General features: G+C 68.7%; 101 protein-coding genes and 2 pseudogenes (2 of these 103 cut by a window edge). 43 read left to right on the forward strand and 60 right to left on the reverse strand.

Annotation, left to right across the window (positions count from 1 at the left end; all coding sequences use genetic code 11):
* The 3 genes from ACM6LU_RS21180 to ACM6LU_RS21190 all read left to right on the forward strand — a co-directional run.
* A protein-coding gene (locus ACM6LU_RS21180; protein WP_414939445.1) for an ABC transporter ATP-binding protein crosses the window boundary here: on the forward strand, window positions 1–995 show its 3' portion. Its footprint begins 199 nt before the window's first position; 995 of the gene's 1,194 nt are visible here — the last part of the coding sequence; the start codon falls outside the window, past its left edge; the stop codon is at window positions 993–995.
* A complete protein-coding gene (locus tag ACM6LU_RS21185; protein WP_414939446.1) occupies window positions 995–1,879 on the forward strand; it encodes an ABC transporter permease in 885 nt (294 codons plus the stop codon). The genes ACM6LU_RS21180 and ACM6LU_RS21185 overlap by 1 nt, the downstream gene beginning before the upstream one ends.
* Before the next feature lie 123 nt (window positions 1,880–2,002).
* Window positions 2,003–5,725 (forward strand): ABC transporter ATP-binding protein, encoded by a 3,723-nt coding sequence (locus tag ACM6LU_RS21190; RefSeq protein WP_414939447.1) that lies wholly within the window; start codon window positions 2,003–2,005, stop codon window positions 5,723–5,725.
* A 433-nt stretch (window positions 5,726–6,158) separates the two neighbouring features.
* Here ACM6LU_RS21190 and ACM6LU_RS21195 read toward each other — a convergent pair whose 3' ends face one another.
* A complete protein-coding gene (locus tag ACM6LU_RS21195; RefSeq protein ID WP_414939448.1) occupies window positions 6,159–6,425 on the reverse strand; it encodes a hypothetical protein in 267 nt (88 codons plus the stop codon).
* A gap of 372 nt (window positions 6,426–6,797) precedes the next feature.
* On the opposite strand from ACM6LU_RS21195, the gene ACM6LU_RS21200 reads away from it, so the two are divergent.
* The gene (locus ACM6LU_RS21200) at window positions 6,798–10,544 is read left to right on the forward strand and encodes a multifunctional oxoglutarate decarboxylase/oxoglutarate dehydrogenase thiamine pyrophosphate-binding subunit/dihydrolipoyllysine-residue succinyltransferase subunit (protein ID WP_414939449.1); all 3,747 of its coding nucleotides are present in this window, start codon (window positions 6,798–6,800) and stop codon (window positions 10,542–10,544) included.
* Window positions 10,545–10,672: 128 nt separating this feature from the next.
* Window positions 10,673–11,461: an SMP-30/gluconolactonase/LRE family protein gene (locus ACM6LU_RS21205; protein WP_414939450.1), complete on the forward strand. Its 789-nt coding sequence runs from the start codon at window positions 10,673–10,675 to the stop codon at window positions 11,459–11,461.
* Here the strand turns inward: ACM6LU_RS21205 and ACM6LU_RS21210 are convergent.
* On the reverse strand, window positions 11,458–12,195 hold the full coding sequence (locus tag ACM6LU_RS21210) for a hypothetical protein (protein WP_414939451.1): 738 nt from the start codon (window positions 12,193–12,195) through the stop codon (window positions 11,458–11,460). The genes ACM6LU_RS21205 and ACM6LU_RS21210 overlap by 4 nt on opposite strands.
* Before the next feature lie 268 nt (window positions 12,196–12,463).
* Window positions 12,464–14,026, reverse strand: coding sequence for a S8 family serine peptidase (locus ACM6LU_RS21215; protein ID WP_414939452.1), 1,563 nt, complete (start codon window positions 14,024–14,026; stop codon window positions 12,464–12,466).
* Between the two features lie 393 nt (window positions 14,027–14,419).
* On the opposite strand from ACM6LU_RS21215, the gene ACM6LU_RS21220 reads away from it, so the two are divergent.
* Window positions 14,420–14,737: a GNAT family N-acetyltransferase gene (locus tag ACM6LU_RS21220; protein WP_414939453.1), complete on the forward strand. Its 318-nt coding sequence runs from the start codon at window positions 14,420–14,422 to the stop codon at window positions 14,735–14,737.
* 59 nt (window positions 14,738–14,796) lie between these two features.
* Here ACM6LU_RS21220 and ACM6LU_RS21225 read toward each other — a convergent pair whose 3' ends face one another.
* The 4 genes from ACM6LU_RS21225 to ACM6LU_RS21240 are packed head-to-tail and all read right to left on the reverse strand — an operon-like array spanning window position 14,797 to window position 18,150.
* Window positions 14,797–15,696, reverse strand: a complete 900-nt coding sequence (locus ACM6LU_RS21225) for an ABC transporter substrate-binding protein (protein ID WP_414939454.1) — start codon at window positions 15,694–15,696, stop codon at window positions 14,797–14,799.
* Window positions 15,693–16,382: an ABC transporter permease gene (locus ACM6LU_RS21230; protein ID WP_414939455.1), complete on the reverse strand. Its 690-nt coding sequence runs from the start codon at window positions 16,380–16,382 to the stop codon at window positions 15,693–15,695. The genes ACM6LU_RS21225 and ACM6LU_RS21230 overlap by 4 nt, the downstream gene beginning before the upstream one ends.
* Window positions 16,379–17,062 carry an ABC transporter permease gene (locus ACM6LU_RS21235; protein ID WP_414939456.1) on the reverse strand — a complete coding sequence of 228 codons (684 nt, stop codon included), beginning with the start codon at window positions 17,060–17,062 and terminating at the stop codon, window positions 16,379–16,381. Before ACM6LU_RS21235 ends, ACM6LU_RS21230 begins: the two co-directional genes overlap by 4 nt.
* Window positions 17,062–18,150 (reverse strand): ABC transporter ATP-binding protein, encoded by a 1,089-nt coding sequence (locus ACM6LU_RS21240; RefSeq protein WP_414939457.1) that lies wholly within the window; start codon window positions 18,148–18,150, stop codon window positions 17,062–17,064. Before ACM6LU_RS21240 ends, ACM6LU_RS21235 begins: the two co-directional genes overlap by 1 nt.
* A 91-nt stretch (window positions 18,151–18,241) precedes the next feature.
* On the opposite strand from ACM6LU_RS21240, the gene ACM6LU_RS21245 reads away from it, so the two are divergent.
* Together ACM6LU_RS21245 and ACM6LU_RS21250 are read left to right on the forward strand one after the other, a co-directional pair.
* Complete coding sequence (locus ACM6LU_RS21245; RefSeq protein ID WP_414939458.1) at window positions 18,242–19,645, forward strand: bis-aminopropyl spermidine synthase family protein; 1,404 nt, start codon at window positions 18,242–18,244, stop codon at window positions 19,643–19,645.
* A gap of 49 nt (window positions 19,646–19,694) precedes the next feature.
* Complete coding sequence (locus ACM6LU_RS21250; protein WP_414939459.1) at window positions 19,695–20,453, forward strand: DUF4190 domain-containing protein; 759 nt, start codon at window positions 19,695–19,697, stop codon at window positions 20,451–20,453.
* 94 nt (window positions 20,454–20,547) lie between these two features.
* Here ACM6LU_RS21250 and ACM6LU_RS21255 read toward each other — a convergent pair whose 3' ends face one another.
* Window positions 20,548–21,708, reverse strand: coding sequence for an NAD(P)-dependent malic enzyme (locus tag ACM6LU_RS21255; RefSeq protein WP_414939460.1), 1,161 nt, complete (start codon window positions 21,706–21,708; stop codon window positions 20,548–20,550).
* Between the two features lie 389 nt (window positions 21,709–22,097).
* Here ACM6LU_RS21255 and ACM6LU_RS21260 point away from each other — a divergent pair, with 389 nt between their 5' ends.
* A complete protein-coding gene (locus ACM6LU_RS21260; RefSeq protein ID WP_414939461.1) occupies window positions 22,098–22,703 on the forward strand; it encodes a dTDP-4-dehydrorhamnose 3,5-epimerase family protein in 606 nt (201 codons plus the stop codon).
* Here ACM6LU_RS21260 and ACM6LU_RS21265 read toward each other — a convergent pair.
* Window positions 22,669–22,966 (reverse strand): annotated as a pseudogene (locus ACM6LU_RS21265) (GMC family oxidoreductase); the annotation flags it as partial. The gene ACM6LU_RS21260 and the pseudogene ACM6LU_RS21265 sit on opposite strands and share 35 nt — an antisense overlap.
* A 274-nt stretch (window positions 22,967–23,240) precedes the next feature.
* On the opposite strand from ACM6LU_RS21265, the gene ACM6LU_RS21270 reads away from it, so the two are divergent.
* The gene (locus ACM6LU_RS21270) at window positions 23,241–23,918 is read left to right on the forward strand and encodes a hypothetical protein (RefSeq protein WP_414939462.1); all 678 of its coding nucleotides are present in this window, start codon (window positions 23,241–23,243) and stop codon (window positions 23,916–23,918) included.
* An 84-nt stretch (window positions 23,919–24,002) separates the two neighbouring features.
* Here the strand turns inward: ACM6LU_RS21270 and ACM6LU_RS21275 are convergent, their stop codons facing one another.
* Complete coding sequence (locus tag ACM6LU_RS21275; protein ID WP_414939463.1) at window positions 24,003–24,473, reverse strand: hotdog fold domain-containing protein; 471 nt, start codon at window positions 24,471–24,473, stop codon at window positions 24,003–24,005.
* Window positions 24,474–24,536: 63 nt separating this feature from the next.
* Here ACM6LU_RS21275 and ACM6LU_RS21280 point away from each other — a divergent pair, with 63 nt between their 5' ends.
* Entirely contained in the window at window positions 24,537–25,130 is a 594-nt protein-coding gene (locus ACM6LU_RS21280; RefSeq protein WP_414939464.1) for an acid phosphatase, read from the forward strand.
* A 1-nt stretch (window position 25,131) separates the two neighbouring features.
* Window positions 25,132–25,614, forward strand: a complete 483-nt coding sequence (locus ACM6LU_RS21285; protein WP_414939465.1) for a GNAT family N-acetyltransferase — start codon at window positions 25,132–25,134, stop codon at window positions 25,612–25,614.
* A gap of 322 nt (window positions 25,615–25,936) precedes the next feature.
* On the opposite strand, the gene ACM6LU_RS21290 is transcribed toward ACM6LU_RS21285, so the two are convergent.
* A complete protein-coding gene (locus ACM6LU_RS21290; protein ID WP_414939466.1) occupies window positions 25,937–26,437 on the reverse strand; it encodes a hypothetical protein in 501 nt (166 codons plus the stop codon).
* A gap of 281 nt (window positions 26,438–26,718) precedes the next feature.
* Here ACM6LU_RS21290 and ACM6LU_RS21295 point away from each other — a divergent pair, with 281 nt between their 5' ends.
* Together ACM6LU_RS21295 and ACM6LU_RS21300 are read left to right on the forward strand one after the other, a co-directional pair.
* On the forward strand, window positions 26,719–27,645 hold the full coding sequence (locus tag ACM6LU_RS21295) for a diacylglycerol/lipid kinase family protein (RefSeq protein ID WP_414939467.1): 927 nt from the start codon (window positions 26,719–26,721) through the stop codon (window positions 27,643–27,645).
* 273 nt (window positions 27,646–27,918) lie between these two features.
* A complete protein-coding gene (locus ACM6LU_RS21300) occupies window positions 27,919–28,173 on the forward strand; it encodes a WhiB family transcriptional regulator (protein ID WP_026466945.1) in 255 nt (84 codons plus the stop codon).
* A 271-nt stretch (window positions 28,174–28,444) separates the two neighbouring features.
* Here the strand turns inward: ACM6LU_RS21300 and ACM6LU_RS21305 are convergent, their stop codons facing one another.
* Window positions 28,445–29,968 carry a sensor histidine kinase gene (locus tag ACM6LU_RS21305; protein WP_414939468.1) on the reverse strand — a complete coding sequence of 508 codons (1,524 nt, stop codon included), beginning with the start codon at window positions 29,966–29,968 and terminating at the stop codon, window positions 28,445–28,447.
* A gap of 106 nt (window positions 29,969–30,074) precedes the next feature.
* On the opposite strand from ACM6LU_RS21305, the gene ACM6LU_RS21310 reads away from it, so the two are divergent.
* Window positions 30,075–30,149 carry a 50S ribosomal protein bL37 gene (locus ACM6LU_RS21310; RefSeq protein ID WP_369299112.1) on the forward strand — a complete coding sequence of 25 codons (75 nt, stop codon included), beginning with the start codon at window positions 30,075–30,077 and terminating at the stop codon, window positions 30,147–30,149.
* Between the two features lie 69 nt (window positions 30,150–30,218).
* On the opposite strand, the gene rsrA is transcribed toward ACM6LU_RS21310, so the two are convergent.
* Both rsrA and ACM6LU_RS21320 read right to left on the reverse strand, forming a co-directional pair.
* Window positions 30,219–30,542, reverse strand: a complete 324-nt coding sequence (rsrA, locus tag ACM6LU_RS21315; protein WP_020631335.1) for a mycothiol system anti-sigma-R factor — start codon at window positions 30,540–30,542, stop codon at window positions 30,219–30,221.
* Window positions 30,539–31,177, reverse strand: a complete 639-nt coding sequence (locus ACM6LU_RS21320; protein WP_414939564.1) for a sigma-70 family RNA polymerase sigma factor — start codon at window positions 31,175–31,177, stop codon at window positions 30,539–30,541. The genes rsrA and ACM6LU_RS21320 overlap by 4 nt, the downstream gene beginning before the upstream one ends.
* Window positions 31,178–31,367: 190 nt before the next feature.
* Here ACM6LU_RS21320 and ybaK point away from each other — a divergent pair, with 190 nt between their 5' ends.
* A complete protein-coding gene (ybaK, locus tag ACM6LU_RS21325) occupies window positions 31,368–31,844 on the forward strand; it encodes a Cys-tRNA(Pro) deacylase (RefSeq protein WP_414939469.1) in 477 nt (158 codons plus the stop codon).
* A 184-nt stretch (window positions 31,845–32,028) separates the two neighbouring features.
* A complete protein-coding gene (locus ACM6LU_RS21330) occupies window positions 32,029–32,592 on the forward strand; it encodes a hypothetical protein (protein ID WP_414939470.1) in 564 nt (187 codons plus the stop codon).
* Here ACM6LU_RS21330 and ACM6LU_RS21335 read toward each other — a convergent pair.
* Window positions 32,542–33,150 carry an alpha/beta family hydrolase gene (locus tag ACM6LU_RS21335; RefSeq protein ID WP_076159797.1) on the reverse strand — a complete coding sequence of 203 codons (609 nt, stop codon included), beginning with the start codon at window positions 33,148–33,150 and terminating at the stop codon, window positions 32,542–32,544. The genes ACM6LU_RS21330 and ACM6LU_RS21335 overlap by 51 nt on opposite strands.
* On the reverse strand, window positions 33,147–33,905 hold the full coding sequence (locus ACM6LU_RS21340; protein ID WP_414939471.1) for an SOS response-associated peptidase: 759 nt from the start codon (window positions 33,903–33,905) through the stop codon (window positions 33,147–33,149). The genes ACM6LU_RS21335 and ACM6LU_RS21340 overlap by 4 nt, the downstream gene beginning before the upstream one ends.
* A gap of 101 nt (window positions 33,906–34,006) precedes the next feature.
* Here ACM6LU_RS21340 and rsgA point away from each other — a divergent pair, with 101 nt between their 5' ends.
* The 4 genes from rsgA to ACM6LU_RS21360 all read left to right on the forward strand — a co-directional run bounded on the left by rsgA (window position 34,007) and on the right by ACM6LU_RS21360 (window position 37,919).
* Window positions 34,007–35,017 carry a ribosome small subunit-dependent GTPase A gene (rsgA, locus tag ACM6LU_RS21345; protein ID WP_414939472.1) on the forward strand — a complete coding sequence of 337 codons (1,011 nt, stop codon included), beginning with the start codon at window positions 34,007–34,009 and terminating at the stop codon, window positions 35,015–35,017.
* A gap of 60 nt (window positions 35,018–35,077) precedes the next feature.
* Window positions 35,078–35,974: a hypothetical protein gene (locus tag ACM6LU_RS21350; protein WP_414939473.1), complete on the forward strand. Its 897-nt coding sequence runs from the start codon at window positions 35,078–35,080 to the stop codon at window positions 35,972–35,974.
* Between the two features lie 398 nt (window positions 35,975–36,372).
* The gene (locus tag ACM6LU_RS21355; RefSeq protein WP_414939474.1) at window positions 36,373–37,053 is read left to right on the forward strand and encodes a hypothetical protein; all 681 of its coding nucleotides are present in this window, start codon (window positions 36,373–36,375) and stop codon (window positions 37,051–37,053) included.
* Between the two features lie 71 nt (window positions 37,054–37,124).
* Complete coding sequence (locus ACM6LU_RS21360) at window positions 37,125–37,919, forward strand: hypothetical protein (protein ID WP_414939475.1); 795 nt, start codon at window positions 37,125–37,127, stop codon at window positions 37,917–37,919.
* A 96-nt stretch (window positions 37,920–38,015) separates the two neighbouring features.
* Here ACM6LU_RS21360 and ACM6LU_RS21365 read toward each other — a convergent pair whose 3' ends face one another.
* The gene (locus ACM6LU_RS21365; RefSeq protein WP_414939476.1) at window positions 38,016–38,507 is read right to left on the reverse strand and encodes a DUF6912 family protein; all 492 of its coding nucleotides are present in this window, start codon (window positions 38,505–38,507) and stop codon (window positions 38,016–38,018) included.
* Window positions 38,504–39,910, reverse strand: a complete 1,407-nt coding sequence (locus ACM6LU_RS21370; protein ID WP_414939477.1) for a WS/DGAT/MGAT family O-acyltransferase — start codon at window positions 39,908–39,910, stop codon at window positions 38,504–38,506. Before ACM6LU_RS21370 ends, ACM6LU_RS21365 begins: the two co-directional genes overlap by 4 nt.
* Window positions 39,911–39,944: 34 nt before the next feature.
* On the opposite strand from ACM6LU_RS21370, the gene ACM6LU_RS21375 reads away from it, so the two are divergent.
* Window positions 39,945–40,721 (forward strand): TrmH family RNA methyltransferase, encoded by a 777-nt coding sequence (locus ACM6LU_RS21375; protein WP_414939478.1) that lies wholly within the window; start codon window positions 39,945–39,947, stop codon window positions 40,719–40,721.
* 69 nt (window positions 40,722–40,790) lie between these two features.
* Here the strand turns inward: ACM6LU_RS21375 and ACM6LU_RS21380 are convergent, their stop codons facing one another.
* Window positions 40,791–41,180, reverse strand: a complete 390-nt coding sequence (locus ACM6LU_RS21380; protein ID WP_414939479.1) for an HAD-IA family hydrolase — start codon at window positions 41,178–41,180, stop codon at window positions 40,791–40,793.
* Between the two features lie 138 nt (window positions 41,181–41,318).
* Between ACM6LU_RS21380 and ACM6LU_RS21385 the strand changes: the two genes are divergently transcribed.
* Entirely contained in the window at window positions 41,319–41,834 is a 516-nt protein-coding gene (locus ACM6LU_RS21385; RefSeq protein WP_414939480.1) for an Rv3235 family protein, read from the forward strand.
* Window positions 41,835–41,883: 49 nt separating this feature from the next.
* Here ACM6LU_RS21385 and secA read toward each other — a convergent pair whose 3' ends face one another.
* The 8 genes from secA to ACM6LU_RS21425 all read right to left on the reverse strand — a co-directional run bounded on the left by secA (window position 41,884) and on the right by ACM6LU_RS21425 (window position 52,991).
* Entirely contained in the window at window positions 41,884–44,715 is a 2,832-nt protein-coding gene (gene secA, locus ACM6LU_RS21390; protein WP_414939481.1) for a preprotein translocase subunit SecA, read from the reverse strand.
* Window positions 44,716–44,942: 227 nt separating this feature from the next.
* Complete coding sequence (gene hpf, locus ACM6LU_RS21395) at window positions 44,943–45,632, reverse strand: ribosome hibernation-promoting factor, HPF/YfiA family (protein WP_414939482.1); 690 nt, start codon at window positions 45,630–45,632, stop codon at window positions 44,943–44,945.
* A 543-nt stretch (window positions 45,633–46,175) separates the two neighbouring features.
* Complete coding sequence (locus tag ACM6LU_RS21400; RefSeq protein ID WP_414939565.1) at window positions 46,176–46,814, reverse strand: ComF family protein; 639 nt, start codon at window positions 46,812–46,814, stop codon at window positions 46,176–46,178.
* 487 nt (window positions 46,815–47,301) lie between these two features.
* Entirely contained in the window at window positions 47,302–49,029 is a 1,728-nt protein-coding gene (locus tag ACM6LU_RS21405) for an LpqB family beta-propeller domain-containing protein (RefSeq protein WP_414939483.1), read from the reverse strand.
* Window positions 49,026–50,708, reverse strand: a complete 1,683-nt coding sequence (gene mtrB, locus ACM6LU_RS21410; RefSeq protein ID WP_414939566.1) for an MtrAB system histidine kinase MtrB — start codon at window positions 50,706–50,708, stop codon at window positions 49,026–49,028. The genes ACM6LU_RS21405 and mtrB overlap by 4 nt, the downstream gene beginning before the upstream one ends.
* 43 nt (window positions 50,709–50,751) lie before the next feature.
* Window positions 50,752–51,429: an MtrAB system response regulator MtrA gene (gene mtrA / locus ACM6LU_RS21415; RefSeq protein ID WP_005150760.1), complete on the reverse strand. Its 678-nt coding sequence runs from the start codon at window positions 51,427–51,429 to the stop codon at window positions 50,752–50,754.
* Between the two features lie 111 nt (window positions 51,430–51,540).
* Entirely contained in the window at window positions 51,541–52,677 is a 1,137-nt protein-coding gene (locus ACM6LU_RS21420; RefSeq protein WP_414939484.1) for an NAD(P)/FAD-dependent oxidoreductase, read from the reverse strand.
* Complete coding sequence (locus ACM6LU_RS21425) at window positions 52,674–52,991, reverse strand: bifunctional 3-phenylpropionate/cinnamic acid dioxygenase ferredoxin subunit (RefSeq protein WP_414939485.1); 318 nt, start codon at window positions 52,989–52,991, stop codon at window positions 52,674–52,676. Before ACM6LU_RS21425 ends, ACM6LU_RS21420 begins: the two co-directional genes overlap by 4 nt.
* A gap of 152 nt (window positions 52,992–53,143) precedes the next feature.
* Here ACM6LU_RS21425 and ACM6LU_RS21430 point away from each other — a divergent pair, with 152 nt between their 5' ends.
* From ACM6LU_RS21430 to ACM6LU_RS21445, 4 genes are all read left to right on the forward strand, one after another.
* On the forward strand, window positions 53,144–53,929 hold the full coding sequence (locus ACM6LU_RS21430; protein WP_414939486.1) for an IclR family transcriptional regulator: 786 nt from the start codon (window positions 53,144–53,146) through the stop codon (window positions 53,927–53,929).
* 253 nt (window positions 53,930–54,182) lie between these two features.
* Window positions 54,183–56,609 (forward strand): GcvT family protein, encoded by a 2,427-nt coding sequence (locus tag ACM6LU_RS21435; protein ID WP_414939487.1) that lies wholly within the window; start codon window positions 54,183–54,185, stop codon window positions 56,607–56,609.
* Window positions 56,606–57,751, forward strand: a complete 1,146-nt coding sequence (gene solA, locus ACM6LU_RS21440; RefSeq protein ID WP_414939488.1) for an N-methyl-L-tryptophan oxidase — start codon at window positions 56,606–56,608, stop codon at window positions 57,749–57,751. Before ACM6LU_RS21435 ends, solA begins: the two co-directional genes overlap by 4 nt.
* Window positions 57,748–58,869 (forward strand): aromatic ring-hydroxylating oxygenase subunit alpha, encoded by a 1,122-nt coding sequence (locus ACM6LU_RS21445; RefSeq protein ID WP_414939489.1) that lies wholly within the window; start codon window positions 57,748–57,750, stop codon window positions 58,867–58,869. Before solA ends, ACM6LU_RS21445 begins: the two co-directional genes overlap by 4 nt.
* A gap of 38 nt (window positions 58,870–58,907) precedes the next feature.
* Here the strand turns inward: ACM6LU_RS21445 and ACM6LU_RS21450 are convergent, their stop codons facing one another.
* From ACM6LU_RS21450 to ACM6LU_RS21460, 3 genes are all read right to left on the reverse strand, one after another.
* Window positions 58,908–59,540, reverse strand: a complete 633-nt coding sequence (locus ACM6LU_RS21450; protein WP_414939567.1) for a dTMP kinase — start codon at window positions 59,538–59,540, stop codon at window positions 58,908–58,910.
* A 253-nt stretch (window positions 59,541–59,793) separates the two neighbouring features.
* The gene (locus ACM6LU_RS21455; protein ID WP_414939490.1) at window positions 59,794–60,561 is read right to left on the reverse strand and encodes a hypothetical protein; all 768 of its coding nucleotides are present in this window, start codon (window positions 60,559–60,561) and stop codon (window positions 59,794–59,796) included.
* On the reverse strand, window positions 60,558–61,127 hold the full coding sequence (locus tag ACM6LU_RS21460; RefSeq protein ID WP_414939568.1) for a papain-like cysteine protease family protein: 570 nt from the start codon (window positions 61,125–61,127) through the stop codon (window positions 60,558–60,560). Before ACM6LU_RS21460 ends, ACM6LU_RS21455 begins: the two co-directional genes overlap by 4 nt.
* Before the next feature lie 250 nt (window positions 61,128–61,377).
* On the opposite strand from ACM6LU_RS21460, the gene ACM6LU_RS21465 reads away from it, so the two are divergent.
* Entirely contained in the window at window positions 61,378–62,412 is a 1,035-nt protein-coding gene (locus ACM6LU_RS21465) for a hypothetical protein (RefSeq protein ID WP_414939491.1), read from the forward strand.
* Between the two features lie 376 nt (window positions 62,413–62,788).
* Here ACM6LU_RS21465 and ahcY read toward each other — a convergent pair whose 3' ends face one another.
* Window positions 62,789–64,339, reverse strand: coding sequence for an adenosylhomocysteinase (gene ahcY, locus ACM6LU_RS21470; protein WP_414939492.1), 1,551 nt, complete (start codon window positions 64,337–64,339; stop codon window positions 62,789–62,791).
* Window positions 64,340–64,430: 91 nt separating this feature from the next.
* On the opposite strand from ahcY, the gene ACM6LU_RS21475 reads away from it, so the two are divergent.
* A complete protein-coding gene (locus ACM6LU_RS21475; protein ID WP_414939493.1) occupies window positions 64,431–66,725 on the forward strand; it encodes a hypothetical protein in 2,295 nt (764 codons plus the stop codon).
* A 44-nt stretch (window positions 66,726–66,769) separates the two neighbouring features.
* Here ACM6LU_RS21475 and ACM6LU_RS21480 read toward each other — a convergent pair whose 3' ends face one another.
* From ACM6LU_RS21480 to ACM6LU_RS21490, 3 genes are all read right to left on the reverse strand, one after another.
* Window positions 66,770–67,462, reverse strand: coding sequence for an LPXTG cell wall anchor domain-containing protein (locus ACM6LU_RS21480; protein ID WP_414939494.1), 693 nt, complete (start codon window positions 67,460–67,462; stop codon window positions 66,770–66,772).
* 221 nt (window positions 67,463–67,683) lie between these two features.
* Window positions 67,684–69,204, reverse strand: coding sequence for an amino acid permease (locus ACM6LU_RS21485; RefSeq protein WP_414939495.1), 1,521 nt, complete (start codon window positions 69,202–69,204; stop codon window positions 67,684–67,686).
* A 226-nt stretch (window positions 69,205–69,430) separates the two neighbouring features.
* On the reverse strand, window positions 69,431–70,345 hold the full coding sequence (locus tag ACM6LU_RS21490) for a cation diffusion facilitator family transporter (protein ID WP_414939496.1): 915 nt from the start codon (window positions 70,343–70,345) through the stop codon (window positions 69,431–69,433).
* A 144-nt stretch (window positions 70,346–70,489) separates the two neighbouring features.
* Between ACM6LU_RS21490 and ACM6LU_RS21495 the strand changes: the two genes are divergently transcribed.
* A complete protein-coding gene (locus ACM6LU_RS21495; protein ID WP_414939497.1) occupies window positions 70,490–73,495 on the forward strand; it encodes a BTAD domain-containing putative transcriptional regulator in 3,006 nt (1,001 codons plus the stop codon).
* A 229-nt stretch (window positions 73,496–73,724) separates the two neighbouring features.
* On the opposite strand, the gene manA is transcribed toward ACM6LU_RS21495, so the two are convergent.
* From manA to ACM6LU_RS21520, 5 genes are all read right to left on the reverse strand, one after another.
* Entirely contained in the window at window positions 73,725–74,948 is a 1,224-nt protein-coding gene (gene manA / locus ACM6LU_RS21500; RefSeq protein ID WP_414939569.1) for a mannose-6-phosphate isomerase, class I, read from the reverse strand.
* Between the two features lie 51 nt (window positions 74,949–74,999).
* Window positions 75,000–76,091, reverse strand: a complete 1,092-nt coding sequence (locus tag ACM6LU_RS21505) for a hypothetical protein (RefSeq protein ID WP_414939498.1) — start codon at window positions 76,089–76,091, stop codon at window positions 75,000–75,002.
* Entirely contained in the window at window positions 76,075–76,296 is a 222-nt protein-coding gene (locus ACM6LU_RS21510) for a Trm112 family protein (protein ID WP_409490459.1), read from the reverse strand. The genes ACM6LU_RS21505 and ACM6LU_RS21510 overlap by 17 nt, the downstream gene beginning before the upstream one ends.
* A 52-nt stretch (window positions 76,297–76,348) precedes the next feature.
* Window positions 76,349–77,704: a phosphomannomutase/phosphoglucomutase gene (locus ACM6LU_RS21515; RefSeq protein WP_414939500.1), complete on the reverse strand. Its 1,356-nt coding sequence runs from the start codon at window positions 77,702–77,704 to the stop codon at window positions 76,349–76,351.
* Between the two features lie 71 nt (window positions 77,705–77,775).
* Window positions 77,776–78,129 (reverse strand): DUF3499 domain-containing protein, encoded by a 354-nt coding sequence (locus ACM6LU_RS21520; RefSeq protein WP_083255246.1) that lies wholly within the window; start codon window positions 78,127–78,129, stop codon window positions 77,776–77,778.
* A 116-nt stretch (window positions 78,130–78,245) separates the two neighbouring features.
* Here ACM6LU_RS21520 and ACM6LU_RS21525 point away from each other — a divergent pair, with 116 nt between their 5' ends.
* Entirely contained in the window at window positions 78,246–78,677 is a 432-nt protein-coding gene (locus tag ACM6LU_RS21525) for a metallopeptidase family protein (RefSeq protein WP_414939570.1), read from the forward strand.
* 299 nt (window positions 78,678–78,976) lie between these two features.
* Here ACM6LU_RS21525 and ACM6LU_RS21530 read toward each other — a convergent pair whose 3' ends face one another.
* Both ACM6LU_RS21530 and ACM6LU_RS21535 read right to left on the reverse strand, forming a co-directional pair.
* Window positions 78,977–82,252: a glycosyltransferase gene (locus ACM6LU_RS21530; protein ID WP_414939501.1), complete on the reverse strand. Its 3,276-nt coding sequence runs from the start codon at window positions 82,250–82,252 to the stop codon at window positions 78,977–78,979.
* Window positions 82,253–82,387: 135 nt separating this feature from the next.
* The gene (locus tag ACM6LU_RS21535; RefSeq protein WP_007028952.1) at window positions 82,388–82,771 is read right to left on the reverse strand and encodes a WhiB family transcriptional regulator; all 384 of its coding nucleotides are present in this window, start codon (window positions 82,769–82,771) and stop codon (window positions 82,388–82,390) included.
* 171 nt (window positions 82,772–82,942) lie between these two features.
* On the opposite strand from ACM6LU_RS21535, the gene ACM6LU_RS21540 reads away from it, so the two are divergent.
* Window positions 82,943–83,704, forward strand: a complete 762-nt coding sequence (locus ACM6LU_RS21540) for a site-2 protease family protein (protein ID WP_414939571.1) — start codon at window positions 82,943–82,945, stop codon at window positions 83,702–83,704.
* Window position 83,705: 1 nt separating this feature from the next.
* Here ACM6LU_RS21540 and ACM6LU_RS21545 read toward each other — a convergent pair whose 3' ends face one another.
* Genes ACM6LU_RS21545 through mshB form a run of 3 tightly spaced genes read right to left on the reverse strand, consistent with a single transcriptional unit; the run spans window position 83,706 to window position 85,754 of the window.
* The gene (locus tag ACM6LU_RS21545) at window positions 83,706–84,497 is read right to left on the reverse strand and encodes a hypothetical protein (RefSeq protein WP_414939502.1); all 792 of its coding nucleotides are present in this window, start codon (window positions 84,495–84,497) and stop codon (window positions 83,706–83,708) included.
* Window positions 84,490–84,915, reverse strand: a complete 426-nt coding sequence (locus ACM6LU_RS21550) for a hypothetical protein (protein ID WP_414939503.1) — start codon at window positions 84,913–84,915, stop codon at window positions 84,490–84,492. Before ACM6LU_RS21550 ends, ACM6LU_RS21545 begins: the two co-directional genes overlap by 8 nt.
* Window positions 84,912–85,754 carry an N-acetyl-1-D-myo-inositol-2-amino-2-deoxy-alpha-D-glucopyranoside deacetylase gene (gene mshB / locus ACM6LU_RS21555; protein ID WP_414939504.1) on the reverse strand — a complete coding sequence of 281 codons (843 nt, stop codon included), beginning with the start codon at window positions 85,752–85,754 and terminating at the stop codon, window positions 84,912–84,914. Before mshB ends, ACM6LU_RS21550 begins: the two co-directional genes overlap by 4 nt.
* A gap of 195 nt (window positions 85,755–85,949) precedes the next feature.
* Here mshB and ACM6LU_RS21560 point away from each other — a divergent pair, with 195 nt between their 5' ends.
* On the forward strand, window positions 85,950–87,731 hold the full coding sequence (locus ACM6LU_RS21560) for an ABC transporter ATP-binding protein (protein ID WP_414939505.1): 1,782 nt from the start codon (window positions 85,950–85,952) through the stop codon (window positions 87,729–87,731).
* 337 nt (window positions 87,732–88,068) lie between these two features.
* On the opposite strand, the gene ACM6LU_RS21565 is transcribed toward ACM6LU_RS21560, so the two are convergent.
* The 4 genes from ACM6LU_RS21565 to ACM6LU_RS21580 all read right to left on the reverse strand — a co-directional run bounded on the left by ACM6LU_RS21565 (window position 88,069) and on the right by ACM6LU_RS21580 (window position 93,982).
* Complete coding sequence (locus ACM6LU_RS21565; RefSeq protein ID WP_414939506.1) at window positions 88,069–88,992, reverse strand: ABC transporter permease; 924 nt, start codon at window positions 88,990–88,992, stop codon at window positions 88,069–88,071.
* Window positions 88,985–90,001 (reverse strand): ABC transporter permease, encoded by a 1,017-nt coding sequence (locus tag ACM6LU_RS21570; protein ID WP_414939572.1) that lies wholly within the window; start codon window positions 89,999–90,001, stop codon window positions 88,985–88,987. The genes ACM6LU_RS21565 and ACM6LU_RS21570 overlap by 8 nt, the downstream gene beginning before the upstream one ends.
* A gap of 181 nt (window positions 90,002–90,182) precedes the next feature.
* A complete protein-coding gene (locus ACM6LU_RS21575; RefSeq protein ID WP_414939507.1) occupies window positions 90,183–91,985 on the reverse strand; it encodes an ABC transporter family substrate-binding protein in 1,803 nt (600 codons plus the stop codon).
* A 287-nt stretch (window positions 91,986–92,272) separates the two neighbouring features.
* Window positions 92,273–93,982, reverse strand: a complete 1,710-nt coding sequence (locus ACM6LU_RS21580; RefSeq protein ID WP_414939573.1) for an ABC transporter family substrate-binding protein — start codon at window positions 93,980–93,982, stop codon at window positions 92,273–92,275.
* Between the two features lie 228 nt (window positions 93,983–94,210).
* Here ACM6LU_RS21580 and ACM6LU_RS21585 point away from each other — a divergent pair, with 228 nt between their 5' ends.
* Window positions 94,211–95,584 carry an MFS transporter gene (locus ACM6LU_RS21585; RefSeq protein ID WP_414939508.1) on the forward strand — a complete coding sequence of 458 codons (1,374 nt, stop codon included), beginning with the start codon at window positions 94,211–94,213 and terminating at the stop codon, window positions 95,582–95,584.
* 170 nt (window positions 95,585–95,754) lie between these two features.
* On the opposite strand, the gene typA is transcribed toward ACM6LU_RS21585, so the two are convergent.
* Window positions 95,755–97,677 (reverse strand): translational GTPase TypA, encoded by a 1,923-nt coding sequence (gene typA / locus ACM6LU_RS21590; RefSeq protein WP_414939509.1) that lies wholly within the window; start codon window positions 97,675–97,677, stop codon window positions 95,755–95,757.
* A gap of 207 nt (window positions 97,678–97,884) precedes the next feature.
* On the opposite strand from typA, the gene ACM6LU_RS21595 reads away from it, so the two are divergent.
* Window positions 97,885–98,043 (forward strand): hypothetical protein, encoded by a 159-nt coding sequence (locus ACM6LU_RS21595; protein WP_414939510.1) that lies wholly within the window; start codon window positions 97,885–97,887, stop codon window positions 98,041–98,043.
* Here ACM6LU_RS21595 and ACM6LU_RS21600 read toward each other — a convergent pair.
* Window positions 98,006–98,339 (reverse strand): annotated as a pseudogene (locus ACM6LU_RS21600) (YciI family protein). The gene ACM6LU_RS21595 and the pseudogene ACM6LU_RS21600 sit on opposite strands and share 38 nt — an antisense overlap.
* Window positions 98,340–98,734: 395 nt before the next feature.
* On the opposite strand from ACM6LU_RS21600, the gene trpS reads away from it, so the two are divergent.
* Window positions 98,735–99,700, forward strand: a complete 966-nt coding sequence (trpS, locus tag ACM6LU_RS21605; RefSeq protein ID WP_414939511.1) for a tryptophan--tRNA ligase — start codon at window positions 98,735–98,737, stop codon at window positions 99,698–99,700.
* A gap of 257 nt (window positions 99,701–99,957) precedes the next feature.
* On the opposite strand, the gene ACM6LU_RS21610 is transcribed toward trpS, so the two are convergent.
* Genes ACM6LU_RS21610 through ACM6LU_RS21620 form a run of 3 tightly spaced genes read right to left on the reverse strand, consistent with a single transcriptional unit; the run spans window position 99,958 to window position 102,431 of the window.
* The gene (locus tag ACM6LU_RS21610; protein WP_414939512.1) at window positions 99,958–100,368 is read right to left on the reverse strand and encodes a (deoxy)nucleoside triphosphate pyrophosphohydrolase; all 411 of its coding nucleotides are present in this window, start codon (window positions 100,366–100,368) and stop codon (window positions 99,958–99,960) included.
* Between the two features lie 9 nt (window positions 100,369–100,377).
* On the reverse strand, window positions 100,378–101,706 hold the full coding sequence (locus tag ACM6LU_RS21615) for an ATP-binding protein (RefSeq protein ID WP_414939513.1): 1,329 nt from the start codon (window positions 101,704–101,706) through the stop codon (window positions 100,378–100,380).
* Window positions 101,703–102,431 carry a response regulator transcription factor gene (locus ACM6LU_RS21620; RefSeq protein ID WP_414939514.1) on the reverse strand — a complete coding sequence of 243 codons (729 nt, stop codon included), beginning with the start codon at window positions 102,429–102,431 and terminating at the stop codon, window positions 101,703–101,705. Before ACM6LU_RS21620 ends, ACM6LU_RS21615 begins: the two co-directional genes overlap by 4 nt.
* A 144-nt stretch (window positions 102,432–102,575) precedes the next feature.
* Between ACM6LU_RS21620 and ACM6LU_RS21625 the strand changes: the two genes are divergently transcribed.
* The 3 genes from ACM6LU_RS21625 to ACM6LU_RS21635 are packed head-to-tail and all read left to right on the forward strand — an operon-like array spanning window position 102,576 to window position 105,531.
* Window positions 102,576–103,667 carry a LolA family protein gene (locus ACM6LU_RS21625; protein WP_414939515.1) on the forward strand — a complete coding sequence of 364 codons (1,092 nt, stop codon included), beginning with the start codon at window positions 102,576–102,578 and terminating at the stop codon, window positions 103,665–103,667.
* Complete coding sequence (locus ACM6LU_RS21630; RefSeq protein ID WP_414939516.1) at window positions 103,664–104,659, forward strand: ABC transporter ATP-binding protein; 996 nt, start codon at window positions 103,664–103,666, stop codon at window positions 104,657–104,659. Before ACM6LU_RS21625 ends, ACM6LU_RS21630 begins: the two co-directional genes overlap by 4 nt.
* Window positions 104,656–105,531, forward strand: coding sequence for an ABC transporter permease (locus ACM6LU_RS21635; protein WP_414939517.1), 876 nt, complete (start codon window positions 104,656–104,658; stop codon window positions 105,529–105,531). Before ACM6LU_RS21630 ends, ACM6LU_RS21635 begins: the two co-directional genes overlap by 4 nt.
* Window positions 105,532–105,704: 173 nt before the next feature.
* On the opposite strand, the gene ACM6LU_RS21640 is transcribed toward ACM6LU_RS21635, so the two are convergent.
* From ACM6LU_RS21640 to ACM6LU_RS21650, 3 genes are read right to left on the reverse strand one after another with little or no spacing between them, the layout of a single operon-like run.
* Window positions 105,705–106,727 carry an ABC transporter ATP-binding protein gene (locus ACM6LU_RS21640; RefSeq protein ID WP_414939519.1) on the reverse strand — a complete coding sequence of 341 codons (1,023 nt, stop codon included), beginning with the start codon at window positions 106,725–106,727 and terminating at the stop codon, window positions 105,705–105,707.
* Window positions 106,727–108,340, reverse strand: coding sequence for an ABC transporter permease (locus tag ACM6LU_RS21645; RefSeq protein ID WP_414939574.1), 1,614 nt, complete (start codon window positions 108,338–108,340; stop codon window positions 106,727–106,729). Before ACM6LU_RS21645 ends, ACM6LU_RS21640 begins: the two co-directional genes overlap by 1 nt.
* Before the next feature lie 11 nt (window positions 108,341–108,351).
* The gene (locus ACM6LU_RS21650; RefSeq protein WP_414939520.1) at window positions 108,352–109,404 is read right to left on the reverse strand and encodes a thiamine ABC transporter substrate-binding protein; all 1,053 of its coding nucleotides are present in this window, start codon (window positions 109,402–109,404) and stop codon (window positions 108,352–108,354) included.
* A 74-nt stretch (window positions 109,405–109,478) separates the two neighbouring features.
* Between ACM6LU_RS21650 and ACM6LU_RS21655 the strand changes: the two genes are divergently transcribed.
* Window positions 109,479–109,769: a 4a-hydroxytetrahydrobiopterin dehydratase gene (locus ACM6LU_RS21655; RefSeq protein WP_414939521.1), complete on the forward strand. Its 291-nt coding sequence runs from the start codon at window positions 109,479–109,481 to the stop codon at window positions 109,767–109,769.
* A 423-nt stretch (window positions 109,770–110,192) separates the two neighbouring features.
* Here the strand turns inward: ACM6LU_RS21655 and ACM6LU_RS21660 are convergent, their stop codons facing one another.
* The 3 genes from ACM6LU_RS21660 to ACM6LU_RS21670 are packed head-to-tail and all read right to left on the reverse strand — an operon-like array spanning window position 110,193 to window position 111,137.
* Window positions 110,193–110,531, reverse strand: coding sequence for a winged helix-turn-helix transcriptional regulator (locus tag ACM6LU_RS21660; protein ID WP_414939575.1), 339 nt, complete (start codon window positions 110,529–110,531; stop codon window positions 110,193–110,195).
* A 31-nt stretch (window positions 110,532–110,562) separates the two neighbouring features.
* On the reverse strand, window positions 110,563–110,937 hold the full coding sequence (locus tag ACM6LU_RS21665; protein ID WP_414939522.1) for a type II toxin-antitoxin system death-on-curing family toxin: 375 nt from the start codon (window positions 110,935–110,937) through the stop codon (window positions 110,563–110,565).
* On the reverse strand, window positions 110,934–111,137 hold the full coding sequence (locus ACM6LU_RS21670; RefSeq protein ID WP_016337139.1) for a hypothetical protein: 204 nt from the start codon (window positions 111,135–111,137) through the stop codon (window positions 110,934–110,936). The genes ACM6LU_RS21665 and ACM6LU_RS21670 overlap by 4 nt, the downstream gene beginning before the upstream one ends.
* Window positions 111,138–111,205: 68 nt before the next feature.
* Between ACM6LU_RS21670 and ACM6LU_RS21675 the strand changes: the two genes are divergently transcribed.
* Complete coding sequence (locus tag ACM6LU_RS21675; RefSeq protein ID WP_414939523.1) at window positions 111,206–111,367, forward strand: hypothetical protein; 162 nt, start codon at window positions 111,206–111,208, stop codon at window positions 111,365–111,367.
* A 92-nt stretch (window positions 111,368–111,459) separates the two neighbouring features.
* Window positions 111,460–112,821 carry a M28 family peptidase gene (locus tag ACM6LU_RS21680; protein ID WP_414939524.1) on the forward strand — a complete coding sequence of 454 codons (1,362 nt, stop codon included), beginning with the start codon at window positions 111,460–111,462 and terminating at the stop codon, window positions 112,819–112,821.
* Between the two features lie 58 nt (window positions 112,822–112,879).
* Here ACM6LU_RS21680 and ychF read toward each other — a convergent pair whose 3' ends face one another.
* On the reverse strand, window positions 112,880–113,962 hold the full coding sequence (gene ychF, locus ACM6LU_RS21685) for a redox-regulated ATPase YchF (RefSeq protein WP_414939525.1): 1,083 nt from the start codon (window positions 113,960–113,962) through the stop codon (window positions 112,880–112,882).
* A gap of 105 nt (window positions 113,963–114,067) precedes the next feature.
* Between ychF and ACM6LU_RS21690 the strand changes: the two genes are divergently transcribed.
* Window positions 114,068–115,057 carry the 5' portion of a DNA-3-methyladenine glycosylase 2 family protein gene (locus tag ACM6LU_RS21690; RefSeq protein WP_414939526.1) on the forward strand. 477 nt of this gene lie beyond the right edge of the window, so only the first 990 of its 1,467 coding nucleotides appear in the window; the start codon lies at window positions 114,068–114,070; its stop codon lies off the right edge, out of view.

Consider the following 115,057-nt stretch of genomic DNA (forward strand, 5'->3'; position numbering starts at 1 on the left):
ACGGGCGCCCGCACGACCAGCTGGGGAACCCGGCCAGGGTCGTCGGTTCGGTGCTGGAGAACGAGGGCTTCCACCCGGGTCGCACGGCGCGGAATCATCTGCGCGTGTACTCGGCGGCGATCGGGATGCCGGATCAGCGGGTGGGCGAGGTCCTTGGCCTGGTCGGCCTTTCGTCGGCGGCGGACCGCAAGGCCGGCGGGTTCTCGCTCGGTATGCGGCAGCGGCTGGCGCTGGCGACGGCGTTGCTGGGGGATCCGCAGGTCCTGGTGCTGGACGAGCCGACGAACGGTCTCGACCCCGAAGGCATCCTGTGGCTTCGGAACTTCCTGCGCGCGTACGCGCGTGAGGGGCGCACGGTGCTGGTCTCGAGCCACCTGCTGAACGAGGTGGAGCAGACGATCGACCAGGTCATCATCATCAGCCAGGGCATGACGCGGTACAACGGCTCGCTCGACCAGTTGCGCAAGAGCAACCAGTCGCGCGTGCTGGTGCAGTCCGCCGACACGAACGGCCTCGTCTCCGCGTTGCAGGAGTCGGGCATCACCCAGGTTTCGCCGACGCCGGACGGCCGGGTCGCGGTTTCCGGTGCGACGGTGCAGCAGATCGGTGACATCTCCGCCAAGGCGAGCATCGCGGTCTACGGCATGCAGGAGGAGACCGCGGATCTGGAGCGGATGTTCTTCCAGCTGACGCAGGGTCAGTACGCCGCGCCGCAGCCCGGTTTCCAGCAGGGCCCGCCGCCCGGCTACCAGGGTCCGCCCCCGGGGTATCAGGGTCCGCCGCCCGGGTACCAGGGTCCGCCGTCCGGCTATGCCCCGCAGAACACGCCGCCGCCCGGGTTCGCGCCGCCGAACACCCCGGCTCCCGGGTTCGCGCCGCCGCAGCAGCAGTTCCAGCAGGGCCAGCCCCCGCAACAGCAGCAGTACCAGCAGGCGCCGCCTCAGCAGCAGGCGCAGCAGCAGGGCCAGAACGAGGGCTGGGGAGGCCAGGGCTGATGGGCAACCTGATCAAGGCGGAGTTCCGCAAGACGCTCACGCTCAAGGCGTGGTGGGCGCTGATGATCCCCGCGGTGGTTTTCGCCTTCGCGTTCGCCCTGTTCTGGGGCATGATCACCAACGACTTCAGCAACTATCTCGGGCGTTCGGACACCCGTGAGCTGACCGAGGCGCTCGGCATCTCGACCGGTCAGCTGCCGGTCGGCCTGCTCGCCCTCGGGCACGGCATCAACATCGGCACGATGATCCCGATCATCTTCGGTGTCTTCGCGCTCGCGGGCGAGTACACGAAGAAGACGATCACCACGACGTTCCTCACCGCCCCGAACCGGGTTTCGGCGTTGAGCGCGAAGATGATCACCTACGTCGCGTGGGGCGCCATCTACGGTGTGATCATCGTGGCGGCGGCGAGCCTCGGCACGGTGATCACCGTCGACAGCGAGCGCCTGCCGTCGGCGGGCCAGTGGCTCGGTGTGCTGGGCGCGGGTGTCCTCGCGACGATCCTGGCGACCCTGTTCGGCATCGGCGTCGGCGCCGTGTGGCGCAGCGTGGTCGGCAGCATCATCACACTGACCATCTGGATGCTCGTCGTCGAGAACGTCCTGGTCTTCGTCATGTTCGGTGCCGCGGACATCACCTGGCTCGGCGGCATCCTGCCGAACGGCACGGTCAACGGCATCGTGGGCGCCATCGGCGCGGAGGCGTTCGGCGCCGCCGGGGTGAAGGTGCCGGCGCTGGAGGACGAGACGGCGTGGGTGCTGCAGTACGCGGCCGGTGCGCCGGGAGCGTTCTCGTGGTGGGCCTCCGCGCTCATCTTCTTCGGCTGGACGATGGCCTTCTTCCTGGCGGGCTGGGCCGTGAACCAGAAGAAGGACATCACGTAGTCGCTGCCCACCCGTGAGATGAACGGGACTTTCCTCGCAAATTTTGCGAGGAAAGTCCCGTTCATCTCGTTCGGCCTCCGCGAACCGGCCGGTCCTGTCGGTAGGGCCGCATAGGCTGGCGGGGTGACCACAGCTCCACCTCGTCCGCGTCAAGCCAGTCCGGCCCGTGAGACCACCCCCGTACCCGCCGGAGGCTGGATCCGCCGTCTGGCCGCTTCGTGCTGGAAACATCCCTGGCTGGTCGTGCTGTCGCTGGGCGCGGCGATCATCGGTGTCGGTCTGCAGGCCGCCGGTCCTCTCCTGATCCGGGAGGCGCTCGACGGGGCCGTCGCCGGCGACACCTCCCGTCTCGGCGTGCTCGCCGCCGTGATGGCGGTGCTGCAGGTGCTGACCTTCGGGAACGCGTTCGCCCGCCGGTACGTCGGCGGGCGGCTGGCGCTCGACGTCCAGCACGATCTGCGCCGCCAGGTGTTCAACGCGGTCTCCCGCCTCGACGGCGGCAAGCAGGACGCGCTGCGCACCGGGCAGGTCGCCTCGCGCGCGATCTCGGATCTTCAGCTGGTCACGTCGGTCCTGATGCAGGTCCCGCTTTCGGCGGGCTCGGTGATCTTCGCGTTGCTGTCCCTCGGCGCGATGCTGTGGATGTCGCCGACGTTGACCCTGATCGCGATGGTGGTCGCCCCGGCGATCGCGATCATCATGGCGGTGAGCCGCAAGCGGCTCTTCCCCGCGACATGGGCGGCCCAGCAGCGCGCGGCCGACGTCGCGCAGCAGGTCGAGGAGACCGTCACCGGCGTACGCGTGGTGAAGGGCTTCGGCCAGGAAGCGCGCGAGGTCGCGAAGCTGGAGAGGACGGCGAAGAAGCTCTTCGCCGAACGTCTGCGCGCGGCCCGCTTGTCTTCGTTGCCCACGGCCACGACGGCGGCGCTGCCCGCGGCCGGTCAGGTCGCGGTGCTGGCGGTCGGCGGTGTGCTCGCGCTGAAGGGCGAAATCAGCCTGGGCACCTTCCTGGCCTTCGCCACCTATCTGTCCATCCTGATCGGCCCGGCCAGGATGATCTCCAGCCTCGTGGTGCAGGCCCAGCTGACCCGCGCGGGCGCGGAACGGGTCAACGAACTGATCGACGCGCAGCCGGACGTCGTCGACAGCCCGGACGCGCGGCCGCTGCCCGAAGGTCCGCTCGGCGTCCGGCTGGAGGACGTCTCCTTCGGCTACACAAGATCGGATCCGGTCCTCGACGGGCTCACCCTCGAAGCACTGCCAGGCGAAACACTGGCCCTGGTCGGCACCGCCGGTTCCGGCAAGTCGACGATCTCCTTGCTGCTGCCCCGGTTCTACGACGTGCACAGCGGTTCGGTCCAGGTCGGCGACCTCGACGTCCGCGACCTCCGGCAGCACGACCTGCGCAGCGCGATCGGCGTCGTCTTCGAGGAAGCGTTCCTGTTCTCCTCGTCGGTGCGCGACAACATCGCCTATGGCAGGCCGGACGCGAGCGACGAGGAGATCCGCGCGGCCGCACGGGCGGCGGAGGCGGACGAATTCATCCAGCGTCTCCCCAAGGGCTACGACACGCTCGTCGGCGAACGTGGCCTCACGCTGTCGGGTGGTCAGCGGCAGCGGCTCGGCCTGGCCAGGGCGCTGATGACCGACCCGCGTGTGCTGGTCCTCGACGACGCGACGTCCGCCATCGACACGGTCACCGAGGCGGCGATCCACGACACGCTGCGCTCGGTCACCGCGGGCCGGACGACCCTGCTGATCGCGCACCGCCGCTCCACCCTCGCCCTCGCCGACCGGATCGCCGTGCTGGACAAGGGCCGCGTCGTCGACATCGGCACGGAGGAGGAACTGCTCGCGCGCTGCCCGCTGTTCCGCGAACTCGTCGCGGGGCCGGGTGACGACGTCGAGGAACCGCACCGCTGCGAAGGCCTCGACTGCGGTCCTGCGGGAATCACCCCCGCCCTCTGGCCGGAACAGGACAAGGCCGACGAGCTGGCGGGCGAGCGCAAGGGCACCGGCGGCGAATGGGACATCGACCTGCCGCCGACCGGGGAACTCCTCGAAGGCGTCCGGAAACTGCCGCCGGCCACGGACACACCGAAGCTCCCGGGCACGGACATCACCGCGGCCGAACCGAAGTTCCGCCTCGGCCGCCTGCTGAAACCGGTTCGCGGCCCGCTCGCCGTGGTGATCGGGCTGGTCGCGGCGGACGCGCTGGCCACCATCGCGATGCCCGCGCTGTACCAGTACGGCATCGACAACGGCGTGCGCACCGGGATGGAGGCGGTGATCTGGCTGGCCGCCGGGATCGGCGCGCTGGTGATCGTCGCGGACTGGCTCGCGATCTACCTCCAGACCAAGATGACCGCGCGGGTCGGCGAAACGGTGCTGTATTCGCTGCGCGTACGCAGTTACGCGCATCTGCAACGGCTCGGGCTCGACTTCTACGAACGCGAACTGTCCGGGAAGATCATGACCCGGATGACGACCGACGTCGACGCGCTCTCGACGTTCCTGCAGACCGGTGTCGCACAGGCCGTGGTGAGCGCGCTGACGCTGGTCGGGATCGCGGCGGCGCTGATGATCACCGACATCGGGCTGGCGGCGTACGCGCTCGCGGTGCTGCCGATCCTCGTCGTGGCGACGGTGATCTTCCGGCGCGCCTCGTCCAAGGCGTACACCGAAGCGCGGGAACGTGTCAGTGTGGTCAACGCGGACATGCAGGAGAACGTGAACGGGCTGCGGGTCGCGCAGGCGTACACGCGCGAGGAGCGAACAGCGGAGAAGTTCGCTTCCCGCAGCGACGAGTACCGACGTTCGCGATTGCGCGCGCAGCGCCTCGTCGCGACGTACTTCCCCTTCGCCGCGATGCTTTCCGGACTGGCCGAGGTCGTCGTGCTGATCGTCGGCGCGAACCGGGTCGCGGCGGGCACGCTGTCGGCCGGTGTACTGGTGGCGTTCCTGTTGTACCTGGGCCAGTTCTTCTCGCCGATCCAGCAACTGTCTTCGGTTTTCGACGGTTACCAGCAGGCGCGGGTCGGCCTGGTCCGGATCGGCGACCTGTTACGCACGCCGACTTCCGTTCCCGAGGCGGAGAAACCGGTCGCGGTCCCGGAGCGACTACGAGGCGAGGTCTCGTTCAAGGACGTCGATTTCGCTTACACCGCAACAGATGAGCCCGCTCTGACGCAGCTTTCACTGGAGGTCCCGGCCGGGGAGACCGTCGCTTTGGTCGGCGCGACGGGCGCCGGGAAGTCGACAGCGGTGAAGCTCGTCGCGCGCTTCTACGACGCGACAGGCGGCGTGGTCCGGATCGACGGAACCGACATCCGCGAGTACGACCTGGCCGCCCTTCGCGCGCGAATGGGCGTAGTACCTCAGGAAGCGCATCTGTTCTCGGGGACCGTCGCCGACAATGTGCGCTACGGCAGGCCTTCCGCGACGGACGCGGAGGTCGAGGAGGCGGTCCGATCCGTCGGCGCGCTCGACGGCGTCGCCGCGCTTCCCGCCGGTTTCCACCAGCCCGTCGGTGAACGCGGGCGCTCGCTTTCGGCGGGACAACGCCAACTCGTCGCCCTCGCCCGCGCCGAACTCGTGGACCCGGACGTCCTCCTGCTCGACGAGGCGACCGCGGCCCTCGACCCGTCCACCGAAGCCGCCGTCCTGCGCGCGACCGAACAACTCGCGCGCCGCCGCACGACCTTCGTGGTCGCGCACCGCCTCGCCACCGCCGCCAAGGCGGACCGGATCGTCGTCCTGGACCACGGCCGGATCATCGAGCAAGGCACGCACGCGGAACTGGTGGCCGCAGGCGGCCACTACGCACGCCTGTGGTCCTTGGGCTAAGTCTCGTGCGGCCCTGTCGCGCGGTTGCCCTCCAAGTCCGTGAAGGACTCCTTGAGGGACCCTGGGTCCCTCAAGGGGTCCTTCACGGACCGCGATCCTGACTCCTTGGCCCTGACGAGCCGTGCCGCCGTCCTTTCTCTGGCGGGCGTACGCCGCGGCTGGGCCGCCAAACCCGGTCAGGAGCGCGTCCACGCGCTCGACCTCACCCGCGAGGCTTCGTGTGGGCGCTCGAACACGCGGCGCTCAGCCACTACTACGACTGCGACGTTCATCTCGACCGGGAAACGTGGCGACGCGAGGCCAGATGGGGCTGAGTGATGAAGCAGTCGATCGCTATGTCGACAAATGGATCACCGCGGTCACTTCGACCAAGGGCGAGGTCGGCGCGGACCGCGTCGAAGACGCTGCTACCCGCGGAGAGTCCGTAACCCGCTTAGGAGCGCCACGAGAGGCCACCCATCCCGGCGACCTCCAGGTCCTGGGCCGACGCCCACCGGAAGGTCCCTGGCCGGACGTGCACCCCGGCCGTCACCGCCCAGTCCGGCTCGTCGGGCTCGACGTGCTCCATCTCCTTGAAGTCGGAGAGCGTCGGCCAGACCGCGGCGCACGAGTCGCACCTCAGGACGACCTTGCCCGATTCGGTGACCACCGGGCGCACCCGTCCCTCGTCCCAGAACGACGGACACTCGTCCAGCCACATCGTCTGCCACCACCTCGCGGGTGAACGGCGGCCGGCACGACACCGGCCGCATCCTCCGCTCAGCAAAACCCGCCGACGTGAACTCCAGGCTGTCCCGGCACGACCACCTCACCAACCTTTTCCGACCAAACAGTGACCTGACCTGCACAGACCGTGAAACGGAAGCAAAGGTCCCCCGCTCCCCCGAACGGCAGCGGACCGCTTCGGCGAGTGGCGGATTTTCGATCTCTTGATCGAGACAGTGACCCATCACCTAGTGCGCCACGCCTCACACAGGCCAGTTCCATCACACGGCTGCCGCCGAGGGGGTTAGCCTGGTAGGCGCATCAGCGGTGTTCAAGATCTCGAGACGGATAGAGGCGAGTCCAAGCCGTGTCCAGCAGCAGCCCTGCGTCACAATTCGGCCCCAACGAGTGGGTCGTCGAGGAAATGTACGACCAGTTCCTCGCCGACCCCACCTCAGTCGATGCCGCCTGGCACGACTTCTTCGCGGACTTCAAGCCAACGCAGGCCGCGCAGACCAAGGCTGACGACGCACGTCAGACCTTCGCGGAGACCGCCAAGGAGGGCTCGGACACCAACGGTCAGGCCTCCCCGCCGTCGCCGCAGACGGTCCGCAACGCCGAGTCCACCGCGAAGCAGACCGCATCGAAGACCGAGGCGAAGGCCGCCGCGCCCGCGAAGCCCGCTCCGAAGGCCGAAGCGAAGGCCGCCGCGCCCAAGGCAGCGCCTGCGAAGGCCCCGGCGAAGGCTCCCGCCAAGACGGCCGAGAAGGACGCCGAGCCGGAGTCGAAGCAGCTCCGTGGCGCGGCCGCCGCGATCGCGAAGAACATGGACGCCTCGCTGTCCGTGCCGACGGCGACGAGTGTGCGTGCCGTCCCGGCGAAGCTGATGGCCGACAACCGCATCGTCATCAACAACCACCTCAAGCGCACGCGTGGCGGCAAGATCTCCTTCACGCACCTCATCGGCTACGCGATGGTCCGTGCGCTGAAGAACTTCCCGAACATGAACCGGCACTACCAGCTGATCGACGGAAAGCCGTTCGCGATCACGCCGGAGCACGTGAACTTCGGTCTCGCGATCGACATGAAGGGCAAGGAAGGCTCTCGCACGCTCGTCGTGGCCTCCATCAAGGCCACCGAGAACATGACCTTCATGCAGTTCTGGCAGGCCTACGAGGAGATCGTCAAGAAGGCCCGCAACGGCAAGCTGACCGCCGACGACTTCGCAGGCACCACGATCTCGCTGACCAACCCCGGCGGCATCGGCACCAACCACTCGGTGCCGCGGCTGCAGGCGGGCCAGGGCGCGATCATCGGCGTCGGCGCCATGCAGTACCCGGCGCACTTCGAGGGCACCAGCGAGAAGGCACTGGTCGACCTCGGCGTATCGAAGATCATGACGCTGACCTCGACCTACGACCACCGCATCATCCAGGGCGCGGAGTCGGGCGAGTTCCTCAAGCGCATCCACGAGCTGCTGCTCGGCGAAGACGGCTTCTACGACGACGTCTTCACCAGCCTGCGCCTGCCGTACGAGCCGATCCGCTGGGTCGCCGACATCCCGGACGGCCCGGTCGACAAGACCGCGCGCGTGATCGAGCTGATCGACGCCTTCCGCATGCGCGGTCACCTGATGGCCGACACCGACCCGCTGAACTACCGGCAGCGCAGCCACGCCGACCTCGACGTCCTCTCCCACGGCCTGACGCTGTGGGACCTGGACCGCGAGTTCCCGGTCGGCGGCTTCGCGGGCCAGGAGCGGATGAAGCTGCGCGACATCCTCGGTGTCCTGCGCAACTCCTACTGCCGCACCGTCGGCATCGAGTACACGCACATCCTCGACCCCGAGGAGCGCCGCTGGATCCAGGACCGCGTCGAGATCCCGCACGAGAAGCCCGACCCCGCGGTCCAGAAGTACGTGCTCTCGAAGCTCAACGCCGCCGAGGCGTTCGAGACCTTCCTGCAGACCAAGTACGTCGGCCAGAAGCGGTTCTCCCTCGAAGGCGGCGAGACGGCGATCCCGCTGCTCGACACGCTGCTGGACAAGGCCGCCGAGCACGAACTCGACGAGGTCGTCATCGGCATGCCGCACCGCGGCCGCCTGAACGTGCTCGCGAACATCGTCGGCAAGCCGATCGCGCAGATCTTCCAGGAGTTCGAGGGCAACCTCGACCCGGGCCAGGCGCACGGTTCCGGTGACGTGAAGTACCACCTCGGCGCCGAGGGCAAGTACTTCCGCATGTTCGGCGACGGCGAGACCAGGGTGTCGCTGACCGCGAACCCGTCGCACCTGGAGACCGTCGACCCGGTCCTCGAGGGCATCGTCCGCGCGAAGCAGGACATCCTCGACAAGGGCGGCGAGGGCTTCACGGTCCTCCCGGTCCTGATGCACGGCGACGCGGCCTTCGCGGGCCAGGGTGTCGTGGCCGAGACGCTGAACCTGGCGCTGCTGCGCGGCTACCGCACCGGCGGCACCGTGCACGTCATCGTCAACAACCAGGTCGGCTTCACCACCGCGCCCGAGCACTCGCGTTCGAGCGAGTACGCCACCGACGTCGCGAAGATGATCGGTTCGCCGATCTTCCACGTGAACGGTGACGACCCCGAAGCCGCGCACTGGGTGGCCAAGCTGGCCGTCGAGTACCGCCAGGCGTTCCACAAGGACGTCGTGATCGACCTGATCTGCTACCGCCGCCGCGGCCACAACGAGGGCGACGACCCTTCGATGACCCAGCCGGCGATGTACGACATCATCGACACGAAGCGTTCGGTCCGGAAGACCTACACCGAATCGCTGATCGGCCGCGGAGACATCTCCGTCGAAGAGGCCGAGGCCGCGTTGCGCGACTTCTCCAGCCAGCTGGAGCACGTGTTCAACGAGGTCCGTGAGCTGGAAAAGCATGTGGCGAAGGCCAGCCCCTCGGTCGAGGAGGAGCAGCAGGTCCCGGCCAAGGTGCCGACGGCGACCACCACCGAGGTCATCGAGCACATCGGCGACGCGTTCCTCAACGTGCCCGAGGGCTTCACTCCGCACCCGCGGGTCAAGCCGGTCATGGAACGCCGCCACAAGATGTCCCGCGAAGGCGGCATCGACTGGGCCTACGGTGAGCTGCTCGCCTTCGGTTCACTGGCGATGGAAGGCCGCCTCGTGCGGCTCTCCGGCCAGGACTCCCGCCGCGGCACCTTCACCCAGCGCCACTCGGTGCTGATCGACCGCAAGACCGGCCAGGAGTACTCGCCGCTGGCGAGCCTCGCCGAAGGTCAGGGCCGCGTCATGATCTACGACTCGGCGCTGTCCGAGTACGCGGCCGTCGGCTTCGAGTACGGCTACTCCGTGGCCAACTCCGAAGCGCTGGTCATGTGGGAAGCGCAGTTCGGTGACTTCGTCAACGGCGCGCAGACCGTCATCGACGAATACATCTCCTCCGGCGAGGCCAAGTGGGGCCAGCTTTCCGACGTCGTGCTGCTGCTGCCGCACGGCCACGAAGGCCAGGGCCCGGACCACACCTCCGGCCGCATCGAGCGCTTCCTCTCGCTGTGCGCCGAAGGCTCGATGACCGTCTCGGTGCCGTCGACCCCGGCGAACTACTTCCACCTCCTCCGCCGTCACGCCCTCGACGGAGTCAACCGGCCGCTGGTGGTCTTCACCCCCAAGTCGATGCTGCGCAACAAGGCCGCCACCTCGGCGGTCGAGGACTTCACCGGCCAGACGAAGTTCATGTCGGTCATCGACGACGCCGTCGTCGACCCGTCGAAGGTGCGCAAGGTCCTGCTGACGTCGGGCAAGCTGTACTGGGAGCTGGCGGCCGAGCGGACGAAGCGCGAGGCGAACGACATCGCGATCGTCCGCGTCGAGCAGTACTACCCGCTGCCGAAGAAGAAGCTGGTGGCGGCGCTCGAGCGCTACAACGGCGCTCCCGCGGTCTGGGTCCAGGAGGAGCCGGAGAACCAGGGTGCTTGGCCGTTCTTCGGCCTGAACCTGCCCCGGAAGCTCCCGGAGGTGTTCTCCAACCTGGACGTCGTGTCGCGCCGTCCGATGGCCGCTCCGTCGGCCGGTTCGTCCAAGGTGCACGAGGTCGAGCAGAAGGCGCTGATCGCGCGGGCGTTCGACTGATCGCCTGAGAGAAGTACAGGAAGGCCCCCTTCCTCGCGCCTGGCGCGAGGAAGGGGGCCTTCCTGTACTTCGGGTGTCGAAACCGGTGGGTCCCGTTCGTATAGGGGTAAACGAACGAAGGAGACACCATGAAGACCGTGCTCGACGGCCTCCTGCTCCCCGAATCCGCCCGCTGGCACGACGGCCGTCTCTGGCTGGCGAACTGGGGTACCGGCCAGGTCCTCGCCGTCACCCCGGACGGCGAAAGCGAGGTCATCGCGAACGTGCCGACCACGATGCCGTTCTCGATCGACTGGCTCCCCGACGGCCGTCTGCTGATCGTCTCCGGCCCGGAGGCCCGCCTGCTCAACGCGGACCTGAGCACCTACGCCGATCTAAGCCCCGTCGCCGCCTTATGGAACGAACTCGTCGTCGACAGCCGTGGCAACGCCTTCGTCAACGGCTTCCAAGACCTCCAGGCACCCGGCGTCATCGCCGTCGTCACCCCGGACGGCGAAACCCGCCAGGTCGCCGACGGCATCCTCTTCGGCAACGGCATGGCCATCACGCCCGGCGACTCGACGCTGATCGTCGCCGAGTCGTACGGCAACCGGCTCACCGCGTTCGACATCGCCGAGGACGGCTCGCTGTCCGGCAGGCGCGTGTGGGCCGAACTCGGCGGCGATCATCCCGACGGCATCTGCCTCGATGCCGAGGGCGCCGTCTGGTACGCGGACGTGGCGGGCAAGTACTGCGTCCGGGTCCGCGAAGGTGGCGAAGTACTTCAGAAGGTCGAAACCGATCGAGGCTGCTTCGCCTGCACGCTCGGCGGCGAGGACGGGCGTTCGCTCTACGTCCTCGCCGCCGAATGGCACGGCTGGGAAAACCCGTTCGGCGACGGACCGACCGGGCAGGTCCAGGTCGTGGAAGTCGCCTAGCCGATCGCCTCGGAGGTCGCCTTCGCGACCTTCAGGGCGTTCTCCTTGCACTTCGTCTGGTCGACCTTCCCGGAGGGGTCGGGGCCGGTCACGATGATCTCCGCCTCGACGTTGCCCTGCTGGAACTTGATCTGGCATTGGCTCGCCGAATCGAGCTTGGCGTACAAGGCCTTGGTGGACTTGGCCATGGTGGGGATGAGCACGCCGCCGTCGTCGACGGCGTTCTCGATCGCGGCCTTGGCCGACGCTTCACCGGCACCCGAACCCGGCTCCTTGGACTTCGAGAGGTACATCGCCACCGACGCCGAGGGTGCGTCGGGTTCCCGCCAGGTGCAGAACGAACGCGTGTAGACGATCTCGTTGTTCGAAGTGCTCGCCGGCTCCTCGCCCTTCGGCGTCTCCAGTGGCGGCAGGTTCCTCACGCCGGTCCCGATCTTCTCGCAACCGGGCATGGAGGTGTACTTGTCCGGCGGCCCGGACTTCTTGGACGACGTCGGCGCCGCGGCCGAAGACGAACCGGAGTCACCGGACAACAGCAGGAACGCGCCCACTCCGCCGCCACCGAGCAACACCACCGCACCGATCACGAGCCCGACGATGAGGCCGGTGTTCGACTTCTTGGGCGGCGGCGGGCCGTACCCGGGCTGCGGGTATCCGGGGTAGCCCTGCTGCGGATAACCCTGCGGTGGATACGGCTGCTGAGGTCCCTGCTGATAGGGCGGTCCGGGCTGCATGCGCCGAGGGTAAGGCCTCGCGACGGTCCTTAGTGGACGAACCCCGCAACTGGTGCCACGTGATCCTGCTCGCTCGACTTCGAACTCACGTGCTTGAGCGGCGAACTCGCGTGCTTGAACGGCGAACTCGCGTGCTTGGATGGCGAACTCGTCTGATCGCCGCCTGATCACGCGAGATCGCCGCTCAAGCACGCGTGTTGTCCCTCTGGACACGGGAAGGCCCCCTTCCCAGCAGGAGGAAGGGGGCCTTCGCGTTCTCAGGGGTGGATCAGAGAGTCAGCGACCAGCTGTTGAGCGTGCCGGTGTCGGCCCGGTACACGTCCTGCACCTTCAGCTTCCAGGCGCCGTTCGCGGCCTCGGCCGCGGCGTTGACGGTGTACGTGGTGTTGATGTTGTCGGACGAGTCGTTGCTCGAACCCTTCAGGCGGTACGCGGTGCCGTCCGGTGCGACCAGGTCGATGACCAGGTCGCCGACGTAGGTGTGCGTGATGTTCACCGCGACCTTGGTGGTGGCCGAGGCGTTGCGGGCGCAGTTCGCGACGGTGACCGGGCTGGTCACCGCGGCACCGGCGTCGGGGATGGCGACGGCGCCGCTGCTGGTCTGCGTGCCACAGGGGGTCGGCTCGGGGCCGGGGCCGCCGCTACCGGTGTAGAGCAGCACGTTCGGCGAACCGGTGCCAGGGTTGGTCACCTTGCCCTTGGTGCCCGCGTTGACCAGCGCGTCGCGGACCTGCGCCGGGGTAGCGGTCGGGTTGGCCGAGGCGTACAGCGCGGCCGCGCCGACGACGTGCGGGGTCGCCATCGAGGTGCCGCTGATGGTGTTGGTGCCGTTGTTCAGCCAGGTCGACGTGATGTTGCTACCCGGCGCGAAGATGTCGAGGCAGGTGCCGATGTTGGAGAAGCTCGACCGCGCGTCCGTGTTCGTCGTCGAGCCGACCGTGATCGCTTCCGGAGTACGGGCGGGCGACACGTTGCACGCGTTCGCACCGTTGTCGTTACCGGCCGCGACACCATAGGTGACGCCCGACGCGATCGACCGCTGCACGGCCTGGTCGAGGGTCGCCGAAGCGCCGCCGCCGAGGCTCATGTTCGCGACGGCAGGCTTGACGGCGTTCGCGGTGACCCAGTCGACACCGGCGATGACGCCGGCGGTCGTGCCCGAACCGGAGCAGTTCAGCACGCGGACGGCGACGAGCTTGACGCCCTTGGCCAGACCGTGCGCCGTACCGCCGATGGTGCCGGCGACGTGGGTGCCGTGGCCCTGGCAGTCCGTGGCGTCGTTGTCGTTGTCGACGGTGTCACGGCCATGGGTCGCGCGTCCGCCGAAGTCGGGGTGCGTGGTGAGGATGCCGGTGTCGACGACGTACGCGGTGACGTTGGACGCCGTGGTGCTGTAGCTGTACTTCTGGTCCAGCGGAAGGCTTTGCTGGTCGACCCGGTCCAGGCCCCACGACGGCGGGTTCAGCTGGTCCGCCGAGATCGAGACGGTCTGGTTCTGCTCCACGTAGGCCACCGCGGAGTCGGCGGCGACACGCTTCGCCTGCTTTTCGGTCAGTGCGCCGGAAAAGCCGCGGACCGACGAGGCGAAGGTCTTCTCGACCGTGCCGCCGTGACGGTTCGTCAGGCTCTTCGCGGTGGCTTCGACCGACGAGCCGTCCTTCAGCACGACGATGTAGCTGTCCTTGATCGCCTTGGCGCTGCCCGCGTTGACGATCGAGCCCTCCGCCGCGGACGCGACGGTGGCGCCACCGAGTGCGGTCAGCACGGCTACGGCCGCCGCGACACCGAAGGCGGGCAGGCGTCTTTTCAGGGTTCCCAGGGAATTGTTCAAGATATTCCTCCCAGGCAGGGTCGACCCACGGACATGAAGAGGCCCGCCGGATCGTTGGGGTGACTCAGAGGTGAAGCGCGTTCCACTTAGGAGCGCAGGCTGAGACTAAGTCGCGGTTTCACCCCAAGGAAGACCTTGCATTACGGACATCTCGGTAGTAATGGGCAGCACATCGGCGCAGTTCGGTCACCGTTCGGCCCCCGCCTTTAGTCGCGTCTTGCGCCCGTACGGCCCACGATGAATGGGGAATCCGCACATCTGGTGGTCGCTTTCCCGCCCGCCGGTCGTGTCACCGCCGTGGAAGTACACACGGATGGCCGACTACTAAAGTCGCGACCTGGCGGAGCGGAAATCGATTTCCATCCTACCTTCGGATGGAGCACACTCGGCTGCGTGCTGCTCCGGCAAGAAGCCCCGGCTGATCGCGAGGCGATCCACGCTGTCCATCTGGCCGCGTTCGCGAACCACAGTGTCCCGGTGGTCGAGGCGAAACTCGTCGACGAACTCCGTGAAGACGGCGATCTGCTCGGCCCACTGTCCATCGTGGCCGAACGAGACGGCGAAGTCGTCGGGCATGTCTGCTGCAGCCCGGCGCGGCTCGGCTCCGACGAGAAGTCGACGGTCGGCCTCGGCCCGCTCGGCGTCCTGCCCGCGCACCACAGTCCGGTGTGGGCTCGGCTCTCGTACACGCCCTTCTTCTTCCGCAATTAGTCCTCTAGTTGCGGTACTTGCACGCGCAACTACCGCAACTAGAGGACTAATTGCGTGGGTCAGGAGGATGCGAGGAGGTTGTTCCGGCGCAAGAACTCCTCGGCGACGTCGAGCGGGTTCCGCTTCTCCTCACTGAACTGGACGTTCAATTCGGTCAGCTGATCGGTCGTGAGCGCCGCCGAAACCCGGTTCAGCGCGTTGACCTCCTTCGGTGACAGCGTCCCCTTCGCGACGAGGGGCACGATGTTCTGAGCGGGGAACATGTTCTTGTCGTCCACCAGCGGCACGAACCCGTTCGCGGCGATCGTCGACGACGTGCTGAACAGGTCGGCGACCTGGATCGCGCCGGACTTCAGCGCCGCGACCGTGACCGGGCCGCCGGTGTCGGTCGTGCGGATCTCGGCGAACTCACAGCCGTAGAGCGTCTTGATCTTGTCCTTCCAGCGGCTGCTCCACTGGCCGGGACCACCGAGCACGAGGTCCTTGCAGCGCGCGCCGAGATCGGAGAAGGTCTTCACCCCGGAATCGGCGAGTTCCTTGCGCACCACCAAAAGATCCTTGTCCTCGGCCGGTGCCTGTTCGAGCACCTCGAAGCCGGACGGCAGCTTTTGCTTCAACTGCGCGTAGACGTCCTGCGACGTGGTCGCCTGCGTCTCCTTGTCGAAATAACGCAACAGGTTCCCGCTGTAGTCCGGAACCACCGAGAGCGACTTGTCCTGCAGTGCCTTGACGACGACCTCACGGCTGCCGACAGGCGGCCGGACGGTTACGTTCTCCGCGCCCGCGTCGCGCAGCGCACCCGCGTAGATCTGGGCCAGCAGAAGGCTTTCCCCGACGTCCGACGCGCCGATGATGATGTCGCCGGTCGCGCCGCCCTCGGCGCCGCCTGCCAACGGGTTACCGCATCCCGTTGCCAGCAAAGCGATCCCGGCGACCAAAGCCGCCAACGTCCGCCTCATACCTTCGCCTTCTTCCCGCTCGCGGCCTGCGCCAGTCGCACTCCCTTGGGTACCAGCGCCCGCTGGACGCCTGCCAGGACGAGGTCCAGCGCCACGGCGAGCAACGTCGTCAGGACGGCACCCGCGATCACCTGCGGATAGTCCAAAATGGCCAGTCCGTCGAGCAGGAACCGGCCGAGTCCGCCGAGCCCGACGTAGGCGGCCACGGCGGCCGTCGCGACCAGTTGCAGTACCGAGTTCCGCACCCCACCGAGCACCAGCGGCAGCGAAATGGGCACCTCGACCTTCCACAACCGTTGCCAGCCGGTCATTCCGATCCCCTGAGCCGCGTCGACCACACCTTGGTCGGTCGCCTGCAGGCCGGAGTACGTCCCGGCGAGGATCGGCGGGATGGCGAGCACCACGAGCCCGATGATCGTCGAGATCTCGCTCTCGGTGAAGAGCAGGAACAGGAAGGTCACCAGCCCCAGCGTCGGGAGCGCGCGGATGGCGTTGCCGCCGCTCACCAGCAGCACCGCGCCACGGCCGGTGTGCCCGACGTAGAGGCCGAGCGGGATCGCGATGATCAGCGCGAAGACCAGTGCCAGCAAGGTGTAGCCGAGATGCTGCAGCAGCCGGTTGAGAATGCCCTCCGTGCCCTGCCAGTGGGCCGGGTCGCCGAACCAGTTCAGCAGGTCGCCGATCATTTCGCCCCCGCCGTGTTCGCCACCCGGTCCCAGGGTGTGAGGACTTTCCGCACCCGCACCAGCAGCAGGTCGACGATCAGCGCCAGCAGCAGCGTCGCGACGATGCCGACGACGATCGGTGAGAAGTACTCGCGCTGGAAGCCGTCGGTGAACAGCACGCCGAGCCCGCCGGTGCCGATCAGCGCGCCGACGCTCACCAGGCTGATGTTGCTGACCGAGGCCACCCGGACGCCGGCGGCGAGCACCGGCACCGAAAGCGGCAGTTCGACGGTGAGGAACTTGCGTGCCGGTTTGTAGCCGACCGCGGTGGCCGCCGCGACGACGTGCGGCGGGACGGCGTCGAGCGCGTCCAGCACCGGGCGCACCAGCAGGGCGGAGGTGTAGACGGTCAGCGCGACGATGACGTTGACGCTGTCGAGGATCTTCGAGCCGATGATGCCCGGGATCACCACGAACAACGCCAGCGACGGGATCGTGTACAGCAGGTTCGACACCACCAGCAGCACGGAGCGCACCGGGGCGAACCGGTGGCCGAGCCAGCCTGCCAGTACCGCGATCACCAGGCCCAGCCCCAGCGGCACCAGCGAAAGGTAAATGTGGTCGAGCAGGTTACCGAAGAACTGCGAACGGTTGTTGGCACTGGCGAGGTAGCGCCCGAGTTCCGCGACGAAGTCCCCCATCAGGAACCCAGTGGCAGCGCTTCGATCACTTCGAGAACCTGCTTGGCTCTGACCACGCCGAGGACCTTGTGGTCGGCATCGACGACGACGCCGAGGCTCGCGGGCGACGAAAGCGCCGCGTCGAGCGCGCCGCGGATCGGTGCTCCCTGGACGTACAGTGATCCACCCGCGACGAGGTCGGTCTCGCGGAGCTCTCCGTCCACAGTGGATCCCGGGCGCAGCCAGCCGCGTGGCTGTCCCTCGGCGTTGACCGCGACCAGCCACTCGTCGGACGGCCCGGCGACCGGCTGGCCGACCTCGACCCGCTTGACCTCTTCGACGACGATACCGTCCGCCGAAAGGAAGGAAAGCCCGCGGTAGCCGCGATCCTTGCCCACGAACGACGCGACGAAGTCGTCGACGGGATGGCGCAGCACATCCGAGGGCGTGCCGTACTGCGCGAGCACCCCGCCGACCCGGAGCACGGCGATCTTGTCGCCGAGCCGCACGGCCTCGTCGATGTCGTGGGTGACGAACACGATCGTCTTCCCCAGCTGTGACTGCAGTCGCAGCAGTTCGTCCTGCAGTTCCTCGCGGACGATCGGGTCGACGGCGGAGAACGGCTCGTCCATCAGCAGCACCGGCGAGTCCGCCGCGAGCGCCCTGGCGACGCCGACGCGCTGCTGCTGGCCGCCGGAAAGCTGTGCGGGGTACCGCTTGCCGAGTTCCGCGGGCAGGCCGACGGTCTCCAGCAGTTCGGCCGCGCGCTTGCGCGCCTCGCCCTTGTCCCAGCCGGACAGCAGCGGCACGGTGGCGACGTTGTCCAGGACTGTCCTGTGTGGAAAGAGGCCGGCGTGCTGGATGACGTAGCCGATGCCGCGGCGCAGCAGCGCCGGGTCGCCGTCGCTGACGTCCTCGCCGTCGAGCAGCACGGAGCCCGAGGTCGGCTCGACCATACGGTTGATCATCCGGAGCGACGTGGTCTTGCCGCAGCCGGACGGTCCGACGAAGACGGTGATGGTGCCGTCCTCCACGGTGAGGTTCAGGTCGTCGACCGCGACCGTCCCGTCCGGATACCGCTTGGTCACGCCACGGAACTCGATAGTCACGTGTCTCTCCCCATGTCTGGTCGAAAAACCGTAGCCCAGATCCTGCCTGTTGGCACGGTGTCTCAGGGATCGGGTCACTAGGCTGCGCGCTGTGAGTTCTCTCCTCGATGACGTCCTGGCGGCGCACGGTGTCCACGTGCGACCGCTCCATCAGGTGATTTCCCTGCTCCGGACGGATTGGCGTGACCTCGGCGAACTGGTCCGGATCAGCACCGCGCCACGCCGGAGCGTCGAAGACGTCCTGAACGCGCTCGGCGACGACCTCGAGCGGAACGAGTCCCGCCTCCGGCTGGCCCCCGCCGCCCGCGAGAAATACGCGCGCTTCGAGGCGCGGGACCGGAAAACCGATCCCGACCTGCTGAAGACCATCACCAGCTACGTCGAAAACGTGCCGCCGCCGCTGGCCGCGCTCGACCACGTGCAGGCGACGCCGGAGACCGTGCTGAACCGCGCGCTGTGGCTGGACGAACGCTACGACCTGGACACGGCGAAGCTGCTGTTCCTCGGCGACCACGACCTCACTTCACTGGCCGTGCGCGCGTTGCGGCCCGACGCGGACCTCACCGTCGTCGACCTCGACGATCGGGTGCTGGCCTACATCGACGAACTCAGCGAGCGGTCCATTCGAACCCTGCACACCGATCTGCGCGTCGGGCTGCCACCCACCGTGGCCGGCCGGATGGATCTCGTGTTCAGTGATCCGCCTTACACCCCCGAAGGAATGGGCCTGTTCGCGGCACGCGGGGTCCAGGCGCTCACCGAACCCTCGGATGGGCGATTGTTGCTCGCTTACGGCTACAGCCCCCGCCATCCCGCTTTGGGTGCCCAGGTGCAGCGGGCGCTCGCGACGCTCGGGCTGACCTTCGAAGCGATCCTGCCCGGCTTCAACCGGTACTTCGGGGCGCAGGCGATCGGAAGCGCGGCGGACCTCTACGTCTGCCAGCCGACCGCGAAATCGAAGAAGAACCGCGGTGGCAAAGGGAAGGCCACGATCTACACGCACGGGCCGCAGTCGGTGGAGTCCGCAGGCGCGGCCAAGCCGTCGCTGCTGGACAAACTGCACGAAGTCGCCACAGCGGGCGGGCTGGCGGTGGAATCGCGGCCGGTCGACTGGTCTGTTTCCGGGCCGGAAGGCGACGCGGTCGCGATGGATCTTTCGGCCGACCCCGGACCGTGGCTGCTGAGGACTCTGCTGGGCACCAACGCGCGGCGGCTGGCACTGCTCGTCCCGAATTCGCACCCCGACCTGACGAACGCCGAGGCACAGGGCGCGCTCAACCGGCTGGTCGGGGCGAAGTACCGGCTGCGGTTGCTGCGGAGCACCCCGGACAACCGGCACGCCATCGTCGTCGCGGACGCCGTCGACCATCCCGAAGAGATGCTGACCAGGGCGCACGCACGGCTGGCGAACGTCTCCCTCGACGTCCCGGCGGACCTGACGGACGCTCGGCTGATCGACCTGCCGCGGCACCGGCTGGCGGAACTGCTCGCCTGAGCCGGCGGCTGTCATCGGAACTTCATGAGCCATCCCTAGGTTCGGTTCCATGAACGAACCGCGCGGACCGCAAGCACCGACCGGCCCGCCGATGCCAGGTGCCGTGCCCGCTCCGCCGTACGGGTATCCCTACCCGCCGCCGCAGCACAAGACCAGCGGCCTGGCGATAGCCGCGCTCGTACTGGGCCTGACCGGTTGCTTGCCGCTGGCGTTGCCGCCCGCGATCATCTTGGGCATCGTCGCGCTCACCCAGACCGGTCCGGGGAAACGGCCGGGCCGCGGTCTCGCGATCGGTGGCCTCGCCGCCGCCGGGGTCTGGACCGTCGGCTGGGTCGCCCTGCTCGGGAACACCATGGCGGACCCGGGCCGCTACACCGCGACCTCGCCGAGCGCGGGGTGCGCGACCCCGTCGCCCGGCTACGCCAACGTATGCACCTTGAAACCGGGTGAATGCTTCGAGCAGCCCACGGTCAACGGCACTTACACCAGCGTCGAACTCACCCCGTGCGGTGGCAAGCACAGCACCGAGGCGATCGGGGCCTTCACCGCGCCGGACGGCCCCTGGCCCGGTGACGGGAAACTGAAAGCGGAAGCCTTGACCCAGTGCGAGCGGATCATGGCCAAGAACGTGGACCGCCCGCGCCTCGACGCGGCCGGTGCCGACGCTTACCTGAGCTACGCGGGCCCCGAGCGCGTCGGCTGGGAACGCGGCGTGCGCACCGTGCACTGCACGATCTACTCGCCCGGCTCACAGCTGACCGGTTCCGTACTCGCCGCCGGAGCCGATCTGGCCATCCCGACCGGCTGAGATGCGCAACCCCCGGATGAGCTGAACGGGACTTTCTGGCAAATTTGCCAGGAAAGTCCCGTTCAGCTCACGCTTCAGGGCACGAATGGACCGGTCACACCACGCCGTCGGCCTCGGCGGCCTTCGCGACCGCAGCGGCCACCTCGGGCGCGACGCGCGGGTCCAGCGGGCTCGGGACGATGCGGTCCGGGCCAAGGTCGTCCTGTGCGACGGAGAAGATCGCGTCGGCCGCGGCCAGCTTCATGTTCTCGGTGATCGCCCGCGCGCCGGAGTCCAGCGCGCCGCGGAAGACGCCGGGGAACGCCAGCACGTTGTTGATCTGGTTCGGGAAGTCGCTGCGTCCGGTCGCCACGATCTTGGCGTACCGCGATGCCACGGCCGGGTGAACCTCCGGGTCCGGGTTGGACAGCGCGAACACGATCGCGTCGTCGGCCATCCCGGCCAGCAGGGTCTCGTCGATGGTCGCCCCGGACAGGCCGAGGAAGACGTCGGCGCCCCTGAGCGCTTCGCCGAGGCCGCCGCGCAGACCGGAGGTGTTCGTGGTCTCGGCGAGTTTCCGCTTGATCGGGTTCAGGCCCTCGCGGCCAGGGTGGATGATGCCGCGCGAGTCGAGCACGGTGACGTCCGCGACACCGGCGTTCCGCAGGATCCTGGCGCAGGCCACACCCGCCGCGCCCGCTCCCGAGACGACCACGCGCTGGCCGGCGATGTCCTTGCCGAGGACCTGGTTCGCCCCGCGCAGCGCGGCCAGCGTGACGATCGCAGTGCCGTGCTGGTCGTCATGCATGACCGGGCAGTCGAGGGCCTCCTTGAGGCGGTCCTCCAGTTCGAAACAGCGCGGCGCCGAGATGTCCTCCAGGTTCACCGCGCCGAACGACGGGCGCAGCCGGACCAGGGTCTCGATGATCTCGTCGACGTCCGTGGTGTCGAGCACCAGCGGGATCGAGTCGAGCCCGCCGAAGGTCTTGAACAGGACCGACTTGCCCTCCATGACCGGCAGCGAGGCGCTCGCGCCGATGTCTCCGAGACCGAGCACCGCCGTACCGTCGCTGACCACCACGACCAGCCTGTCCGCCCACGTGTACCGCTTCGCCTTGGCCGCGTCCTCGGCGATCGCCAGGCTGACCTTCGCCACCCCAGGCGTGTACGCGACCGAAAGGTCACGGGGCGAGGAGATCGGGCGCGTCGCGGCCACGGAGAGCTTGCCGCCCTCGTGCCCTTCGAAGATCTCGGTGTCGGTCACTGGCGTGGTCATCGTGTTTCCCGTCATTGCTTCGGCCGTGTCGATGGACGGCGAAGTCTCGATTCGAGCGTAAGTCACTGGGTACTCCTGGGACTGCGAGCGGGGGAACTGGTGAATGGGCAGGCCGAAAAGGGCATGGCCCGGCCATCCTGGTAACTCGTCCTCCGACACGGCAGCCCAGCGCGGTAGCGCCGGCCTGTCGGCGAAGCGTCCAATCGGCCATCGGTGCCGTGGGTGTGGCGACGGCCGCGGACGCAGCGGTCGGATCATTGTGACAGGCGTACGGACCAGTGTGCCCCTCTGGTGCGGTTGATGTCACAAACTTGCCCGGCTTTCCGCAGCTCAGAAGAGGTTTAGCAAGACGTCCGTCCGGCTTGGGAACCCCTCGTTAGCATGGGGGCATGCAAGCCAGGCTCCTCAGCATCCCCGATTGTTTCGAGTTCACCCCTCGCGTTTTCCCCGATCACCGCGGTCTGTTCGTGGCACCGTTCCAAGAGGAGGCGTTCGCCGAAGCGGTCGGCCATCGGCTTCGCCTGGCACAGACCAACACCAGCGTTTCCCGGCGCGGGGCCATCCGCGGCCTGCACTTCGCGGACACCCCGCCCGGACAGGCGAAATACATCTACTGCCCGAGCGGCTCACTGCTCGACGTCATCGTCGACGTCCGCGTCGGCTCGCCCACCTTCGGCGAGTGGACGTCCGTGCTGCTCGACAGCGCCGAGTACAAGGCGGTCTACATCGCGGAAGGCCTCGGCCACGCCTTCATGGCGCTCGAAGACAACACGGTCATGGCCTATCTCTGCTCCGAGCCGTACAACCCGGCGGGCGAGCACGGCATCAACCCGATGGACACCGACCTCGCACTGCCGTGGCCGCAGGACATCGAACCCGCGGTGTCCGAAAAGGACACTGACGCGCCTTACCTGAAAGAGGCCCTGGAGCAGGGGTTGCTGCCGCAGTACGACGAATGCGTCAAATTCTACGAGAAGTTGCGGGCCGAGGGCTGAGCCAGCCGAGGACGTCCTCCCGCGGCACGCGTTCCACGTTCCGCTCCACCGGCGCGGTGATCGTCACGAAGGGGTTCACCCCGGTACTGTCCGGGATCAGCGATCCCGCGGTCACGCAGAGGTTCCGGTAGCCCTTCACCCGGCCGTACAGGTCGATGGCCTTACCCAGCACCAAACCCGGTGAATCGGTCCTCGAACGACCGGGTATCGCCGAACGGGTCACTCCGGTACACCGTGCGATTCGCCCGGTCGACCTTGTCGAAGCGGCGCCGGGATTCACGACGGCCGTCGTCGTAGGCACCGGTTACGGCGCCGCGGTCACCGTACTCCGCCTCGGCGAAGCCGAGACCCGGCCCGCGCGATGGAAATCTTGGTGAGCCCGAGAGCGGCGGCGGAGTCGAGTGCGGTGAACCCGAGGAACTCGCGGCGCGACAGTGGGGTAAACACCGTTAATCTCAACCGAACGTGACGATTCCGGGATCCCCTGGGGGACTTCCCCGATGTGACCCAGACCGGAGCAGACCAGTCTTTCCGGTCATGAGACGTCTTCTCGCCGCGACCGCGGCCGCGCTGTCCGCCGCCGTCCTCGTCGTCCTGCCCGGCCACGCCTCCGCGGCGTCATCCCCCTTGCCCGACTTCGACTTCTCCGCCTGCCCCGCCCCGCCCGTCAACGCCGACCCGGGGACCTGGCGTTGCGAAGCCTTTGTCTCCCAAGGAGTCTTGACGATCGGCGACCGTGAGATCCCGCTCGGAGAGATGCGGCTGACGTTCTCCGAGGGCAAAGTGAACGGCAAGTACGCGCAGGTGTTCGGCGAACTGCGTCACGCTCCCGCCCGGCTCCGAGGCACTTTCGGCGCGACCATGCAGCTGGAGTACGGCGGCTACTCGGATTTCCTGTCGAACGACGAACGTCGCGGCGAACTGGATCTCTATGGGGTCCTGCGGCATCCGTTACTGCCCAAGGGATGCACGGTCGGCACGTTCGACGCGCCGCTCCGCTCCGTGGTCAAGGACGATCCCGCGGTGCCCTTCGAGGTGATCTCGCAGAACCCGACGACGGTGAAGTTCGGCGTCATCGACACCCAGCTCGCCTTTCCGCGCACCACTGGCTGCGGACACCTGGCGCAAGTAGCCGACCGCTTGCTCGGACTGCCGTCGCCGAGCGGGGCAAACACCTTCAAACAGGTGACCTATGTCCAGTTCAAGCCCCTCTGACCACCGCAATTCGTCCTCTAGTTGCGGTCCTTGCACACGCAAGGACCGCAACTAGAGGACGAAACGCGAAGTGAGGCGGGCGCCTTACTTTTTCTTGGTCACCCAGATGGTGATGGTCGCGGTCACGACGGGCTTCCCGTTCGTGTCCGTGATCGTCACCGGCACCGGGAGTTCGAAGCCCTCGTCGCCGAATTCCGGCAGTTCCGGGAGTTCGGCGACAGCCCGCAGGCCGGTCTCGGCCTTCGCCACATAGGAGACCGTCATCCCCTTGGGCAGCCAGCGATGCGTCGTCGGGACGGTCGCCTCGGCGAGCATGCCCATGGCGATCTCGGCGAGGTTGCATGCCGCGATCGCGTGAAAAGTCTTGATGTGGTTGTAGACACCCCACCACTTCGGGGCCGTCACCTCACACCGGCCGGGACGCAGGTCGCGCACCGACGGGAGCACCGTCCGGAAGTAAGGCACACGCAGGCACATCGCCGCCGAGAACAGCTGTTTGCCGACTGGCTTCCCGGCCAGCCGGTTCCACATCGCGTAGGTCGGGTTTTGCGCCATCACGGTCTCCTCATCATGTTACTCATCAGTAGCATAACTGGACCGCAGGCTATATTCGCAACCGTGGCTCATCGGCTCTTCCTCCTCCGGCATGGTCAGACCGAGTGGTCCGTCAACGGACGGCACACCGGGAGCACCGACATCCCGCTCACCCCCTCGGGCGAAGGGCAGGCCCGCGCGGCGGGCGGCACCCTGCGCGCCGTGCTCGGCGGCAGCCCAGCGCTCGTCCTGTCCAGCCCTCGCACCCGCGCGCTCCGGACGGCCGAACTGGCCGGACTGCGCGTTGACGAGGTCACCGAAGAGCTGGCTGAATGGGATTACGGCGATTACGAAGGCGTCACCACGCCGGTGATCCGCGAGACCGTCCCCGGATGGACGGTCTGGGCGCACCCGATCCCGGGCGGTGAAAGCGCGGAGGACGTCAACGCCCGCGCGGACAAGCTGATCGAACGGGTCCGGGAGCCGCTCGGACGGGGCGACGTGATCCTGATCGGCCACGGGCACTTCAGCCGCGTCCTGGTCGCGCGCTGGATCGGACTGCCGTCGACGGCGGGCGTCCACTTCGGACTCGACCCGGCCGGTGTCGCGGTACTCGGCGACGAGCGCGGCGAGCCCCAGATCGAGCACCTCAACCTGCTCCCCACCGCAGAGGACTGAAATGGCCGACGACCGTATCCGGCGAATCCGGGAAGAAGACGTCGACGCCGTCGTCCAGCTCGTGTACGACCTCGCCGAGTTCGAACGCGCCCCCGACGAATGCCACCTCACGCCCGGGCAGCTGCGCACCGCGTTGTTCGGGGAGGCACCGGCGCTGTTCGGGCACGTCGCCGAGGTCGACGGCGAGATCGTGGGTTACGCGCTCTGGTTCCTCAACTTCTCCACCTGGCGCGGAGTGCACGGCATCTACCTCGAAGACCTCTACGTCTGCCCCGAACAGCGCGGCTCCGGCCTCGGCAAGGCACTGCTGGCGACACTGGCGGCCGTCTGCGTCGAGCGCGGCTACGCCCGTCTCGAGTGGTCGGTGCTGAACTGGAACCCGGCCCAGGGCTTCTACAAGTCACTCGGCGCGGTGCCGATGGACGAGTGGGCCGTGGACCGGCTCACCGACGAACCACTCAAGGCGCTGGCCGCCCAGGTTTAGGGCATGTCCCGCACTTATCGAGGAGAAGGTCAACCACGTCGTGTTCGTGGGCGGGTCGGCGGTGGGCTGAAGGCTCCCTTCACCTCGTCCGATGCGGTGAAGGACGCCCTCGGCCCGATCAGACGCCGGATCGCGAGTGGTGAGTCGCACTGGAGCGGACCCGTATTCGCGTACCTACCCCGGATCTTGATCAAGAGAGGATCGGGGACGCTCAACGTCCTCAATCGCCGCGTCGCCGTTCGGTGCGAGACCTGCGGGACGACACCGCTCAGTGGGTAAGTGATACGGGTCCACCGGAACCGTCCTTGCCCCTCACGAGACGCTAATCGCGCTCTTCGCGCTCCCGACGCGCGGCACGGCCGGCGGCGCCGTCGCGTTCAGCGGCCTCTTCCTCGGTCTCGCCTTCCCGCATCCCCAGCGCCCACGCACGCGACGGGCGGCGGAACAGCAGCACGATGACGGCGACGCCGATCAGGGCGAGCGGCACACCCCACGCCGGCTGCCCGGACGGGCCCGCGCCATACCAGCCGACCCCGACCAGGATCAGCGCGACGACCACGCCGGGCGACCTCGCCCAGGTCTTCCCCAGCACCAGTCCGGCCGCGCAGGCCAGCGTTCCGGCTGAGAGGACGAGGTAGTAGGCGACCTCGGCCAGGAGGTTCCCCGGTCCGGCCTGGCCGTCGACCAGGAGCAGGATCGCGAACACGATCAGGACGAGCCCCGGCAGCGCGGTGACGGCCCCGGCGAGGCGGACTTCACGGGGCGCGGGCGAAAGTTTGTCGGCGATGGACACGGCGAAACAGCCTTCCAGGCTTCCGGACACGGCGCTCCACCAGGGCGGGTCACCGTACGTGAGCACATTCGATCGTATGCCACCCGGTCGGCCGGTTTCCCCCGGCCGCCGGGTGGGAAGAATTGGAGGCGTCGTCGATGAGCGGGCGGTCGGCCCGGGTGCACTTGTCACGACGAGCGGCGGAACAGCGGCACGATGAGGAGGAACGCCCGCCACAGGGCCATACGGTGCTGCTTCGAGGACGCGCGGGCATTGAGCTTCGCGTCACCTGACGCTCCCTAGTTCGGGCCGACGTCACTTACCCTGCGGTAGTGCGTGCCATCCTCGTCGTGAACCCCCAGGCCACTTCGACCACCGCCGGTGGCCGTGACGTGCTGGCGCACGCGCTGGCCAGCCAGGTCAAGCTCGATGTGGTGGAGACCGACTACCGCGGCCACGCGATGGCCGTGGCGCGGTCCGCCGCCCGCGACGGGATCGACCTGGTGGTCGCCCACGGCGGCGACGGCACGGTCAACGAAGTGGTCAACGGCCTGCTCGCGGACGCCGACGGCGATCCCGCCGCGACCGGCGACGTCCCCATGCTCGGTGTCGTGCCGGGCGGCTCGGCGAACGTCTTCGCCCGCGCGCTGGGAATCGCGCACGATCCGGTGGAAGCGACCCATCAGCTTCTCAACGCCATCGAGAACGACCGGAGCCGCAAGGTCGGCCTCGGACTCGCCGACGGCCACTGGTTCACCTTCAACGCCGGCATGGGCTGGGACGCCGACGTCGTCGGCCGCGTGGCCAAGCGACGGGGCAAGCAGACCACCGCGGGGCTCTATCTGCGGGCCGCGGTGGCGTCGCATCTGCGGCCTCCGCTTGGCCGCCCGCCCCTCACCGTCCGGATCCCGGGTGAAGAGCCCACCGAAGTGCTGACCGCTTTCGTGTCGAATACCGATCCATGGAGTTACTTGGGTGAGCGTCCCGTTCATCTCAATCCGGGCAGCTCATTCGACACCGGATTGGGCCTGTTCGCGTTGAGCGGTCTGCGCTTGCCCACCGTGGTCAAGCATGTACGGCAGGCATTGATCACGAAGAGCGACCAACGCGGGCGACGTCTCCTTCGTCACGATGACCTCCCGATGATCCGCATCGACGCTGATGAACCGGTAAACTTCCAGGTGGACGGCGACCTCGTCGGCCAGCGGAACCGAGTGGAGTTCTTCAGCGTCCCGGGTGCACTGACAGTGATCGTCTGAGCACCGGACCACTGATCGCCTGCGGCAAAGTGCAATCTGCCGCTCATCGACGCAGAACCTCCGCTCACCGCATCGGCCTTCCCTTCGGAAGGCTGTTTCGGAACGAAACCGCAGGTCAGACACGTCGCTCGGCCGGGTGAGCTGACTCACCGATCTTCGGAAAACCCTTGTCGAAACGGGTGCTTCGTGAAAGCATTCACAAGCACCCAAAAAAACGACCGCCATGACGACTATGGCGCGGAGTACCGCGCCGTTATGAAGGAGCTCAGAAACATGGACTGGCGCCATGACGCGGCCTGCCGAGACGAGGACCCCGAGCTGTTCTTCCCGGTGGGAACCAGCGGTCCTGCTCTGTCGCAGGTAACTCAGGCGAAATCCGTGTGCCACCGTTGCACCGTCGCTTCCGACTGCTTGGCTTGGGCATTGGCCAGCGGGCAGGACGCAGGCGTGTGGGGCGGGATGAGCGAGGACGAGCGACGGGCCCTGAAGCGCCGTCGTACGCACATCGGCACGCGTACCTCCGCCTGAGTTTTCAAGACTCAGCAGCTTCACCAATAACCCAGATAAACACCCAAGCTCCGGGAAATCCCGCGGTGCGGTGGTTTCATGCCTCCGCGTCGCGAGGTGATACGTACCCGACTTGAGCTTAACAAGCGAGGCCGACACACCCCCACGGGGGTATGGGCTTCACTGGACTTCCCAGTCCTCCCGCGGAACCGTTACAGGGCCGGCGCCATCTTCTCTTCAGGCGCCGGCCCTAAAACGTGTCCGGGTTGGACAGTCCACAGGGGACAGTCCATTAGAGACGTCGTGACAACGGGATCCGCAGCGCGGCTTCGGTTCCCACGCGACGGCCGCCGGATTCCTCCGACTCCCCGCGCATTCCGCGAAGGGAAAGCGACCCGCGCAGTTCCGATTCCACCAGGGTCCGCACGATCTGCAGCCCGAGGCCGTCACTGCGCTCCAGGGAAAAGCCCGAGGGCAGCCCGCGCCCGTTGTCGCGGATGACGACGTCGAGCCAGCGGGCCGACCGTTCCACCTCGAGTTCGACCTTGCCCGGCCGTCCACCGGGAAACGCGTGCTCGATGGCGTTCTGGACCAGTTCGGCCAGCACCATCACCAGCGGCGTCGCGATTTCGGCGACGACGACGCCGAACGAGCCCTTGCGCGAAAGCCCGACCTGCGACTCGGCCGTCGCGACCTCGCCGACCATCGGGAGGACGTTGTCGAGCAACTTGTCGAGATCGACCCGCTCGTCCACCGAGATGGACAGCGCCTCGTGCACCAGCGCGATCGACGAGACCCGGCGCACGGACTCGCCGAGCGCCAGTCGCGCCTCCTCGCTGGAAGTGCGGCGTGACTGGAGCCGCAACAACGCGGCGACGGTCTGCAGGTTGTTCTTCACCCGGTGGTGGATCTCGCGGATGGTCGCGTCCTTCGAAAGGAGGGCGCGGTCACGGCGCTTCACCTCGGTGACGTCACGCACCAGCACCAGGGCGCCTGCGGCCTGCCCCGCCGGGCGCAGCGGCAGCGCACGGAACAGCACGACCGCACCGCGGCGGGAATCCGCCTCCGTGCGGCTGCTGGGCTTGCCGTCGAGCGCCTCGATGATCCGGTGCGACACCTCGGTCGCGTCGAACGGGTCACGGATGAGCGACCTGGTCAGCGGCGCGAGACGCTGCCCGACGAGGTCGGATTCGTGCCCCATCCGGTGATAGGCCGACAACCCGTTCGGGCTGGCGAAGACCACCGTGCCGGTCGGGTCGAGGCGGATCAGGCCGTCGCCGACCCGCGGGCTCGTATGCGTGTCCGTCTGGTTCCCCGGGCTGGGGAAGGTGCCGTCGACGATCATCTGGCACAGGTCACCGGCGCTGCCGAGGTAAGCGATCTCGAGCGGGCTCGGCACCCGCGAAGCCGCCAGGTTGGTCTCGCGGCTGAGGACGGCGATCACCGTGCCGCCGAACACCACCGGGATGGCCTCGCGGCGCATCGGCAGGTCGCGGTACCAATGCGGGTCCTCTTCGCGGCAGATCCGCACCTCACGGCTCGCTTTGGCCAGCTGCGGGTGCTCGTCCACGGTGAACCGGGAGCCGACGACGTCCTCCGGATGGGCCGTCGGCGCCGTCGTCGGGCGCGCGTGCGCGACACAGACGTAGTCGCCGCCGTCGGGCCGCAGCTCCTCCGAGACGGCGACCCAGAGCAGGAAATCGGCGAAGGACAGGTCGGCCAGCAGCTGCCATTCGGCGACCACGGTCTGGAGATGATCCGCGGCTTCACCGGACATGCCGGTGTTCTCCGCGAGCAGATCGGAAAGGGTGGACACGTCCCCATCCAAGCAGGGTGGGGGCCGCATGACACACTGGAGAGGTTGACCCTGGCCCAGCGGTGTCGTATCACCCCGCGAGGGCCACCTGGACAAGGAGTGAAACATGTCGAAGCGCGCCCGCAAGCGTCGCGACCGTAAGAAGAACGGCGCGAACCACGGCAAGAAGCCCAACTCCTGATCATCGATCAGGCTCGCGAAGGCCCCCGCACCGATCCGGTACGGGGGCCTTCGTGCGACTTGAGCCGGGCTATTCGAACGTCTGCTCGATCTTGACCTCGGTGCGCTCGATGGTGATCGCGCCCTTGGTCTGCACGGTCTGGCGGATCGAGGCCCGCAGCCGGGACTTGAGGTCGTCCGGCGCGTGGTCGCCACCGCATTTGCGGGCGAGCAGCTGCTTGATGTGCTCGTCGATGCCGTACTCCTCGAGGCACGGCGGGCAGTCCTCGATGTGCTTGCGCAGAGCCGCGTCGCGTTCCGCGCTGCACTCCCTGTCTAAGAGCAGGTAGATGTCGGCGAGCGCTTCCTCGCATTTGACCTTGTCGTCCGCGCCGCTGCAGTAGTCGTCGGTCATCGCCCCGCCACCTCCTGCTGTTTGCCCGCGCGGATGAAGCCCCGCTCGCGGGCGACGTCGGCGAGCAGGTCACGGAGCTGGGCGCGGCCGCGGTGCAGCCGGGACATCACGGTGCCGATGGGCGTTTCCATGATCTCGGCGATCTCCTTGTACGCGAACCCTTCGACGTCGGCGAGGTAGACCGCGAGACGGAACTCCTCCGGCAGCTTCTGCAGCGCTTCCTTGACGTCGGCGTCGGGCAGGTTGTCCATGGCCTCGACCTCGGCCGAGCGCAGCCCGCTGGAGGTGTGGTTCTCCGCCTTGGCGATCTGCCAGTCGGTGATCTCCTCGGTGGGCTGCTGCACCGGCTGGCGCTGACGCTTGCGATAGCCGTTGATGTAGGTGTTCGTGAGGATGCGGTACATCCACGCCTTGAGGTTCGTACCCGCCTTGAAAGACGCGAAGGCCGCGTACGCCTTCAGGTACGTCTCCTGGACGAGGTCCTCGGCGTCGGCGGGGTTCCGGGTCATCCGCATGGCGGCCGAGTACAGCTGGTCGAGCAGGGGCATCGCGTCCCGCTCGAAGCGCTCGGCCCGCGCGGCCGCCTCTTCGGCGTCCGTGCCCATGTCCGGCGCGGGATTCTGCGTGCTCGGCAAACCGTTCCCTTCTCGATCGGCGTCGATGCGCTTGTGCGCATGAGACGACGTCGAGTTTACGCGCGGACGGATCACCTGGCCGCCCGGCGTGCGCGGGATCAGGATTCGGGGAGCTTCCAGTGTGGTGGACACGTTGCTGTCAACAGCGGCGCCCGGCCGGGCATTCCCGGCCCGCTCGTAGACTCCGCCCATGGCAGGCAAGGGAACCCCGGCGACGGCGCTGCTGGCGAAGCAGAAAGTGCCGCACGTTCTGCACGCCTACGACCACGATCCGCGGGCGGAATCGTACGGACTCGAAGCCGTCGAAGCGCTCGGACTCGACCCCGCGCGGGTGTTCAAGACACTCGTCGCCGAGGTCGACGGGAAGCTGACCGTCGGCGTGGTGCCGGTCACTGGCCAGCTGGATCTGAAGGCGCTGGCCGCCGCCGCGGGCGGGAAGAAGGCGAAGATGGCCGACCCCGCGGCCGCTCAGCGCGCGACGGGGTACGTGCTCGGCGGGATCTCGCCGCTCGGGCACCGGAGCCGTCTCCCGGTGGTGATCGACGCGTCGGCGGAGAAGTTCGAGACCGTGCACTGCTCGGCCGGGCGTCGCGGCCTGGAGGTCGAACTCGCGCCGGGCGATCTGGTGCGGCTCACCGGGGCCGTGGTCACCCCCATCGCGGGCTGATCCCCCGCGATTAGTCCTCTAGTTGCGGTCCTTGCGCGTGCAACTACCGCAACCAGAGGACTAATTGCGGCGGTGGCAGTTCACCCTCATGAGGGAGACGGGTCGGCCCGGAGCGGGAAGAGCACGCCGCCGCGCTCGGGAATCGTCATCGGTAAGCGAACGACGACCCCTGGGGAGCCACGAAATGACCAAGACCGTGCCCGATGTGCCGAGGTGGGCGAACATCGCCGCCCACGCGACGCTGCTGGTGACCTTGCCGTCCGGGCTGTGGCGAATCGCGATGGGACTCGGCCTCCCGGTCGGGTTCACCGCGCAAGGGCTGGTGGAGTTCGGCATCCCCGGCTGGGGCGCGGCCTACGTCTTCGGCCTGAGCTTCCTCGCCGAGGCCCTCGCGTTCCTCACCCTCGGGCTCGTCCGGCCGTGGGGTGAGGTGTGGCCGCGTTGGATCCCGGGGCTGCGCGGCCGTCCGATCCCGCCGTTCGCGGCGATCGTCCCGGCGGCCGCGGGCGCGATCGCCCTGACCGTGCTCGGTGTCCAGGGACTGTTCGGCTGGGCGAAGGCCGGTTCTTCGGTGGCCACTGGGAGCTGGGAGGACTCGCCGGTCTACGGCATCGTCATGGCCGCCTGTTACGCACCGCTGGTGCTCTGGGGTCCGCTGCTGGCCGCCGTCACCGTGCACTACGCCCGGCGACGGCTCTCAGGCAAGCGGCCGCAGCACGCGCTCGAGCCACTCGGCGGCCGCGCGTGACACGCCGTCGAGGTCGGCGCTGAGGTTGTGGTCGCCCTTGAGCACCACGATCTCGTGATGCGGACCCGCCTTGGGCAATCCGAACGGGTCACGTTCGCCCTGGACGACCAGCGTCGGGACCTCGACGGCGTCCAGTTCACCCTGCCGGGTCTTCTCCGGCTTGCCCGGCGGGTGCTCGGGGAAGGCCAGGCAGAGCACCGCCACCGCCTGGCCCGCCGCGGCGGTCCGGCAGGCGACGCGGGCCCCGGAGGACCGGCCGCCGAACACGATCGGGAGGTCGTCGAAGCGCTCGGAGATCTCGTCGGCGACGGTGAGCCAGGCGGTGTCGAGTTGCGTGGCGGGAGCGGGAGCGCGGCGGCCCGCCACCCGGTACGGCTGCTCGACGAGCGCGACGTGCACGCCCGCCGCCTGCGCCGCCCGCGTGACCGCGACCAGGTCCTTCGCACCGATCCCACCGCCCGCGCCGTGGCCGAGCATCAGCACCGCGACACCCTCCTCGGCGCAGTGCAACTCGGCCCGCGCGGGGCCGTAGGCGGTGTCGATCTCCAGCTTCGTCATGAGTTCGGCAAATCGAAGAGGGCGCTCTCCGCGGCCGGTTCGACCCGGTCCAGCAGCTCCGGGCCGTTGTTGCGGACGTTGTTGACCAGGCTGGACACCGGCCGTAGCTCGATCGTGTCGACCAGGTCCTCGGCGGGCGGGACGAGCAGTTCGGTGACGTCGGGCAGGTCGGGGTCGAGCCAGGTGTCCCACTTCTCCCGCGGCATCAGCAGCGGCATGCGGTGGTGGATGTCGGCGAGCCTGCCGACCGAGTCCGTGGTGATCACGGAGAAGGTGATCAGCGGGTCCGCGTCCTTGTCGTCCTTCGGCCGCCAGGTCTCCCAGATGCCGGCGAACGCGAGCGATCCGTCGCCGGGGCCGGTCATGAAGAAGGGCTGCTTCTCTTTGCCGTCGCGCCGCCACTCGTACCAGCCGTCGGCGGGCACCAGGCAACGCCGCGAGGAGACCGCCTTCTTGAAGGACGGCTTCTCCTTGGCCGTCTCGGCGCGGGTGTTGATCATCTTCGAGCCCACTCCGGGGTCCTTCGCCCAGAACGGGACAAGGCCCCAGCGCATCATCCGCAGCGAACGGACGGCCGGTTCGTCTTCGAGCACCGCGCCGTCGGCGTCACGCGGGTGCCGCCGCACCACGGTGGCGACGTCCTTGGTCGGCGCCACGTTGTGATCGGCCCGGATCCGGCCTTCGGTCAGGTCCACCGCGGCGAATTCGTCGATCAGCGCGGCGGGGTCCTTGGTCGCGGCATAACGCCCGCACATGCGAAAACCTCCTCTTCGAAAAGTCATCGTTACACGCTCGCCAGTCGATGGCGAGCGGCATGGGATCATTCTTCCGCGGTGTTCGAAGAGCAGGAGGCGGTTTGACGGGCAAGGACTGGCAGAGGCTGGACGAATCCGATGTGCGGATCCGTCCCGGCAAGGGCACCAGACCGCGCAGCAAACGCCGCCCCGAGCACGCGGATGCCTCCACGGCGATGGTCATCGGGAAGGACCGCGGCCGCTGGACCTGCGCGATCGACGGCGATCCGGAGCACGTCGTCACCGCGATGCGGGCCAGGGAGATGGGCCGGGTCTCGGTCGTCGTCGGGGACACCGTCGGCATCGTCGGCGACGTGAGCGGTAAACCGGACACCCTCGCCCGGATCATCCGGGTGGACGAACGCTCCAGTGTGCTCCGCCGGACCGCGGACGACACCGATCCCTACGAACGGGTGGTCGTCGCCAACGCCGAGCAACTGCTGATCGTGACCGCGCTGGCCGATCCCCCGCCGCGCACCGGGTTCATCGACCGCTGCCTCGTCGCCTGTTACGCGGGTGGCCTCAAGCCGGTCCTGTGCCTGACGAAGGCCGACCTCGCGAGCCCGGACGAACTCCTCGCCGGCTACGCGGGCCTCGACATCCCCGCCGTGGTCACCCGGCACGACGAGTACCCGGACGAACTGACCGGGCGGCTCAAGGACCGGGTCACCGCGCTGGTCGGGCATTCCGGGGTCGGGAAGTCCACTTTGGTCAACCGGCTGGTGCCGGACGCCGGACTGGCGACCGGCGTGGTCAGCGCGGTCGGCAAGGGCAGGCACACGTCGGTCGCGGCGGTCGCGCTTTCCCTGCCCGGCGGCGGCTGGGTGGTCGACACCCCCGGTATCCGGTCGTTCGGGCTCGCGCACGTGACCGCCGATGACATCGTGCTCGCGTTCGAGGAGTTCGCCGCGGCCGCCGAAGAGTGTCCCTCGGCCTGCGGGCACCTCGGACCGCCCGCGGATCCGGACTGCGCGCTCGACAACGTGGTCATCGAGGGTCACGCCAGCCCGGAGCGATTGGGCTCTTTGCGCCGCCTTTTGGGTTCTAGAGCTGGACATGACGACGATCGGTAACTAATTTAGCCCGCGCGCGATAACCCGTTCGGATCAGATCAACTTTTCTGAGGGGTCCACTTGAAGCGCGTAACCATGCTCGCCGCCATCACCACGGCCGCCGTCCTGGCGCTGTCCGCCTGCGGTGGCGAGAAGCAGCCGGGCACGGCTGCCCCCGCTCCTTCCGAAGCGAAGAGCTCGCTTTCATCGCCGCTCGGCGACCCGATCCAGCTCTCGGCGCTGACCCGCGAGAGCACCAAGAAGGCAAAGTCGTCCAAGGTGACGATGGAGACCATCGCCGGCGCCCAGAAGAACACGGCCTCCGGGCAGGGCCTGTACGACGGCGAGAACAGCAAGCTCTCGATGATCATGGACAGCGACGGCAAGAAGCTCGACATGCTGTTCATCGACAACGCGCTGTTCTTCAAGCTCGACGCGGCCGACAAGGCCGAGCTGAAGACCGACAAGTCGTACGTGAAGATCGCGGCCGACGGCCAGGACCCGATCTCACAGCTGCTCGGCAAGATGATGTCGAAGGCCGCCAAGGACAGCGATCCGTCCCGCATCCTCGAGCAGGTCTCGAAGGCGGGCAAGATCACGAAGTCGGACCAGGTCGAGCTGAACGGTGCGCAGACCAACCACTACGTCATCGAGATCGAGGCCGAGAAGGCCATCGCCCTCATCGTGGGCGAAGTCGGCATCCCGCTGCCCGCCGAGACCCTGAAGCAGCTCAACGCGAAGCTCGCGGGCAAGAACGTCACCGTCCTCACCGAGCTGTGGCTCAACGCCGACCAGCTGCCGGTGCAGGTCATTTCGGACCAGAGCGCGCTGGTGAAGGCCATGGGCGCCCCCGGTGACGGTGTCGCCAAGACCACGGTCAAGTACACCGACTGGGGTGTCCCGGTGAACATCACCGCGCCGCCCGCGGACCAGGTCGGCGAGATGACGGAGATCATGAAGAAGGCCGGCGGCCGCTGATGCGTCCCCGCTCAAGCTGATCGCGGTGGCCGCGGCCCTGACCCTCGTGGTCACGGGCTGCGGCACCCGCCCGGACGCCTCGTCAAGGACGATCATCGACGGCATGTTCGGAACCGAAGCGGTCACGGGCACGGTGAAGGCGTTCTACGACGGTCTCGCCTCAATACGGCCAAGTCCTGGGGGTCAGGTAGCGGTCGTTCGAAATGGGCGACCCGGCGAACGGCTCTTCGGCGACGACCTGCATCTACAGCGACTGGGGAATGGCCGTCGCCGTCTCCCCGCCGCCCGCCGGCGAGGTCGGCTAGACCACTTCCGTGAAGGCCCCGACAATCGGATGGTGGAAGTTCACCCGATAGGCACTACGGTGGTGGTACAGACCATTCACCTGAGGGAGTCCTATGCGTGCCACCGGATTCGCCGCCGTCTGTACCGCTCTCCTGCTGCTGGGAGGCTGTTCCGGCGCAGAGAAACCGGCGGCACCACCGCTCAACGACGCGGCACAACTGGCCGCGGCGGCCGCCGCGGGCACCCAGAAGGCCCGCTCGTCGAAGATCGCGCTGGAAACCACCGCTGAGGACGGCCGCAAGGTCGTGGTGACCAGTTCCGGGCTCTACGAAGGGCCGAACAGCAAGTTCTCCATGGTCGCCGAGATCGCCGGGGAGAAGCGGGACCTGATCTTCGCCGACGGCGTCCTCTACTACCACCTGTCCGACGCCCAGGTCCAGGAACTCAAGACCGACAAGGAATGGGTCAAGATCACCGCCGGCGGCAAGGACGCGCTGTCCTCGGCCAACGGCGAGCTGATGACGGACGTCGTCGAGACGCTGGATCCGACGCGTACGATCGACCGGATCTCGAAGTCCGGCAAGGTCACCAAGTCCGAGCAGGCCGACGTGAACGGCGCGGCCGCCACGCATTACGTCCTCGACCTCGGCGGTGCCCCGGCCGAGTTGTGGCTGGACGCCGAACAGCGCCCGGTGCGGGTCACCCTCGGCAAGGCCACGGTCAAGTACGACAGCTGGGCCTCGGACGTGGTGATCATCGCGCCGCCGCCCGAGGCGGTCGGCGACAGCCGCTGAGCATTCCCCCGATCGGGTCCCGGTCCCCGGCTGTGTTTCGCTTGAGTGCCCGCCTTTGAAAGCAGGTCCTCATGCGGAGAACGGCCCTGCCCGCCGTCGTACTCACACTCGGCGCGCTGCTCGGCGCGTGTGACGGCGAAACCGTCTCGTTCGCCGACGCCCGCGCGCTCGCCGACGGGGTCGCGTCCGCCATCGACGGCAAGGCCGCGAAGTTCGCCACCGACGTCACGGCGGGCACCATGCGCTCGAAGAGCCAAGGGCAGGTGCGGGTCGCGCGAGCGGGTACCGCACTGACCATGACCACGGACTTCCTCGGCGAACCGCTCGAACTCCGGCTGGTCGACAAGGTCGTCTTCGCCAAGGTCCCCGAGAGCGCCCGTGAGGACGTTCCGAGCGGGAAACCCTGGATCAAGGTCTCCGCCGATGGCGCGGATCCGTTCTCGCAGGTCGTCGGCGGCAGTATCGACCAGCTGGCGAAGCAGAACGACCCCGGCCGCGCGCTCGACCAGGTCCGGCGCGCGGGCACGCTCACCGAATCCGGGCACGCCGACCTCGACGGCGTGTCCATCGAGCACTACCGGCTGGACGTCGACATGGCCACGCTTGGCGGCGATCTGCCCGCCGGGTTGTCGGCGGAGGCCATCGGGGAACTGAACGGCAAGCTCGGGAAGATCCCCATGGAGGTCTGGCTCGACGACGCGCACCGTCCGGTGCGGATCATCCTCGACCTCGCCCCCGTCCTCGCCGCTTCGGGCGTCCCGGACGCCGCGATGGCCCGGATCGTCACGCGCTACACCGAGTGGGACACGCGGGCCGACATCCAGGCGCCGCCGCCGGATCAGATCGGCGAGATCCCGGCGGGCTGACCCTGTCACGTTCCCAGCCCGTCACGCCGCGTTTCGTCCTCTAGTTGCGGTCCTTGCACGTGCAACTACCGCAACTAGAGGACTAAACGCGGGAAATCAGAGGAGTTCGAGCAGGAAGGGGAGTTCTTGGGGGGCGTACCAGGCGAGTTCGTGGTCTTCGGCGTCGCCGAGGGTGAACTCCGCGTCCGGGTCGCCGAGGTCGGCCTCGTCGATCACCGCGGCGGCGGCCTCCACGGACTCGGCGGCCTCGGCCGCGTCGACGTGGATCGCGGCGACGTCGGCGATCGCGACCGGCCCGGCCAGCCGGACGACGGCGGCGTCGAGATCCGGGCGCAGCGTGACCTCGTCGATGTCGGCCGAGATCACCACCCGCCGCGGCTCGGGCTTCTCCTCGGCCGCGATCAGCCGGAGCGACGCCCTGGCGGCGTCGAGCAGCGCGGCGTACTCCAGTTCTTCGTCGGATCCGCTGGCGTAGGACTCCCGCAACGCCGGGGTCAGCGCGAATCCCGTGCCGCTCCGCGCCCGGAACTCCCCGGCGGTTTCAAGGTCACGGAGCATCGCGATCGTCGCCGGTAGAAAGACCCTCACCAGTGCGCACCCTTCAGCTCTTCCAACGATTCCTCGATCATCCCGGCGAGCAGGTCCACATCGGACACGGCCTTGCGGTCACCGTTCAGTCCGAAGTAGACACCGCCGTGATACGAGGTGACCCCGATCGCCAGCGCCTGATTGCGCACCAGCGGCATGACCGGGAACATCTCCACCATCTTCGCCTGTCCCGCATAGAGCGGCACCTGCGGGCCCGGCGAATTCGTGATCAGCACGTTGAAGATGCGTCCCGACATGGACCCGGCCGCCCGCGCCCCCAGCGAGTGCAGCGTCGCCGGCGCGAAACCGCCGACCGTCAGCAGCCCGCGCGCGGCGACCGACCGGCCGGAGTCGAGGTGATCAGCCATCGCGTGGCCGATGTGCTGCAGCCGCAGGACCGCGTTCGGCTCACCGACCGGGAGGTCGACCAGGTAGGCGTCGACCTGGTTCCCGAGCAGCGCGGGTGTCGAGTATTCGGCCGTCTCGGCGTCGCGGACGGCCATCGGCACCAGCGCGCGCACCGTGGTCGTCGCGGTCAGGCTCGACCCGCGGGAGAGCAGCCATTCCCGCAGCGCGCCGCTGATCGCCGCCAGCACGACGTCGTTGACCGTGCCGCCGTGCGCGGCGCGGATCTCGCGGTAGTCCTCCAGCCGCGTGCGGACCACGGCGAACATGCGGCCGCCGGAGGTGCGGACGTTGAGCGGCCCGGACGGCGCCGGATTGACCATGGTCTTGAGCGCCGACGCGACGTCGCCGACCGTCTCGGTGACCTTGCCCGCCATCGCGGTGGCGTCGTGGGCGATGGAGCGGACGTTTTCCACCAGTTCCGTCGGCCGCTGCACGGTCTCGGCGACCGCGTCGAGGATCAGCTGGGTACGGCTCGGTTCCCGGCGCGGATGCCAGTTGTCGTCGAACGGCTCCGGCTCCTGCGGACTGGTGTCGAGGATCAGCTGTCCGAGATCGATGGTGCCGATCCCGTCCACAACGGATTGATGCGTCTTGGTCACCAGCGCGATCCGGTCCCCCGCGAGCCCCTCGACGAAGTACGCCTCCCAGAGCGGCCTTCCCGGGTCGAGCCGCCTCGACATCAGCCGCGCCACGAGATCGAACAGCTGGCCGTCGGAGCCCGGCTGCGGCAGCGCGGACCGGCGGACGTGGTAGTTGAGGTCGAAGTCGACGTCGTCGACCCACACCGGCCGCGCGAGGTGGCCGGGCACCTCCAGCACCCGCTCCCGGTAGCGCGGCAGGAACGCCAGGCGCTGACCGATCAGGTCCAGCAGCAGCTCGTAGGTGAAGCCGTCGCGTGGTCGTTCGAAGATCGCCACGCCGCCGACGTGCATCGGGGTCGAGTGGTCTTCCACGTACAGGAACGAGGCGTCCAGCGCGGAGAGGCGGTCGGGCATGAGCCGATCCTTACACAGTGGGACACTCGCCGGTGTGGGTGATGAGTCGGTGATCTCGCCGAAGGACCGGTTCCTGACGGTGTACGGCCGGAAACCGGTGCTCGAGGCATTGGACGACGCGGCGCTCGAAGTGGACAAGGTGATTCTCGCCGACACTGTGCGCGGGCCGAACGCCGCCGAGATCCAGCGTGCCGCGAAGGCCGCCGGGGTCCCGGTGCAGCGGGCGAGCGCGCATCGTGTCAAGGTGCTGGCCGGCAACGGCAAGCAGGACCAGGGAGTGCTGGCCGACGTCGTCGCGCCGCGCATGCGGTCCCTGCACGCGGCGCTGTCCGACGGCAGGCCGCCGTCGCGGGTGCTGCTGCTCGACGGGATCACCACCCCGGCGAACGTCGGGATGATCCTGCGCACGGCGACCGCCGCCGGGCTGGAGGGTGTCGTGGTGCCGCGGCGCGGGGTCGCCGCCCTCGACCCGATGGTGGTCAAGGCCTCGGCCGGGGTCGCGTTCCGCGCTCCGGTGCTGCGATGCGGCAGCGCACGCGAGGCCGCCGAAATGCTCACCGAAGCCGGGTACGGGATCTACGCACTGGGCGCTTCGGCCCGGGATTCGGTGTTCGACGTCGAACTGCCGCAGCGCGCGGCGTTCGTGCTGGGCGGGGAAACGAACGGCGTCGGCGCCGAGGTCGGCGAACTGGTGACGGAGTGGGTGTCGATCCCGATGCCGGGTGAGGTCGAGTCGCTCAACGTCTCCGCGGCCGCCGCCGTGCTCTCGTTCGAACTGGTCCGCCGGGCCCGCGCTTCGGACCGCGACTGAAGGGGACTTTCCCCGCATCAGACGCCGGTAAAGCGCCCTTCACCGCATGTCATGCGGTGAAGGGCCCCTTCAGCCCGCCGGGAAAAGGGCGCCGAGCTCGGTCAGCGTCTCCTCGACCGACGTGTGGTGCACTCCCGCCATCCCCGCCGCCACCGCGGCGCGGACGTTGTGCGCGGCGTCGTCGACGAACACGCACCGGTCCGCGGGCAGGTCGAGCAGCCCGGCGGTGAGCAGGTAGACCTCGCGTTCGGGTTTGGCCACGCCGACCTCGCCGGAGAAGACGAGCGCGTCGAAGAACGGGTCCAGTGAGCGTTTGGCCTCTTCCGACGCGCCGGGGGCGTTCGAGAGCAAGGCCGTTTTGATGCCGCGTGACCTGGCGGCCCGCAGGAAGGCGTACAGCTCGTCCGCTCCCGCGTCCGTCAGCACCCCGACGTAGTCGACGACCAGCCCCTTCAGCACCCGTCCACCGTACCCGCGCGCGGCCACAAGCGATTGCCGCCCGTTTCATCCTCTCGGGCGGTTCCTGTCGCCGTGTCGCCCACCGGCGGTCCCTTAACTGATGGGCGTGGCCGAGGGGGCCGCGGAGGGGGACGACTGATGACTTCGTACGTATTGAGACGGCTTCAACCGTATGAACCGCCGTACCGGCTCGCGGGCCGCCCGAGCAGGCTGACGCACCGGGTGTCGCCGCCGGACAACCAGCTCATGCTGGACCTGCCGCTGGCAGGCGAGCGGTTCGCGGAGGCACCGCGGCCGCGGCAGGCAGCCGACACGTTGGACGGGCGGCAGGTGAGCAGGCTGCTGACCACCATCCTCGAAGCCTGCGACGGACGCCGTCCGGCGGTCCAGGTCCAGCCGATCCTCGACCCGGCGCTCCACAGCGCGCTGCTCGACCGCGGCCGTCGCCGTCCGCCGGGCGGCTATCGGCCGAAGTCGATCCACCTGTGTCATCCGGCGGACGGCGTCATCGAGGCCTGCGCGACCGTCGAACAGAACGAGCGCTTCCTCGCCCTGGCCGCGCGCTTCGAGCGGACGTCGACAGGCTGGGTGTGCACACGCTTCAACCTGTTGAAGCCGCCGCGACGCGTTTCCGCGCTCCGGATCGCGGCATGACAAAGGGCCCTCACCGTTTGCGTGCGATGAGGGCCCTTTGTCATTGCGTTTAGCGGCGCGGGCCCTTCTTGCCCTTCTTCTGGGCGGCGCGCTGCGCGGCACGACGCTCCCGGCGGGTTCCGCTCTGGTCACCGCCGTCGCTGTCGCCACCGTCCGAATGCGACTCGACGCCGCCGTCCTCGGACGGGCCCGACAGGGTCAGCCCGGACTGCGAACCGCCGCCGAGCCCCTTGCCCCGCAAGGCGGACGGCACGGATTCGGTGTCGGTCGCCGGCCCCTGCGGAGGCGTCGGGCGGGCGTGCCGTCCATCGCCGTTGGCGGCCTGGCCGTTCCCGGAGCCGACACCGGCGGGCAGCGCGGACGCGGACTCCGGCGACGGCGCGGCGGGCTCGGCCTGCTCGACCTGGAGGTTGAACAGGAAGCCGACGGCCTCCTCCTTCAGCGACTCCAGCATCGCGCGGAACATGTCGTAGCCCTCGCGCTGGTACTCGATGACCGGATCGCGCTGCGCCAGGGCCCGCATGCCGATGCCCTCCTTGAGATAGTCCATCTCGTAGAGGTGCTCACGCCATTTACGGTCGAGCACGGTGAGCATCACCTGGCGCTCCAGGCTGCGCATCGCGCCTTCGCCGACCTTGCCGTCGATCTCGGCCTCGCGCTCGTCGTACGCGCGGTGGGCGTCGTCGAGCAGCGCTTGGCGCAGCGCTACGGAGTCGAGGTCGTCGTCCGCGTTGAGGTCGTTCCAAGTGACCTTGACCGGGTACAGCGTCTTGAGCGCCGTCCACAGCTTCTCGTGGTCCCAGTCCTCGGCGTAGCCCGAAGAGGTCTCTTCGGTGACGTACGCGTTGATGACGTCGACCAGCATGTGCTCGATCTGCTCGCGAAGATCCTCGCCCTCGAGGACGCGCAGGCGCTCGGCGTAGATCACCTTGCGCTGCTCGTTCATCACCTCGTCGTACTTGAGGACGTTCTTGCGGATCTCCATGTTCTGCTGCTCGACCTGCGTCTGCGCGCTCTTGATCGCCTTGGAGACCATCTTGTGCTCGATCGGCACGTCGTCCGGCAGCCGCATGGTGGTCATGACCCGCTCGACCATCGTCGCGTTGAAGCGGCGCATGAGCTCATCGCCGAGCGAGAGGTAGAACCGGGACTCGCCCGGGTCGCCCTGACGGCCGGAACGACCGCGGAGCTGGTTGTCGATCCGGCGCGACTCGTGCCGCTCCGTGCCGAGCACGTACAGACCGCCGGCCTCGCGGACCTCGTCGGCCTCGGCCCTCGTCTCGGCCCGGATGTCCTCGAGCACCTTCGGCCAAGCGGCCTCGTACTCCTCGGAGTGCTCCACCGGGTCGAGGCCGCGCTCGCGCAGCACCTCGTCGGCGATGAGGTCCGGGTTGCCGCCGAGCACGATGTCGGTACCGCGGCCCGCCATGTTGGTGGCGACCGTGACCGCACCCTTGCGACCGGCGCGAGCGACGATCAGCGCCTCCCGGTCGTGGTGCTTGGCGTTGAGGACCTCGTGCGGGACACCCAGCTTGAGCAGCAGTTTCGACAGGTGCTCGGACTTCTCGACACTCGTGGTGCCGACCAGCACCGGCTGGCCGTTCTCGTGCCGCTCGGCGATGTCCTCGGCGACGGCCTCGAACTTGGCCTGCTCGGTCTTGTAGATGAGGTCGGCCTGATCGGCGCGGACCATCGGCTTGTTGGTCGGGATCGGCACCACACCCAGCTTGTAGGTCTGGTGGAACTCGGCCGCCTCGGTCTCGGCGGTACCGGTCATGCCGGCCAGCTTGTCGTAGAGCCGGAAGTAGTTCTGCAGCGTGATCGTGGCGAGAGTCTGGTTCTCGGCCTTGATCTCGACGCCTTCCTTCGCCTCGATCGCCTGGTGCATGCCCTCGTTGTAGCGGCGCCCGTGCAGGATGCGGCCGGTGAACTCGTCGACGATGAGGACTTCGCCGTCGCGAACGATGTAGTCCTTGTCGCGCTTGTAGAGCTCTTTGACCTTCAGCGCGTTGTTCAGGTAGCCGACCAGCGGCGTGTTCGCGGCCTCGTAGAGGTTGTCGATGCCGAGCTGGTCCTCGACGAAGGCGACACCCTTCTCGGTGACACCGACGGTGCGCTTGCGGATGTCCACCTCGTAGTGGATGTCCGCCTTCATCAGCGGGGTCATCCGGGCGAACTCGACATACCAGCGCGAGGACTGGTCGGCCGGGCCGGAGATGATCAGCGGCGTCCTGGCCTCGTCGATGAGGATCGAGTCGACCTCGTCGACGATCGCGAAGTTGTGGCCACGCTGCACGCAGTCCTCGAGGCTCCACGCCATGTTGTCGCGGAGGTAGTCGAAGCCGAACTCGTTGTTCGTGCCGTGCGTGATGTCGGCGCCGTACTGCTGACGGCGGACCTCCGGCGTCTGGTCGGCCAGGATGATGCCGACCTCGAGGCCGAGGAAGCGGTGGATACGGCCCATCCACTCGGCGTCACGTTTGGCGAGGTAGTCGTTCACCGTGATGACGTGCACGCCCTTGCCGGACAGCGCGTTCAGGTACGCCGGAAGCACCTGGGTCAGGGTCTTGCCCTCACCGGTCTTCATCTCGGACACCTGGCCGAGGTGCAGCGCCGCGCCACCCATCACCTGGACGTCGTAGGGCCGCTGGCCGAGCACGCGCCAGGCCGCCTCCCTCGCCACCGCGAACGCCTCTGGCAGGAGGTCGTCGAGTGACTCGCCGTCCGCGTTCCGCTTACGGAACTCGTCGGTCTTGGCCCGCAGCGCGGTGTCCGAAAGTCCCTTGACGTCGTCTTCGAGGGTGTTGATGTGATCGGCGATGTTGCGCAGCCGCTTCACCATCTTGCCCTCGCCCGCGCGGAGCAGGCGGTTCAGCACCATCCGGTCGACCTCACTAGCTGATTGTGATCGCACCCGAGCCGATCCCGGGCAGTCTTGTGCGGCGGCGCCGGGTTACGCACCGCCGTCCGACCCCCATCGTAGGGAACACCTCGGTGTTCGCGCACGCACCGTCCGTCGGGACCTGGGGCGCCGGACACGGCGGCGGCCCGCACGCGATCCACGTGCGGGCCGCCGTCATGGGCGATAGGGGGGTCGGAGGCCTCCGGCTAACCCAGCCGGATGACGCCGTAGTCGAAGCCTCGCCTCCGGTAGACGACGCTCGGGCATCCGGCGTCGGAGTCGTTGAACAGGTAGAAGTCGTGACCGACCAGTTCCATCTCGTAGAGAGCCTGATCGACCGTCATGGGGTCCGCGTCGTGTTTCTTCTCGCGGACGACGCGACCGGGCTGATGTTCGGTCACCCCGTCATCCCAGCGCTGCTGGGGCATCTCGAAGTCGTCACCGCTCTCGACAGCGAAACCGTTGGCCATGGGTTCGGCCTCGGGCGCTTCGAGCACCGCGGTACCCGCGAGATGCCGGGTGTCGGTGGTCATGCCACCGGCGGCCGCCATCGAAGTCGCCTCGGCGACGGATTCCGGGCGGCTGCGGCCGTAGTGCACGCGCCGGCGGTCGTGTGTCTTCCGCAGTCTGTTCTCGAGCTTGTTCAGAGCGGAATCCAGCGCTGCGTAGAAGTCGCCTGCACACGCTTCGGCGCGTACGGCGGGGCCCCTGCCCTTCCCGGTGATTTCGACGCGCTGGCAGTTCTTCGACTGCCGGCGATTGGGCTCATGGAAGAGCTCCACGTCGTAACGGATGACCTTCTTGTCGTAGCGCTCTAGCCGGGCCAGCTTTTCGCTGACGAGTGCCCGATAGTGGTCGGGCACCTCGACGTTGCGGCCCTTAATGACGATGTCCATACACGACCTCCCTCGCTGAAATGACTGCGAGCTGTAGATGTGTTCACCAGGGCGCCGGTAATGCGGGGACGAAGCCCGAATCGCGGGCGATGAGGGAACTCGGCATGCGGCCACGACGTCTCGTGTCGGATGTCCGAGCGCGGACTCAGCGCGGCTCCGGCGCCAGGGACATGGGCTGGTCACCTCCCTGCCTGCCGGGATTGCTGATAGCGCTGCACGTTAGCTGTAACACGCCGCGAGCAACAGCCCCCGAGCCGGGGGATATCAGGACGTGAGACCTCGTTACCGCACGCGACGACGGCGGTGCGTCCAGCGGGACAATCCGGCCTGCCGGGCGTCGTCCCGGTGACTTGTTTTCACGCGGACGGCGCAAGCCTTCGGACAGGAAAAAGCCGAGGGTGACGCCGCCGGGGGAATCCGCCGCCACCCCGGTGGGGTGGCGGGCCGTCGGAGTGTTCCCCGGAAGCTGCCTCATATCCCGTCAACGCCCTTGTGCCCATTCCCGTTCCCGAGCATTAACCACTCTTGTAGGTGACCCCTTGATCACCCGGCGGCGGCCAGTGCCACCACCGCGGAAACGTGAATTCCGCTTATGTCCAACAGACGCGCGCAAGCGGCGGCCGTCGCTCCGGTTGTGATCACGTCGTCAAGAAGAATGACCCGTGCGGGGCAGGCCCCCGGGACCAGGCTGACGCGGCCGTCGAGGTTCACCGCCCGCTCGGCGCGGGTGAGCCTCGCGGCGTCGCGGACCCCGGCCTCGAGTTTGAGAACCGGGGCCACTGTTGCCGGTTTTCCCTTACTCACCAGCACTTTCGCGCATTCTTCGGCCATGCGCTGGACATGGGGGCCACCTCGGACACGCGAGGCGGACCGTCTCGACGGGACCGGGACGAGGCAGGGTGCCACACCCTGCTCGGGCAGATGCGGCAGAGCTTCGGCGAGGGCTCTGCCCAAGGACGGCGCGAGGTCACGACGGCCACGTTCCTTATAGGCGAGGATCAGGCGGCGGGCTTCGTCGGCGTAACGGGCCAGTGCGTAAACGGGCACGAGACCGACCGTCGGGGCGCGGGTGATCTCGCTGAGCGAACCCCAAGCGGTCTGACAGGTCGCGCAGCAGGGGGCACCGGGTGCCCCGCAGGACGCGCAGCGGGCGGGGATGAGGAGATCCAAGAGGTCGGACATGCCGTCGAGGATCGCGGCGCGGACCGACAGTTCCGGGGCCCGTCGTGTCATGAGAGTTCCGCTGAGGACCCATTTCGTCCTAAGAAGACCTTTCATGACAGCAGTCGAGGAGAAGGCTCCGGTTCCCGAGGCCGCGCCCGGGATGCCAGTTGAGGAGAAAGGCACGATCGTTCGGTCGGCGCCGCCAGGACAGCCCGCGCAGGGTGGCCGTCTTTGGCAGGTGCTCGCGCGAGGAGCTGTTGCGAACGCGGCTTTCGCGACCTGGACCGCTCCACGCCAGTACTTACGACCCGCCGGGCTCAACAGTCACCGGCGCCTGGTCGCCCTCCTGCTCCCGCGGAGGGTGGGCGAAGCAGGAGGGCTGTGTGGAAATAGGGACACTCAACGTCTCTATTTCCACACAGCCTCACCCGCCAGGCTGCGACGGCCTCCGGGGGGTGAGGCTCGGTCCGAGCCCGCTCCTCCCACCCAAGCACGCGAAAGCTACTCAGCCTGGATAGAACGGGTCCGCGTCGGTGACCGTATGCGCCTGCGGCCGCCAGACCTCGCCCAGCTCGGAGGCCACCCACAGCCCACCCGCGTCCGCGACCAGGTTCTGCCTGCTCGGCGCGGCGGTGACACCGTGCACCGGCGGGGTCAGGTTCGAGCTGTTGAAGGTGTCCATCCGCTGCCCGTCCAGCGGAACCTTGACCACCGGCAGCGTGCTCGACGACGTCGCGACGATCAGGTGATCCTGGGTCGCCCAGTCGACGTCGACGACGTCCTTGAGGTCGCGTTCCTGCAGCTTCCGCGGAGACCGCAGCGCCACCGAGTCCGCGGTCCGCTCGATCGACGCGACCACCAGCTGCCCGTTGACCACCGCGGCCAGCCTGGACCCGTCGCGGGAAAGGCGCAGTTCGGTGACCTGACCGAGTCCGGTGAGCATGGTCGCGTCGACGCCTGCCTTCACCCAGCGCCCGTCCGCGGCCAGCGTGACCCTGGCGACGGTGTTGTGGTCGACGACCGTCCAGACCTCGCCCGAAACCCCGCCGCCGCGGGCGACCGGCCGCCAGGTGGGGCGGCTCAGGCTGCCGCCGAACAGGTCCACCGAGGCGAGGTCGCGGCCGAGGTCGCCGACCCGGAGCCACTGCCTGCCGTCGCGCTCTTCGACCACCGCGAGCCGTTTGCCGTCGACGGACTGCGCACCGCTGATGACCTTGTACCCGCCGTTGCCGGCAGGCCCGTCGACCGGCGCCCCGTCACCGAGCGACCGGACCCGCCCGTTCACGGTCATCAGCCCCTTCAGCTCCGAGTTGGGGGCGATGTCCGTGTTGTACGCGGGAATTTCGTTGGAACGCCAGTATTCGTGGTCCGGCACCAGCGCGGTGCCGTCGGCTAGCAACCGGATCCGGCTCAGTGTCACCGTCTGCAACGAGAGGACGATTTGCGCGGCGATCAGGTTCCGGTCCGCGAGGCTGGCCCCGCCGATCCCGGTCAGGTTGATGTCCAGTGTGCCGTCGTCCGTGCTGCGCACGTTGGTATCGGTGGTGACCTGGCCGCCGAGCAGGTCCTTGACCGCGCCCTTCAATCCTTCCGACGGGCCCTGCAGCACCAGGTCCATCACCCGGCCCGGCAGCCCGGCCTGTGGTTTCGCCGCGATGTACCGGAGGTCGGGGACGAAAGCGCCGGAGTCGGGCGAGTAGAAGCTGATCGGCACCCGGAAGTAGCTGCGCGCGAAATCCTCGTCGGTGATGGCGAGTTCCTGCGGCGGATCCACGATCCGCCACTGGCCGTTCGGCTGCTTCCGCAGCTTGTACTGCTGCGAGTACTCGGCCTTCACCGGGATGAACGCGCTGTCGGGACTCAGGTTGCCGAGTTTGAACCCGCGGACGTTCACCACCTGCTCGTCCGGGTTCCCCGACGGCGACGAGGTGTCGTAGACGGTGCCGAAGGTGTCGTCGATGATCGTCAGCCCCGGCGACGGCTTCCAGTTCCGCCGGGCTTCGTCGTCGAGGTAGACCCGTGCGTCGGCGTTGGCCGTGCCCGGCGTCGCGGAGTTGCGGATGAACTGGCGGGTGACGGTCAGCGAGTCGATCCCGGCCTGCGGTTCGGGGACGTCCACCGGCGCCTGCGCGGGTTTGTCCCCGGGGACGACGATGGGCTGGGATTCGAGCGGGATGTTCGCGCATCCGGCGACCAGCAGGAACACCGCGAGCAGGGTCAGCAGCCGCTTCACCGGCCGACCTCCTCGGGTTCGGCGAGGATCGCGTCGGGCGCCGGGCGGACTTCGAGCAGTCCGGACGGCGAACCATGCGGGTCGGTCACCTTGTGCTCGGGCGGCGGCAGGACCAGCGGGCTCTCCCCCATCGGCGTGTCCTGCTGCCGCGGCAGCACGAGCCGGAAACAGGCGCCGTAGCCGGTCTCGCCCCACGCGTCGAGCACGCCGCCGTGCAGCCTGGCGTCCTCCTGGCTGATCGCGAGGCCGAGCCCGGTGCCGCCGGTCCGGCGGTTGCGGGACGGGTCGGCACGCCAGAACCGGTTGAACACCAGTTCCGCCTCGCCGGGATGGAGCCCGACACCGCGGTCGCGCACGGTGATGGCGACGGCGGTCTCGTTGACCGCCAGTGTCAGCACCACTGGGTTCCCCTCGCTGTGGTCCACCGCGTTGGCCAGCAGGTTACGCAGGATCCGCTCGACGCGGCGCGCGTCGACCTCGGCCGACGCCTCCTCGTCCGGCAGCACCAGCTCGACCGAACTGCCCGCGTTGCCGGCGATCACCCGGACCTGTTCGACGGCCCTTGTCGCGATCGGCCGGACGTCGATCAGTTCCGCCGAGAGCTCCTCGACACCGGCGTCGAGCCTGCTGATCTCCAGCAGGTCGCCGAGCAGGGCCTCGAACCGGTCGAGTTCGTCGACCAGCAGTTCGGTGGAGCGGGCGAGCCCCGCCGGGAACTGCTCGCGTGACGCGTGCAGCACGTCGGCCGCCATCCGGACGGTGGTCAGCGGGGTGCGCAGTTCGTGCGAGACGTCGGAGGTGAACCTGCGCTGCAGGCCGCCGAAATCCTCCAGCTGGCGGATCTGCCGCTGGATGCTCGCGGCCATCCCGTTGTAGGACACGGCGAGTTTGGCCAGATCGTCCTCACCGAGCACGGCGAGCCGCTGGTCCAGGTCTCCGCCCGCGAACTGTTCGGCCGCCGCGGCGGCCTGCCGGACCGGCCGGACCACCTGCCGGGTGACCAGGTTCGTGATCCCGGCCAGCAGGAGCAGCAGCACGAGACCGCCGACGAGCAGCGTGTTCTGCACGGTCGAGACGGTGTTCTGCTCGCTGGTGAGCGGGTACAGCAGATAGAGCTGGAGCGGGTTGATCGTCGTCGACACCGGGGCGCCGACGATCAGGTACGTCGTCTTGCCGCCGTCCGGTTCGGCGACCGTGTGGGTCAGGTGGCTGACCTGCTCGGTCTCCACGAACTGGCGCAGCCGGACAGGCACCTTTTCGTAGGGACCGGCGGCCACCGGACGGCTCGACTGATCACGCCCGCCCGCGGCCAGCACCGGCTCGAAGGTGCCCGCGGCCGATCCGGCGCCGTCCTGCGAGGTCGTCGTGCTGGAGATCTTCTTCAGCGCGTTGTTCATTCGCGCTGTCAGCGCTTCCGGGCTTTCCGTGCCGACGCCGACCAGTTCACTGGCCGCGGTCTCGACGACCGCCCTGGTCTGGGCGATCGCCGCGTTCTGCTTGGTCTCGACCAGCCGTTCGGTGATCTGGTTCTGCAGCACCATGCCCAGCACGAACACCACGGCCGAAGACAGCGCCAGCGTCGACACCGTGACCCGGAACTGCAGCGAATGCCGCCACAGTTCGTTGAACGAGACGACCTTGCGGCGCACGAAAACCACGATGCGCCGGAGGTGGCGCATCGTGGCTTGGGCGAGCTTTGGCAAGCGTCCTCTCATGGGGTGATCACGGCGGGCCTGCCTTGTACCCGACGCCGCGAACGGTCAACACCACCTCGGGGTGTTCCGGGTCCTTCTCCACCTTCGAGCGCAGACGCTGGACGTGCACGTTCACCAGGCGGGTGTCGGCGGCGTGGCGGTAACCCCACACCTGCTCGAGCAGCACCTCGCGGGTGAACACCTGCCGCGGCTTCCGCGCGAGCGCGACCAGGAGGTCGAACTCCAGCGGGGTCAGCGGGATGGCCTTGCCCTCCCGCGTCACCTCGTGACCGGGGACGTCGATCGCGAGGTCGCCGATCGTCAGCGACTCGGCGGGCTCGGCCTCGGTGCGGCGCATCCGGGCGCGGACGCGGGCCACGAGTTCCTTCGGCTTGAAGGGCTTGACCACGTAGTCGTCGGCCCCCGATTCGAGCCCGAGGACGATGTCCACGGTGTCGCTCTTGGCGGTGAGCATGACGATCGGCACGCCGGACTCGGCCCGGATCGCCTTGCAGACGTCGATGCCGTTCATCCCGGGCAGCATGAGGTCGAGGAGGACCAAGTCCGGTTTCAGCTCACGAAGCGCGGGCAGCGCCCGTGAGCCGTCGGCCACGACGGCTGTGTCGAACCCCTCCCCACGCAGCACGATGGTGAGCATCTCCGCGAGAGCAGGGTCGTCGTCGACGACCAGAACACGTGCCTTCATAAACCTATGTTCGCACTAGTTTCCCCGCACGAGCGCGCGACCCGGCGATGTGACCACCAGAAAGATCATCGAAACGGGCAAATTGCTCCATCCGAGTAGGGTCTTCGGCCTCTAGAGCGCACGCCGGAGCCTGGTGAACGGCCGTGGCGAGTCGATCGCGAAGACGCCGGCCAGTGCGTCTTCGCGGTGATAGGTCGCGACGAAACGCTTCGCCTCGACATCGCCTTCGACGATCCGCACGTCTTCTGTGGCCACTCCGGCGAACTGGATCCGGTGCCCGTACTGATCGGACCAAAAGTAACCGTGTCGTGCGAAATGCGTGACGGTCGCGCCGGCGAGCAGGTTCGTGACCGCCACGCCCGCCTGCTCGTTCGCGGCCGTCCAGTGTTCGGCGCGGATCCGCCTCCCGCGCAGACGGCAGCGGTATCGCGCGACGTCACCCACCGCGATCACTCGGGGATTCGCTGTGACACAGCCGGAATCGACCAGCACCCCGTCGTCGACGGCGAGCCCGGAACCGGTCAGCCATTCGGTGACCGGCCGCGCCCCCACTCCGGCGACGACGAGATCCGCCGGGATCTCCCTGCCGTCCGCGAGCCGCACGCCGGTGACGCGATCGGCTCCGGCGAACCCGGCGACGGGCGCACCCGCGATCAACCGGACGTCGCTTTCCGCGTGCAATCCACCGCACACCGTGCCCATTTCCGGGCCGACGACCGGGGCGAGCGGGACGGGCATCGCCTCGATCACGGTGACGTCGTGGCCGAGCAGACGGCAGGCGGACGCGACCTCCGCGCCGATGAACCCCGCGCCGATGACGACCACCGAAGACGGCCCGGCCGTGAGATCCCGCTTCAGCGAGACGGCGTCATCGAGCGTCCGCAAGGTGTGAACACCTTTCAGATTCCTTGCCGCGTCAAGGGTTCTGGCGGCCGCGCCGGTCGCGATGACGTAGCCGTCGGCGGTGATCATGGTGCCGTCGTCGAGTGTCACGCCGTCGCGGCCGAGCTTCTCGACACGGACGCCGAGATGCCATTCCGCGTCGAGCGCGTCGAGGTCGTCTTGCCCGGCGAGGGCGAGGTCCGCGACGGAAACCCTGCCCAGCAAGAAGTCCTTCGACAGCGGCGGCCGGTCGTACGGCGCTTCGGCGCCGATCATCACCAGCCGTCCGTCGAAACCCTGCGAGCGCAACTCCTGCGCCGAACGGAGTCCCGCCAGCGAGGTCCCGACGACGGCGATGGTTCTCAAGCAATTTCCCGGCGCGCCTCGGTGTCTACGTAGATCACCCCGTCGTCGACGACGACCGGGTACGTGCGCACGGCGTTCTTCGCGGGCAGGCTGACCGGGACGCCGGTCCGCAGGTCGAACCGCGCGGCGTGCAGCGGGCATTCGACGAAGCAGTCCTCGATCCAGCCGTCGGCGAGCGACGCGTCCTGGTGAGTGCAGGTGTCATCAAGGGCGTAGAAGCCGCCTTCGGCGTGGAAGACCGAGACGGGCACGGGGCCCTCCAGCCGGAGAGCCTCGCCCTCGGGCAGTTCGGAGACGGAGCAGGCACGGATCATCGGGGCCTCCGGGAAAGGACCGACGGTTTGTTGATGTTGCGTATTACGAGACGAGACGTGCTCTGCGCAACAATTGCTCCCGAGGGGCCGGTGCGTCAAGGGATTCGCCCACTCAGCCGAGCGGATGCGGGCGAAACGGCTACTGTTGCGTCATGCGGAACCAGAACGCGGGGAACGCAACGCCCAGCCAGGTACAGTCCGTCGACCGCGCGATCAGCGTGCTGGAACTGCTGGCACGCAACGGGGAAACGGGGATCACCGAGATCGCGGGTGAACTCGGCGTGCACAAGTCGACGGCCTCCCGGCTGCTGAGCGTCCTGGAGAACCGCGGCCTCGTCGAGCAGCTCGGCGAACGGGGGAAGTACGCGATCGGCTTCGGCGTCGTCCGGCTCGCCGGCGCCGCCACCGGCCGCATGGACCTGGCGAAACTGGGCAGGCGAACGTGCCAGGGCCTGGCCGAGACGCTCGGCGAGACGGTCAACATCGCGATCGCCGACGACGGGGTCGCGATCAACATCAGCCAGGCCCGCGGTTCGGCCGCGATCAGCACGCAGAACTGGACCGGCCAGCGCACCCCGCTGCACGCGACCTCCAGCGGGAAGGTGCTGCTCGCGTACCTGGGCGACGTCGAGCGCAAACGCTTGCTCCGACGGAAACTCGAACGGTTCACGCCGCGGACCACGGTCGACCCGGACGAGCTGACCGCCGAACTGGAGCGTGTCACCGAGGACGGGTACGCGGCCTGTTTCGAGGAACTGGAGCTGGGGATGCACGCGGTCGCGGTGCCGGTACTCGGCCCCGGCGGCGATGTCGTCGCGGCGATGAGCGCTTCCGGTCCGTCGTACCGGCTTTCGAAACAGCGGGTGCGGCAGATCGTGCGGCCACTGACGGAGGCCTCCGCGGATCTCTCGGCTCAGCTGGGGTATTTCGCGGAGTGAGGTGACCGGCCCTGTCACGCCCCCGCCGAGTGAGATGAACGGGGCTTTCATCTCAATTTTTGCGAGGAAAGTCCCGTTCATTACACGCACGGGTTGAAGAGGGCGACCGTTTCGGGCTCTTGACAGCGTGCCCGCACGTGCCGCACTTTGTTGCTGAAGACGGAACACCGTGCCTCATCCGCAACAGCGCCTGTCACGCCGATGCCCTGTGTCCCTTGTGGACACTGTGGGCAGGCAGGAGGTTCCCCTCACCATGGCCCCCAGACCCCGCGTGGTCGTGATCGGCGCCGGCATCGTCGGCTGCGCGATCGCCGACGAACTGACCGAACGCGGCTGGACCGATCTCACCGTGTTGGAGCAGGGTGACCTGTTCGCGACCGGCGGATCCAGTTCGCACGCCCCCGGCCTGGTCTTCCAGACCAGCGGTTGCGCCGCGATGACCGGATTCGCCCAGTACACCGTCGCCAAATACGGCGCGCTCGATCTCGACGGCCGACCGTGTTTCCGGCCGCTCGGCGGGCTGGAGGTGGCCACGACGCCCGAGCGGCTCGCCGATCTCAAGCGGCGGCACGGCTGGGCGACCGCGTCGGGCGTCGAAAGCAGGCTGATCGGGCCGGACGAATGCGCCGCGTTGCATCCGCTGCTCGATCAGGCCAAGGTCCTCGGCGGGTTCCACATTCCCTCCGACGGCCTGGCCGAACCGCTGCGGGCGGCCGAGGCGCAGGCCCGCCGCGCGATCGGGCGCGGCGCGAAGTTCCTGGCACGCCAGAAGGTCGTCGGCGTCGAAAGCGCGGGCGGCCGGGTCACCGGTGTCACCACCGAGACCGGGAGCTTCCGCGCGGACATCGTGCTCTCGTGCGCCGGGATGTGGGGCCCGGTGCTCGGCGAACTGGTGGACCTCGCGATCCCGTTGGTCCCGATGGCGCACCAGTACGCGCGCACCGGTCCCCTGCCGGGGCTCACCGGTGCGACCCGGCCGATCCTGCGGCACCAGGACGCCGACCTCTACTTTCGCGAGCACGGCGACCGGATCGGCATCGGCGCGTACGGGCACCGGCCGATGCCGATGCCCGCCAAAGAGATCGGCGCCGGTGAGGGTATGCCGTCGGAACTCGCGTTCACGCCCGCGGACTTCGAGGAGTCCTGGGCCGCCGCCGTCGGCCTGCTGCCGCCGCTGGGCGAGACCAAGGTCGAAGAGGGCATCAACGGCCTGTTCTCGTTCACCCCGGACGGGATGCCGTTGCTGGGCGAGCACCCCGGCCTCGGCGGGTTCTGGGTCGCCGAAGCCGTCTGGATCACGCATTCGGCCGGGGTCGCGCGGGCCATGGCGCGCTGGCTGGTCGACGGGCAGCCCGGCACGGACCTGCACGGTTGCGACCTCGCCCGGTTCGAGCCGGTCCAGCTGGCCCCGGACTACGTGCTGGCCCGCAGTTGCCAGAGCTTCGTCGAGGTCTACGACGTCGTCCATCCCTTGCAACCCATGGCGGAACCGCGGCCACTACGGACGAGCCCGTTCTACGAGCGGCAGGCCGGGCTCGGCGCGCACTTCCTCGAAGCGAGCGGCTGGGAGCGGCCGCACTGGTACGAGGCGAACGTGAACCTGCCCGAAGTGGAGAGCATCCCGCCACGCAACGACTGGGCCGCGCGCCACTGGTCCCCGATCGGCGGCGCCGAAGCACTGGTGGCGCGGCGACGGGTCGCGATGTTCGACATGACGTCGCTGAAACGCGTCGAGGTCACCGGTCCTGGCGCGTTGCCGTTCCTGCAGACGATGACCACGAACCAGCTCGACAAGAAACCGGGCTCGGTCACGTACACGCTGTTGCTCGACGAGGACGGCGGCGTGCGCAGCGACCTGACCGTCGCCCGGATCGGTGCCGAGCGATTCCAGGTGGGTGTCAACAGCGCCATCGACGTCGACTGGCTCCGGCGGCACCTGCCCCGCGACGGCGCCGCGCAGATCCACGAGACGACGCCGGGCACCTGCTGCATCGGCCTGTGGGGACCGCTCGCCAGGGCCGTCCTGCAACCACTGTCCACAACGGACTTCTCACACAGGGCGATGGGCTACTTCACGACGAAGCAGGCGTACGTCGGCCAAGTACCGGTGACCGCGATGCGACTGTCCTATGTCGGCGAACTCGGCTGGGAGCTGTACACGAGCGCCGACCTCGGCCGCGAACTGTGGGACACGCTCTCCGACGCCGGGCAGGCGCACGGCGTCATCGCCGCCGGACGCGACGCGTTCTCCAGCATGCGGCTGGAAAAGGGCTATCGCCTGTGGGGTACGGACGTCACCGCCGAGCATGATCCGTACGAGGCGGGGCTCGGATTCGCCGTCCGGATGGACAAGGGCTACTTCATCGGGCGGGACGCGCTGGCCGGCCGCTCGGCGGAAACGGTCACCAGGAAACTGACCTGCCTCACCGTCGACGATCCGTATTCCGTCGTACTCGGCAAGGAACCAGTGTACGCCGACGGCCGCCCCGTCGGCTACGTCACCAGCGCCGCCTATGGGTACACGGTCGGCAAGAACATCGCGTATGCCTGGCTTCCGGCGGAACTGTCGGTGCCGGGCAGGCCACTGGAGATCGAGTACTTCGGCGAGCGGTTCCCCGCCGTCGTGGCGAGTGAGCCGCTGTTCGACGCCGGCCTGACCCGGATCAGGAGTGCCGCATGAGCCACTACGACGTCATCGTCATCGGCCTCGGTGGCATGGGCAGCGCGGCCGCGTACCGGCTCGCCCGGCGAGGACAGCGGGTGCTGGGCATCGACCAGTTCGCACCGGTGCACAACCTCGGTTCCAGCCACGGCGGTTCGCGGATCACGCGGCAGGCGTACTTCGAGGACCCCGCGTATGTCCCGCTCCTGGTGCGGGCGCACGAACTGTGGGACGGGATCGAACGTGACTCCGGCAGGAAGATCTTCACCCGCTGTGGCGGGATCATGCTCGGCGGCCCGGATTCGCGGACGGTGACGGGAAGTCTCGCCAGCGCCCGGCGATGGGGCCTGCCGCACGAGATCTGGGACGCGTCCGAGGTCCGGCGCCGGTTCCCGACGATGAACCCCACCGACGGCGAGATCGCGCTGTACGAGGAGAACGCCGGTTTCGTGGTGCCGGAAGGCAGTGTGGCGGCGCATCTCCAACTGGCCGCGCGTGCCGGGGCGGAACTGCGTCACGAGGAGAAAGTCCTTTCGTGGCACCAGACGTCCACCGGTGTCCGGGTCGGGACGTCGCGGAACTTCTACACGGCGGAACAACTGGTGATCTGCCCTGGTGCCTGGGCGCCACGGCTGCTCACCGAACTCGGGATCGACTTCACCATCGAACGCCAGGTCCAGTACTGGTTCGCGCCCTCGGGCGGGGCGGAGCCGTTCCGCGCGGAGCGGCATCCGATCTACGTCTGGGAGGGCGAGAACGGCCGCCAGTTCTACGGCTTCCCCTCGCACGACGACGCCGGGAGCGTCAAGGTCGCGTTCTTCCGCGGCGGTGAGACGTGCACGCCGGAGACCATCGACCGGACGGTGCACGCCGAAGAGGTCGACGAGATCTCAGATTTCGTCGGAGGGAAGATGCCGTCGCTCCCCGGCTGGTTCCGGCGCGCGGCGACCTGCCTGTACACGAACACCCCCGACGAGCATTTCGTCATCTCCCGCCATCCCACCCGCGATCGCGTGGTGATCGCCTGCGGGTTCTCCGGGCACGGTTTCAAATTCGTGCCGGTGGTCGGTGAGGTACTCGCGGACCTGGTGGTCGACGGCACCACCGAGCATCCGATCGCCCTGTTCGATCCCGCCCGGTTGACGGGAGTGCCGAGTTGACGCGAACCGAACAGCCGTCCAGCCTGATCCCGACGCTGGGTGGCGGCTACTACACCGATCCCGGGATCTTCGCGGCAGAGCAGGAAAAGATCTTCGAGCGCGGTTGGTTCTGCGCCGTGCGTTCGGCGGACCTGCCGTCGGCCGGCGACTTCCGGACCGTCCGGACAGGACGCGAGAGCGTCATCGTCAGCCGGGGCCGGGACGGCGGGCTGCGGGCGTTCCTCAACGTCTGCCGCCATCGCGGGGCCAGGTTGTGCACGGAAGAGACGGGCACGGTAAATCGCGCGTTCCAGTGCCTGTACCACGCGTGGACGTACGGACTCGACGGAAAGCTGATCGCGGCGCCGAATCTGGCGAACCTGGCGGACATCTCCCGCGCCGAGTACGGGCTGCATACGGTGCGCCTCCGGGAGTGGCTGGGTTACGCGTGGATCTGCCTCGCCGCGGACCCGCCGTCGTTCGAGGCCGACGTCGAAGGCGCGGTGCGGGAGCGGCTGGGCGACCTGGAATCGATCGAGCGCTACGGACTGGACGGGCTTTCGGTCGGGCGGCGGATCACCTACGACGTCAAGGCGAACTGGAAGCTGATCGTCGAGAACTTCATGGAGTGCTATCACTGCGCGACGATCCACCCGGAACTGACCGAAGTGCTGCCGGAGTTCGCCGACGGATACGCGGTGCAGTACTACGTCGGGCACGGTGCCGAATTCGGCGACGACGTCGACGGGTTCACCATCGGTGGCGGCTCGGGCTTCGAGCGGCTCGACGGTGTCGCGAGCGAACAGGACCGGCGGTACTACGCGATCACCATCCGGCCGCAGGTGTTCGTGAACCTGGTGCCGGACCACGTGATCTTCCACCGGATGTACCCGCTCGCACCGGACAGGACGGTCGTCGAATGCGACTGGCTGTACTCGAAGGAGGTCATGGCGTCAGGCCGGGACGTGTCGCGATCGGTCGAGTTGTTCCACCGCGTCAACGAGCAGGACTTCGACGCGTGCGAACGCTGCCAACCCGCGATGGCGTCCCGTGCCTACCGCGGCGGCGGGGTGCTGATGCCGTCCGAGCACCACATCGGCGAGTTCCACTCCTGGCTGCTGTCGCAACTAGAGGACTGATTGCGGTAATTGCACGCGCAAGTACCGCAACTAGAGGACTAATCGCGGAGGAGTTCGGTAGCCAGAGCGGGGGTGTCGACACCGGCGGCGCCGTCGAGGACGTGCCAAGGCGTGAGCCAGCCGGACGCGGCGAGTTCGTCGTAGACCACCGAGCATCGCTTTTGGAGCGCGTCGTCGGTCTCGAAGGAATCACGGGCGCGATCGGCGTCGCCCTCCGCGCGGCGACGCGCGCGTTCGGCGGCGACGTCGGTGGTGACCCGCAGGAGCAGATGCGCGACCGGCACCGGCAGGCCGAAGCGGTCGATCTCCAGTTCCCGCAGCCATCGCACGAACTCGCCGTCCGCGCCCTGGTGGAGCCGGGCGGCGCCGTACGCCGCGTTCGACGCGACGTACCGATCGAGCAGCACGACGTCGTGCTCGGCGAGGCGGCCGCGGATCTCGTCGGCCGCGCCGCGCCGGTCGAGCGCGTAGAGCATCGCCATGCCGTACACGGAGTCGGCGAGGTCGCCGTGCCCGCGGTGCAGTGCTTCCTTCACGAGGTCGGCGTGCACGTTTTCGCCGTAGCGTGGAAACGCGATGGACGTGACGCTCGCTCCGGCCGCGTTCAGCGCGCCGGTCAGCGCGTCGGCGAGCGTGCGCTTGCCGGCGCCGTCCAGACCTTCGATCACCACGAGTCGTCCCACGCCCACAGAATATGGCCAGCACCGCGAAGCGGTTCCGTTGAGGGCGGTGGCGGGGGCATGGATGGAATGGCCAGCACCGCGAAGCGGTTCCGTTGAGGGCGGTGGCGGGGGCATGGATGGAATGGCCAGCACCGCGAAGCGGTTTTGTTGAGGGCGGCGGCGAGGTCATGGATGGGTTTTTAAGACGGGGTGGTCGACCGGCGGGCCAGACGGGTCAGCTCACGTCCGGCCCACCGGTCCGCTAGGGGATACGCCGCTTCGAGTGCAGGAAGAAGCCGGCGATACCGATGAGGAGCAAGCCGCCGCAGATCAGTAGCGGGACGAAGCCGGTGTCCTGCGCGTCGGGCGCGGGGCCGCCGTCGCCGCGAGGCATCACCTGGGCGTTGTAACCGCCGGCTTTGCCCTCTTGGGCGTACGGCGAGCTCGCGAGCATCGCGCCGTACCGGCCGGAGACCGTTTTCTGGTACTCCGCGAGGGTGGCCGACCCACCGGCCGCGTAGCCGCTGGCGCCCGAGTCGAGCAGGGTCACCCGGCCGTCTCGCAGCGCGTACCAGGCGTCGACCTGGGGTTCGTGGAGCAGTGTCGCACCGGCGGGCAACCGCCGGGCCAGTTCGCTTTCCCGGTCGCCCGAGGCGATGTTGCCGACGCGCCAGGCGCCGTCGTCGCCGCGGACCGACCAGACGGTGGCGGTCTGCCCGTCGGACGCCGTCACCGGGACGGCGACGTAGGCGAGTTGCCCGGCGACCGCGCCGTCACCGGCGACGAAGTCCCTCGAAAGCTCGTAAACCGGGAAAGACTTGCCGACGACGCTGACCGACGGCGCGTCGCTTGAACCACCCGTCTGAGTGAAGAAGCGACCGATCTCGGCACGCAGCGTGGGGTCGTCGGCGGCCGCCTTCGCGGCCGCGAGATCTTCACCCGACAGTTGGTCCGCGCGCGCTCCGGGCGCCGACATCAGCAGTGCGAACGCGACCAGCCCGGCGAGCCCGAGGATCCGCCGCGCGCTCATCGCCGGATCCCGGTGAGTGTGTGAGTCCAGGTGAAGGACTTGTTGCCAGCGTAGAAGTCGTAAGTCGACCAGTGGTAGCGGTTACCGGTGAGCAGTGGGTCCCCCCACGCGACCCACTTCCGGCCGAGGTCGGAGCCGTAGAGCACGTGCATGTGGCCGCCGCCCGCGGCCCAGCCGACCCGAGTCTGCACCGGACGGCCGGAACCGGTCTGTTCCCGAACGGCGGCGTACCCGACGCGCCCCTTGACGTACTTGCCCGGGTCCGAGAAGCCGAGCTTGCCGAAGGCGCGCCGGACGTCGCCCAGCGTTCCAGGGCGGTCGGCGCACTCCGGGCGACGCTCGTCGTGAGCCATCCGGCAGAATTCGTTCTGGGCGACGGTCACGCCGAGGCGTGCCGCGATGGTGGTGCCGGAAGCCACCCAGCACCATTGGGACTTTTCCTGCACCTGCATGGCGATGGGGTTCTGCCGGACGGACGGCGAGGGCACCGCGCTCGCCGGGGTCTGGATCGCCAGCCACGCCGCGACGCTCGCGGCGCCGGCGGCGCAAACCCTCCTCGAGAACACAGGCACAACGGGCCTCCTGGTCACCATGGCGAACCAATGTGGTCACAACGGTGAACAGCAGGCTCACACAGAGCAAGATGGGCACTCGGCGGAACGGACCGTTCCGGGGCGTTTCCACACCCCGGAACACTCACTCTTCCGGGGTCAACCACCCCGAACGGGGGACGTAGTGTTCACAGTGCGCTGCTAACGTGAACGTTCCGCGGTGTTCACGCTCAGCGCACACACTGGTCTGGTGAAGGGACGAGCGGTGACACGAGACGGTGCTGATGCGTTCTCGGCGGGAAAGCTTGCCTCGGACGGGGACACCCCGACGATCATCGACGGCACGCGCCGTCAACCGCTCGAAGCCCTGCCCAAGGAGCTCGTCGAGGCCCTGCGCAGCGGCGAATTCCACCACGCGCTCCGGCAGGCGATCGCCTATCGCGGCCTCTCACTTGCCCGGCTCCGCGCCCACCTCGGCCTCCGTGGCGTCCAAATCGGACAGTCGACGTTGAGCTACTGGCAGCGCGGACTGCGCCAGCCGGAGGTACCCAAGGCGCTCCCGGCGGTCCGCGCACTGGAATCGGTGCTGCAACTGCCCGCGGACGCGCTCGTCGTGCTGATCGGGCCACGGACGGCGCGGGCACGCGGACACCAGATGGCCGCGTCGTTCCACGACATCCGTTCCGGTGACATGGGCTCGATCGTCGATCAGCTGCTGTCCGAACTGGGCGCGTACCCCTCGTCCAATCGCTACAACGCCGACCTCGAGATGCTCTCGGTGCACGACACGATCACCTTCGACGCCGCACACCGGCAGGTCAACCTGCACACCCGGCTGGCGGTCCGGGCGCGGCGTCACGGCCCGGACCGGTACGTCACGGTCTACAACGGAGACCCCGGCTGCGACATCGGCGACGTCGACCTGATCACCGCCGAGGGCTGTCGCGTCGGCCGGATCCGGCGCAACGCCGAGGCCGAGACGATGGCCACCGAACTGCTCTTCGACCGGAAACTCGCCGAGGGCGAGATCCACGTGTTCTGCTTCGAGGTACGTGACGACTCGGGTACCGCTTCGCCCGGGTACTTCCGGATGCTGCGGGACCAGTGTTCGAGCTACCTGGTGCAACTGAAGTTCGCGCTCGGCGCGCTGCCCGCCCGCTGCACGCGGCAGTTCCGGACGCGCGACGACGCGGTACCCGTCGAGTCCGAAGAGCTGCCGCTCGACATGGGCGGCGTGACCAGTGGTTTCTTCAGCGACGCCGGGCCGGGGCTGGCCGGCATCGAGGTCGAGTGGCGCTAGCGCGTGCTCACTCGCAGCGTCGTGAGTGGTAAGGGCGGTCAGCACTGCTGGTGGTAGTCCGGGCTTGACATTCCGGTGCCTGCAAGGGCCAAGAAATGGGGAGAGTTCGGGACGTTGAACGTCCGAAATCCTCCCCGCTCGGGCGTGTGCCGGGGTTTTGGGAAGGCATGTCCCTGAACCCTTGTCGATCAAGCTTCGTAACCGGTGTGACTCCGCGACGATGTAGGAGTTGGGACACTCAACGTCCCAATTCCTACATCGTCAGCCTTACACAGCGACGAACGACCGCCTGACCTGCAAGACCTCGGCTTTGCCTGGACCCCTGCGTCCGGCGCAAGGAAGGGGGCCTTCATGTACTTCAGGCGGTCAAGGGCGGTCAGTACCGGTAATGATCGGTCTTGAACGGCCCTTCGACGTCCACGTCGATGTATTCCGCCTGCTCCTTGGTCAGCTTCGTGAGCTCGCCGCCGAGCGCGTCGAGGTGGATCTTCGCGACCTTCTCGTCGAGCTTCTTCGGGAGGCGGAAGACCTCCTTGTCGTACTCCTCGTGCTTGGTGAACAGCTCGATCTGCGCGATCACCTGGTTGGAGAAGCTGTTCGACATCACGAACGACGGGTGCCCGGTCGCGTTGCCCAGGTTCAGCAGGCGGCCTTCGGAGAGCACGAGAATGCTCTTCCCATCGGGGCTCTGCTCATCCCGGGGGGCGGCGCCCGGACCCCCGGAAGGGAACACCCACTCGTCGACCTGCGGCTTGATGTTGATCCGCCGGATGCCCGGGTAGCGCTGAAGGCCCGCCATGTCGAGCTCGTTGTCGAAGTGGCCGATGTTGCCGAGGATCGCCTGGTGCTTCATCCGCGCCATGTGCTCGACGAGCACGACGTCCTTGTTGCCGGTGGTCGTGATGATGATGTCGGCCTCGCCGAGGACGTTCTCCAGCTTCTTGACCTGGTAGCCGTCCATCACCGCCTGCAGCGCGCAGATCGGGTCGATCTCGGTGACGATCACCCGCGCGCCCTGGCCGCGCAGCGATTCCGCGGCGCCCTTGCCAACGTCGCCGTAGCCGCAGACGACCGCGACCTTGCCGCCGATGAGGACGTCGGTGCCGCGGTTGATGCCGTCGATCAGCGAGTGCCGGATGCCGTAGCGGTTGTCGAACTTCGACTTGGTCACGGCGTCGTTGACGTTGATCGCCGGGAACAGCAGCTCACCGGCCGCGGCGAGCTGGTAGAGCCGCAGCACGCCGGTCGTGGTCTCCTCGGTGACACCGCGGATGCCTTCGCCGATCTTGGTCCATTTGCCGGTGTCGGCCGCGACAGAGGCGCTCAGCAGCTGAAGGAACACGCGGAACTCGTCCGAGGTGTTCTCGTCCGGTGCGGGGACGACACCCGCCTTTTCGAACTCGGTTCCCTTGTGCACCAGCATGGTGGCGTCGCCGCCGTCGTCGAGGATCATATTGGGACCTGTTTGCCGGGTCCCATCATCGGACGCTGCGGAACCTTCGCCGTCCCACGTCAGCATCTTCTCGGTGCACCACCAGTACTCCTCCAGCGACTCGCCCTTCCAGGCGAACACCGGCACGCCCTTGGGCTCCTCGGTGGTGCCGTACGGGCCGACAACGACCGCCGCGGCGGCGTGGTCCTGCGTGGAGAAGATGTTGCAGGAGGCCCAGCGCACCTCGGCACCCAGCGCGACGAGGGTTTCGATCAGGACAGCGGTCTGTACCGTCATGTGCAGCGAGCCCGACACCCGGGCTCCCCGCAGGGGGTACACCTCGGCGTACTCACGGCGCAGCGCCATCAGGCCCGGCATCTCGTGCTCGGCGAGGCGGATCTCCTTGCGGCCGAACTCGGCGGCCTCGAGATCGGCGACGGCGAACTCGATGCCGTTGCGGGTGTCGTGCCGCTTGGCAACGCTTTCGGGGGTCATATGCGCGCTTCCTCCAAGGTTGGATGACACCAGAACAGTACCGTTGTCGGCTCAACGCCCACTGAACTGTTTGGAGGCCTTCACCGTGGTCATGCCGGGTCCCGATACCCGCGTCGTCGAAATACGCGTACCCGGGCTAGTGGGCACGAGCGGTGAAAGTCTGCTGGATTCGACGTCGGTGGTCGACGTCGCGGGCGACGGGATCGGCAGGCTGATCCGGCCGTCGGACCGGCTGCGCCGACCCGCTCCCGGTCCGGTGCTGCCCGCGCTCGGTCGTTCGATCCCGCGCATCCTCGAAGGCTACCTGTGGAGCGGGATGACCTCCGGTGGCGCCGCGAAGGCGACCTGGGCGCTGCTGTTCCCCTTTTCGCTGGCGAACGTCGCGCACTGGATGTTGCCGCCGGTCCCGGAGGGCAAGCGGTTCGCGGCGATGCTCGGCACGGCGTGCCGGGCGATACTGCGGGTGGCCTCACTGCTGCTGACGATGCTGCTGATCAGCCAGCTCGCGGTGGTCTCGCTCGACCTGTTCGCCGCGCAATGCCTCGCACCGGGTTCACGGTGTCTCGCGGGCGCGCCCTCGTTCCTGCGGGATTTCGCGCCGCTGCGGACGGCGATCGGGGTGGTGCCGCTGCTGGCGCTGATCTTCGTGCTCGACCGGATCCCGTCTTCGGACTGGCGGTCACGGAACAGGTTGCACCGCGTCCACAGTTCGGCCCCGCTGCAGCCACAGGACATGCCGAGGACACCGGGCCTGCGCACACTGCACACCGTCGCCGCCTTGACCTGTGTCGCGCTTCCGTTGCTCGGCGGGCCGTTCCGGCTGCCGACGACGACGTTCGACCTGGTCGTCTGGATCTGCGCGCTGACGCTCGTCCTCGCCGCGCTGGTGGCCTCGACGGTCGGTTTCTCGGCGGGCCCGGTGATCCGCGGTGGGCTGATCGCGCCGGCGGTCGCGCTGGTCGGGATCGCCGTCGTCCGCCGGACGCCGTTGCCGGCCGGGCTTCCCGGCGGCGGGCTGGGCGGCGCGGACGGGACGGTCGAAGCGCTGGGCGCGGCGATGGTTGCGGTGACCGTGCTGTTCGCGCTGATGCTCATCCCCGCGGCCCTGCTCGGCCGGTCGACCTGGAAGCACCTGCCGCACCGGTTGCGGCCCTGGCTCGGTGGCTGGGCGGCGGCGCCGGTCGTCGCGCTCGCCGGTCTGCTCGGCGGCGGCTTCGGCGCGGGACTCGCGGTCGCGCTGCGGCAAGTGGTCGGCGCCAGCGATCTCCGGCTGCCCGACACCTACGTCCTGGTGACCGTGCTGTGGGGCGCCGGGCTCGCGCTCGCCGTCGTACTCGGGGTCCTGGGCTTCGCGGTGGCCGTCCCGCTGCGACGGCTGCGGCGCGGCGTCCCGAAGATCGTCGCGCTGATGGAGATCGGCAAGGCGCAGGAAGAGGAGGCCGCCCGCGTCTGGGCCCGCGCCTCGTGGGAACGCAAGCATCTGCACCATCTCGCGCTGGCGGTCGCGCTGGCGATGGCGGCGGGCGGCGGCGTGCTCCTGGTGCTGCGCTTCGGTTTCGGGCAGCTGCCCGGCTGGTTCTCGACGCTTTCGGGGATCGGCGTGTTCGCGCTCGGCGCGCTGGCGGCGGGGCTGCTGCGCGTCGTGTTCGCCGCCGCGACGACACCCAAGCGCAGCCGCCACCTCGGCGCGCTGGCGGATCTCGTGTGCTTCTGGCCGCGTGCCGCCCATCCGACCGTTCCGCCGAGTTACGCGCTCAAGGTCGTCCCGGAACTCGCGGACCGCGTCAAAGAACACCTCGCCGATCCGGGCACGAGGGTCGTGCTGTCCGGGTACAACCTCGGCAGCCTGCTGACCGTGCTCGCCGCGGCGCGGGTGATCGCCGACCTCCCGCCGGAGGACCGCGACCGCGTCGGACTGCTGACCGCGGGCTCACCACTGCAATGGGGCTATCAGCGGGCCTTCCCCGCGATGCTGCCGCAGGCGCAACTCTCGGAGCTGTACAAGGATCTCGGCGGCCGCTGGCGGTCGCTGTGCCGTGGCACGGACATCTTCGGTGGTGGCGTCACGACGTGGCGGCATCGCGTGGTGGCCGGAAAACTGCTGGGCGACGGCTATCTGCCGGGAGGCGGGACGGGCCCGCTGGCCGCGGAAGCCGACGAACAGGGCGTCGTGGTGCTGGGCGGTGATCACTGGCTGCCGGACCCGATGCGCGGCCCGACCGGGCGGCACCGCTGGGCGCCGGGCGTCCTCAAGCACACGGACTACGTCGTCGACGCCGAATGGGACAACGCCGTCGCGATGGCCGCCGGGCTCGGCCGCCCCCGCCCGAAGAACCCTTGGGGCGAGCAAGGGTCGCTGTTCGGGGACTTTCCGCAAATGCGCTGAAGGCCCCCTTCACGAGGAAGAGGGCCTTCAGGCACTAACTAGCTTCAGTTGGTCTTGCGACGCGCACGCAGCAGGACCAGGACACCGGCACCGGCCAGAACCAGGAGGCCACCGGCCCACAGCAGCCAGGCGTTGTCGAAACCGGTGTCGGCGAGGCCGCCACCGTTGCCACCGTTACCACCGACCGCGGGGGCCGGGGCGGAGGTGCTGGTCGGGGTGGCGGACGGCTTCTCCGTGGTGGTCGGAGCGGTCGTCGACGGCTTGGCCGTCGAGGTCTTCGTCGGCTCGCTAGGCTTCGGCTGCTCGGTCAGCTTGGTCTTTTCGCCGCACGCGTACCACTTGTCGATGTTCGCCTTGCTGCCGTCTCGGTTGAACGGCGCGCGCAGCTCGGTCCACGGCGGGGTGTCGGCGAGCTTGCGCTTGCCCGGCTCGTAGACGTTGTAGCCGTCGTCGCCGCCGAGGACGACGATCGCAGTCACCTTGACGCCCTCGCCGAGGCCGGTGATGTTGAGCCGCTTCTCACCGGCGCCACCGGTGAACTTGAAGTCCGAGTCGGACAAAGCCTTGCCGCCGGCCTTGACCTGCTCGCATTTGCTGATGTTGCCGGGGATCGGCTTGGCGCGGTCGTCATCGGAGTGACAGGCCAGCGCCGAGCCGGCGGTGCCGAGCAGGGCGGCGGTCGCCAGTGCGACGACGGTGACGGCGGAGCGGACGCGCCGTCCGGACATGATCTGCATTCAGAGCTCTCCTGTACCGATCGGGGGACAAACGAGCAAAGCGCGGTGCCTCTTTGAGGGACGAAGGTCAACTCGTGGTGCTTCTACACGAGTTCCGTTCACCCGTCAGGGTGAGGCAGAGACCGGACGCTATCGCACACCGATTTCACACCGAAACCGGGGCCCCCGACAAAGCGGCCCACCATCTACAGAGGAATGGTGGGCCGCCGAAACGAGAATGATCAGTCCGATACGGACGTGGGAACCTCGCCCTTGTTCTGCTTGCCGAGGATTGAATTACGACGGCTGTAAGCGAAGTAGACGACGACGCCCAGCGCCATCCACGCGATGAACCGCAACCAGGTCAAAACGGTCAGGTTGAGCATCAGCCACAGGCAAGCGAGGATCGCCAGGATCGGGATCACCGGCACCCACGGCACCCGGAAGGCACGCGGGAGATCCGGTCGCGTCCTGCGCAGCACCAGCACGCCCGCGGAAACGAGGATGAAGGCGAACAGCGTGCCGACATTGACCATTTCCTCGAGCTTGTCCGCCGGGAAGAACGTCGCGGCGAGGGCGACCAGTCCGCCGACGACGATGGTCGCCCGCTTCGGCGTCCCGTTCGGGCCGGTCTTCGCCAGGCCGCGCGGCATGAGCCCGTCGCGCGACATCGCGAAGATGATCCGGATCTGGCCGAGCATCAGCACCATGACGACGGTCGTCAGACCGGCGAGAGCCCCGACGGAGATGATGTTGGCCGCCCAGTCGACGCCGTTGACCGCGAACGCGGAAGCGAGGGTCTTCTTGCCGCCGTCACCCGCCGAAGTGGCGAGGTCCTTGTAGTTCACCATGCCGACGACCACGAGCGACACGGCGACATACAGCACCGTGACGATGGCGAGCGAGCCGAAGATGCCACGGGGCACGGCCTTCTGCGGGTTGCGGGTCTCCTCCGCGGTGGTCGCGACGATGTCGAAGCCGATGAACGCGAAGAACACCAGCGACGCCGCGGCCAGCAGACCGAAGACGCCGAACGAACTACTGCCACTGCCCGCGAACACCGAGAAGAGCGACTGGTCGACCCCGGTGGCCGACGACTCGGCGCCGGACTGGGCCTCCGGGATGAAGGGGCTGTAGTTGGCGGCCTTGATGTAGAAGATGCCGAGCACGATCACGAACAGCACCACCGCGACCTTGATCCCGGTGATCACCATCGAGAACCGCGAAGACAGCTTCGTGCCGACGGCGAGCAGCGTCACCAGCACCACCACCACGAGCAGGGCGCCCCAGTCGACGGGGACACCGCCGATCTCGAACGTCGTCTTCGTGCCCTTGCCGAAGATGTAGGAGAGCACGGTTTCGAGATAGGCCGACCAGCCCTTCGACACCGCGGCCGCGCCGACCGCGAGCTCCAGGATGAGGTCCCAGCCGATGATCCACGCCATGAATTCGCCGAACGTGGCGTAAGAGAACGTGTACGCGCTCCCGGCCACCGGGACGGTGGACGCGAATTCCGCGTAACAGAGGGCCGCCAGCGCACAGGCAATGGCCGCGAAGATGAACGAGAGCGAGACCGACGGCCCCGCGTAGTCGCCGGCCGTGCGCGCGGTGAGGGTGAAGATCCCGGCGCCGATGACGACGGCGACACCGAACACGGTCAGATCCCACGCGCTCAGGTTCCGCCTGAGCTTGGTCCCCGGTTCGTCGGTGTCCGCGATGGACTGCTCAATGGATTTCGTACGCCACAGACCGTTTCCGGGCACCCTTGACCTCCTACACCTGACTGCGGTTCCACGGACCCTATCGCCCGGTCGTGACGGCAGCGCGGTGGGAGAGCAACGAATTACGCGGAGGTCGCGCTGGTAATCGGCGGAGTACGGACAGTTGCTCCGGACGGCGGTCGCGGCGGCGGGTTGGAGGTCCGTGAAGGCCTCCTTGAGGGACCCTGGGTCCCTCAAGGAGGCCTTCACGGACTACCGCAGGCTCCGCTTAGGCCAGCGAGCGGTCCAGGTCCGGCTCTAGGTAGATGAGCTTCGCCGTCGGCACCTTCGCGCGCACACGCGCTTCGGCGTCATCGATGGCTTGAGCGATATCGGCGGTCTCCAGCCCGGGCACCAGCGCGAGCTTCGCGGCCACCAGCATCTCGTCCGGGCCGATGTAGAGGGTGCGGATGTGGATGACCCGCTCGACCTTGCCCGCGGCGAGTTCGTCGACGATCGTGTCGAGGTCGGACTCGGAGGCGCCCTCGCCGATCAGCAGGCTCTTCATCTCGATGATCAGGATGATCGCGATAACGCCGAGCAGCAGTCCGATCGTGACGGTGCCGATGCCGTCCCACACCGGGTCGCCCGTGGCGACCGAGAGCCCGACGCCCGCGAGCGCGAACACCAGGCCGAACAGCGCGCCCGCGTCCTCCAGCAGGACCACCGGCAGTTCGGGCGTCTTGGCCTGGCGGATGAACGCCCACCAGCCCGCGTCGCCCTTGATCTTCTTCGACTCCTGGATCGCGGTGTAGAAGGAGTAGCACTCCAGCCCGATCGCGACCACGAGGATGCCGACGGCCACCCACGGCGAGGTCAGCGCCTCCGGCTCGCTGATCTTGTGGATGCCCTCGTACAGCGCGAACACCGACCCGAGGCTGAACAGCATCAGCGCGACGATGAACGAGTAGAAGTACCGGTCCCGCCCGAAGCCGAACGGGTGCGTGCGGGTCGCCTTGCGCTGCGAGGTCTTCTGACCCAGCAGCAGGAGGCCCTGATTCGAGGTGTCCGCGAGCGAGTGCACGGACTCGGCGAGCATCGAGGACGACCCGGTGATGAGGAAGCCGGTGAATTTCGCGACCGCGATACCGGCGTTCGCCACGAGCGCGGCGATGATCGCCTTGGTTCCGCCACCTGCAGACACGTGCAACTCCCCAACTGGTGTCCCGATATGCCGGGTTCGAAGGCTAGCAGTGCAGATGAGCTCCGTGGCGCCGGGCAGGACAGGTCACAGAATTGTCGGAACCCCTCGCTAGTCTCGCCCCTCTCATGACCTGGGGAGGTGCCCGTGCCGCGATTCGGCGTGCTCGGACCGTTGACGATAGAGAGCCCGCCCGGGCGGCGCACGACGCCACGCGGCGATCATCAGCGCGCACTGCTGGCCGTCCTCCTGCTGAACGCGAACTCGTCCGTCACCGTCGACGCCCTGGTCGAGACCCTCTGGCCGGAGACGCCGCCCAAGTCGTACTCCTCGAATCTGCACACCTACGTCTCCCGTCTGCGGGCACGGTTCGAAGGGCTGGAGATCGAGCGGGATCCGCGCGGCTACCGGCTGGTGGTCGAGCCCGGCGAGCTGGATCTGCTGTCCTTCCGTGCAGCAGCCGCGGCGGGGAAGGCGGCGGCGCGGGCGGGTGATCCGGTGGCGGCCGCCGGGCACTATCGCCGCGCGCTGGCGGAATGGCGCGGGCCGGTCCTGTCCGGGCTGCACGTCCCCCGGCTCGACGCGGACGTCGCCCGGCTCGAGTCGGAACGCCTCGCCGCCTTCGAAGACTGTGTCGACGCCGAACTGTCCGACGGCAGGCACGGCGAACTCACCGGCGAACTCCAGGCGATGATCACCGAACATCCCCTGCGCGAGCGGCTCGCCGCGCAGCTGATGATCGCGCTGCACCGCGCCGGGCGGCAGGCCGATTCACTGGCCGTCCACCGCGATCTGCGCGCCACCCTCGTCGAGGAACTCGGCGTGGAGCCCGGCGCCGAGGTCCGCCGTGTGCACGCCGCCGTGCTGCGCGGTGAGGATCCAGCGCCGTCCACCAAGGCGTCGCCGATCTTCCCGATCTGCCAGCTGCCACCGGACATCGCGGATCTCGCTGGCCGCGAGCACGAGATCGCGAAGCTCTCCGGGCTGCTCGGTGAAGGCACGGGCGTACCGGTCGCGGTGATCACCGGCGAACCCGGCGCGGGCAAGTCCACCCTCGCGGTCAGCACCGCGCACCGGCTCCGCCGGTCCTTCTCCGACGGTCAGCTGTTCGTCCCGCTGGCGGGCGCCTCCGACCCGCGCGAACTCGCCGACGTCCTCGGCGACCTGTTGCGCGCGCTGGGGGTCACCGGCCCCGCCATCCCGGACGACGTCGAGGCGCGGGCGGCGGTCTATCGCGGCCGTCTCGCCGATCGGCGGGTCCTCGTGGTGCTCGACGACGCCGCGAGTCCCGAGCAGGCCCGCGCACTGCTGCCGGGAACGCCGGGCAGCGCCGTCCTGATCACCAGCAGGCAGCGGCTTTCCGGGCTCGCCGGGGCGAGTCGCCTCCACCTCGCCCCGCTGTCCGGCGCCGAAGCCATGACCCTGCTGGAGCGGCTGGCCGGGCCGGAGCGGGTGGACGCCGAACGCGCGGACGCGGAGCGGATCGCCAAAGCCTGCGGCAATCTCCCGCTGGCACTGCGGATCGCCGGCAGCAGGCTCGCCATGCGGCCGGGCATGCCGCTCGGGAAACTCGCCGGGAAGCTGGAGGACGAGGTCTCGCGCCTCGACGAACTTCAGGTCAGCGATCTCCAGGTGCGCGGCAGCATCGCGTTGAGCTATCAGGCGCTGAGCCCGGCGGCGCGGCGCGCGTTCCGGTTGATCGGCCGCTGCCGCACCCTCGACCTTCCGGCGTGGGCGGTGTCGACCCTCATCGACGACGAGGACGCGGACGCGGCCATCGACGAACTCCTTGAGGCCAGCCTGCTCGAAGCCACCGGTCTCGACCCGACGGGTGAGCAGCGGTTCCGCGTGCACGACCTCGTGCGCGTGTTCGCCACGGAACTCGGCCGCGAACTGGAGACCCACGCCGAGCGGGTGGCCAGCGTCGCGAAGGTGTCGGACGCGGCACTGTGCCTCGCGGACACGGCGGCCCGCCGCCTGCCGAGGACGGTGCCGATGCCGTTGTCGGATCAGGACGTCCCCGCGCAGCCGCTGCCGGGCGAACTGGTCGAGCGGCTGCTGCGCGATCCCGGAGCGTGGTTCTCCGTGGAGCGGGCCAACCTGGTCGCCGCCGTCTCTTCGCTGTGCGCCGTCGGCTGGCGGCGAAAAGCGTTGCGGGTACTGGAAAGACTGAGCGCGTACCTGTACCTGCACAGCCACTACACCGACATGCGGACGGCGTACGAGACCTTGCGCGACGCCGCTCGCGAGGCGGGCGACAGGCACATCGTGGTCATCGCCGAGGCGAACCTGACGGTGTTGCTGCACGCCCGAGGCGAGTACGAACGCGCCGTCGAGGGCTACCGCGAATGCTCGAAGGAACTGGCGGCGCTGGGCGACAGTTCCGCGCGGGCGTGGGTCGAGACGAACCTGGCACGCTGCCTCGTCGGCCTCGGCCGGGCAGGTGAATCCCTGCACGCGGCGACCCAGGCCCGCGAACTGTCCACTGTGGAGGAAACCGGGCCCGGAGCGTACGCACGGCACGCGGAGTCCGCGGCGTTGCACCGGCTCGGCAAGATCACCGAGGCGCTGGAGATCGACCGCAGGATTCTCGCGCTCGCGCTCGAATGCGGCGATGAACGCCAGCTCGGCGTTGCCCTGCAAGGACTTTCGTGGTCGCTGATGCTCGACGGCCGCCAGGAAGAGGCACTGGAGACGATCGAAGAATCGGTCCGGGTACTGCGCCGGACGACGGCGAAATCGGCGCTGGCGAAGTCGTTGCGCACACAGGGCGCGATCCTCGCCGGTGCCGGACAGCGCGTCGGCGCCGTGAGGGCGTACGAGAACGCGCGACGGCTGGCGGGCGCGCTCGAAGAACGGCCGCGGGAACTTTCCTGCACCCGCGCGATCGCGGCGAGCTGGATCGGTGACGGCCGGGCCGATCGCGCGATTCCCGTCCTGCGCCGCTGTCTCGACGAATTCCGTGCCATGGGCGGGAAACCCGCGACAGGCCTCACCCTGCACGTGCTGCGCAGGGCCTACGAGGCCGTCGGGGAAACCAAGGCGGCCGAGGCGGCGGGCGAAGAGGCGAAGCGATTGGAAGTCCCCCACGACGCCAACGCTTCGACCCTCGTCCGGCTGCTGTTGTCGCTCACCGAACCCGCCCCGGCCTGACCGGGGGGTGCCCGACCCCTCAGACGAGCACCACCCGGAAGTCGCCCACGGTGAGTCGCCGACCCGGATCGGGACGAGCCGACGACAACCGCAGGGTCACCCCTTCGGATGATGATCGCGGAACCCGCCACACGGAACGCACACAGTTTTGACCAAGGACGCGTTTAGTCCTCTGGTTGCGGTCCTTGCACGCGCAACTACCGCAACCAGAGGACGAAACGCGGAGGGGTCAGCAGGTGCCGGCGGTGGCGCGGAAGACCTGGGTGCGCTCACCGGAAAGCGGCCGCACGCGGACGGCGGGGTCGGCGGCCGGGAGCCACACCGATTGACCCCGGCGGAGTTCGACCTGCTCGCCGTCGTCGGCGGTCACCAGCAGGGCGCCCGCGGTGCACAGCAGGATCTGCGGGCCGATGTCGTGGACGGCGACCTCGCCGTCGTCGCCGGCCTCCCACTCGATCCGCGACAGCTCGAACTCCGGTGCGTCGGTGCGGTACACCGACATCCCCGCCTCTTCGGTGCCGCTCTGCACCGGCATCTCACCGCACGCGAAATCGACGACGCGCAGCAACTCCGGCACGTCGACGTGCTTGGGGGTCAGCCCGCAGCGGAGGATGTTGTCCGAGTTCGCCAGGATCTCGACCGCCGTGCCGTGCAGGTACAGATGCAGGTTCCCGGCGGGCAGGTAGATCGCCTCGCCCGCGCTGAGGGTGAGGCGGTTGAGCAGCAACGCCGCGAGCACACCAGCGTCCCGCGGATGCGACTCGCCGAGTTCCAGGATGGTCCGGCATTCGACGTCGAACTCGCCGCGTGCCCGGATGTGTGCGACGCACGAATCGAGGACCTCGGGCAGCAGTTCGTCGAGTGCGGCCTGCGGCAGGGTGATCCAGGTGGTGAACAGCGCGCGCAGCCCGGCCGGATCCGGCTGGGCCTCCAGCAGCACCGCGTACTTCGCCAGCCCTGGCGTCTCGATCGCCTTGAGCAGCGAGATCGTGCGTTGCGGGTCGCGGAAGCCCGCGAGCGCGTGGAATTCGGTCAGCGCGCAGACGAGTTCCGGCTTCGCCGTCGGATCCGGGTAGTTGCGGTTCGAGGCGTCGCGCGGGATCCTGGCCGACTCCTCGCGCGCGTAACCCTCGGCCGCCTGTGCGGCCGACGGGTGCGCCTGCATCGAAAGCGGCTCTTCGGCGGCGAGGATCTTCATCAGGAACGGCAGCCTGCCGCCCCAGCGGTCGGCGCAGCCCGTGCCGAGCTGGCCGACCGGATCGGCTTCGACGAGCTCCAGCAGGCTCCGCTCGGTGCCGTCCGGGCCGATGACGTGGGACGGGTCGCCGGGGTGGGCGCCCATCCACAGTTCCGCCTCCGGGTGCGGCGCCGGCACCGGACGTCCCAGCAGCTCGGGGATCGTCGTTCTGGACCCCCACGCGTAGGGCCGCACGGCATTGCGCAGCAGCTCCACTGTCACCTCAACTCCTCGCCGGGCACGGGTGTGGTGCCGGCCCTCATTTCCTCACGCCGTTGCGGGCGTGTACCTCCCGGCGCCGCCGATGCTGCCGACGGCCAGCCCCAGATAGACCGCGGCCAGCTCGAAACGCAGCGCGAGAACGGCCGCACGCACGATCTCGTCCGTTTCGATCTCTTCGGCCGGGGCGATCACGTCCGCACCGGGTAGCAGGTCTTCCGCCTGGTAGCGAGCCGCCTCCGAGGCCGGCCCCGTCCGAACCGAGAGGAGCAACACCTTCGGCGTCAGGCCGACCCTCTCCTCCGGGTCCGCGAAGATATCGCGATCCACGCTCCCGGACAACGCCGCCCGCCGCAAAGCGGGCCTTGCCAGCGCCTGGCGGTAGTCCTCCACGTCACAGACGAGTGCCGCGTGGGCGGCGAACGCGTGTGCCGCGTGCTCGCCGACGGCGACCGCGACCGGGTCCAGCCCCCACAGCAGTGGCTGGCGATCGGCCACCTTCAACGCCATCGCCTTGGCCGGGTTCGCGAACGAGTCCCTGGCCAGATAGTCCTTCTCGGCTTCCGCGTCGAGATGGTCGGCGAGCTGCTCCAGGTCGGCCACCAGCAGGCCGAGCGCGTTGGCGGTGAGCAGGGCCGCGGCGAGTCCGCGCGGGAAGGCCATCTCCGGCGGGACCGGGAGCCTGGGCGCGAGGATCAGCCCCTTGCCGGCGACGGCGGCCGCGACCGGGCCCTCGCCGGGAGCGGACAGCACGACCGTCGCGCCGAACCGGGCGGCGCGTTCCAAGGAAGCGGCCAGCTCGCGATCACCGGCGTCGTCGGTGTGCGCGAAGACGACGTCGAGGGCACCGATCCAGCTCGGCACCGCCTCGGCGACGACCACCGGCACCGGGCAGGCCGGTGTCAGCAGCGCGGCGACCAGCCTGGTCAGCGTGCGGCTGACCCCTGGCCGGTCGATCAGGACGAGTGCGCGCGGGCGCCCGACGTCCAGGCGATCGCTCAGCTCGAGTTCGGCCGCGGCTTCGGCGGTCGACCGGACCTGGGCGCCCGCCATCGCCGCGGCGCGGAGAAGCCCCGCGGTGTCGGCCTCGGCCAGCCTCGCGGGATCGTCGAGCAGGGAATCGTCAGGGACCGTCGGCATGGGCGCCATCCGGGTTCGTCGGCTCGGTGGCTTCGTCCAGCAACAATACCGGGATACCATCACGGACCGGATACACTCGACCACATTCCGTACAGGTCAGCGCGTCGGCCTCCGGGTCGGCCGTCGTCCCCGTCCGCAGCGGTGCGTGATCGGGGGACGGGCAGGCCAGGATCTCCAGCAACTGTGCGTCAAGCGTGACGGCCATGCTCACTCCCTACCTGTGGGTCATCTCTATGGGTGTTTTCACGACACATTCGTTACCCACGGACAATCGCCAGTACGTCTTCGGTCAGCGCCCGGACGGCCTCGGCGTCGGCGGCCTCGACGTTCAGGCGGAGCAGCGGCTCGGTGTTCGACGGGCGCAGGTTGAACCAGCCACCGCCGGGAAGCTGCACGGTGAGCCCGTCCAGTTCGTCGATTTCGGCGCCTTGGCGGGCGCCGAAGGTGTCCTTGACCGCCATCATGCGGGCGACCTGGTCGTCCACGGTCGAGTTGATCTCGCCGGAAGCCGCGTAGCGCGAGTACTCCGCGGTCAGCCTGGACAGCGGGCCCGACTGCTCGCCGAGGGCGGCGAGGACGTGGAGCGCGGCCAGCATGCCGGTGTCGGCACGCCAGAAGTCGCGGAAGTAGTAGTGCGCGGAGTGTTCGCCGCCGAAGATCGCGTCGGTCCTGGCCATCTCGGCCTTGATGAACGAGTGCCCGACCCGGGTGCGCACCGGCTTGCCGCCGTGTTCGGCGACGATCTCCGGCACACCCTTCGACGTGATCAGGTTGTGGATGATGGTGCCGCCCGGCTCCTTCTCCAGCTCGCGGATCGCGACCAGCGCGGTGATGGTGCTCGGTGGCACCGGCTCGCCGCGCTCGTCGACGACGAAGCAGCGGTCCGCGTCGCCGTCGAAGGCCAGGCCCGCGTCGGCGCCTTCCTCGCGCACCTTCGCCTGGAGGTCGACGATGTTCTTCGGGTCGAGCGGGTTGGCCTCGTGGTTCGGGAAGGAGCCGTCGAGTTCGAAGTACATCGGCACGACCTCGATGGGCAGGCCCGCGAAGACGGTCGGGACGGTGTGGCCGCCCATGCCGTTGCCCGCGTCGACGACGACCTTCAGCGGGCGGCTGCCCGACAGGTCGACGAGCTTGCGCAGGTACGCCGCGTAGTCGGCGAGAACGTCCTTCTGGGTCACCGAACCGCGCTGGCCCGCGAAGGCGGGCACGCCCTGCTCGACGGTGTCGCGGATCTCCGCGAGACCGGAGTCCTGGCCGACCGGGGCGGCCCCCGAGCGGCACAGCTTGATGCCGTTGTACTTCGCCGGGTTGTGGCTGGCGGTGAACATGGCGCCGGGCAGGTTCAGCGAGCCGGACGCGAAGTAGAGCTGGTCGGTGCTGGCGAGGCCGATCGTCACGACGTCGAGGCCCTGCGAGGTCACGCCGTCGGCGAACGCGGCGGACAGCTCCGGCGAGGAGTCACGCATGTCGTGGCCGATGACCACGGAGTCCGACTCGGATTTGATCAACAGGGCGAACGCCGAGCCGAGGTCTCGGACGAGCGCCACGTCCAGCTGCTCACCGACCACGCCGCGAATGTCATAGGCCTTCACGATGCCCGAAAGGTCTGGCACGCCTGCTCCCCGCCAATAGTCTCGTTACAACGCCCTCTGGCGCCTCGAAAGCCTACCGGCGGGCTCTCGCGTCAGGCTCGGCCGGGCAGGACGCGCAGGTGGCCGCGCCTGCCCGACGGTCCCTCGGGTTCGGGGCCGGGCGCGGGCTTGTCGGAGCGGCCAGCTTCACGCACGGCCTCGGCCAGTGCTGTCAGCTCGTCGGCGGACGGGTCGGGAGCGGCGAAGGCCCCCTCGTGCCGGACGACTTCCCAGCCCTTGGGCACGGTGAGCCGAAGGGCATGGGCTTCGCAGAGGTCATAGGAGTGCGGCTCGCTCGCGGTGGCCAGTGGGCCCACGACGGCGGTCGAGTCACTGTAGGCATACGTGAGCGTGGCGACAGCGGGCTCGAGACAACCCGTTCGCGAACACTTTCGTACGCTCCGCACGATCGAGAACGATAGCGCGTCGCGAGCGCGGCGTACCGGCGACACGCACTTCGACTCGCCGAGCGCGTACCCTTCGGTTCGTGGCGACGGCTCGTGATTCCCGACAGCGACGGCGGATGCGCCGGGACCGGCACGGCCGGGGCCTGCGCGGAGCGCTGTATCCGTCGACCCTTCCCGCCGCCGCTAGCAGGGCGGAAAGGTTCGACGCACTGGTTCTTGACGCGCTCGAACCGATCGAAGCGCGGTGGCGGCACGAGCTGACGAAGCTCGACGTCGCCGTCGACGACGTCCCCGAAGTTCGCTCGGATGGCGCACCGACCGGAGTGGACGGCGTGTTGCACGACGGCGCCGTCCCGCTCTCGCGGCTCGTGCCCGCCGGCGTCGACCGCACCGGACTGCCGACGCGCGCCCGCATCGTCCTCTACCGCCGCCCCCTCGAAGCACGCGCGAAGGACCCCGGCGAACTCGCGGAACTCGTCCACGACGTCCTCGTCGAACAGGTCGCGGGCTACCTCGGCGTCGAACCCGACGTCATCGAAGGCGAATAGCCCCTCGCTCTCGCTCACTGCCCAGCCCCCACCCTTCCCGGGGGGCGTCCCCAGCCCAGCGTATCGGCAAGGACCGACGGGACCTGGGGAAACGAGCTTTGGGGGCCAAGTTGTCCACAAGTGCATCGGCCTGTGGACAACTCGCGGCAGGGTGCCGGGAACGGGAGCGTCGTGGTAGGCGGATGTCCCCAATGCCACATGGGGGACATCGGCGTACAAAGGCGACCGGGAGGCGGCCGAGGCAGAGGCGGCGCAGCGAGCAGAGGCGGCGCAGCGAGGCAAAAGCACCGAAGAGCGCCTCAAGACACCGAAGGACGCCGCCGCGTAGGCACTGCCGTCAGCAGCGTGAACAGCACCGCGGCGAGCTGCGCCAGCAGCAACAGGTTCCGCGTGGTGCCCTGGTGCTCCACCACCACCTCCGAAGGCGTGGGAGGCACCGAGACCGCCACCTGGTGGCCCCAAGCCCGCACGATAGGCACGGCCTTGCCGTCCACGCTCGCCTGCCAGCCCGCCTCGAACTCCGCGGCCAGCACGAGCAGCCGCCCGGTCGGCCCTTCCGAGACGCGCACCCGCACGTCCGGCAACCCGGCCTGTACCGGCGCCACCCCGGGCGACACCCCCGGCGCGCCCTTCCCGGTCACGGCCGCCTGCGCCAGTTCCGGCGAGATCAACGCCACCTGACCGCCCGCGGGCAGCAGCCGCAGCACCGGACGCCCGTCCGAGGTCGGCGCGGCCGGGGCGACCAGGTCGCGCGCGAGTTCGACATACACCGCGCCGTTCACGCCACTGGGTAGCACGACGTACAGCACGCCGGAAGCCGCGGCGGCCGCGAAGGCCTGCTTCACCGCGTCCGGCGAACCGGTCAGGAGGTCCCGGCGCCACGAGGCCAGCCGGTCCGCGCTGCCGGGCGTCGGCGCGAGTTCGTCGTCGCCGTAGGCCGGCAGCCGCCCCCCGGTCTGCCGCACGGGCTCACCCGGGCCGCCCACGACCAGAACCGAGCGTCCGCTGGAAGCCAAGTCGAGGGAGGGACGCTCACCCGACCCCAGCGGGCCTTCCCGGCCGGCGACGACCGCACCGGTCGCCAGCGCCAGCAGCACGAGCACCCCGGCGACGGCCGTGACCTTCGCCGGCCACGGCGCCGGTTCGATCCTGGTCCCGCCGCGCTGCCAGGTGGCCAGCACCGTCCACAGCAGCCCCGCACCGATCACCAGCAGCGGCACCCCGGCGAACCCGGTCGCGTGCGCGCCGCCCGACATCGGCGTCACCGCCACGAACCGCACGGCCACGAGACCGAGCGCGCCCAGCACGACGACCGCGACACCGCCGCCCGCGCCCTTCGACGGCCGGACCACCAGCGCGACGATCGCGGCCGCGACCAGGACCACCCCGATCGGCCACGCGCCGGGACCGCCGGGGTCCAGCCCGGCGAGATCGGCGCCGGACGCGGCCGTCGCACCGCCGCCGAGTCCGTGCAACAGCAGTTCCGGATGTCGCAGCAGCACACTCGGCCACGGCAGCAGCAGCGCCAGCGGCAGGAAGACCACGATGCCGACCGACGCGATCCGCCGCGCGAGCCCGGTCGGTGAAGGCAGCACCACGAAGCCGATCACCAGTCCGACCAACGCCAGCGCGTGCGCCAGCGGCGAGAAGGCGCCGATCAGCGCCAGCCCGATCGCGCTCAGCGCGGAAACGTGCAGCCACCGCGAATCCGCGCGGACCAGCAGTCCGACGATGCCCGCGATCACCAGCGGCAGCAGCAGATGCACGACGACGACGTCGAGCCGCCCCTGCGCGACCGAAGCCGTGGCCGCGGGCAGCACGCCGTACGCCGCCGCGGCGACGGCACGCACCCAGCGACGCACGCGAAGGTGCCGAGTGGCCACGTACGCACTCAGGGCGGCGAGCGGGATGTCACCGATCAGCAGGATCGCGACCAGCGCCGCGGGTCCGCCGATCGGCGCGAAAATCGCGCCGAGGGTGCCCAGCACCGGCAGCGTCGCGGGCGCGGGACTCGCCGTCCCACCGGCAATCGGGTGCCACGGCGCGAGATACGACGACCAGATCTCGCCGAGCCCGCCGACCGGCAGCAGTTTCCCGCCGAAGAGGTCCAGCCCGAGCCTTGAGCCGTTGACCGCGAACGCGAGCGCCGTCAGCACGACGAGCACGATCACCGGCGGGGCGAACAAGGTCGCGCCGAGCACCCGTTTCCGGTCGACCTCGACGAACACGAGTTCCGGCTCCGGCCGCCGCCCGCCGTCACGCGGCACCGGCGACGGTTTCGGCCTGCCCTCGACGGGTTTCTCGGGGACGGCGACCGCGACGATCCCGCTGGGCCGCCGCAGGCCCGTCCCCCTCGAGCCGACCCCGCGCATCGCCCCCGCGGGCAGCGCGCCGGGACCGACCGGACGATCTTGCGTGGCCGTCAACGCCTCCGGCGGAATCCAGGCGCCTTCCTGACCCGCGCTCTCCGGCACGGTCCCGAGGGCGAAGTCCCGTTCGACACCGCGCCGGACGAGGCCGACGACGCCGGCGCGGACCGCGTTGCGCAAGCGCGTCATCCGCCCGGTGAAGAGACCACGGACATCGCCGGGCCGGTCGGTCTTCCGGCGGTCGGAGCGGGCCGCGCGAAGCCCGCCGCGACCGCGCAGCAGGTACCAGGTCGCCGCGAGTTCTGCGCCGGCCTCGCCGGTGCGGCGCAGCAGCAGGAACGCGAGCGCGCGTAACAGCGCGAAGAGCGGAATTCGAAACAAGCCGAACCAAAACGACAACGGGGAGCAGTTGACGAGGAACACCCGGAGCCCGTGCGCGCGGTTCGCCGTCGCGAGGGAAAGGCCGAGCGCGTCCGGTTCCCGCTGTCCGGTGCTGAGCGCGCGGGCGTGCCGGAGCCGCGCCGTCGGCACCGAAAGCACGCGGCCGCCCGCGGCACCTGCCCGCCAGCCGAAGTCGAGATCCTCGCGCAGCAAGGGAAAACCGGGGTCGTAGCCGCCGAGGCCATGCCAGACCTCCCGCCGTACCAGCGATCCCGCGCTCGGCACGGCGAGCACCGCGGTGTCGGTCTCCGCCGGCGAGATCTGCTGCCGGTGGCCGATGGCATCGGTCGACAGCCCGGCTTCGACGATCAGCCGAGGGTCGCTCCAGTCCACCGCGAGCGGACCGAGCACCGTCGCCGCAGGTTCGTTTTCGGCCGCTGCCAACAGGTTCTCGAGACAGTCGGGTTCCGGCGCACAGTCGTCGTGCAGCAACCAGATCCAGCCGCCGGGATCACCCCAGCGATCGACGGCGTGCTCGACGGCCTCGCCGACCGCGGCACCGAAGCCCACGTCACTCGAAAGCGTGAGGATTCCATCAAGAACCGGCGCCTCGCCCGCGACGCCTTCGGTCGCGGCGGCGTCGGTGAGGATCCGGGCGGTCCGGTCAGTGGAACCGGTGTCGACGGCCAGCACGTGGCGGGGCCGGGCACCGCTGCGCCGCAGCGCGGAAAGCGCGAGTGGCAACCAGTTCTCGCCGTTGTGACAGACCACAATGGCCAGAACGGGGACCGTGCGCGGCACAGGTGACGCGGCAGTGCGAGACAACGGGCACTCCAGATGTGGCGGCGAAGTCGAGTGCCGCCACCCTACGACGCGACTCTGTCACCCGTTGGTGGCCCCACTATGTGGAAGCGGGGCGGGAAGCGATCTCCGGCGCACTAAGGGTGCCGGAGATCGCCGTCACACGGCTCGTTTCTTCAGTTTCCTACGCTCACGTTCGGAGAGCCCGCCCCAAATACCGAACCGCTCGTCATGCGCGAGGGCGTATTCGAGGCACTCGTCCTTGACCTCGCAACCGAGGCAGATCCGCTTGGCTTCGCGGGTGGAGCCGCCCTTCTCAGGGAAGAACGCCTCCGGGTCCGTCTGCGCGCAGAGGGCCCGTTCCTGCCAGTCCTGCTCTTCCGCGGAGGCATCGTCGAAAAGCTCGGTGAGATCGCCCAATTGCTGCTCCGGGACCTCACCCCAACCCACGACTTGCCCCCATTCCCTTCCATCTGCTTCCAACCGCACGTCCGCCTCCTCGCTGTCCACGCACTCCCCAGGCTGGCGGTGTTGAAACACCATCCGCCGCCCCCTTCCAGCGACGAATGACATCACTGTGATTACACCCGTGTAGTGCGGTCAGGTCAAGCGGAGTAGCGAGTTCGGGGGATACCCGCGCGCGGGAGCGCAAGGGGACACGCCGAGAACTTCACATCGGGCATACGGAAGACTGGTGGGGTGCAGAGATCAGCAGTGCGGCCAAGCCCGATCTTCCTCGGCATCCTCGCCCTCACCGTCTTGGGCGGTGTTCTGGCGGCTTTCGGCGACGAGACCACGATTTTCACGCAGAAGTACGACGTGCTGACCATCGCCGGCGTGGTCCTGCTCGTCGTCGGGGGCTGGGTGGCGTCACTGACGCTGCACGAGTTCGGCCACGCGATCGTGGCGTTCCGCGGCGGCGACCACAGCGTCGCCCATAAGGGTTATCTGTCCATGGACGTCCGGAAATACACGGATCCGGTGCTGTCCATCGTCCTGCCGCTGGTATTCCTCATCATCGGCGGCATCCCGCTGCCGGGGGGCGCGGTGTGGATCGAACACGGGCGCCTGCGGTCGCGGAGTGTCCAGTCGTGGGTGTCGCTCGCCGGGCCGCTGAGCAACCTCGCCGTCGGCGTCGTGCTGACGCTCCTGGTCGCGCTGGTGCCGATGGCGTCCGGACTCGTGATCGGACTCTCGTTCCTTGCGCTGCTTCAGATCGTCACGTTCATCCTGAACATCCTGCCGATCCCCGGCCTCGACGGCTGGGGCGCGATCGAGCCGTATCTTTCGCCCGGCGCGCGCGAGTTCGGTGCGAAGGCCCGGCCGTGGGCGCCGCTCGTGCTGTTCGCCGTGCTGTTCGCCGTGCCCGGGGCCGCCCCGTTGCTGTGGGATGTGTCTTACGCGCTCTTCGACTCGGTCGGCGGTTTCAAACTCGCGGCGCAGTACGGCCAGGGCGCGTTCATGTTCTGGAGGTAGTTCAGGTGCCGTCGGGGTGCTCGGAGAACCACTCGTGCGCCCGCTTCCAGACGCGTTTGAGACCGGACCGCTCGCCGAGGTAGTCGCCCGCCATGCCGACCACCGGCAACTTCCCGAGCGCCCGGTGGAAAAGACGGCCGCGAGGACGCTTCTCCAGTTCGCCGACGATGCCCAGCAGCCCCCGGCCAAGTCGCCACAGCGTGCCCGCGGCAGCCTTCAGGGTGATCTTGCCGTGCTTCTTCTTCGACTCGTCGATTTCTTCAGTGAGCTTCGCCGCTTCGTCGTCTTCGGCGGCCTCGTCGTGTTCGGCGTGCTTGCCCGCGGCGATCGCCGGGTCGATGTCGCGTTCGAAGAGCACCCACGCGATTAGCCGCACCCGGGCGCCGACGTCGGTCACGCCGTACTCCCCCGCGATCGCGCACAGCAAAACACCTTGGGACGCGGAGCCGAGCGCGTCCTGCACGGGCAGCCTGTCGGCGAGCGCGCCGCCGAGGCCGGGGATCGCGGTGATCAGCGCGGTGACCCGGCCGACCCGGTTCACCCACCAGTGGGTCCGCTGGTAGTTCGACATCTCCGCCCAGGCCGCGGTGCCGGGCACCTTGACCGAGGTGATCCCGTCGAGCAGCTTGTCCTTGAGCTTGGGCTTGATGCCTTCCAGCGCGTCCTCACGCCGCCCCCTGGCCTGCAAGCCGAACGGATCCGCGTCACGCAGCGCGTCCACCATCGGACCGCAGGCGCGGACGAACGGCCGCAGCACCGCCACGACCTGGCGATCCGAAATCGCTTCACTCATCTTTGCCTCCCTTGGCGGCCTTCGCCGCTGTGCCAAGGCCTCCGCCCAGCGCCAACGCGCCGGGCAGCGCCCCGCCGCCGATCAGTAGCAGTGCCCGCCAGTCCTGTACCAGCACCAGATCACCACCCGGGCCCGTCACGCCCATCCCGAGTACGACTAGTACCCAGACGAGCAGTGGAATCACCGAAAAGGAGGGCTGGACCACTTTGGCGGTCGTTCTCACCAACAGCGGTGTCGTGATCACGGCGAGTACGACGGTCACCGGGAACGGGGCGTCGCCGAGTTTCGGCAGCACGATGCCGTCGAGCCGCAGCGGGAGGAAGAACAGCTCGAGGAGCCCGAGCAGGAACGCGTCGAAGCACAGCACCACCAGCATCCAGCGCCGTCCCGGCGTCAGTGGTTGTGACGGCGTGGTCACGTGGCGAGTCCTCCGAACAGGTCAGCGGCGGCGCCCTCGGCCGGTCCGTGGGCGAGCACGAAGTACTCGTACGGCGTGATCGGCTGCGCGACGTCGTTGCTCAGCGCGAAGTGGTCCGCGAGATGCGGCGACGCGGGCACGCTGACCTGGGTCCCGTGCGCCCGCAGCGCGGCGGCCTTCGCCGGGATGTACGCGCCGACGTCGAGGACGGTCGTGATCGTCTCGTCCGGCGTCACCGGCAGTTCGCCGTCTTCGGGCACCCGGAACGCCGAACGCCCGCGCAGCGCGGCGAGCCCCGCCGCGACGGCGTCACGGGAAGAAACCGTGTGGAACACCCGCTCGACCGACCCGGCCTTCGGCGCGGCGGCCATCGTGATCTCGTACGCGCGGATGTGATCGGGATGGCCATAACCCCCGAAAGCGTCATAAGTGACGACCACCCGCGGTCGCACCTCGTCGAGGATCTCCGCGAGCTGCGCCGCCTGCTCCTCGACGTCACCCCCGGAGAACGCGCGCGGATGGGCCGCGGAAGGCGTCCCGGCCATTCCCGAATCGCGCCAGCGTCCGATGCCGCCGAGGTACCGGTGCCGGGAGACGCCGAGCGCGGCGCACGCCGACGCCAGTTCGCCCGCGCGGTAACCACCGAGCTGATCGGAAGCCCACGAACCGAGGCCGTCGAGGGACGGCGGGATGATCTCGCCCTCCTCGCCGAGCGTGCACGTGACAACGGTCACGTCGGCGCCTTCGGCCGCGTAGCGCGCGATGGTGCCACCGGTGGTGATGCTCTCGTCATCCGGATGAGCGTGTACGAGGAGTAATTCGGGCCGATCGGAGATCACGGCTTGAAGACTAATTCGAACACGGCGCGCATTCCTTTATAGGGTGTCGGGACGGAAGCCCCGAGCACCGACCTTAGTCGGGCGACTCTCGGTTATCCTCGCGCACGTCCGAGGCACTCTTTACCGCCGAGGGCGCGTTGACACGGTCACGGCCGATGTGCCGTGACCATATGTACCCCCACGAAGGGCATCTTGGTGAGCACTGAAGCAGCATCGTCGGACCTCGGCGGCGTATCGGGTTCGGTTCTGTCCATCTCCGACCTGAGCGTCTCGTTCCCGACCGACGGCGGTGTCGTCGACGCCGTCAAGGGCATCGGATTCGACGTCAAGCCCGGTGAGATCGTCGCGGTGGTCGGCGAGTCCGGTTCCGGCAAGTCGGTGACCTCGATGTCGGTGCTCGGGCTGCTCCCGAGGACGAGCCGGATCGCGGGCGAGCTCCGCCTCGGCGAGCGCAACCTGGCCGACCTCAAGGAGAAGGACCTCCAGAAGATCCGCGGCAACGAGGTCGCGATGATCTTCCAGGAGCCGATGACCGCGCTGAACCCGGTCTACACCGTCGGCTGGCAGCTGCGCGAGGCGCTCCGCTCGCACCAGGACATCTCGAAGGAAGCCGCCGACAAGCGCGCCATCGAACTGCTGGAGATGGTCGGCATCCCGAACCCTCCGCTGCGCTTCAAGCAGTACCCGCACCAGCTCTCCGGCGGTCTGCGCCAGCGCGTCGTCATCGCGATGGCGATCTCGTGCGACCCGAAGGTGATCATCGCCGACGAGCCGACCACGGCACTCGACGTCACCGTGCAGGCGGAGATCCTCGGCCTGCTGCGCAAGCTGCGCGACACCCTCAACACCGCGATCGTGCTGATCACGCACGACATGGGAGTGGTCGCCGACCTCGCCGACCGCGTGGTCGTGATGTACCAGGGCACCATCGTCGAGCAAGCGCCGGTGCGTGACCTGTTCGCGTCGCCGCAGGTGGACTACACCCGCAAGCTGCTCGCCGCGGTTCCCGTGCTCGGCCAGCGTCCCGAGGGACGCCGCCTTCTCGACGGCGAAGGCATCTCCCCTGACAGTGAAGAGGCCTCGAAGATCGCCGAGGACATCCGGCTCGAGGACAGCGAACTCGCGGCCGTGATCGAGGAGAACGCGCCCGCGCTCGAGATCAAGAACCTCGTGCTGGAGTACCCCGGCCGCCGCGGCCAGGCGAAGAACCGCGCGGTGGACGACGTCTCGCTGAGCATCGCCAAGGGCGAGATCGTCGGCCTTGTCGGCGAATCCGGTTCCGGCAAGTCGACCGTCGGCCGCTGCGCGATCCGCCTGCTGAGCCCGACCGGCGGCACCGTGTCGATCGCGGGCAAGGACATCACGAACATGTCCAACAAGGATTTGCGCCCGCTGCGCCGCTACTTCTCCATCGTGTTCCAGGACCCGGCGTCCACCCTCGACCCGAAGATGACCATCGGCGAGTCGATCGCCGAGCCGATGGTGCTGCACAAGTTCCTGTCGGGCAAGGCACTGAACGAACGCGTGGCGTCCCTTTTGGACAAGGTCGAACTCGGCGGCCACTACCGCAACCGGTACCCGCACGAGCTGTCCGGCGGCCAGCGCCAGCGCGTCGCCATCGCGCGGGCGCTGTCGCTCGACCCGGCGCTGCTGATCGCGGACGAGCCAACTTCGGCGCTGGACGTCTCGGTGCAGGCGCGGGTGCTGGACCTGTTCCTGGACCTGCAGCGCTCGCTGCAGTTCGCCTGCCTGTTCATCAGCCACGACCTCGCCGTCGTCGACCTGCTGGCCGACCGCGTCGCGGTGATGCAGCACGGCAAGCTGGTCGAGGTCGGCTCCCGTGACCAGGTGCTGCACTCGCCGCGCGAGGACTACACCCGCCGTCTGCTCTCAGCCGCGCCGGTCGCGGACCCGGTGCTGCAGGCCGAGCGGCGTGCGGCCTGGCAAGCGGGCAAGCTCGCCCCGGTGGCCGACTAGCCTCCGGAAGTACGTGAAGGCCCCCTTCCTCGCGCTAGACGCAAAGAAGGGGGCCTTCCTGTACTCGGGGGGCGGGGGGCTGAAGGGGACTTTCCCCTCATCTCACGCGGTGAAGGGCGCTTTCCCCGCATGCCATGCGGGGAAAGTCCCCTTCAGGACACGGGAAACGTCCCACGGTCGCTGTCCCCGATGCCTCATTGGAGACCCTCGGCCGCACGGGGTGGCCCGCAACCAGGCGACCAATTGCGCGGGTCCGGAAACGCGATGAAGGGGCGCCTCCCCACTCGACAGTGGGTCGGCGCCCCTTCGGCGCGTTTGCGTCAGCGCGCGGAGAAAATCACGCCTTCATCTTCCGCTGCCGCGGGTCGAAGGCGTCTCGCAGGCCGTCACCGATGAAGTTGATCGTCAGCGAGATCAGCACCAGCACGACGAACGGGCCGAAGAACAACGCCGGCCGGTTCTGCAGCTGCGAGTAGTTCTCGAGGATGACGCGGCCGAGCGAGGTGTCCGGCAGCTGCACCCCCAGTCCGATGAAGGACAGCGCCGCCTCGATCAGCACGGCCTGCGCGACCGCGAGGGTCGCGTTGACCGTGATGAGCCCGACCATGTTCGGGATCAGGTGCTTGAACACGATGTGGAACGTCCCGGCGCCGGACGCGCGCGACGCGTCCACGAATTCCCGCTGGGACAACGACATCGACTCGGCCCTGGCGATACGGGCGATCGACATCCAGCCGAAGGCCGCCAGCACCATCGCGACGATGTACCAGGCACCCCCGCCGAACACCTTCGCCAGGATCGCCGCCGCCGCGATCTGCGGAACGATCAGGAACAGGTCCGTCACCCGCGAGATCGCCGAATCCGTGAACCCGCGCAGGTACCCCGCCATGGCCCCGAAAACGGTGCCGATGGTGGTGGCGACGATCGACACGATGAGCGCGATCAGGAGCGAGTACTGGGTACCGCGCAGGATCTGCGACACCATCTCCTTGCCGACCTGCGTCGTCCCGAGCGGGTAGTCCCCGCTGGGCTTCGCGAAGGACGGGAAAGAGCTGTCCTCGTAGTCGTACGGCCAGAAGATCGGCATGATGATCACGGTCAGCACGAGGATCAGCAGGATCGCCGTGCAGATCATCGCCAGCTTGTGCCGCAGGAACTTGCGCAGCACGAGCTTGCCCTGGCTGCGCGGCTCCGGCAGCGCTTCCGGGGCGACCTTGCCTTCGGCGGAGTCCGCCGCGATGAGGGAGTTCAAGTCAGCCAACGCGAATCCTCGGGTCCAGGATGCCGTACATCAGGTCGGCGATCAGGTTGGCGATGATGATGCTCGTGGCGATGACCACCAGCCAGCCCATCATCACCTGGGGATCGCTCTTGGTCACGGCTTCTACGAGCAACTTACCCATGCCGTTCCAGTTGAACACCGACTCGGTGATGATCGCGCCCGAGAGCACGGCACCGAAGTTGACGGAGAACAACGTGGTCACCGGGATCAGGGCGTTCCGGAACGCGTGGCGGAAGATGATCCGCCCGTTGGCGAGGCCCTTGGCCCGCGCGGTCCGGACGTAGTCGGCGTTCAGCGTCTCCAGCATCGAGGCCCGCTGGAACCGGCTGTACGCGGCGAAGCTGATCGCCATGATGGACAGCGTCGGCAACAGGTAGGCGCCCACGTAACTGGCCAGGAACCCGCCTGGACCGTCGAAATTCAACGATTCCGGGCTCGTGGTGCGAATCCAGGGATTACCGAGCACATCGGACAGTCCCAGGTCCCGGACCCAGCCGTTGAACTGGATCGCGTAGCCCTTCAGGACGATCGCGACACAGAAGATCGGCATCGAGAACAGCAAGAACGCCAGCGTCGTGGCGATGTAGTCGATGATCGAGTACTGCTTGACCGCGGCGACGACACCGACGAGGACGCCGAGGACCAGCGCGAGCAGTTCCGCGCCGACGACGAGCTTCGCGGTGACCTCGAACGCGGCTATGACCTTCGGGAACACCGGAGCCAGCGCGTTGCCTTGGGCGATCGAAATGCCCCAGTCCCCGCTCACGAAGCTGCCGAGCCAGTCGAAGTACCGGAGAACGATGTTCTTGTCCAGACCGAGCTGACTCGCGATCTGGTTCAGGGTCTCCTGACTCATGGCGGGGTTGCTTCTCAGCTCACCCAGCGGGTCGCCCGTGCCGGCGACCATGATGAAACACAGAAAAGTCCCGACCAGCAGGACGGGGATCGAGATCGCCAGACGGCGAAGGATGTAGATCACCAGGTTCAACGAACTGCTCCTCATCCGGGCCTGGCCGCCGAAGTACTGGACCGCTGCCCGGTTGTCCACCGTAGTGGCGGTAACCCCACGGTCAACAGCTACTTCCGGCGGGTACGGGGCCCGGCTTTTGGCCGGGCCCCGTACTACCAGGATCGCGTAGGCGAATGGTGAGAAAAAGCGGGCCTAAACCCTACTTCTTCTGCTCCCACTCACCGACGTTCCACAGGACACCGTTGTACGACTGCATGTAAGTGCGGTCGATGCCCTTGAACGCCCACATGGACGGGGTCTGGAACAGCGGCAGCGTCGCGTACTCGTCCGCGATCGCCTGGTCCGCCTTCTGGTAGTTCTCCAGCTGCACGGCCTCGTCGGTGGCCTTCACGGCCGCCTCGAAGGCCTGGTCGATCGCCGGGTTGGACAGGCCCTGGTAGTTCTGGCTGCTGTCGTCGACACGGGTGATGTAGATCGACTTCTGCTCGGCCTTGAACGGAGCGGCCGACCAGCCGAAGAGCGCGACGTCGTAGTCGCCGGCGGCGAGACGGCCACCCTTCAGGAAGTTGGCGTCCGTTTCGTCGGTGATCTCGATGCCGGCGAGCTTGGCCTGCGAGATGACGATCTCGACGGTCTGCGTGCGGCGGGCGTTCTGGTTGTGCGTGATCTTGAACGCGGCGCGCTTCCCGTCCTTGGCGAAGATGCCGTCGGCACCCTTGGCCCAGCCGGCGTCGGTCAGCGTCTTGGCCGCGGCCTCGGCGCCCAGACCGGCCTTGCTGCCGTACAGATCCTTGAAGCCCTGCTCGCCCGGCATGAACACGATGCTGTTCAGCGGGGTCGCGTCGGCCTGGACCTCCTTGAGGAGCTTGTCGGTGATCTCCTGGCGGTTGACCGCCTCGAAGAACGCCTTGCGCAGCGACTTGTCCTGGAAGATCTTCTTGTAGTTCAGGTCGAAGTGCTCGAAGGTCAGCTGCGAACCCGAACCGTAGGTCACGCCCTGAGCCGAGAGGCTCTTGAGGGTGTTGGCCGCGGTGGCGTCCGGCTGGGTCGACGCCGCGACGTCGATCTCACCGTTCTGCAGCGCGGTCGCCATGGCCTTGGTGTCCTCCATCGCCCTTACGACGATCTTGGAGGGGCCACCCTTGCCACCGATCCACAGCGGGTTCTTCTCCAGCGTGACGGCCTTCTGGTTGGCGTCGAACGCGGTGATCTTGTACGGGCCGGACGCCGGCATGTTCTCGGCCTTGAAGCCCTTGAAGTCGTTCGTCCAGAACTTGCCCGCGGCGGTCAACTGCGCCGCGTCGCCGGTCGGGGCCAGCTTCGTGATGTCCGGGATGTTCGTGTTCTTCTCGATGATGTGCGCGGGCATGATCGCGGTCGAGTTGAACAGACCCTTGTAGTCCAGGTACGGCTCGGTGTACTTGGTCTCGAAGGTGAGGTCGTCCTTGCAGGTCGCCTCGTTGATCAGCGAGTAACCGGTGGTCGAAGCGGCGAGGAAGGCCTGCTTGCCGTCCGCGGTCTTCGCCTTGCCGCTGTGCGCCAGCCACGACAGGTACATGTCGTCACAGTCGAACGCCTCGTTGTCGGACCACTTGACGTTCGGCTTGATCTTGTAGACGACCGTCTGCGGCTCCTTGGTGGTGACCTCCCAGGAGTCGAACACGTCGTTGTTCAGCAGCACCTTGTTGTTGCCGTCGAGCACATCGGCGCCGGCGAGGACAGCAGTCAAGATGTAGGTGTTGTACGACGAGTTGGTGTCAGGCGTGTCGTTGTTGTAGCCCGAGTACCCGTCGTCGATGCCCACCGTGACGGTGCCTTCGTACCCCGGGGTGTCCGCGAGCTTGAAGTTTTCGCCGTTCTGCGCCTTGCCGAGCGCCATCGCCTTGATGTCGGTCGACCCGTTCTGGTCGGTACTGCCGCTGTCGCCACCGCTGCATGCGCTCAGCACAAGCGCGGAGGCCGCGACGAGCGACCAGGCGGAGACTGCCTTGGACTTCCTCATGAAGTGTGCCCTCCTAGCACTGGGCTCCTGAGATCGGAACAGGACCCCACACCGCTCCGGTGAGATGGCCCGGAGCTTATGACACGCCAAGCAACACTCATTTGGCGCACTGCGGGTGCACGCTAGAAAGGAAATGCACGAACAGTCACCAGTTACGGAGGGATCGTGACCAAAGGGTAACTTGCGGCTGACATCGAGAAATACAGTGGTTACCTGGAGGAATCAGTCGACCACTCGAACGCGCCGGGAAAAGTCACCCTCCAGGGGCGAACTCCGACTCGAATCGGCTACTTCGGACCACGCGTCCAGTTCACCGCCGACCCGAAAGGGCCCACCATCGGAGGACCTGCGGTTACTCCGGAAATACCAGAGCCGATGGCGAGGGTATCGGCCAGCTGGAACAACGGAATGGCGACATTCCGGCGCCACAATTCCGGTTCGAGGGCCGAAAGGGTGTCGGCGACCGGCGTGGCGCCGGTCAGCGCGGCGTCGATCGACGGCTGCAGGGCCGGGTCGCAGAAGCCGAGCGGGTTACCAGGGACGACCGCCTTGGTCTTGTCGGCGAGCTGGTCGGGACGGCAGCCGAAGGTGGACGCGAGCGCCGACGCGACGTCCGCACCGCCGGTGACCTGGCCGATCACGGCGATGTCGATGCCGACGTTGCCCGCGCCCTCCGACGTCGTCTGCTGCACCCCGTTGAGCACCGGCATGGCCAGCAGCGTCGAGAACAGCTCCCTCGGCTGCGGCGCGATCGCGCTGACCTCGATCCCCGCGGCCACCAGTTGCGCCGTCAGTTCCTTGGCGATCGTCGCGTACGGCTCCTGCTTCGCGGGTGAGGCGACGACCAGCGAAAGATTCTTCCCGTTCTTGCGCCAGGTCCCGGCTTCCTTGGTGTACCCGGCGGATTTGAGCAGTTCCTCGCCCTTGGCCGGGTCGGCCGCCGACGGCGGGCCGGGGGCCGGGATCGTCGGCTGGAACCCGGTGGCCGACGGGACGCGGACCTGGGCGTCGGCGCGGAGCTTGTCCGACGGACCGCCTTCCGCCGCCTCGGTGATCAGCTTGCCGCGGTCTATCAGCGCGGTGACGCCCTCGCGCACCTTGGGATCCGACAGTGTCGAACTCACCGGCCGCAGCAGGATCTGCGCGACCGTGGGACGGGCGACCGTGTGCAGCTGGACGGCGGAGCCCAGTTCGCCGAGCCGTTTGAGGGCGTTGCCGTCGGCCCTGGTCATCACGAACTGGTCGTTGCCGCTGCGCAGGGCGGCCAGTGTGCCGTCCTGATCGGCCGCACGGAGCACGATCCGGTCCAGCGCGGAGGGTTTCTCCCAATAGCGCTCGTTGCGCTCCAGCACGACCTCTCCGCGCGCGGTGTCGAGGCCCTTGATCGAGTACGGCCCGGCTACGGCCGGGAACGTCGTCGCCAGCGCGCCCTGCCAGCCGTTCGGGGCGTCCTTGAGCAGGTGGGCGGGCAGGAGGTTGTTGAAGAGCGTCTGCCAGCCCGGGTACGGCTTGCCGAAGACGACCTCGACCCGTTTGCCGCCTTCGCGCGACTGGATGTCGGAGATCAGCCGGTAGCCCGCGGCGCCGATGACGCCGGGCTGGTCGCGCATCGCTTCGCGGAGGTAAGCGAAGTCCTCGGCGGCGATCGGCGCGCTGTCGGACCAGGAGGCGTCCGGCCGGATCGTGTACGCGACCGTGAACGGCTGCTGCGAGACGACCTCGGCGGACTTCATCAGGCTCTTGTCCAGCTCGACGCTGCCGTCGTCCTTCGGGCGGAACACCGAGGGGAGCAGCAGCTGCGAAAGCGCCGACGTCACTTGGGAGGCGTCGGCGAAGTTATGCGGGTTGTAGCCGCCGAGAACGTCGTCGACACCCACGACGACCTGCGAAGGCGTCTTCGTGGTCGAGGTGCTCACCGGGGAGGCCGACGAGCTGACCACGGGTGGGGGCGGGGTGTTGCTGCAAGCGGCGAGGAGCACGGCCGCGCACGCCAGTATGGGTGCCGCTGTGTTCGCTACCCGCACGCCTGAATCCTCCCGATTTTTTCCCTCGCCATGCTGCCACGGGGGACTGTGCCGACGCAGCGAGATTCCCATATCGGCCCGGTCGACGCGTGACCGGAGGTGGTCACCCGTCCGGTGGACGTCGGGGAGCGCCGTGAGGTTCCTGCTCAAGGCTCGGGAAAACGCTTAGCCCGGCGAAGTGGCCGCCGTTAGCTTGCGGAAGTGACCAAACGCGCGCTTGTCCTCGTGGTCGTGCTCCTGTCCACGTTCACCTTCCCGCTGACCATCACGGGCGCGTCGGTCGCCCTGACGGACATCGCGGACGACCTGGACGCGGGCCTCGCGGCCACCCAATGGGTCGTCAACGGCTACAACGCCTGCTTCGCGAGCTTCCTGGTCTTCGCGGGCTCTCTGGCCGACGTGCTGGGCAGACGGCGGATCTACGTGGCCGGTCTGACGCTGTTCGCCGGCGGCGGGATCGCGTGCACGGTCGCCGGGAACATCGTCGTCCTCGACCTCGTCCGGCTCGTCGCGGGAACGGGCGCGGCCGCGGCGGTGACCGGCGGGCTGGCGATCCTCACCGAGACGTTCCATGGCGCGGCGCGGACGCGGGCGTTCGGCTTGGTCGGGACGGTGCTCGGGATCGGTCTCGCCTTCGGGCCGTCGATCGGCGGCCTGCTCGTCGATCTGCTGGGCTGGCGGGCCGTCTTCGGCGCCCCGGCCGCCGTCGCGGGCCTCGTACTGGCCCTCACGCCGCTTCTGCCGGACGTTCGCGGTACCACCGGGCGCCGGATCGACTGGGCGGGTGCCGCGCTCTTCACGGGCGCGATCGGGCTGCTGATCTTCGGCCTGGTCGAAGCGGGCGAACTGGGCTTCGGTCATCCGCTCGTCATGGGCGCCCTGGTGCTGACCGTCGTGTTCGCCGCGGCCTTCCCGTTCGTGGAACGGAGGCGTGCGGATCCGTTGTTCGACCTCGCCCTGCTGGCCAACCGCGGGTTCACCTCGCTCGCCGTCGCGGCGGGCGCGCTGGTGACCATCCTGGTGCCGTTGCTGGTCTACCTGCCGTCGTACCTGATCGAGGTCGTCGGGCTCGGCGCCGGGGAAGCCGGGCTGTGGCTGCTGATGCTCACCGCGCCGACCGTCCTGTTCCCGGCCGTGGGGGCCGCGCTGGCGCGGCGGCTGCCGTCGTCGTGGTTCGTCGCCGGCGCGGTCGCCGTGAGCGCGGCGGGCGCCTTTCTGCTGATGACCATGAACGCGTCGTCGGGGGTGCTCTCGTTGCTCGTCCCGCTCGTTCTGGTCGGGGCGGGCACCGGATTGACGATGGGTTTGCTGGACGGTTTGGCAATCGGTTCCGTCGGCCCGGAACATTCCGGAACGGCGGCCGGAATGTTCACCACCGCACGATTGGCGACGGAAACGATCGCGATCGCGGTTGCCGGTGCCGTTCTCGCGTCGATTACCGGAGGGAAGCTCTCCGGTGAGTCCTATACGGACGCATTTAGGATCGTTTGTTTCGCGCTGGGTTGTGTCGGCGTTCTCGGGACGGTCTTCGCGGCCGTCCTCTCGCCGCGACGGGAAGCCGTTCCAGCGTTGTGAACACCGTCCAAAAAGGAGAACGGCTTTCCCAACAGAATTGTCGAAAAAGGCTCATTTTAACAAAGAACGCCTGATCGAATACTCTGTGTGACCATCAACCGGCCGAAAAAAGCCAGAGGGCGCCTGATCACGTTGAGTGACCAGACGCCCTCCGGCGTTCGCTGAGTGGATCAGCCGCGATTCTTGTTGCGGTTGCGTTCCTTGGCGCGCTGGTTGACGTCCAGCGTGACCTTGCGGATCCGGACGACGTCCGGGGCGACCTCGACGCACTCGTCGACGGAGCAGAACTCCAGCGCCTCCTCCAGGCCCATCTTGCGCGGGCGGGCCAGCGTCTCCATCACGTCGGCGGATGACTGACGCATGTTGGTCAGCTTCTTCTCCTTGGTGATGTTGATGTCGAGGTCCTCGGCACGCGGGTTCTCACCGACGACCATGCCCTCGTACACCTCGGCGCCCGGCTCGACGAAGAAGGTGCCCCGGTCGGCCAGCTGGATCATCGCGTACGCGGTGATCGGGCCGGAACGGTCGGCGACCAAGGAGCCGGAGTGGCGGGTGCGGATCTCGCCCGCCCACGGGAAGTAGCCTTCGAACACGTGGTTGGCGATACCGGTGCCGCGGGTCTCGGTGAGGAAGTCGGTACGGAAGCCGATCAGGCCGCGCGCCGGGAGGACGTAGTCGAGCTTGATGCGGCCCGAACCGTGCCCGCCCATGTGCTCCATGCGGCCCTTGCGAGCGGCCAGCAGCTGCGTGATGCCGCCGAGGTGCTCTTCGGGGGCGTCGATCGACAGGCGCTCGAACGGCTCGTGCAGCTTGCCGTCGATCATCCGGGTGACCACCTGCGGCTTGCCGACGGTCAGCTCGAAACCCTCGCGGCGCATCTGCTCGACCAGGATGGCCAGCGCCAGCTCGCCACGGCCCTGGACCTCCCAGGTGTCGGGGCGCTCGGTCGGCAGCACCTTGATGCTGACGTTACCGATGAGCTCCTGGTCCAGCCGCGCCTTCACCAGGCGCGCGGTGACCTTGTCGCCGCCGCTGCGGCCTGCCAGCGGCGAGGTGTTGACACCGATGGTCATCGAGATGGCGGGCTCGTCGACGGCGATCCGGGGCAGCGCCTCGGGGTTCTCGACGTCGGCGAGGGTGTCGCCGATGGTGATCTCGGGGATGCCGGCGATGGCGACCAGTTCGCCCGCGCTGGCCTCGGTCGCCGGAACGCGGGTGAGCGCCTCGGTGACGAGCAGTTCGGAGATCCGGACGTTCTGGATGGTGCCGTCCTCGCGCATCCACGCCACGGTCTGCCCCTTGCGGAGGTTGCCGGAGTGGATGCGGATCAGCGCGATGCGGCCGAGGAAGTTCGACGCGTCGAGGTTGGTGACCAGCGCGCGCAGCGGCCCTTCCCGGTCCGCGAAGGGCGGCGGCACGTGACGCATCAGGGTCTCGAACAGCGGGTCGAGGTTCTCGCTCTCGGGCACCGCGCCGTCGGCGGGCTGCTCGAGGCCCGCCTTGCCCGCTCGCGCGGAGGCGAACACGACCGGCAGGTCGAGGATCGCGTCGAGGTCGGCGTCCTCGATGTCGCCCGCCAGGTCGAGGAGCAGGTCGTGGGTCTCCTCGACGACCTCGGAGATCCGGGCGTCGGGGCGGTCGGTCTTGTTGACCACGAGGATGACCGGAAGGCCGGCCTCGAGGGTCTTGCGAAGCACGAACCGGGTCTGCGGGAGCGGCCCCTCGCTGGCGTCCACCAGCAGGACGACGCCGTCGACCATGGCGAGGCCGCGCTCGACCTCACCGCCGAAGTCGGCGTGGCCGGGGGTGTCGATGACGTTGATCGTCACCGGGCCGTTCTCGGTCTCGCGGTGGATGGAGGTGTTCTTCGCGAGAATGGTGATGCCTTTTTCCCGCTCGAGCTCCCCGGAGTCCATCACGCGGTCGACGAGCTCGGCGCGCTCCTCGAAGGCGCCGGACTGCCGGAGCATGGCGTCGACGAGGGTCGTCTTGCCGTGGTCGACGTGTGCGACGATGGCGACGTTGCGCAAGTCGGGTCGCGTCTTGCCGGAATGGCGGCCGGCATCGACTGCGGTGGCGCTGGCTGCGGGCACGCGAAGGCTCCAAAGGGTTTCAAGTTCGGGTGTGGTGCCCGCGCTCGCACAGTTCGAGACACGTCTGACCGACTTTGGCCATACGCGGACCACACCAGGATACCTGTAGCCCGACTGTGAGCAGCCCCACGCCCCCAGATCGATTAGGCTCACCTAACGTGAACGGCCGAGGCGGGCGTCGCCGACGAAGTCCGACGAGGAGCGCGAGTGGGCAAGAAGAAACCCGACGACCCGCAGAAACTCGTGCGCAAGTGGATGAAGTCCGGCAAGGTCAAGAAGAAATGCTGCCGATCCAAGCCACGGTGCGGGAAATGCCCCGTCCTCGCCCTCAAAAAGGCGAAGACGAAGATCGCGAAAGCGGCTTAGAAGATCGTCGAAGCGCCACCGCCTCGTTGACCGCCCGCAGTTCCGGCGCGGACCGGGTCGACGAGAACTCGATCACCTCGTAGACGGCCATGTGCTTGATCGAGAAGGGGGTCGGTCGCGAGGATCGCGTCCAGCTTTCCCCTGACCATGGGCCTGGTGATGATGACCCCGCCGATGCGCGGGTCGCGCCTGCCGGAGGCCAGGAAATGGCCGTGCTCGTACTGTTCGGTCAGCCAGTCGGCGTGGTCTGGGAGCACGCAGTCGATTTCTTCGATGGGCGCCGTGTAGGTCAGCAGAACGACCTACATGAGATGAAGGTAGACCCGGATCTCCACTTTGACAGGCGTACTACCAAAGCCGATACGAAATGCTCGCGCGACATGCCCGGAATGAGTGACCCACGCCTTTCCTCCCCGCAAGTAGTCCTCTAGTTGCGATCATTCGACGTCGAACTACCGCCACTAGAGGACTACTTGCGGTAGTTGCGCGTGCGTGGATCGCAACTAGAGGACTACTTGCGGGGTCGCGTATCGTCGTCGGCGTGCGCGCGCAGAACGCTCAGTGGTGGCCGCCCTCCGGCGGCCCCGAAGTCCTGCGCTGAACCAGACGAGCGCACCACCAGGCCGCCCCACCGGGCGGCCTTTTTCGTGCCCGGCCCTGGGGCGGCCCGAATCCGGAAGGATGAAGGCAGATGATCAGGTTGTCCGGGATCACCCCGTCCGGTCACGTCCACGTCGGGAACCACCTGGGGGCCATCCGGCGCTGGGCCGACGAGGGCGGGCCGGACGACCTGTACTTCGTCTCCGACCTGCACGCCATGACGAACTCGCACAATCCGGCGATGCTGCGCTCGATGGCTTCCGAACAGCTGGCCGTGCTGATCGCGGCCGGGATCGAGCCGGACCGCGTGTTCGTGCAATCCGACATAGCCCGCGAACTGGGTGCCCTCAACTGGGTACTGGAGTGCACCTGCAACTACGGCGAGGCCGCCAGGATGATCCAGTTCAAGGAGAAGTCGAAGGGCCAGGCCGGCGTCCGGCTGTCCCTGCTGACCTATCCGGTGCTGATGGCGGCGGACATCCTGCTGCAGGGCGCGGGCGAGGTCCCGGTCGGTGAGGACCAGCGGCAGCACGTCGAACTGGCGAGAACGCTGGCGAAGCGGTTCAACTCCACCTACGGCGACGTGTTCACCATGCCGAAGGCGGTGCTGCCGCCCGCCGGTGCCCGGATCATGGACCTCGCCGCGCCGACGCGGAAGATGTCGAAATCGACGCGGGAGGAGGCTGGGGTCGTCTTCGTCCTCGACGAGGCCGACCACGTCAGACGGAAGGTGAAACGCGCGGTGACCGACGGTGGCTCCAAGCCCGCCTACGCGCCGGAAACCCGGCCGGGGATGGCGAACCTGCTGGACATCCTCGCGGCCTGCGTCCACGAGAAGCCCGAGGTCCTGGCCGACCGGTACGACTCCTACGGCCAGGTGAAGGAGGCCGTCGCCGAGGCGCTCATCGAGGAACTGCGGCCGGTCCGGGAACGGGCGCTGGCGCTGCTCGCCGACCCCGGTGAGCTGGAACGGGTCCGGAAGGCGGGTGCCGTCCGGGCGGCGGAACGCGGTGAGCACCGGCTGCGGTCCGCGCTGCGGCTCATCGGCGCCGGCTAAACGCGCTCCGCGGGCCACGCTGACGCCTTGATCGAGTACAGGAAGGCCCCTTCCCTGCGCCTAGGTCAGGGCCCAGGCAAGGTTGCAGAGCGGCTGGTCAGCGCCGCTGCGGGTAATCCGGACTCACCATCGCTAGGACCCCGCGACGATGAAGGAATCAGGACACTCTAACGTCCCAATTTTTTCATCAACAGCCTCATGCAGCGACGAATAGCTGCCTGACCTGCGAAACCTCGACTTTGCCGGACCCCTTGCGCCTAGGTACAGGAAGGGGGCCTTCCTGTACTTGCGAGCAGGGTGTAGAGAGCGGGCAGGAGGATCCGGTCGGCCGGTAGCCAGTCGAGGCCGTCGAGGTCGCCTGTAGAAACCCAACGGACGTCTTTGTGTTCCACCGCCCGCGGCTCGTCCCCCGCCGAGACCAGCGAAGCGGCATAGATCCGCAGCACTTTCCCGCCCGGCAACGGAACGTCGTCGCCGACCCGGCCCCCGACCGTCACCGCGACGTCGAGTTCCTCCAGGCATTCACGCGCCAGAGCGGCCTCGTCGCCTTCGCCGTCCTCGACCCGTCCGCCCGGCAGTTCCCATTGCCCGGCGTGGTCGGCGGGCCAAGCCCGCTGCTGCGCCAGCAACTGTCCGTTCCGCACGATGGCGGCGCCCACGATGACCACGCGCTCACCCTACTGAGGGCGTGCCGCCTGCCAGACGATCTGGAAGCGCGCCCCGCCATCGGGTGATTCGCCGACGCGCACCCGGCCACCGCGCCGCCGGACGGCCTCCGCGACCATCGCCAGTCCCAGCCCGGTGCCGCCGGAGGACCGCGCCCGCGAATCGGAGACGCGGTAGAACCGGTCGAAGACCCGCTCGCGGTGTGCCGGCTCGATGCCCGGCCCGTCGTCGTCGACCACCACCCGCACGGTGGACCGCGCCGCGAGCACCGACACCACGATCTCCCCGCGCGCGTACCGGCAGGCGTTGCGCAGCAGATTGCTCAGCACGAGTTCGACCTCGGCGTGGGTGGCCAGCGCCCACGCCGTGCCGACCGTGCCGCTCACCCGGATCTCCGGCGCGTCGGCGGGCATCCGCGCGACCGCCGCCCGCACCTCGCTCACCAGCTCGACCGGTTCCGCGGGCGGCGCCTCCCCCGCGTCCGACCTCGCCAGCGCCAGCAGCCCGTCGAGGAGCACGGAAAGCCGCTCCGCCTCCTCGAGGACGTCGGACAGCGTCTCCTGCGAGAGTTCGGGATCGGGGTTGGTGACCGCGACCTCGGCCTGCACGCGGATCGACGCGACCGGCGACCGCAGTTCGTGCGCGGCGTCCCCGGTGAACCGCCGCAGCCGCTCGGCGGCCTCTTCCTGACGCGCCAGCAGCGCGTTGAACTCTTCGGCCAGCGCGCGGAGTTCGTCGTGCGAATCGGGCAGCGGCAGCCGCGCGCCCGGCGGGAGCGCCCGCACCGACCCGCGCATCCGGGCCACCGGCCGCAACGCGAACCGCACCAGCAGCCACGTCGCGATCCCCGCGCCCACCGCCCCGACGGACGCGACCACGAACAGCCACAGCCCACCGGAACGCACAGCGGTGGCGAAGCCGACCAGACCCGCACCGACGATGACCAGCCGCTGCTGCCCGTCGGGCGCGGTGACCACGGTCCCCACCCAGCGCCAGCTGTGCTCACCGCCGGTCGTGACCGATTCCCCCGCCTTCAAAGCGCGGACGTCCGACGGCCCGAGGTTCGCGGGCGGCACGCCGTCCACCGGTCCGCCGCCGGTGTCGAGCACCCGGACGGTGACCGCGGAGGCCGTCGGCGGCCGCCCCGTCGCGACGTCGGCCTTCGCGGTGGCCAGCTGGGCACTGAGTTCTTCGTCGACCGAGCCGACGAGCAGTGGCTGAAGGTTGTCCCTGGCGACCGCGGCCAGCCCGAGCAGGAAACCGAGCGTGACGGCGGCCGCGAGGAGGGTGATCCGGACCTGGAGCGAACGGCGGCGCCACCAAGACGGCGACACGATCACCCCTGTCCCGCCGGTGCGATGACTTCGTCGAGCTGCGCGTCCGAGGCGAGGTAGCCGTGCCCGCGTACGGTACGGACCAGTGCGCCCGCGCCGACGGCGTCGAGCTTGCGGCGCACGTAACCGACGTAGACCTCGACGACGTTGCGGGTCGCGGCCTGCTCGTCACCCCAGACGGCGCGCAGCAGTTCGTCCTTGGTGACCACCGTTCCCGCCCGGCCTGCCAGCACCTCCAGCAGCGCGAACTCGCGCGGGCTGAACGACACCTCGACGCCGTCGTAGCGGACCTGCCGCAGGCTCCGGTCGACTTCGAGCGCGCCGATCCGCAGCGGCCCGCGGATCGCGTCCGGGGACGCCCGCCGCAGCACCGCGCGTACCTGTGCGACCAGGACGACGAACGAGAACGGCTTCACGAGGTAGCCGTCGGCGCCGAGGTCGAGACCGTCCGCCTGGTCGACCTCGCCGTCTTTCGCGGAAATCATCAGCACCGGCGTGGTGACGCCGAGCGCACGCAGCCGTTCGAGTACGCGGTAGCCGGAAAGACCCGGAAGCATGATGTCGAGCAGGACGACGTCGAAGGAGCCCGTCTGCGCGAGCCGCAGGCCGCTGGGCCCGTCGGCCGCCGTGACCACGTCCATGTCCTCGGCGCGCAGCCCGCGCTGCAACGCCTTGCGCACGCCGGGCTCGTCGTCGACCACCAGTACTCGAGGTTTCACGTTCCTCATCATTCACGCTTTCACCAGCTCACGCGCGAGCTCTCAGCGCCATCTCAGCTCCGGCGGCGGAGTCTGAGTGGTATCTCAGCGTTTCCGGGGAAGCGTTGTCGCCAAGACCCGAGCACACTGGGGTTCGGGGAACCAGGGAGAGACAGCATGGATCCGAAGAGGAAGGCCATCACCGCGGCGGTGGTGGGGACGGCACTCGGCGTCGGCGGGCTCGCCGTCGTCGCGATGCCCGCCACCGCGGGTGACGCGCCGATCTTGCCGCAGATCAGCGCCGAAGAGCTGGTGCAGTCCACGCTCAACGCCACGCCGCCGTCGTTCGACGGGAAGGTCAAGGTCGACAACGACCTCGGCCTGCCGCAGGTCGGCAGCACGCTGCCCGGCGCGTCGGCGCTCAGCATCGACTCGGCGCAGGTCTCCACCGACGGCGCGGGCAAGAGCAAGGTGTCGCTCACCGAGGGCTCCAGCCAGCAGACCATCGTCAAGAACGGGGAGACCGTCTGGGAGTACAACTCCAAGGACAACTCCGCCACCAAGATCACCATCCCGCCGGAACTGGCCAGGGAGCACAAGGGCAAGGTCGAGGGCCAGACCGTCGACCCGGCCACCGCGGCCGCCGAACTGCTCGGCAAGGTGCGGGAGAGCAGCACGATCGCCGTCGACGGGACGTCGTCGGTGGCCAGTCGTTCGGCCTACGAACTGGTGCTGACGCCGAAGCCGGCCGAGCGGACGCTCCTGCGCGAGATCCGCGTCGCGGTCGACTCGCAGACGCGGCTGCCGCTGCGGCTGACGGTGCTGGCCAACGGCACCTCCTCACCGGCGTTCGAGGTCTCCTTCAGCGAGATCAACTTCGCGGACCAGCCCGCGTCGAACTTCGAGTTCACCCCGCCGAAGGGCGCGAAGGTGACCGAGAAGACCGCCGAGGTCGACCCGAAGAGCCGCGAGCTCGCCGAGCAGGCGAAGTCCGAGGTCAAGGTCGTCGGCGACGGTTGGGACACCGCCATCACCGGCAAGATCCCGGCCGACGCGCTGGCCAAGGCCGGAACCGCCAAGGACGAGGAAGGCCGCCAGGTCGACCCGAAGGCGCTGCTTTCGCGGTTCGCCAAGCCGGTCAGCGGAGCCTGGGGCAGCGGCTGGCTGGTGACCACCAAGGTCGGCAGCGGAGTGCTGACCGACGACGGCCGCTACGCCGTCGGCGCGGTGCCGGAGCAGGTCCTCTTCGAGGCATTGGCCACGAAGTGACCACTACGTTCGAAGCCGGGGCGGGCGTCTCTCAGGAGGCGTCCGCTCCGGCGGTACCCATGGCGGCCCGCACCAGGGGCCTGCGCAAGGTCTACGGCCGCACGGTGGCCGTGGACCACGTCGACCTCGACGTTCCCGAAGGCGCCGTGCTGGGGATGCTCGGCCCCAACGGTTCGGGCAAGACGACGACCATCCGGATGCTGCTCGGTCTCGTGCGGCCCACCGAGGGCGAGGTCGAACTCTTCGGCAAGCGGATGCCGGACGAGGCGGCGCACGCGCTGCCCGACGTCGGCGCGCTGGTCGAAGGGCCGGGCTTCCACCCTTTTCTTTCCGGGCGGGAAAACCTGCTGCGCGTCGCCGCGGCCGAACCGAGGCTGGCCTCGGCCGGGATCCCCGGAGCGGTCGACTCGGCGCTTGAGCGGGTCGGCCTGATCGATGCCGCGAACCGGCGCTACAAGGGCTATTCGCTCGGGATGAAGCAGCGGATGGGGCTCGCGAGCGCGCTGCTCGTGCCGCGGCGGATGGTCGTGCTCGACGAGCCGACCAACGGCCTCGATCCGGCCGGTACCAGGGAGATCCGCCGGATCATCGCCGAACTGCACGCCGACGGGGTCACCGTGCTGGTGTCCTCGCATCTGCTGGCCGAGGTCGAAGCGACCTGCACGCACGTCGCGGTGCTCCAGTCGGGGAACGTGATCGCCCAGGGCGAGCTCGCGGAACTGCTGGAGTCGGGGAACGCGGCGCTGCTGGTGCGGACGCCGGACGCCGAACTCGCGGTGGAAACGTTGCGGGAGAACAGGATCGGCAGCAGGCTCACGCCGGACGGTGTCCGGGTGGACCTCACCGCTGCCGAAGCCCCCGACGTCCTGCGTCATCTGGTGACGGCCGGGGTGGCCGTGCACGAGGCGGCGAAGGCCCGGACCGGTCTGGACGACCTGTTCGCCCGGCTGACCCAGCCGGAGTCCACTGTAGACCGTGAGGGGGAGTCGTGACGCACGCTCTGGCCGCGGCACCAGCCCCGCGGACCGGCCAGGACAGTGTCGGTCTGCTCCGGTTGTATCGCGCCGAACTGCGCTGGATCTTCCGGCGGCCCCGCACGCTGGCCGTGCTGGGGCTGCTCGCGTTGATCCCGGTGGTCATCGGCGTCGCGTTGACGCTCGTCGACGAGGCGGTCGATCCCAACGGTGGCGGCGGCGACGGCGCTTTGCTCACCTCCGCGGTCAGCAACGGGTTCATCCTGCCGGTGGCGGCCCTGACCATGACGCTCGCTTTGCTGCTCCCGCTCGCTTCGGCGATGGCAGGGGCGGACGCGATCGCCGGCGAGGCCGCGCACGGAACACTGCGGGGCTGGCTTCTCGCCCCCGTCGGCCGTGGCAGGCTGCTCACGATCAAGGCGTTCGGCGTCGCGACGGTTTCGGCGATCGCCGTACTGTCCATGACGTTCACCGGTTTCGTCACCGGGCTCGTCATCAGCGGCACCGACTCGATGTTCACCCTCACCGGTTCTACGCTGAGCGTCTGGGACGCGCTGGGCCGCGTCCTGCTCGTGGCCCTGTGGGTGACGCTGCAGCTGTGGGCGGTCGGCGCGGTCGCGCTCGCGATCTCGTCGTTCACCGAACATCCGATGCTGGTCGTCGCCTCGGTGCTGGCGGGGACGATCGTGTTCACCATCCTCGGCATCCTGGACGCGGTTTCGTGGCTGCATCCGTTCCTGCTCAACGAGAACTGGTCACAGGCACCGGCTTCGGTGCTGATGGACCCGCTGGACACGGCGATGCTCGGCGAGGGCGCGCTACGCGCCGCCTGCTACATCGCCATCGGGCTCTCGATCGCCTACGCACGCCTCACGACTCGGGACGGGTGACCCTCGGCTTCCGGGGAGCTGAAGGGGCCCTTCACCGCATGCGACGCGGTGAAGGGCCCCTTTGCTGCGTCAGATGCGGGGAAAGTCCCCTTCAGCCGCTTCTCAGCGACGGTATGCGAGACGGGCCCCGGCAGCCCTGCGGAAACCGCGGACTCCAGACCGGAGTACCGCAACTAGAGGACTACTTGCGGGAGTGGGGCGATGCCGTCCGGGTCCAGAGCGAGCCTCACCGTGTCGCCAGGGCGGAGATCGGCGGTCACCGGCGCGACGGCGTCCACAGTGGACTGATCGCCGAGCGCGACCACGAGCCGGACATGCTCCCGCCGGTGCACCACCGCCACCACCTCGCCTTCCACTCCGGAAGACGCCACCCGCAAACCGTGCGGTCGCAGCCCCAGCCGCACCGCGCCGTCCTCGACGTCCGGCAACGCGGCCTCGCCGAGCGCGGTCCGCACCACCCCGCCGGACGCCTCGCCGTCGACGAACGTCGTGACGCTGAGGAATCGCGCCACCCCCTCGTCCACCGGTTGCCGCCAGACCCGGCGCACCGCGCCCTCCTGCCGGATCTCACCGTCGTCCAGCACGGCGACCCGGTCGGCGAGGGTGAACGCCTCTTCCTGGTCGTGTGTGACCAGCAGCGCGGTGATCTTGCTGCGCCGCAACAGTGCGGCGAGGTCGATCGCCAGCTGTTCCCGCAGTCCGGCGTCCAAACCGGACAGTGGTTCGTCCAGCAGCAGCAACCGCGGTTCCGGCGCCAGCGCGCGGGCCAGCGCCACCCGCTGCGCCTGCCCCCCGGACAACTCGGTGACCCGCCTCCGCTCGTAACCGCCGAGCCCGACCAGATCCAGCAGCGAACGGACCCGCTCCGCGTGCTCGGCGCGCGGGACGTCGTGCATCCGCAGGCCGAACGCGATGTTCGAGGCGACGTCCTTGTGCGGGAACAGTTGCCCGTCCTGGAACACCAGCCCGAACTCCCGCTGGTGCACCGGTACGCCGGAGAGGTCTTCGCCGTCCCAGCGCACGGTGCCCGAACTCAGCGGCTCCAGTCCGGTGATCGCCCGCAGCAGCGTCGACTTCCCCGAACCGGACGGGCCGAGCAGCGCCAGCACCTCGCCGTCGGCGATGTCCAGCCGGGCGCCCTTCACGGCCGGATGAGATCCATAGTGGACGGTCAGGTCCCGTACCGACAGCGACACTAGAACTCCCCTACCGAATTCTGCCCGCGGACCGCGCCGAACCGGTCGATCAACACCACCGCCACCACGGTCACGATCATGAGCAGCGCACAGGCCGCGTAGGCCATCTGGTTGTTCAGTTCACCCGGCCGCGAGATCAGCGTCGCGACGGCGACCGGCAGTGTCGGCGCGTCCGGCCTGGCGAGGAAGCTCGTCGCGCCGAACTCGCCGAGTGCGACCACGTAACCGAAACCGGCCGCCGCGACCAGCGAACGCGCCGTCAGCGGGAGATCGATCTCGCGCCACACCCGGCCGGGACTCGCACCGAGTGCCGAAGCGGCCTGCCGCAGCCGGACGTCGACCGACCGCAGCACCGGCAACACCATCCGCACGATCAACGGGATGATCACCAGCGCCTGCGCGAGCGGCACCAGCAGTGGCGACGTCCGCAGATCGCCCGGCAGCGCGTCGAGCGTGATGAGGTACCCGAAACCGACGGTCACCGCGGAAACACCCAGCGGCAGCATCAGCGCCGCGTCCATCGTCTCGCCCATCCCCCGCGCCAGCCTGCCGGGCGTCCGGCGCAACGCCACCAGCACGACCGAGGCCAGCACGCCGACGATCATCGCCAGGATCGTGGCGTCGAACGCCGTCCGCAAGGACATCGACGCCGCGGCCCAGCCCGAAACCTGCAGCGCGCCACGGGTTCCTTGACCACCGAGCGCCGCGTACCCGGCGAAACTCCATCCGTCCGAAGTGGACACTGACTCGACGAGCAGCGCCACGATCGGGGTCATCAGGAGCGCGATCACCGTGAGGCCCGCTCCCACGGCCCACCACTCGCCACCCCTCGGCAGGCGCGCGGTCTCGGATCGCGAGCGCAGCCGGACGGCGTTCTCCCGGCGGCGCCTGGCCAGCGCGCCCACCACCAGCGCGGCGACGACGGCGGCGAACTGCACCAGCGACAACGCGGCCGCACCGGAAAGGTCGAGCAGTTCGACCGTGCGCAGGTAGATCTCGGTCTCCAGCGTCCGGAACTTCGCCCCGCCGAGAATGAGCACGACCCCGAAACTGGTGGCGCAGAAAAGGAACACCACCGCGGCCGCGGACGCGATGGCAGGCGCGAGCGCGGGCAACGTCACCGAGCGGAAGGCCCGCCACGGCGACGCGCCGAGAGCCCGCGCCGCGTCCACCGTGCGCGGGTCGAGATGGCTCCACAGCCCGGAAACCGTGCGCGCGACGACGGCGACGTTGAAGAAGGCGTTGGCCAGCACCAAGGGCAGCAACCCGCCATCGGGCCAGAGCGCGCGGAACGCCAGGCCGACCACGACGGTCGGCAGTACGAACGGCACCAGCACGAGCGTCCTGACCAGTGAGACACCCGGCAGCCGCACCCGCGCGAGCAGGAACGCGACCGGCAGGCCCGCGAGTACCGCGACGATCGTCGAAACCCCCGCGCTCGCCACGGTGAATCCCGCGAGTTTCCAGGTCAGCGGGTCGCCGATGGCCGTACCGACCCCGCCGGAACCGAAACCCCGGCCGATGATCGCCGCGACCGGCCAGGCGAAGAACACCACGAGGAAACCGAGCGGCAGCACGGCGAGTGCGGCCAGCCCGGCGCCACGGGGAGTCAGCCTGGTGGTGCTCAGCCTTCTAACAGCGTGCGCCACTGGGCGATCCACTGCTCGCGCCCGGCCTGGATCTTGGCCGGTTCGAGCGTTTTCGGCTGCGGCGGCAGCGGCGCGGCCTGCGCCCAGCCCTGCGGGAGTTCGACGCCCTGGCGGGCCGGGTACACGTACATGTTGCCCGCCACGGTCACCTGGAACTGCTGGGACAGCAGGAAGTCCACGACCTTGCGGGCCTTCTCCACCTGCTTGCCGCCCGCCAGCACGCCCGCGTACTCGACCTGGCGGTAACAGGTGTCCAGCAGCGCCTTCGTGCGCGGCTTGCCGTCGTCGCCGAGTTCGGCGGCGGGCGATGAGGCGTAGGAGACGACGATCGGCCGCGGGCCCTTGCCCGAGGAACCGGAGAATTCCTTGGTGTAGGCCTCTTCCCAGCCACTGACCGTCTTGAGCCCGTTGGCCTTCAGCTGCGTCCAGTACGCCTGCCAGCCCTGCTCGCCGAACTGGGCGACGGTGCCGAGCAGGAACGCCAGCCCCGGCGACGATGTCGCCGGGCTCTCCGCGACCATCAGGTCCTTGTACTTGGCGTCGGCCAGATCCGCGAAGGACTTCGGCTCCGGGATCCCCTTGTCCACGAAGTACCGGGTGTCGACGTTGACGCAGACGTCGCCGAGATCGACCGCGGAGAGCCGGTGCCCGGGGTCGACGGAGTAGCGCTGCGGGCCACGATCGGCCTCCGGGCTGGTGTACTGCTCGAAAACGCCCTCGGTGAGCGCGCGGGAGGCGAACGCCGAGTCGACACCGTACGCGACGTCGCCGATCGGGTTCGCCTTCGTCAGCACCAGCTTGTTGGTGAGCGCGCCGGCGTCACCCTGCTTGAGCACGGAGATCTTGATCCCGGACTGCCGCTCGAACGCGTCGAGGACCTCCTGCGGGGCGAGCCACGAGTCGTGCGTCACGAGCGTGACCGTCGCCGGTGCCTGCGGGTCGTTCCCCGGAGTCCCGGAGAGCGAGCAGCCCGCGGCGAGGGCCGCCACCGTGCCTGCCGCAACCAGCGTGCGGAGGGCGCGTTTCATCTAGCCTCCTGCGTTTTCAAGGGGGGACCCGTGGCAAACGTGCAGCGTAGCCGACGGCGTACCACCATGGAGTCATGGCGGAAATCTTGAAGGACAAGCAAGCCGACGAGGCCGTGACGAAGCTCTCCGGCTGGACCCGTGACGGGGTCACGATCGAGCGAACGGCGAAGCTGCCGAGCTTCCCGAAGGCCATCGAAGCGGTGGACAAGGTGGCCGAACTGGCGGAGGCGGCCGACCACCATCCCGACATCGACATCCGCTGGCGGACCGTGACGTTCCGGCTCAGCACGCACTCCGCCGGCGGGCTGACGAAGAAGGACTTCGCGCTCGCTTCGCAGATCGACGGGGTCCTCGACGCCGTGTGACCTCCGCCTCGACCGCGCCACGACTCCGCTTCTCGGACGTCTACCCAGTACGACCAACGAGAAAAGGACGAATGATGACGCAGGCGATCGTGGTGGGCTTCTCCGCATTCGGCGCGATGGTGGCGGCCGCCGCCGGAGTGCTTTGGTACACCGTGCGCGAGCGGCGTCACCAGCACGATCAGTGATCTTCACCACACTGACACCGGCGAGGTAACGCGGAGCCTGATCAACGCGCTGTTCCCGGCGGACCTGTCGCTTCTCTCACCGGGGGAACCGCCGTGCACAACGCCTCCATCACCGCCGCCCAGCGCGCCTGGGTGACCGCCTTCGCCACCGCCATCACGTTGCTGACGATCGTCGTGCTCGGCTTGCTCGGCTAGAGCCGGAACTCACGAGTTCCGGCTCCAAGCACGCGAGGCATGCCTAACCCGCGTAGGCCTCACGGGCGGCGACAAGCTCCGGAAGGTGCTTCGCCGCCCACTCGCGGCATGCCTCGATCGGCTCGAACAACGTCCGGCCGAGCGGGGTGAGCTCGTACTCCACTCGAGGCGGCGTCTCGTCGTACGCCGTCCGCGTGATCATGCCGTCGCGCTCCAGTGCCCGGAGAGTCTCCGTGAGCACCTTCGCCGTGACGCCCCTCAGCGGGACCCGCAATTCGGAGAACCGGCGCGGTCCTTCTTCCAGGCACAGCACGACCAGACCGGCCCACTTGTCCCCGATCCGGAACGGCGTCAGATTCGACGGACACCCGGGCGCGAACATGTCGGGACTCAGTGGCTTCACCCGTTCGAAGTTACCCGAGCGGCTTGGCCCAGACCGCCAGTTTCACCGCGGTTTCGGCGTACCTCAGCGAGCCGACGGACATCGCGATCACGAGGTCGTACGCGTCGTCCTCAGGCGCGTCGAGATCGTGGCCGTTCAGGCCGTAGAAGACGAACGTAGCCATCCAGGCGAGGCGTTTGTTGCCGTCGATGAGCGCGTGGTTGCGCGCCAGCGACTCCAGCAGCACCGCCGCCTTCTCGTGCAGCGTCGGATACGCGTCCCGGCCCATCAACGACGCCCGCGGCCGGTGCGCGGAGGAGTCGAGAAGGCCGAGATCGCGGATCTTGGGCACCCGGAGGTCTTCCGCGAGCGCCAGGAGGTCTTCGACGGTGAGGTACTCGGTCACTGCGCGAGACGGTCGAGCAGAGCGGCGTAGCGCTCCCGGCCGTCCTTGGACAGCGCCCGGACACGGTCGTCACGGACGCGGCGCGCGGCCGCCTCGGTGATGGCGCGGACAGTCGCCTCGTGTTTGCTCACGCCGTCGGCCTCGGCCAGTAAGGCGAGAGCGCGCTCCTGCTCGTCGTTCAACCGCAGAGTCATGGCCATGACTTGATGATACCACTCTGGTAGCAGGCCAGTTTCCCGGACATCCGCCCGGCCCGTTCATCCTCGGCGTGCCCGGGATCCTCGTGCTGGCCTTGGCCGCCAAGTACCGCTGGATCCTCTTCCTCGGCGTCGCCGCACCGTCGAAGGTTCGTTCTGGGGGGCGGATCGCGGCCGCCGCCTGCGGCGTCGTCGCCGTCTCGCGGGCCTACCACCGGGTCACCGTGGGCTGAACCGGAAAAAGGGGACGATCGGAGGTTGCTCTGGCGCCCCGGTGACTATTGGCTACTCGGACGAAGGTTCTCCGAGAAGTGAGGGGTGTTCCATGGCAGGTCTGCGCAGGCGTGAGGTGCTCGCGGGCGCGGTGGCACTGGCGGGCGCGGCGACGATCGGGCTGAACCCCGGCACCGCCGCCGCGGCCACGCAGCAGCGTCCGGGCGCGCAGTTCCCGCCGTCGCTGGACTTCGGCGACTACCCGGTGATCGCGCGGGTCCGGTCGCGGCGGGCGCTGGAGCACCTGCGGGTGCTCAGCGACAAGATCGGCCCCCGGATCGCCGGCACCGAAGGCGAATTGCGCGCCAAGGACTACATCGCGAAGGTACTGCGCGAGCTGCGTTACCAGGTCACGCTGCAGCCGTTCCCGATCGCCGACAAGTTCCTGGGCGGCCTGTCGATCGGACGCGACAGCTGGCAGACCGGTTCATCGCCGCAGGGCGCGCAGGACGTCACGCGCGAAGCCGTCGTCGTCGACGCCGGTGACGGGACCACCCTGCCCGACGACCTGACCGGCAAGATCGTGCTGATCGCGGCCGTGACGAACAAGGCCGACGCGTACTTGACGGCCGCGCAGCGCGGGGCGGTCGCCGTGCTGCTCGGCCGGATCGGCGCCGACCCCGCGCGCAAACTGTCCGCTTTCTCCCCGACCCTCGCCACGCCGGTCACCGTCCCGGTGCTCGGCCTGGCACAGGTGCAGGTGGAGCGGCTGCGCGAGCGGCTCGCCAAGGGCCCGGTCAAGGTGAAGGCGTCGGCCACCCACCACAAGAACCTGACGTCGTACAACGTCATCGCCGAGCGGCCCGCCACGTTCCCCGGCAAGGACAACGGCGTGGTCATGGTGACCGCGCACTACGACAGCGTCCCCGGCTCCCCCGGCGCCAACGACGACGGCAGCGGCACCGTCCTGTGCCTGGAGCTGGCGCGCGTCCTGCGGTACCTGCCGACGAACAAGACGTTGCGGTTCGCGCTGTGGGGTTCGGAGGAGTACGGGCTGATCGGCTCGCGGCACTACGTCTCGAACCTGTCCGACCCGGAGGCCAGGCGGATCGCGGGCTGCTTCCAGAACGACATGGTCGCCACCAGCTGGGACCCGGCGATCACCTACTGGCTGCTCTCGGTCGACGGCGCCGACAACGCCACGACCGCGGCCGTGAACGCGGCCGCCAAACGACTCGGCTACGACCCGCGCGTCAAGGGCCCGGTCGCACGCGGTTCGAGCGACCACGTGCCGTTCTTCGAACGCGGGATCGCTTCGGGCAACTTCAGCTGGCGTGGCGAAAGCGGCCCGGCACTGCTGGAACCGACCTATCACACGCCGGAAGACACCATCAAGGACAACGTTTCCCTTGAGCGGCTTCAAGTTTCGCTGGAGCTGATCGGGGCGGCGGCGTACAGCCTGCTGCGGAAGTAGGCAGGGCTCTTGAGTGGTAAGGACGGTTAGAACCGTCCTTACCACTTACAAGACAGGGCTAGACGTTGAAGCGGAACTCCACCACGTCACCGTCGGACATGAGGTAGTCCTTGCCCTCCATGCGCACCTTGCCCGCGGACCGGGCGGCGGCCATGGAACCGTTCTCGATCAGGTCGTCGTACGAGACGACCTCGGCCTTGATGAAGCCACGCTCGAAGTCGGTGTGGATCACGCCGGCGGCCTGCGGGGCGGTCGCGCCCTGCGGGATCGTCCAGGCGCGGGACTCCTTGGGGCCGGCGGTGAGGTAGGTCTGCAGGCCGAGGGTGTGGAAACCGGCGCGGGCCAGCGAGTAGAGACCCGGCTCGTGCTGGCCGACGGACTCCAGCAGCTCCCGCACGGACTCCTCGTCGTCCAGCTCCAGCAGCTCGAATTCGACCTTCGCGTCGAGGAACACCGCGTCCGCGGGGGCGACCATCTTGGCCAACTCTTCGCGACGGGACTCGTCGGTGAGGATGCCTTCGTCGGCGTTGAAGACGTAGAGGAACGGCTTCGTGGTGAGCAGGCTCAGCTCGCGCAGGGCCTCGAAGTCGACCTCCTTCTGCGCCTGGAACAGGGTTCGGCCCCCGTCGAGGATCTCCTTGGCCTTGACCGCGTTGTCGAGGGCGGGCTTGGCTTCCTTCTTGGTCCGCGCCTCCTTCTCGAGCCGGTGCAACGCCTTGTCGAGCGTCTGCAGGTCGGCGAGGATCAGCTCGGTGTTGATCGTCTCGATGTCGCTCGCCGGGTCGATCCGGTCGTCGACGTGGATCACGTCCGGGTCGTCGAAGACACGGACGACCTGGCAGATCGCGTTGGCTTCGCGGATGTTCGCGAGGAACTTGTTGCCGAGTCCGGCGCCCTCGGAGGCGCCCTTCACGATACCCGCGATGTCCACAAAGGACACGACGGCGGGGACGGTCCGCTCGGAGCCGAAGACCTTGGCGAGTTCGTCCAGCCGGGGGTCCGGCAGCGGGACGACGCCGACGTTGGGCTCGATCGTCGCGAACGGGTAGTTCGCGGCGAGCACGTCGTTGCGGGTCAGCGCGTTGAACAGGGTGGACTTGCCGACGTTGGGCAGGCCGACGATGCCGAGGGTGAGACTCACGGGCCAGAAGTCTACGTGCCGCCCGCCACGACATCCGCCGAGGCCTGGATCGTCGTGTCGGATTTCCGCCAGCCGAGCCCTCGACCTGGTGGCACGATCGATGTCATGACCGAGCAGACGTTGGCCGAACGGGCCGTGTGGCGCGACACCGAACGGTGTTACCGCGCCGTCGCCGCCCGTGACTCCCGGTTCGACGGCCAGTTCATCATGGCCGTGGCCACCACCGGGATCTACTGCCGTCCGTCCTGCCCCGCGTCGACGCCGAAGCAGCAGAACGTCCGCTTCTACCCGACGTCGGCCGCCGCGCAGTCGAACGGCTTCCGCGCCTGCCGCCGCTGCCTCCCCGACGCCGTCCCCGGCTCGCCGGACTGGGACATCCGGGCCGACCTCGCCGCGCGGGCGATGCGGCTCATCTCGGACGGGACCGTCGAACGCGACGGCGTTCCGGGGCTCGCGCGACGGCTCGGCTATTCCGAACGTCAGCTGGGGCGCGTCCTCACCGCGGAACTCGGTGCCGGACCGCTCGCGCTGGCCAGGGCACACCGGGCGCACTCGGCGCGGCTGCTGATCGAGATGTCCGGGCTCCCGCTGACCGACGTCGCGTTCGCGGCGGGCTTCTCCAGCGTCCGCCAGTTCAACGAGACGATCCGTGAGGTGTTCGCGACGACGCCTTCGCAGCTTCGCGCGGCGAGTCTGCGTCGCGGGCGCCGCAGTGTCGACCAAAACAGCGCCTTAGAGACACCGACCGGGACCCGGCTGAGCCTGCGGCTGCCGTTCCGCAAGCCGTTCGACGCGGACGGGGTACTGACCTTCCTGGCCGACCGGGCCGTCCCCGGCGTCGAGCACGTGACGCGCGACGATTCCGGAGTGACCGGCTATGCCCGCACGCTGCGGCTCGCCCACGGCGCCGGCGTGGTGCGGCTGACGGCGAAGGACGACCACGTCCGCTGCGACCTGCGGCTCACCGACCTGCGCGACCTCAGCAGCGCGGTGGCCAGGATGCGGCGGCTGCTCGACCTCGACGCCGACCCCGAGGCGGTCACGCGGGTCCTCGGGGCCGACCCGGCGCTCGCGCCGCTGGTCGAGGCGATCCCC

Source organism: Amycolatopsis sp. cmx-11-51 (assembly GCF_047608665.1).
Taxonomy (GTDB): domain Bacteria; phylum Actinomycetota; class Actinomycetes; order Mycobacteriales; family Pseudonocardiaceae; genus Amycolatopsis.

Excerpts from the sequence above, each read along its gene's own strand:
- ACM6LU_RS21185 (WP_414939446.1), top strand. The coding sequence starts at position 995 with ATGGGCAACCTGATCAAGGCGGAGTTCCGCAAGACGCTCACGCTCAAG.
- ACM6LU_RS21195 (WP_414939448.1), bottom strand. The coding sequence starts at position 6,425 with ATGTGGCTGGACGAGTGTCCGTCGTTCTGGGACGAGGGACGGGTGCGC.
- ACM6LU_RS21205 (WP_414939450.1), top strand. The coding sequence starts at position 10,673 with ATGAAGACCGTGCTCGACGGCCTCCTGCTCCCCGAATCCGCCCGCTGG.
- ACM6LU_RS21210 (WP_414939451.1), bottom strand. The coding sequence starts at position 12,195 with ATGCAGCCCGGACCGCCCTATCAGCAGGGACCTCAGCAGCCGTATCCA.
- ACM6LU_RS21225 (WP_414939454.1), bottom strand. The coding sequence starts at position 15,696 with ATGAGGCGGACGTTGGCGGCTTTGGTCGCCGGGATCGCTTTGCTGGCA.
- ACM6LU_RS21230 (WP_414939455.1), bottom strand. The coding sequence starts at position 16,382 with ATGATCGGCGACCTGCTGAACTGGTTCGGCGACCCGGCCCACTGGCAG.
- ACM6LU_RS21235 (WP_414939456.1), bottom strand. The coding sequence starts at position 17,062 with ATGGGGGACTTCGTCGCGGAACTCGGGCGCTACCTCGCCAGTGCCAAC.
- ACM6LU_RS21250 (WP_414939459.1), top strand. The coding sequence starts at position 19,695 with ATGAACGAACCGCGCGGACCGCAAGCACCGACCGGCCCGCCGATGCCA.
- ACM6LU_RS21255 (WP_414939460.1), bottom strand. The coding sequence starts at position 21,708 with ATGACCACGCCAGTGACCGACACCGAGATCTTCGAAGGGCACGAGGGC.
- ACM6LU_RS21260 (WP_414939461.1), top strand. The coding sequence starts at position 22,098 with ATGCAAGCCAGGCTCCTCAGCATCCCCGATTGTTTCGAGTTCACCCCT.
- ACM6LU_RS21270 (WP_414939462.1), top strand. The coding sequence starts at position 23,241 with ATGAGACGTCTTCTCGCCGCGACCGCGGCCGCGCTGTCCGCCGCCGTC.
- ACM6LU_RS21275 (WP_414939463.1), bottom strand. The coding sequence starts at position 24,473 with ATGGCGCAAAACCCGACCTACGCGATGTGGAACCGGCTGGCCGGGAAG.
- ACM6LU_RS21285 (WP_414939465.1), top strand. The coding sequence starts at position 25,132 with ATGGCCGACGACCGTATCCGGCGAATCCGGGAAGAAGACGTCGACGCC.
- ACM6LU_RS21300 (WP_026466945.1), top strand. The coding sequence starts at position 27,919 with ATGGACTGGCGCCATGACGCGGCCTGCCGAGACGAGGACCCCGAGCTG.
- rsrA (WP_020631335.1), bottom strand. The coding sequence starts at position 30,542 with ATGACCGACGACTACTGCAGCGGCGCGGACGACAAGGTCAAATGCGAG.
- ybaK (WP_414939469.1), top strand. The coding sequence starts at position 31,368 with ATGGCAGGCAAGGGAACCCCGGCGACGGCGCTGCTGGCGAAGCAGAAA.
- ACM6LU_RS21330 (WP_414939470.1), top strand. The coding sequence starts at position 32,029 with ATGACCAAGACCGTGCCCGATGTGCCGAGGTGGGCGAACATCGCCGCC.
- ACM6LU_RS21335 (WP_076159797.1), bottom strand. The coding sequence starts at position 33,150 with ATGACGAAGCTGGAGATCGACACCGCCTACGGCCCCGCGCGGGCCGAG.
- ACM6LU_RS21340 (WP_414939471.1), bottom strand. The coding sequence starts at position 33,905 with ATGTGCGGGCGTTATGCCGCGACCAAGGACCCCGCCGCGCTGATCGAC.
- ACM6LU_RS21355 (WP_414939474.1), top strand. The coding sequence starts at position 36,373 with ATGCGTGCCACCGGATTCGCCGCCGTCTGTACCGCTCTCCTGCTGCTG.
- ACM6LU_RS21360 (WP_414939475.1), top strand. The coding sequence starts at position 37,125 with ATGCGGAGAACGGCCCTGCCCGCCGTCGTACTCACACTCGGCGCGCTG.
- ACM6LU_RS21370 (WP_414939477.1), bottom strand. The coding sequence starts at position 39,910 with ATGCCCGACCGCCTCTCCGCGCTGGACGCCTCGTTCCTGTACGTGGAA.
- ACM6LU_RS21385 (WP_414939480.1), top strand. The coding sequence starts at position 41,319 with ATGACTTCGTACGTATTGAGACGGCTTCAACCGTATGAACCGCCGTAC.
- secA (WP_414939481.1), bottom strand. The coding sequence starts at position 44,715 with ATGGTGCTGAACCGCCTGCTCCGCGCGGGCGAGGGCAAGATGGTGAAG.
- hpf (WP_414939482.1), bottom strand. The coding sequence starts at position 45,632 with ATGGACATCGTCATTAAGGGCCGCAACGTCGAGGTGCCCGACCACTAT.
- ACM6LU_RS21400 (WP_414939565.1), bottom strand. The coding sequence starts at position 46,814 with ATGTCCGACCTCTTGGATCTCCTCATCCCCGCCCGCTGCGCGTCCTGC.
- mtrB (WP_414939566.1), bottom strand. The coding sequence starts at position 50,708 with ATGCGCCACCTCCGGCGCATCGTGGTTTTCGTGCGCCGCAAGGTCGTC.
- mtrA (WP_005150760.1), bottom strand. The coding sequence starts at position 51,429 with ATGAAGGCACGTGTTCTGGTCGTCGACGACGACCCTGCTCTCGCGGAG.
- ACM6LU_RS21425 (WP_414939485.1), bottom strand. The coding sequence starts at position 52,991 with ATGATCCGTGCCTGCTCCGTCTCCGAACTGCCCGAGGGCGAGGCTCTC.
- ACM6LU_RS21430 (WP_414939486.1), top strand. The coding sequence starts at position 53,144 with ATGCGGAACCAGAACGCGGGGAACGCAACGCCCAGCCAGGTACAGTCC.
- ACM6LU_RS21435 (WP_414939487.1), top strand. The coding sequence starts at position 54,183 with ATGGCCCCCAGACCCCGCGTGGTCGTGATCGGCGCCGGCATCGTCGGC.
- solA (WP_414939488.1), top strand. The coding sequence starts at position 56,606 with ATGAGCCACTACGACGTCATCGTCATCGGCCTCGGTGGCATGGGCAGC.
- ACM6LU_RS21455 (WP_414939490.1), bottom strand. The coding sequence starts at position 60,561 with ATGAGCGCGCGGCGGATCCTCGGGCTCGCCGGGCTGGTCGCGTTCGCA.
- ahcY (WP_414939492.1), bottom strand. The coding sequence starts at position 64,339 with ATGACCCCCGAAAGCGTTGCCAAGCGGCACGACACCCGCAACGGCATC.
- ACM6LU_RS21475 (WP_414939493.1), top strand. The coding sequence starts at position 64,431 with ATGCCGGGTCCCGATACCCGCGTCGTCGAAATACGCGTACCCGGGCTA.
- ACM6LU_RS21480 (WP_414939494.1), bottom strand. The coding sequence starts at position 67,462 with ATGCAGATCATGTCCGGACGGCGCGTCCGCTCCGCCGTCACCGTCGTC.
- ACM6LU_RS21505 (WP_414939498.1), bottom strand. The coding sequence starts at position 76,091 with ATGCCGACGGTCCCTGACGATTCCCTGCTCGACGATCCCGCGAGGCTG.
- ACM6LU_RS21510 (WP_409490459.1), bottom strand. The coding sequence starts at position 76,296 with ATGGCCGTCACGCTTGACGCACAGTTGCTGGAGATCCTGGCCTGCCCG.
- ACM6LU_RS21525 (WP_414939570.1), top strand. The coding sequence starts at position 78,246 with ATGCGCCGGGACCGGCACGGCCGGGGCCTGCGCGGAGCGCTGTATCCG.
- ACM6LU_RS21535 (WP_007028952.1), bottom strand. The coding sequence starts at position 82,771 with ATGGTGTTTCAACACCGCCAGCCTGGGGAGTGCGTGGACAGCGAGGAG.
- ACM6LU_RS21545 (WP_414939502.1), bottom strand. The coding sequence starts at position 84,497 with ATGAGTGAAGCGATTTCGGATCGCCAGGTCGTGGCGGTGCTGCGGCCG.
- ACM6LU_RS21575 (WP_414939507.1), bottom strand. The coding sequence starts at position 91,985 with ATGAGGAAGTCCAAGGCAGTCTCCGCCTGGTCGCTCGTCGCGGCCTCC.
- trpS (WP_414939511.1), top strand. The coding sequence starts at position 98,735 with ATGATCAGGTTGTCCGGGATCACCCCGTCCGGTCACGTCCACGTCGGG.
- ACM6LU_RS21620 (WP_414939514.1), bottom strand. The coding sequence starts at position 102,431 with ATGATGAGGAACGTGAAACCTCGAGTACTGGTGGTCGACGACGAGCCC.
- ACM6LU_RS21625 (WP_414939515.1), top strand. The coding sequence starts at position 102,576 with ATGGATCCGAAGAGGAAGGCCATCACCGCGGCGGTGGTGGGGACGGCA.
- ACM6LU_RS21650 (WP_414939520.1), bottom strand. The coding sequence starts at position 109,404 with ATGAAACGCGCCCTCCGCACGCTGGTTGCGGCAGGCACGGTGGCGGCC.
- ACM6LU_RS21655 (WP_414939521.1), top strand. The coding sequence starts at position 109,479 with ATGGCGGAAATCTTGAAGGACAAGCAAGCCGACGAGGCCGTGACGAAG.
- ACM6LU_RS21660 (WP_414939575.1), bottom strand. The coding sequence starts at position 110,531 with ATGTTCGCGCCCGGGTGTCCGTCGAATCTGACGCCGTTCCGGATCGGG.
- ACM6LU_RS21670 (WP_016337139.1), bottom strand. The coding sequence starts at position 111,137 with ATGGCCATGACTCTGCGGTTGAACGACGAGCAGGAGCGCGCTCTCGCC.
- ACM6LU_RS21680 (WP_414939524.1), top strand. The coding sequence starts at position 111,460 with ATGGCAGGTCTGCGCAGGCGTGAGGTGCTCGCGGGCGCGGTGGCACTG.